Raw genomic sequence first — 115,343 nt, 5'->3', positions numbered from 1 at the left:
GAGAACCAGGCAAACATCTGAGGTGCCGATAAACGTTTCCCCAATAAGGAACGCCTGAGCAAGACCGTCCGGATTTTTCTGGATTTCGTAACCCAGCTGAATACCAAATCGCTTGCCGTCTCCCAGCAATCGCTTGAATGCAGGAGCATCATCGGGCGTCGTAATGACAAGAATGTCTCTGATACCCGCCAACATCAGGACCGAGAGCGGATAGTAGATCATGGGTTTGTCATAAATTGGCAGGAGCTGTTTTGAAACGCCCATCGTGATTGGAAACAGACGGGAACCAGTGCCACCGGCAAGAACAATGCCCTTCATAATCGTCCAACCCTTCAGACTATCTGTTTCCATTTGTCGGATCTGGCAAGAATACGACGACACCAGTCAAGATTATCCAGATACCAGCTCACCGTTTTACGCATACCGGAATCAAAGGTTTCACCAGGCAGCCATCCGAGCTCACGGCTGATTTTAGTGATATCAACCGCATAGCGCCGATCATGGCCCGGCCTATCCGTCACATGAGAAATCAGCTCGCCAAAGGTTGAAAGCCCCGCAGGTTTGTTTTCAACCAGATCATCGAGACATCGGCAGAGGCAATGCACGACTTCAAGATTGGTTTTCTCGCTTTGCCCGCCAATGTTATAGGTTTCACCAGGCTTACCACGACACAAAATCGTGTGAAGCGCACGGGCATGATCCTCCACAAAAAGCCAGTCACGAATCTGGAGACCGTCCCCGTAAACCGGCAGAGGCTTACCCTCCAATGCATTCAGAATCATCAATGGAATCAGCTTTTCCGGGAACTGATAAGGGCCATAGTTGTTTGAGCAATTGCTCACAATCACAGGCAGGCCATAGGTACGATACCAGGCCCGAACCAGATGATCAGAACTCGCTTTGCTGGCTGAATAGGGGGAGCTGGGTGCGTATCGCGTGATCTCACTGAATGGCTCATCAGAGGCGTCGAGGTCACCATACACCTCGTCCGTGCTAACATGCTGAAATATAAATACTTTTTTTAGATTGTCCGGCAGGGCCAGCCAATACTTGCGCACAACCTCCAGCAGTGTATAGGTTCCGATGATATTGGTCCGAATGAAGGCAGCAGGCCCGTCTATGGAACGGTCGACGTGACTCTCAGCGGCCAGATGCATTACGGCATCTGGCTGATGCGCCTCAAAGATGGTCCACAAAGCATTCTGATCACAGATATCCACTTGCTCGAAACGATATCTTTCACTGGCTGCAGACTGGCCCAGTGACTCAAGGCTGCCCGCGTAGGTCAGCAGATCGACGTTTACGACCTCCACACTGGTTTCTGCGAGAAAGTACCGAATCAGCGCTGAGCCAATAAAGCCGGCACCACCAGTCACCAGAACTTTCATGCGACAACAACCAACAGGGAATGTTCGACACTACAGTGCGACACTGCCTCCGCACAGCTCATAGGCTGAAACGGCGTACTGGCAAGAAATGCATCAATACCTGACATGGCTGGTCCGTTTGCGGATGGTTGGCTCTCTGTTCTCAAACTTGAAGAGTCCATGGGCTAAGTGGGCATGTTGGCCAACTCTCGGCGCAGCCGTCGCTTCACCTTCAGCTTTCTGAGGAGGTTCCGTGGCTTGGGCTTCAGGGTGGACTTTGTTTCCGTCAGGAACTGATCGGTCGCTTCCAGAACCCGTGCGCTTGATCGCCCATCGGTGAATTCGTGAAGATCTCGACACAGTTTCTTTTGCGCGTCCAGTAGTTCAGCGGGGCGCTGCAACGCCCGCATCAGCCCGGCCTCCAGCTGATCAACAGCCTGAACGTCGATGAGATAGGGGCCGGGCATTTTTGTACAAAAGGTAACCACAGGTCTGTGAAGGAACATGAACTCAAACATGATCGATGACGTGTCACACAACATCAGGTCCGCTTCAGGTAACAACGGGACCAGGTCCTCATCGCTTTCAATGAACCGCAGGTTGGTGCCCTTCATGGACCGATAACGTGCAACTGTAGCTGGATCCATTTTGGGGTGAAGCGTCACAATAAAACGCCATTTTCCGCTATTCGAAAGCTCTTCTATTTTATCCGCAAGCTGAGGCGCGCAAGTTACTGAGCGACTGAATGTTGAGGCAAAAAAGACCGTGGGTGGCTCCCCCTCGTCACGGCCCCGCTCACCGGGACTCGCGTCCCTGAGCAAGGGATCAATCTTGGGCCAGCCGGTCTTGGCCACCGCAAAATGGCCCAACTCCCGAGCCAAAGCCTGGAACTTCTCAGTATCTTTTTCCGCATGAGTGCAGTAAAGATCGAACCAGCCCCGAACCCGATAATGGTCGCTCTCATCCTCACTTTTGTGACCACGTTTATTTCGAGCTAAACCGTGAAACACCTCAACCTTTATACCGGGAAAAAAATAGGGCACCCAATCGCCGGGTACAAACGTCGCCTCGGCACCGAAAGCCTCGACTTCTTTGACCGTCTTCAGCCTTTTTTCATCAGGCTTCAGGGGAGCCGCCGTGCACCCTGCAACGAACCAGGCAACCTCGTCACCCCGACGCCGTATTTCAGCCTGCAGAGGGCGCAGAATTGAATAGGAATAGGGTTGATTAACAAAAAAAAGGTAACGGCGCATTCAGTTCTGACCCATTAGCTTGCAGTAAATCATGCCCATTTGCTCCACCGTTTGGGAGGTATGGAAATTCGTTTCTATCCGGCGACGTGCATTCTGCCCCATCTGCTTCAGGCGCCCCCGATCGTGGTAAAGCTCGAGAAGCGCGGCACTGAGCGCCTGCGAATCTGCGGGCGGCACAACGAGTCCACTGACCCCGCTTTCAACAAGCTCCGGCATGCCACCCACATCCGTAACAATGGGCGCAACGCCGTACGACATGGCCTCTATAACGGCCCGGGGCAAGCCTTCACGTTCTTTGGATGGCAAGACGAAAACATCACTTGCGGCAGCCAGCGCAGGCGCATCTCGCCGGAACCCGGTGAAGTGCACACGTTCAGGATGGGATAGCGTCTGGACCTGTTGCCTAACCGCCTCATTGCGATCGAGATCCCCAACCAACAACAAGTGAATGACAACGTCCGGTGGAAGTCTTGCCAGCGCGTCAATCAGTACGTCAAACCCCTTCCTCGGCACATCCCGGCCGGTGCAGCAAACGGTGAAGGCGTCCGCCGGAATATCGAATTCCCGAAGATCCGCTGGCGTATCACGATACCAACTCAGGTCATGGCCTTTGTAGACGGTGACCAGCTTGGAAGGCCGCAGGCGCATCCAGAGGAAACGCAGAGAGGCAAGATAGTCACGAATCGCGTCCGCCACGGAAACGATCAGATCCACTCTGGGATGAAGAAAGGTAATCCAGGATTCCGGGTTGAGGTAGCTGATATTGCCAATCACCCCCCTGTAAGCAACGATCTTGACCGAAACTCCCCGGCTCGCCCGCAATGCACACGCCAGTGCACGGGGATTGAACGCATGCACAACATCATACCGGCCGGTTTCCAGCTCCTTGCGAATAGCCGCGGTTCCCTCTTTATCAAACCGATTCCGCAACGCCATGGGACCCGCAATCAGGCCGGCGCGATGCAATCTCTCATAGTTGGCCCCATCCGGATTTGCCAGAACAGCTAGGGGAAACCCCTTCTTCTTAAGGCCGATAAACAGCTCGCTTTCGGGCCGATCACATTTGTCCGTCAAGCAGAGTATGCCAGGGAGTTTTGGTGTGGATTGCGCTTCACTCAAACCCGATTCCTTCTACGCGATTCATGATGTCACATTGCACTGGCGGCACGGCATAGCACCCTTCAGGTCACAGTCTACTGTTTGGCAAAGAGAAAGTCGCGGCAGTAACAGCACAACGCATTCCTGCCAGCCCATTAACTTCTGCGCGGAAATCGTCTCGACTGCACTCTCAGAAATGGCGGTCAGGATGTTGTGTTTAATCAATGGACCGAGTTTGGGCAGTGGCCGGATTACTGCCGCCGACATGGCATCACTATCCGTCATGCCCTACCCTGGTAGCCGAGCTCAAGCTCCGCCCAGCGGCTCGCCAGATCGCCGGCTCCGCGAGGCCAGTTCAGACGCTGAAGGGAACGATGAAGCCTGGATAAGTTTGCAGATTTCCAGCGCGCGTCGGGGCGCGCGTCCTGCCGGATCACGCCTTTGTCGAAATCAATCAGGTAGAAGTCGTCTTCCGACACGAGGATATTGAAGCAGTTCAGATCAGCATGGAATACACCGGCATCGTGAAACTGCCTTAGCGTTTTCCCGAGGACACTCCACTGACCAGATGAGAGATGACCGATGCAACCTGCCAGTGGCACAGTCCCGTTCAGTCGTTCAACGAGGATAGCGCCGTGATACCATGCAAAGGCTGCCCGTTGATAACCGGCAGCTATTGGCTTGGGCACCGGAAATCCTCTGGCATGAAGCGACGACAACAACCGGAATTCCGAAAATGGACGTACCCGGTTTTCGCCCAGATAAAGATAGGCTGACATGCATACACGCGCAACAAGGCCGCCCCTGAGATATTTTCTCAACACGGCTGAAAGGGAGCCAGACTCAACAAACCAGGCACCGCCACGCCCCCCACTGGAAACAGGCTCTGCAGCGGGGCCCCAGGCACCCGGATCAAAGCAGCGGGGAGTCACCAAGCCTTCATAGTCTTTATGAGTCATGTAGACAAAGTCACCCTCTCGCGAAATAGAATCTGCGTCGACCATCCTGAATCCCGTGGCAAATATAATGGGCTCCAACCGTCCCCAAGGACCTGAGACGATTGACGCTGAGTAAGATAAACTACGCCCAAGTTTATCAATGATTGCCAGCAAAGCTCTATGGAAGGTCGGCGCGACTTTATGAAACCTTGCAGGATTTTGGTTATTAGATGAGATCAGTCTGTATTCTCCGCCTGTCCGCCATTGGCGATGTCACGCACGTCGTGCCGGTTGTCCTCAGCCTTCAGGAGCAATGTCCAGGCGTTCATATCACCTGGATTATTGGAAAGATGGAAGCGCAACTGGTTGGCGATCTTCCCGGCGTCGAATTTATTGTGTTTGACAAAAAGAGCGGATGGCGCGGTTACCGGGACCTCTGGGAAGCTCTCAGGAGTCGCAGATTTGACGCACTGCTGCACATGCAGGTTGCCTTCAGGGCAAACCTTGCCGCTGCCTGCGTCCGCGCCAGCACCCGCATCGGATACGACAAAGCGCGAAGCAAAGATCTACACGGACTGTTTATCAATCGTCGGATTCCTCAAGCCGATCGACAACACGTCCGGGATTGCCTCGCCAGCTTTCTGATACCTCTGGGTCTCAAGCCTGCACCGGCCAAGTGGATCATTCCGGTTGCAGACGCCGATCGGAAGTTCTCATCCAGTTACCTGGCAAGTGGTCAACAAAATCTGATTATCAGCCCTTGTGCAAGCCATACGTTGCGCAACTGGTCAGCCGACCGCTACGCCAGACTGGCGGATTATGCCATCAGCGAATATGGAATGAATGTCATTCTGGTGGGAAGCCCCGCTCCTTTCGAAACAGACTTCTGCCAATCCATCGCCAGCCAGATGCACCAGCCGGTTACCAATATCTGCGGTAAGGACACCCTCAAACAACTGGCTGCAATGATGGCTGCAGCAGACCTCGTGGTCGCACCTGACACCGGGCCCACCCACATTGCCAGCGCCATGGGCACCGATGTGATCGGCCTTTATGCCGCCAGCAATCCGAACCGCTCAGGCCCCTACAATTCGCTGACATGGTGTGTCGATCGTTACAGTGAAGCACTCTCAAAATATACCGGCAAGAGCGTGGAATCAGCACGCTGGGGAGCGAAAGCGGAATTCGAGGGTGCTATGGACTTGATCACGGTGAAGGACGTCTGTGCGAAACTCGACGAGTGGGTTGCAATCCGGAACGGACAACCCTCAGATGAGTAGCAAAGCCTCCATGCCACAGATCAGAACATGGTTGTCTGAAAAGAGCCACGCTGAAAAGCTGTTTGTTGCCGCTCTGGCCGCCTATATTTTTTTCTACCTCCCATCCCTTGCCGCCTACCGAGGCGCAGAGAGCCTCATGCTTCTGGCATTTTTCTGGCTGGTCTTTGTTTCCGGGAGAAAAAACGGCATACGGTATCTTGTCCTTCGCGACCCGTTTCTGCTGACGTGCGTTGCCATGCTGGGATTCCTGCTTCTCGCAAGACTGTGGTACGCCTATAGCCTACCTCCGGGCATTGATCCGGAAACTCGCGAAACGCGCTATGTGCTCAAGCCATTTATCGTATTTATCATCGCTTTCGGCATGGGGATAGTTGCCCGTCCCTATCGCTGGGCTCTTCTTTTGCTGGGTGCACTCGGACTGCTGATCTATCTGCTGACAACCATCGGAGATGGCTATTGGACAATGGCTCTGAATGGTAGACGGGAGGATTTCGGCATCCACAATGCCCAGCACACTGCCATGTTCACCGGAACAGCTCTGATTGCTTCGGTCTGCTTCATGGCCCGTGCTGTCAGAATCAGCACACCATTCCTGCGTCGGGCCGTCATGACCTTTGTCGCCATTACGTTCACCACCTCAGCTTGTGTGTTCATCGCTGCTCAAACCCGTGCCGCCTGGCTTGGTATCTTCATGGCCAGCACTATTGGACTGGTAACCATCGCCTGCCTGGCACGGACGAAGAGGGGCAAACCGCAACGCAGAACTATGCTCGTGCCGGCGATACTTATTCTGTCAGGCATTATGATTGCCGGAATCAATGCACCTGAGCGGGTTATAGCCTCCTTCAGCGATCAGGAGATTTCTCTTGAACAATACGCCAGCCTGCCGGAATACAACGCCAACCCTCGAAGCAGCCATGGCGTTCGGCTTCTCTCCTGGCGGATGGCTCTCGAATGGCTAAAAGAGCGTCCTTTGCTGGGCTGGGGACCGGGCAGCGCCGAAGACCTTATCGATCAGTCCGAGTATTTCTCTGATCAATTCAAGAAAACCTTTGGCCACCTGCACAGTTCGTTGGTGGAGTCCCTCGTGGCCAATGGTCTGATTGGAACGGCCATTCTGTTGGTCATGGTCATTTGGGTGGGAAGTGCGACCTTTATTGCCCATCGAAACAGAGAAATGCCCGACGATGTGTTCGTGTTCGCACTCAGCTTTTTCGGATTCTGGGTTGCCATCAATTTCTTCGAGTCATACACACTTTACACAACCGGGCACTATATTAATGCTGTTGTCGCAGGGTTTATCTACTCGTTCTATCTACAATCGCACCGCGAGGATGTAAGTTCATGACCCACCGAATTCACGTCGCCGCCTGTTGTGATGAGAATTATATCCCGTATGTTTCCGTGATGATGTTATCTGCGATGAAAGCGACACCGGACACCCCGATGACGTTTCATCTGATCAATTGCAGCATTTCTCCTGAAAGCATTCGCAAGCTTCAGGATCTGATTGACCGGGCCGGCGGCCAACTTGCGGTTTATCAACCCGATGACGAACTGTACCGGGGATTGCCAACGTTGCGGTATGGAGAGGCCGTCTACCAGCGCATCAATCTTCCGGAGTACATTCCCTCCGACATAGGAAGGGTTCTGTATATAGACGCCGACACACTCGTTCTTGGGAACCTGAACAAATTGTGGGAAGTCGACCTGAACGCCAACCTCGTTGCAGCGGTTGAAAACCTTTCACCAAGAGCCTGCCAGGACATTGGTTTTCCACGCAGGGAATACTTCAACTCCGGTGTCTTGCTGATAGATCTCAATGGCTGGAGGAAGGAAGGTATCCACCAACAGGTAACGGATTATGCCCGGGAGCACGCTCATCGCCTGCAGTACGTTGACCAATGCAGCCTGAATGCCGTGCTAAAAGGACGTTGGTTGCGGTTGCCGCCCGGATGGAATCAGCAATCCGACATCTATAAAGTGGTCGAAAAATACCACGAGGGCAGCTCCTATACCCGGCAAAGCATGCAAGAGGCGATTCTCGATCCCCAGATCGTCCACTTCACGGGTAAAAAGAAACCCTGGAAGGTCTACTGTTTTCATCCTTTCAAACCACAATATCGGGCGGTTCTGGCGACAACTCCCTGGGCGGATCTCCCCCCACCGGATGCTGCACTCAACGTCTATCTCAAGTATTTTTTCGCACTGAGGCAACGCTGGAAGTCCTACAAACGGCAATCAGCTCTCAGAGAATTTCAACGGAGCCAAATTACCCATGAGTCATAATCAACTTCGAAGTCTGCCCGCTGACGCTGTCGGTGTTGTTGCCAGCTCAGACGATAATTACGCACCTCACCTTACCGTTCTGTTTTACTCGCTGCTTGCAAATTGCTCAGCACCCGAGCGTCTGTCCCTGTTTTGCCTGGATGGCGGTATATCCAGCGAGAACAAGTCGAGGATGAACCGGGAAGTGAAAAAACTGGGAGCTTCCGGTGTCGACTTTGTCTCTTTCGACCGACAACGTTTCGACGACTTGCCTACCATCAAACACATAACTTCGTCGGCCTATTATCGTATTTCCATCCCCGAACTCTTTGATAACTCTGTTCACAAGGTGATCTACCTTGACTGCGACATGATAGTCAAAGGTGACATCATTGAACTCTGGGAGACGGATATTACTGAGTTCCATGTTGGCGCCGTTGAAAACCTGTCAGGTCACACCTACAAGAAACTGGGAATACCACAGAACCAGTACTTTAATTCCGGCATGCTGCTTATCAATCTGGATTTATGGCGACGTGACCAGATTCCCGAGAAGGTATTCAGATTCAAAAAAGAAAATCCCGACCGAATAAGTACAAACGATCAATGTGCGCTAAATGGGGTTCTGCACGAGAAATGGAAACACCTGCACCTCAAGTGGAATCATCAAACGGGGCTCTATCGGCCCAGTGAGCAAACAGAAGCTTTTCCGAAAGACGAAATTGAAGATGCCATCCTGTCACCCGGAATCATTCATTACATTGGCTGGGATAAGCCGTGGCGCAAAGTGAGATTCCACCCTCTGGCAGGTGAGTATGATCGCTATGCCGACAGACTCGATCAATCACCGAGATCGAAGCCAGGTTTTATTGATTACCTGCTGGCATACGCGTCCGTCTCCCGCCTGAAGAAGCTGAGACGGCAGTTGAAGTGGCAGGCCTGGTACCAAAAAAACGGTTATAACCTTTACCAATGCCATAACCGGACCCAATGAGCCTGTATAAGGCTGATTTAGTGGCCCTTTTATACCAACCATCCAAAAAAATAACCGCGAAACCAGTCGCGGTTATTTTTGGAGCCTATAAGGCTGTTTTCGCGCAGCCTGAGGGTCGCTTACTGCCTCCGTCTATTTAGTTTTCGTTGTGTAGTCCTGGTAGGACTTTTCTTCCACGAAACGAGACCCCAGGGCGAGGTTGACGTCTTTCTTGATAGCCGCGCGCTTATCATTGGTGACGTACACCGCACGCGCCAGCTCAATGAATCTCGGCCCGAAATCCCGGGCGGCTTCCTGGTCTCGGATGTCGTCTTCGATCACCCAAAGTTCTTCGTTAACAGCCTTCAGCTGCTTGCGCAGGCCGGCGATTTCGGACGCCTTGTCCTTTACCGCGTCATCCCAGGTGGCATTCAGTTCGCCCAGTTCAAGCCGAACATTCCTGAGCTTCGCCTCATCCTTGATGCGCTCGGACTTGATTTCGAGAATGGTGATCTTGTCCAGCACTTCGCCAAACGATACCGGCACCTTGATTACATCTGCCATTTGCTCGTCCCGCCAATGAATAGGGTTTACAAAAAAACAAAACCGCCGGGCTGAAACAGTCAGCGGCGGCTTGCGAACCTTCTGAAATCAGCCTTTAACGTGAGTCAGCCAGCGGCTGTGCTCGGCCAGCTTGCCCTTCACCGCATCAAAGTACATCGACTGGAGCTTCTCGGTTACCGGACCACGCTTGCCGGCGCCAATGATCCGGCCGTCCAGCTCACGGATCGGAAGCACTTCAGCAGCGGTGCCGGTAAAGAAAGCCTCGTCGGCGATGTAAACCTCATCACGGGTAATCCGGCGCTCTTTAACCGGAATATTCAGGTCCCGGGCAAAATCGAGGATCGTCGCACGGGTGATACCCTCAAGGCAGGAGGTCAGTTCCGGTGTATGCAGCACGCCGTCGCGCAGGATGAAGATATTCTCACCGGAGCCTTCGGCAACATAACCTTCGTTGTCCAGCAGCAGGGCTTCCTCGGCACCACCGGAGATGGCTTCGTTCAGAGCCAGCATCGAGTTGATGTAGTTGCCGTTGGCTTTGGCCTTGCACATGGTAATGTTGACATGGTGGCGGGTGTAGGAAGAGGTGCGCACCTTGATCCCCATTTCTCTCGCCTCCGGAGACATGTAGGAGGGCCAGCTCCAGGCCGCAACCATCACGTGCACCTTCAGGTTATCGGCGCGCAGCCCCATACCTTCGGAACCGAGAAACGCCATCGGGCGCATATAGGCTTCATCCAGATTGTTTTCACGTACTGCCGCGCACTGGGCTGCGTTCAACTCATCTTTGCTGAACGGCATCTTCATGTTCAGGATGTGAGCGGAGCGGAACAGGCGGTCGGTATGTTCTTTCAGGCGGAAAATAGCCGGACCGTTCGCGGTGTTGTAGGCCCGCACACCTTCAAAACAGCCCAGGCCGTAATGCAGGGTGTGAGTCAGGACGTGGGTTTTGGCTTCGCGCCAGGGAACCATTTCACCATCCAGCCAGATAACGCCATCGCGATCAGCCATCGACATGCTTCGTTGCTCCTAAAAAAGCAGTTTTCGGGGAACCGGCATTCTAGCAGGAAATTCTGCCGGAATTGAATTTGCCTCAAGCATCAATCATCACTTTTTTCCACATCGCACGGATGTACTCACGCTCCTCCAGAAAGGCGTCACCTTCTATCTGGCTGTTGAGGTTCTGGAGCGCCCGACGGTGAATAGTGGAACGCAAGGCTATGAAGGTTTTCCGTAATTTTTCAGCGTCTTCAACGGTCATCACGCCGGCTCTGCCCAACTCTTCCATCTGACGGATGTTATCGGACCACTGGGTCAGCTCGGGATGCTCGGCACACCAGGCCAGCATCAGGTACTGGACCATGAACTCGATATCAATGATGCCGCCGGCATCATGCTTGATATGGAATACCTCGGCCTGCCGGCTCTCCGGTGTGCCCAGGCTGGCCCGCATTTTCTCTCGCATCTCGACCACATCCGCGCGAAGCTTGTCGCGATCCCTTTGCTGGCAGAGGATGTCGTGCCGGATAGATTCAAACGCTTCCAGGGTTTCCGTGCAGCCGGCGACGCCCCGGGCGCGGGCCAGGGCCTGGTGTTCCCAGGTCCAGGCATCTTCGCGCTGATATTTTTCGAAGGCTTGCAGTGTACTGACCAGCAGGCCGGAATTGCCGGAGGGCCGCAGGCGCATATCCACTTCGTAGAGTTGGCCGGACGGCGTCTGGGTATTGAGGATATGAACAATCCGCTGCCCCAGTCGGGTATAGAAAACCGCATTGTCTATCGGCTTCTCACCGTCGGTGGCCAGCTCTGGATCGGCGTTGTGCACGAAGACCAGGTCAAGATCGGAGGTATAACCCAGCTCGATCCCGCCGAGCTTGCCGTAACCGATGATCGCGAAATCCGTCTCGCAGGCCGAGCCATCGGCTTTTCCCGGGTAGCCGTGGCGGCTGACCAGATTGGCGAAGGCCACATCCACCACATGGTCCAGGACCACCTCGGCGATCCAGGTCAGATAATCGCTGACTTTCATCAGCGGCAGTGTACCTTTCAGCTCGGAAGCTGCGACCCGCAGAATATGGGCCTTTTTGAAGTGGCGCAGGGATTCCATCTGCTCTTCAAGATCCTCAAAGGGAATCCGCAACATCTGCTGTCGAAGGTCGTCCTGCAGCTCTGCTTTTGCCGGAGGGTTGTAAAGGCTCTCGGCGTTAAGCAACTCATCCAGCAGCAATGGCGTTTCCGCCAGCTGGCGGGCGATCCAGGGGCTTTCACTGCACAGGCCGACCAACTGCGTGCGTGCGCCCGGGTTTTCGAGCAACAACACCATATAAGCAGTACGCCGCAAAATCGCCTCTACCAGCTGCAAGACCCGGGACAGGGTCTCCGAGGGGTTATCAACCCGGGTGAGCGCTTCCAGAAGAACGGGCATGAACTGATTAAGCCGTTTCCGGCCCTGGGTCTGCAGTGTCTGAACCGTGCGGTTTTCGCGTAGCTCGGCAAGCTCGGCAGAACTTGCCTCCGGATTCTCATAGCCCCGCGACTTCAGCCACTCGATGGCGGTGTTTCCATCCATTTCCGCCAGCCAGAGCTCGAACCAGCCTTCATCCAGAGATGCCGGGCCTTCCTCTTCGTTCTCTTCAGTGGCAATGATATTTGAGAAGTGGGTGGCAACGCGCTCCCGATGCTCCCTGAGCGCTTCCTCACAGGCTTGCCAGCGTTCAAACCCCATGATCATGGCAACACGGGCCCGGGACAAATCGTCCTCCGGCAAAAGCTGGGTCTGCTTGTCCTCCACGCCCTGAAGGGCATGCTCAAGGTTACGCAGGAACACGTAGGCGTCACGGAGCTCCCGGACCACCGGCGACGGCAATAACTCCAGGGCTTCGAGCTCCTGCAGAATCACCAGCAACTCCCGCTGCTGGAGCTCCCGGTCACGGCCGCCACGAATCAACTGAAACGCCTGGACCACAAACTCGATCTCACGGATACCGCCGCTGCCCAGCTTGATGTTATTTTCCAGCCCTTTGCGCCGCACTTCCCGGCTGATCATGGCCTTCATACTGCGCAGGGACTCAAAGGCACTGAAATCGATGTATTTGCGGTACACGAACGGCCGCAGGCTTTCCATCAGCACCTGCCCCGCCCGCTGATCCCCGGCCACCACCCGGGCCTTGACCATGGCGTAACGCTCCCAGTCGCGCCCCTGGTCCTGATAGTAGGTTTCCAGGGCAGCAAAACTCAGAGCCAGGGCGCCGCTCTGGCCATAGGGCCGCAGGCGCATATCCACGCGGAACACGAACCCGTCTGCCGTGATCTGGTCCAGGGCCTGTATCAGCCGCTGGCCCAGGCGGACGAAAAACTGCTGATTGTCGAGGGAGCGCGGCCCTCCCTGGGTCTCGCCCTTGCCCGGAAAGGCAAAGATCAGGTCAATATCCGACGACACGTTCAGCTCACGACCGCCCAGCTTCCCCATCCCGAGAACAACCATTTTCTGGTCTGCCTCTTCGCCCGTCACCGGGTCCGCTCCCCTGGGCGTGCCATACTGTTCACAGGAATCCCGGTAGAGCCAGTCCAGTGCGCCATCAATGCAGATCTCGGCGAAGGCGCTGGTGGCTGCCATGGTCTCGGCCAGATCAGCCCAGCGCATCAGGTCCCGCCAGATCATCCGGAACTGGGATTCCCGGCGGAACCGGCGCAAGGCGGAATGCAGCGCCGGCTCACCGTCCACTTCGTTCAGATACTCCTGCCATCGCCGGTCCAGATACTCAGGGGTTGTCGGCTCCGTCAGCAGCCTCGACTCGAGCAGGGTCTGCACCTGCTCAGGGTGCCGTTCAAGGGCCTGGCGCAGGAACAGACTCCGGGACAGCGCATCGGCCACCGCAGCCTCGCTGATTTCGTCATCCGAAATCAGCCATCCCGGAACTCCGCCCGGAAACACCGAATGCCAGCACGCGGCGACATCGTCGGCCAGCGGTTCCGGAAGGCTGTGCCATGGCTCGGACATAATGCAAACCCCTGCCTCTCTGTTATATTTCGAGTACTGTATAACGAACCCGTCCGCAACTGAACAGGCCGCCGACACGGATGCTACGAAACCGCCGCCCGCTAAACCCCGAGCATCAAGCAACACACCTCCCTATGGGGGGCTTGATCCGCCATCGGATGAAGCGCCTGTTCCTGATACTCGCCGGCCTGCTGGTGCTGCAGATCCTGGTTATCTGGACTGTCGAGGACCTGACCCTGTTTGAATCGGTCTGGATCACCATGACAACGATATCCACGGTGGGCTATGGCGATTTCGCACCGAAAACCTACGCAGGCCGCATCAGCACCATACTGATCATGTTTGTTGGCGCAATCACCATGCTGACGCTAATCATAAGTGATTACATCGAGTACCGGTTCTATCGCCGGGAACGCATTCTGATGGGAAAATGGATCTACAAAATGAACGACCATATCGTGATCATTAACACCCCCAAGCACGGCGGCGAACAGTACTTCATACGGTTTGCCTCCCAGATTCGCGGGATACCAGACTATGAAACCATTCCAATCATGATCCTGACGCGGCAGTTTCCCACGGGCCTGCCAACCGAATTATCCGACATCGGGGTAGTGCACTATCACGGTGCCGGTTTTGAAGCGGAGTCTCTGAAAGCGGTTCACGCAGGCAGCGCGAGACACATTATCGTGCTGGCCGCCGATGAAGCCGATCCCTATTCGGACAGCCTGACGTTCGACATCGCCCATCGATTGGCAGAGCTGAATCTCGGAAATCACACCATCGTTGAATGTGTAAACGACGACAACCGGGCGCGCTTCAAGGCACTGGGAATACGAACAACCATCCGCCCGGTGCGGACCTACCCTGAGATCATGGTGCGTTCAGTGGTAGCGCCGGGTTCGGAAAAGGTTCTGGAAGACCTGTTCAACTACGAACACGACCACCCCCACCGATACGACCTGAAACTGGACGACCTGAACTGGGCCGATATCGTCAGTGCCCTGGTACGCCATGGCATCGGCACCGCCCTGGCCTTTATTGATGCGGACAACGAAGTGGTCTGCCACCCGTCAACCGACCAGGTGGTTGAGGGTAAGGGGTTGATCGTACTGGTCAACTCCAGTGAAACGCCCGATGTGCAGCTGGTGGAGGAGGCCCTTGCGCGCTACCGCGAATTCATTAATAAGTGGCACGATCTGCAGGAACAGGCTGCGAAGGAAGAAAATTCAGCAACCCAGTGTCCTTGACAAATATTTGACGGATTTTTGTCAAGGATACTAGCCTGCGGCAATCGCCAACTGAAGCTGCCCCAGCTCCTTGCCTGAAACCAGATCACTGACCGCCGGGCCGTCGGCCAGGGCAGTCACCACCTTTTCGTACAGTTCCCCGACGCCGCGCTCACCGGCCAGCCGGCCAATCGCATCCAGACGTTCCCTGCCAAAGCAAAGGGGCTGACCGGTCAGCCATGAACCACTCAGAAGGAACAGAAAATCATTCACTGCCAGATCAGATTTCCCCCCCGGCTCCGGAGCCGGATGATAAAGCCCCGCAAGATGGTACCCCTGCTCTGCCTTGCTGACCAGGTTCAGGAACACCGGCACTTCGTCCGCCAGCCTACGCGCCCATGGGAGCAGTGCCGACGAATCCCCCGACTTGAGCTCAAATTCAATCTCATTAAGCGGAAGCGACTGGCCTCCGGCCACAATCGCACCGGAATCGATGGCCACCTCGATCACACTGTCCTCTTGGTCAATCACAAGCACGCGACGCTCAAAGTTGGTCTCGAACACCGGCTGCAGTTCGGCAAGATTCACGCCCTGGCCCACCGGCGTATCCGCAATCAGGCCCAGTTTGAGTTCTGGGCCAACGAGCGGCCACTCCCATTCCTGGCGCCGGTGGGCACCATCCACGAACTCGCCCCGGGCTTTCAGGGTCTGGATGAACTGGTCACCGGCCTGACGAATCCGCAGGGCCACCTTCCGGCGATTGAGGTCTCCGGCAGGCGTGTCGAAGTAACGGTTGACCAGCGTCTTCCCGGTGCCCGCCCTGACGCCTTTCTGGGCCGAGAGCCATTCTCCGGCCTGGTTCAGGGCGTCCGGGGTGAGAGTTAACTTGATTTCCAGTTCTTCCGCCATGGATTTTCCACCGGTATTGAGGGGGGGGGGGGAGTATTGCCCGGCCCTTAAAAGTGATTTTTTGTTCAAGCTTGATTAAAGAAGCTGACCTACCATAGGGCACTGCTGACCAAACCAATCCACTGATCGGATAAGAAGACATGGTATACGTCCCCACCTGCCCTCACCAGCGACAAAACCCATTACCAGGGAGGCCCTGATCCCATGAGTCACGAACATGTTCATCTGGAACCCGAATCCAAGGACAAGCGAGTTGCTATCGCAATCTGGGCAAACGGCATCCTGACTCTGGCACAGATCGGGGGCGGTATCTTTGCCGGCAGCCTGGCGCTGATCGCCGACGCTTTGCACAACTTTTCGGATATGGCATCGCTTGTCATCGCCTTTGCAGCCCGGAAAATTGCCCGCCGTCCGGCCGACTCACAAATGACCTTTGGCTACGGACGGGTTGAGATTGTCGCAGCCCTCATCAACTACACCTCACTGATCATTATCGGGCTCTATCTGGTTTACGAGGGCGGCATGAGGATCATCGATCCTCCGGAAATCAAGGGGTGGTGGGTTGTCTGGCTTGGCGGTATCGCCCTGGTGGTCGATACCTTGACGGCATTGCTGACCTACTCGATGCAGAAAGACAGCGTCAACATCCGCGCCCTCTTTCTTCACAACCTTTCCGATGCACTGGCGTCGGTCGCCGTAGTCGTTGGCGGGGCCCTCATTCTGCTTTACGACATGCGGTGGGTGGATCCTGCCATCACCATTGGTATTGCCGGATACATTCTCTACCTTGGCCTGACGGAAATCGGCGGGACCATCAAAACGCTCATGCTGGCCAGCCCGGCGGATATCGACACGGACGCAGTCATTCAGGCCCTGTCGGACATTGACGGCGTTATCGGTCTGCATCATGTGCATTTCTGGCAGATGGGAGAGCACGAGGCGTCGCTGGATGCTCACGTGGTTATTGAGGAAAACGCGTGGGGTCAGCTTGAGAACACCAAGTACAGGATAAAACAGGCGCTGGAGCAGGATTTCAACATACATCATTCGACGTTGGAGTTCGAACATCCCGATCACCTTCACAAGAATGCCCGGACCTATGGCCATGGATGAGTAAAAAGGTTCCGGGCGACCCGGACAAGCCCCCGTTTGCGGACTCAGGGGCTTGTCCGCGGCAATCAAACCACGGATTCAGGTAACAGCTAAAACCGGCTTCCTGTTCAAGCTCGTTTAAGAAGGGGGAGCTACCCTAGCTTGCCGCTAACCGAACCAATCCACGAACGGGATAAGCAGATATGGGAAATATACCGAGACGGCTTTGTCGATTACTGGTCGTGTCTGTTGTGGGCGCCGCTCCGGCCTGGACCCTCGCAGGCGCAAGCGTATCTCTGAGCGATTACCAGGAGATGAGGGCGGAGCAGGCCCTTTCGTTGGACGAAGCGCTGACCACGGCCTTTGACAACAACCCGGCTTTAGCACTGCAAAAATCGCGGGTTGCCGGGCAGCGTGGGCAGGTTGTGCACTCCGGCCGGCTGACACCAAGCAATCCGGTGATTGAGGTCCAGGGAGAAAAATACCCCTCGCGAATTCCGGATAATGTCAACTACCAAATCCGGCTTAGCCAGGAAATCTGGATGGGTAACAGGAGGGACCTGGGAAGAGATCGGGCGACAAGCGAGCTGACTGCCACCGAGCAGGATCTTGAGTTTTTACGAATCGCGACGGCGGCCCGCGTACGCTCCGCATTTTTCAACGTGGTTTTGGCCAGGGAAGAGCTGGCGACCGCAAAACGGGCGGTCGACCTCATGGAGCAGACCAGTGAATTGATTGAGGCTTCGTACCGCCGGGGCAAAATGACAAAAATGGACGTCAATACCGCTGTGATCGGACTGGCAAGGGCAAAAAGTCAGAAAGCAGCCGCGGGCCGGATGCTTGAGGACCGGCGACTGGAACTGGCGGAAGTGCTTGGGGTGGATCCCCGGCTCCCACTTGATGTCAGGGGCGACTTCAGTCCGACATTGACCGATCTCCCGGAGGAGGATCGGTTGATAGAGGTGGCCCTGCAACAGCGAGCGGACCTTCAGGCAGCCGCGAAACGAATTGCCGCCAACGAGTCAGCACTGGACATCGCCGAAAGCCTGACAATACCCAACCTGGAGGTGTTTGGCTTTTATCAGCGCGATCTGGGAGACAACGTGGTGGGTGGCGGAGTATCGATTCCGCTGGCCATCACGCACCGTTACAGGGGGGAGCGCATGGATGCCGCCGCCGGACTGCAAACCGCCGAGATTGAAGCGGAAAGCCTGAAGTTATCGATAAAGCGCAGCGTGTTGTCGGCAATCGCTCAGTACAAGGCGGCAAGAACTCAGCTTGAGCAGATGAGCGAATCGATCCTGAGGCGCTCCGAAGAGACCTTGCAACTGATGCAGCAAGCGCTTGCCGCCGGCAAGGTCGGCGCGGCAAGCCTGTTGTCTGCCCAGGATAACCTCCTCGCGGTACGCAACGAATACATCCAGGTTCAAAAAGATTACATCCGGGCAACGCAAGCTCTGGAGATCGGCACTGGCGGGGCGGTTTCCATGGGCGTATCACCTTAGCGGGCCCTTGTCGTTTACCCATCTCAAGTTCCAACTTTTCCCAAGGGATAATCTTATGCTGCAGAAAAAAATCGTTACCTGTCTGACGGCCGTCCTGCTGGCTCTGGGTTTGCCGGCGACAGGATATGCACAAGAAAGCAATCATCAGGATGCAAAAAGCGAGCAACACGAGCCCGCTGGCGCAGACGAACATGCGGGTGAGGAAGCCCAGGACAAAAGGCGCGTCCACCTGACCTCTGAACAGGCTGCGCTGCTTGATATTGAAACCATGCCGGCGCCCTCCGGCCGCGCCGAGTCTCTGGTTTCAGCTCCGGTTGAAGTTCAGTTTGTTCCCAGCCAGGTCGCAACCGTTGGTCCGCTACTGGAGTCCAAAGTGGCCGAAATCAAAGTCGATCTCGGCGATAAGGTCCGTAGCGGGGATGTGCTGGCGATCCTATCAAGTGTCGAACTCGCGGATATTCGTTCCAGGCTCAAGTCGCTGGAAGCCCGCAAAGTGACAGCCGAAGCCGAATTCAAACGGGAAAAAGAACTTGAGGAACGGGGAATCTCCAGTGAAGAGGACTACCTCTCGGCAAGAGCGTCGTACCTGACTACCGTTGCGGAACTTGAAGCAACCCGGGAAAAGCTGAAGATCTTCGGAGACAGTGCCGCGGGCAATGGCGGGCTTGCCGGCTACGCTCTCAGGTCTCCGATATCCGGCGTCGTTGAAAAGCTGGATGTCAGTATCGGCCAGACACTGACACCAACCGATACACCCTTCATGGTAGTGAATACCTCCTCTGTCTGGGCGATGATCAAAGTCAGCGAGACCGACATTGGCCAGGTGAGCCCCGGAGACGAAGTACGGGTTACGATCAGTGGCAGGTCGGAATCCCATCACCCCGGAAAGGTGACGTGGATTTCAAGCGTTCTGGATCGCGAGTCTCGCACCATAGCTGTCCGCGCCGAAATCAAAACCCCGGACTCCAGGCTACGGCCCTACAGCTTTGCAACGGCCGAAATCATGACACAGCCGGAAAGCACGGTCCCGCTGGTTCCCCGGGATGCCGTGCAGACCATTGATCAGCAGGACGTTGTTTTTGTGCCGGGAAAAGAGCGGGGAGAGTATGAAGCCGTCCCGGTCACGCTTGGCGATGAAGCCAATGGCTGGATAGAAATCCGCTCGGGAATTGAACCGGAAACACCGGTTGTATCCTCGGGTGCTTTCGATCTTATGTCCGCCATAACGTCCAGCGGTCGCAGCGCAAGCCATGGCCACTAAGCCGGAGAACCTATGATCAACGCTATTGTAAACTACGCACTGAACAACCGGCTGATGACAATCGTGGCTGCTTTGGCAGTTATCGTGGCCGGCTATTTTTCATTCAATAAATTACCGGTGGATGCGTTTCCAGATGCCACGCCAACCATGGTGCAAGTCTTCACAACCAGCCCGGGGCTGTCTCCGGTTGATGTCGAAACACTGATTTCCTACCCGATTGAAATCAGCATGTATGGCATTCCCAAACTGGAAAAGGTGCAGAGTACCTCTATCTTCGGCCTGTCCCGGGTGACCATCTATTTTGAGGATGGTACTGACATCTATTTTGCCCGCCGGCTCGTTATGGAACGCCTGGCGGAAGCAAAAAGACAGATACCCGAAGGGATGGGTGAGCCTGAGTTAGGGCCTATCACCACCGGGCTTGGCCGGATTCTGATGTATTCGCTTGTTGAAGAAGAAGGGAAAAACTTCAGCCTGCAGGAGATGCGCACGATTCAGGACTGGATTATCAAGCCCCAGTTACGGACGGTGCCGGGTGTGACTGGCGTACTGTCGATTGGCGGTGACGTCAAGCAGTATCAGGTCAATATCGATGCCAGGGCCCTGCAGGCACGAGACCTGACAGTCGCGGATGTGCGCCAGGCGCTGGCGGGCAACAACCGGAACGTCGGCGCCTCATTCATAACCCGGGGTGGCGAAGAATATATCGTTCGTGGCTACGGGTGGATCAGTCCCGGAAAGGAAAACCTCGACGACATCCGGAATATTATCGTATCGAGGCCTGATGACACGCCCATCTATATAAAGGATGTTGCCTCAGTCGCCCTGGGGCCGGCCATCCGCCGGGGCGCTCAGGTTTCCGGCGGAAAGGAGTCGGTTGGCGGCTATGTCATGAAGCTGATTGGAACCAACACGAGCAAGGTGCTGGAAGACGTCGACAAGAAGATTGCCGAACTGAACGAGTCGTTGCCCGAGGGCCTGTCCATAAAGCCTTACTACTCGCAGGCAACGCTGGTCGAAAAAGCTATTGGTACCGTCGAAAAGGCACTGCTCGAAGGCGCTATTTTTGTTCTGGCATTTCTCTATCTTTTCCTTGGCAACATCCGCTCCACGCTGATTGTTGTGCTGACACTTCCGCTCTCGGTACTGATCGCATTCATAGCAATGAGTTTTACCGGCTTGTCCGCAAACCTGATGAGCCTGGGTGGGCTCGCCATCGGTATCGGCATGATGGTCGATGGCGCCGTGGTAATGATCGAGAATATATTCCGGCACCTTGAGGAGCGATCAACCGAGCAGATCAGCATCGCACGCCTTGTGGGTGAAGCTGCACGGGAGGTAGCGCGGCCTATCGTTTTTGCCATTGGCATCATCATCATTGTCTTCCTGCCTCTGTTTACCCTGCAGGGTGTGGAAGGGAAGCTGTTTTCCCCGATGGCCTATACCATCAGTTTTGCCCTGATCGGCGCCCTGATCCTGGCGCTTACACTGGTGCCCGCGCTGGCGTCGCTTGCGTTCAAAATGGGTGTCGTACACAAGGAGCCACGTTTGGTGCAGGCCCTGGGCCGGCTCTATGAACCGGTGGTCAACACCGTGGTAAAGGCCCCCAAGCTGGTGATGGGCATTGCTGTTCTTGCTTTCGCCGGGAGCCTGTTTCTCTTTCCGTTCCTGGGCAGCGAGTTTGTACCAACCCTTCGCGAGGGCACGTTTCAGTTGCGCTCCACCCTGCCGCCAGGTGCCAGCCTGGACTCAGCCATCAGTTATGGGAAACGCATTCAGGAAGTTCTCGAGGATTTCCCCGAGGTAACGGAGAGCTACGCACGCGTGGGTCGGGCAGAAGTTGGTGGTGACCCGGAGCCGGTAAATGTTGTGGCAACCCTCATAACCCTTAAGCCCCTGGATCAATGGCCGGACGGTTTGAGCTATGAGGAGTTACAAGGCCGAATAGCGGAAGCGTTAAATGAGAAAATACCTGGCCTCGCGAATAACATGTCGCAGCCCATTCAGCTCAGGACAGACGAACTTTTGTCCGGTGTGCAGGCGCAATTGGTCGCGAGTATTTTTGGCGACGATCTCAATGAACTGTCCCGAATCGGCAAAGAAGTCGAGGCCCTGGCCAAGGAAGTACCTGGCGCAACCGATGTTCGATCTCAGCAGATGGCGGGGAAAAAGCAGATTGTAATCCGTCCGGATCGTAATGCCCTGGCGCAATACGGCATCAGCGTTGATCATGTGATGGAAACCGTCGAACTGGGTATCGGTGGCGGAACCTCCGGGCTGGTGTTTGACGGGGTTCGCCGGTTCGAGATCTATGCGCGCCTGCAGGAACAGTTCCGGGGTTCACTTGATGAGATTCGCGAGCTGCCTCTGCGGGGCGCCAGCGGCGAAATGATTCCGCTGAAACGTGTTGCAGACGTGACCACCTACGCGGGGCCGAAGAAAATCTCGCGCTCAAACGCCAGCCGCCGGCTTTATGTTCAGATGAATGTGCGCGGCCGTGATATGGGCGGGGTTGTTGAAGAATTGCGTGCCCGGATCAAACAGCAGGTTGAAATGCCCCCGGGCTATTTCGTGGAGTTCGGTGGCCAGTTCGAAAATCAGCAGCGGGCGATGGCGCGCCTCCAGGTTGTGGTGCCAATTACCCTGGCGCTGATATTCCTGCTGTTATACTCGGCCTTCGGCAGCCTGCGCTATGCCACGCTTATTTTTCTCAACGTACCATTCGCCGTCACTGGCGGAATCGTTGCCCTGTTTGTGACCGGACTGTACTTGTCGGTGCCGGCGGCGGTCGGCTTCATCGCCGTATTCGGTGTCGCCGTACTGAATGGCGTGGTGATGGTGAGTTACATCAACCAGTTGAGAGACCAGGGCTACGAAGTGATGGAAGCCGTGAAGCTGGGAGCCAAGCGCCGCCTGCGCCCCGTTCTGATGACGGCATCCGTCGCGATTCTCGGCCTGGTGCCGCTTCTGCTGGCGGACGGAATAGGCTCAAACGTCCAGCGCCCTCTTGCGACAGTCGTGGTCGGAGGGTTGATTACGTCGACCTTGCTGACGCTTGTCGTGTTGCCAAGTATCTACCAGTGGTTTGCAATGAAGCGTGAGGAAGTCGACCTTTAACGGCAAGGAGTGATTCAGATGTACGAAATAAAAGCTTATGTTCGTAAAGCCATGAGCGAACTTGTCATAGATGAAGTGGCTAAACTGGCCGGGGTTGCCAGTATAGCCGTTGTGTCACTGAGCGAGTTTGGCCACACTGTCAATGACGGCAGCGAAATGGCGAAAGTCGAGATGGTCAAGCTGGAAGTGGATGTTGATAGCGAGTCAGCCGCCGATACGGTGGCTGATACCATTGTTCGGGCTGGCCGCACTCAGGAAGGCCACCCCGGAGATGGCAAGGTCCTGATTTCCAGGCTGGCAAAAGCAATACGCATCGATGACGGTGTATCAGGGCCGGAAGCTCTCCGGGCCCGGTCAGTGTAGAAGCAGGACAGGGACTGAAGGCTGAAAACCTTCAGTCCCTGTATTTTAGATAGTTTCCGGTATTAATCCGCTTCCCTCCGTATTCATATGCAACACTCCTGAAACCCCATGCGGTGCTCTCCAATGAAACCCCCGAAAACTTATAAGCGCCTACAAGATAACATAAGCACTTTTCGTAACTGGTGGGGGCGCCGCTCAATCAGAAAAACGCTTTTTTCCTACCTTTTTCCAATGGGCCTTGCATTTATGCTTGTGGTATGGATCTCCCATCAGCTTCTCATTGGTTATTTACATGAAGAATTGCATCGAAGCAGGCTGGAAGCTCAACTCTCTCAGTTCACAGAGCTACTGGCTGGCTCGGGCCAGCTGACTGACAATAAAATAAAGCAGATCGTCAATTCGGGAGACCAGGGGAGTTATATTTTTTCAGTAAACTCCGGAGAGAGTATTGTTGTCTCTGAGAAGACATTCCTGGATGTTGTAAAAAACATCCTGTCAGGTGATGAGCGTGGAATAATACATTATAACGATAAAGACCATACATTGCTGGGGATCGCATCGGAAATCGACATAGGCGGCAAAAAAATACAAATTTTGGTTCTGGAAAAAGAAAATTATAAGCCAGCTATTTCGGATGATGTGCATTTAGTCATTGGGGTTGTCGCACTCGCATTGTTTTTTTCCATTATTTTTTTCATATATCTGAGCGTAAATACCGCCCTGAAACCACTGGGGGATTTGAGTGTTCAGTTGTCTGAGTTAAAGAATGGTCGCCGGACACGCCTGGCGGAGGATTCACCCGTGGAGTTCAGAGAGGTTGTAGTTGATTTCAATCATCTTCTTGAGGTTCTGGACAGGCGTCTGAAGCGCTCCAGAAGATCAATGTCCGATCTCTCGCACAGTATCAAGACGCCTTTAACCGTTGCTATCGCGATCACAGGCGATCAGGAAACCCCCATCGAACACGATGACCGGGAATTTCTTCATGCCAAATTATCCGAACTTCGGAAAATCATTGACGCCCAGATGAGAAGAGCCGAGATGTCGGGGCAATATTCAGGAAAGCCCATAAAGGTTGTGGAAAAGGTTGAGGCAATCATTGATGTTGTGCGGAGAATCTACCCACGGAAAAGCTATTTATTGAAAAAAGACTTGCCTGATGATTTTTTCTGGCCAATCGATGAGCATGACTTTAATGAAGTAGTTGGCAATATTCTTGATAATGCAGCAAAGTGGAGCGATGGCAGGATCGATATAACATTGGCCCAGGAAAAAAATATGTTTAAAATAATGATAGAAGACGACGGGCCGGGCGTTGCGCAGGATAATCTGGACCAGTTAACAAAGAGAAAACGGCGGCTTGATGAGCAAACACCTGGCTATGGCCTTGGGTTGTCCATCGTAGATGAAATCGTGGACAATTACTCCGGTAAACTGATTTTTTCAAAGTCGAAAATGGCAGGGCTTAGAGTGGAGGTAATATTTTCCGCCAGCAAGCTCAATCCGGCTTTCTCATAAGGGGGTAGAAATAACGCCCATGTTCTGGCGTATTACCATGAGGCATTGGCACCCCTCAACGGATGAACATTTAAGGAGCTTCTGGTTAAGGCTCATCCGGATCGAAATAATAGCCTTGTCCGCGAAGGGTTTTTATTTTCGATTTCCCAAGCAGTCTTCTAAGCCGCGTTATGTAGACCTGAATCACATTATTCCCCGGGGACCTGTCGATATTGTATAAAAGATCCACAAGGTCATCCTGGGAGAACACTCTTCCGGGCGAACGCAAAAAACACTGAAGCAGGCGGAACTCAGTGGCCGTCAACCGATGGTCCTCACCTGTTGGGGTCGATAATGTCCTGCAGTCGTTATTCAACTGGTATCCACCAACCCCAATCTCGTTTGTAGAGCGCCCTTCTTTTCTTCGGATGATGGCGTTCAGTCTGGCCTGCAACTCTTCGAACTCAAAGGGCTTTGGCAGATAATCGTCAGCACCGGCATTTAAACCCTGAACTCTTTCCGACCAGTTTGACCTGGCCGTCAGGATAAGTATCGCATCATCTCGTCCGGTTTTGCGCCACTCCCGCATAAGCGACAGGCCATCTTTATCGGGCAATCCGATGTCGAGGACTATTCCCTCATACAAACTTGTACCGACAAAAAAGTCGGCTTCTTCGGCGTTCCTCGCAATATCAACAGCATAATCAGATCTTTCAAGCCAGTTTGAGATTCTTTCTGCCAAAAAGGCATTATCTTCGACAATCAGAATTTTCATCTCGATCTCTCAAAGCCGGTATTTGGCCACGGCGGTTACTTTATATGCACCCAGGATAATTCATCAGGCTCCATTGTCCGATTTTACCAGTCACGGCCCATACTTATCAGTCGACAAGCGAAATTGATACAAATTATTTGCCAGGAAACCTCCGGGGAACCACTGATCACCACTCAGCCGTCCGGACTATGTCGGCGTTGAGGCATTGCTCAGCGACACGGAGGCGGGCCGACAGGCTTTCGGATTTAACGGTTACAGGCAGGAATCAGTGTGGGAGACCCGGAATCAAGGGACAGGTGCGGATCTGTGGGCGCTTACCCTGAATGATTTGGGGGGCCTTCGCAGGATTGGAAAACAAAATCCGGAGCCATCGGCTTTTCTGGCGTCAGGCTCCAGTGTGCAGGCTACTCACTCCCGGGGCACGGAAAAACGGCCCTAAAAATCAGAAGAGGTACGCGCCGCCTATATTGAGCTCATTATAGTCGGAATCGTAAGTGTTCCCCTCTTTGTCGTTACGACGGAGGGCTTCGACATACACATAAAGGTTGTCAGAAACGCTATGCAATGCCTGGGCAGTGATGTTGGTGGATTCCCGCTTGCCATCACCGGCTCCGTCCACATCGTCTTTTTCCATCTCGTAAGACAGGGTGAAGCGCGATGCACCAATAGCGTAGATACCCTGGACACCAAACAGGTTCTCACCCAGGCCGGTACTGCCTGCCACTGTCCCATACGACTCGAAAGACGTAACAGGGTTGTCCCTGACCCCTTCTCCGACAGCTGCCACGGCCTCGTCGCCTTTCTGGGTTGAATAGAAGGCGTTCAGCGACAATGCGCTGTTGACAGTGTAATCCACCCGGGCGCCATAGGTGTTCTCGTTGTTCGCGGCACCGTCATTGGAGTCCATGGCAAGCACGAGGGCAAAGCGGTCGCGCTGATATTTTACCCCAAGCTGATACGGATACCTGTTCTGGCCATCACCGCGCTCGGTGCTCCCGTCAATCTGTACAACACCATGAAGGGTAAGCCCCCCGAAGCTCGGTGACACGTACTGAATCAGATCATCTTCACCGGTCGTCCAGTTGGCATAAAAATTGGACTGAGCCACTTCGTAATACCAGTTGCCGTAATCTCCAATTAACACCTCGTACTGAGAGTCATCCGAGCCGACCCATACCTCGCCGAAATCTCCCCGGATGCCGAAATACGCCTCATCGACTTGAATGGACGTATTCGAAGACTTTTCCGTCCCTTCCGTCGGCGAAAAACGTTGCAGCTCCAGCTTCCCAAAAGCCTCAACACCAGGCAGAATTTCGTGGCTGTGCCGGACCCCGAGCGTCGAGTATCCGTAGTCCGTCAACTGGCTTCTGCCACCCCCGAACCCTTCTTGATCGGCATTGGTATACATCATCTGGACATTGCCATAGATTTCCGGCAGCGCATCCATGCGGGCAGTCAGCCTGGAAACTTCCGATCCGGTCTCCGGCACGACGTTGGCAGCCGATGCCAATGCCGGAGCAACCGCCATTGATGCGGCAATGGCCGATGCAAGAGCTGTTTTTTTCATGTTGCGTCTTCCTTTTTTTGAGTTAACTCAGGTTTTAGCGACGGGTTCTTATCCCGATTTTATAAGGCCTCATCCCGCCAGGCGGGTCAATGCCATCAACTTAAGACATTTCACTAAAAATATCATATAATTAGGGTCCACAAACCAACTCAGGAGTCACTGAATTGAGCCATAAATCCAATCCAACGGTTGACCCCACCAGCGAGATCCTGCTTAAAAATTGTACATAAATTAACCAGTTTGCTGGATAGCCCGGAATTCATTGCTACTCATCGCCAAAATGCGTGCGATTTCACCCGAAAACGCTATCTCACCTTCCGTAATCTGATCCTTTTTCTGCTTAACCAGCCTGGCAGTGCGCTTCAGACCGAGCTGGATCAATTTTTCCGTGTGCTCAACAACACGCCTTTCGAAAAACAGGTCGTCACCGCGCAGGCTTTCAGCAAAGCCCGCCGCAAGCTCAAGCCCTCCGCTCTGGTGGCGCTGAACGATGTGCTTCAAAACCAGCTGGATGAACTGGGCCTGCGCAGCACATGGTGCGGGCTGCGGCTGCTGGGCGTGGACGGCTCCGGTGTACACCTGCCGCTGGAGCAGCCCCTGGAAAACTTCTTCGGCAGTCACAGTGAGCTGCCCGTGGCGCGGCTGTCCATGCTCTATGATCTGTGCGACCAACAGACCCTGCATGGTCTGCTGATTACTCCGGATGTGGATGAGCGGGGCTGTGCCGCCATGCACCTGGAGTATGCGCCGGACAACAGCCTCCTGGTGTTTGACCGGGGCTACCCTGCTCATTGGCTCTTTGCCGCCCTGTTGCAGCGGAACCAGCATTTCCTCATGCGCCTGACTCTCAAGCACAACCCGGCCGTGAGGGACTTCGTGGCTTCCGGCAACAGCGAACAGACCCTCTGTTTCGCCTGCAAGGGCTGGCTGTCCCGAAAAGTCTGCGAGCAGGCCGGCGTCGATCCGGATACCGAGGTCACCCTGCGCCTGATCCGGGTGCTCCTGCCAGGCGGTGAGGTGGAAGTGCTGGCCACGTCACTGCTGGATACCCAGGCCTTCCCGGCCACCGAATTTGCGGGGCTCTACCACCGCCGTTGGGGGATCGAAACCGATTACCGGCGGCTCAAGCAGACCCTGACCCTGGACAACTTCAGCGGTCGCACCGCGACCGCGGCGCTTCAGGACTTCCACGCCAAGCTGCTGTTGAAAAACCTGGCCATGCTGATGCAGGTACTGCAGCAGCCCCGGATTGAGCAACAAACCCGACACCGCAAAAGGGGTTGGAAGGCGAACTTCACTCAGGGCGTGTCGCGCCTGAAAAACACCCTGGTGACGCTCCTGGTCGAGCCATGCGCCCACGCCATGGAGTGCCTGTTGACCCTGATCCGTAACAGCCTGACCGCCATCCGGCCCGGGCGAAGTTTTCCGCGCCAGCGCCGACGAAAAGCAACCCGCGGGTGCGAAGGCTACAAGCGCACTCGCTGAACCCGAAGGCTCCGGTCACGAGCGTATTGAATCCGACTCAAAGACTGCGTTTGGCGCTGGTCGGCTTTCGCTCGCCTCAAAGGTCGCCTTGACCTGCAATTCTTCTCCAATCCGCACCTCCGTGTCCCCTCAACACGGCAATAAAGGGGTGTTTCTGTCAGTTGGCCAACTTCATGCTGGCTCGATGTGGCAGGAACCTGGCTTGCCGGCGCTGTGGTTTTTCCTTAAGTTGATACCATTGCCAGGCGGGTGAGGCCGGTTCTGCATTACCCCTATGTCATTTTTTTTGACACAGAGACAACTTTTCTTCTTTTTTTGAGAAAAACCATTCGCAATCGGATCTTTGCGGTTCAATCAGTTACAGAGCATTCTTAAAGCCCTGAATGATGAAGCAGTTTTAATACAACGATTCTCACTTTGTAAATTATTGGAGGTGTATTTTTAGTGCTTATGGCCCCAGAAACGCAGGTGTTTACGCTTTAAGGCGCTCACGGGCTCCGTGGCAGTTGCACATCAATTCCAAGGCCAGATTTACATTAACTCTTTATTATCAGATTGTTAAAGCCTCGGGGAAACAGACTCCTGTTTACACCCGCCGGTATTCGCCGGCATCTTTGCACCAGCAGGAATCGGGCGCGGAGCAGACGCCCAATACCAGTGCAAGCACTTATTCTGTTCCCTGCCCGCTCTCGAGCAGGAACGTCACCGGGCCGTCATTCACCAGACCGACTTTCATATCGGCACCGAATTTTCCCTCACCCACGTTTTCCGGCCCCAGCGCGGAAACAGCCTCTGCCACAAAGAGCCGGTATAGGGCGTTCGCCTCTTCAGGCCCGGCGGCAAGCGAAAACCCCGGTCGCGTACCGGATGAGGTATCGGCAGCCAGCGTAAACTGTGGAACAACAAGGAGGGAGCCCCCGACATCGAACAGACTTCGGTTCATCCGGCCGGCGGCATCGGGAAAAACACGATACGTGAGAATTTTTCGGCACAGCTTCCGTGCTTCTCGCTCGCCATCGCCCTTCACAACACCCAGCAACAGCAGCAGGCCGGTTTCTATCGAGGCTATCTGCTCACCATCCACCGCAACACTGGCTTTCGAAACTCGCTGGATCAGTCCTTTCATTCAATTCTCTGAGGACGCATAAACAGGAGGAAATTAAATCCGGGCGAGAGTTTATCCACGGTAATGGCACGCCGCAACCCTCAAAAAGGATTCAGCCAGCACTTTTCTCAGTTTTCGCGATCACGGATTCAACGCCACGAATCAGCGCATCGACAATCGCCGGTTCAGAGGCGGAATGGCCAGCATCCCGAATGATCTGCAGCTCCGCCTCCGGCCAGGCCCTGCTGAGTGCGAGCGCATTTTCCAGCGGGCAGACCATATCGTAGCGACCATGGACAATAATGCCCGGAATCTCCGACAGTCTGCCCGCATCCCGCAGGATCTGATCAGGCTCCAGGAACGAGGAATTCATGAAATAGTGGCATTCGATACGGGCCAGGGCGATGGCAACATGGGGATGACCAAAATGCTCAACCACCCTCGGATTCGGATGCAGGGTTGCGCACCTCCCCTCCCACACAGACCAGGCCTTGGCGGCCTGAATCTGCTCCAGCTCGTTGCTGCTGGTGAGCCGCTGATAATAAGCGGCGACCAAGTCGCCACGCTCCGCCCCGGGAATCTGTGCCTCAAAGTCTGCCCAGTAGTCCGGGAACACCCGGCTTGCGCCATCCTGGTAAAACCAATGAATATCCCGGGGGCGACAGAGAAAGATGCCTCGCAAAACCAGCCCCAACACCCGCTCAGGGTGGGCCTGGGCATAGACCAGGCTCAGGGTCGAGCCCCAACTGCCACCGAACAGAAGCCATTTGTCGACACCAAGGAAGGAGCGCACAGCCTCCATATCTTCAACCAGCTTTCCCGTGCTGTTGCCTTCAAGTTCCGCCAGGGGCGTCGACCGGCCGGCACCACGCTGGTCCATCAGAATGATCCGGAAACGCTCGGCATCGAAGAAGCGCCGGTGGTAATCCTCACAGCCTCCGCCAGGCCCGCCGTGGACCACAAGAACCGGGATGCCATCCGGGTTGCCGCTTTCTTCAACATAGAGCTCGTGCGGCGCATCAACCGCAATACGGTGCTGGGCGTTGGGTTTGATTTCAGGGTAAAGGGTAAGCATGGGGCGCTCCGGAACAGGGTTATCCCGGAATTCTGGATGAAGATGGGGTCAGATGAAAGCTTTCATCTGACCCCACGGGAGGCTTCGAGCCGAGAGGTAAAATCGGGGGTCAGATGAACTTTTAGGCCCCGGGGTCAGAAGAAAGCTTTCTTCTGACCCCTTTTTCACTTTTCCAAGCGCCGGCTTACTTCTTATTCGCACGCTTGCGATCATTTTCGGTCAGAAATTTCTTCCGCAGGCGAATCGATTTCGGGGTCACTTCAACCAGTTCGTCGTCATCGATGAACTCCAGCGCCTGCTCAAGGGTGAACTTGATGGGCGGCACCAGCCCGATGACTTCATCCTTGCCGGAAGCTCGCATGTTGTCGAGCTTCTTGCCCTTGGTGGGGTTAACCACCAGATCATTGTCACGGCTGTGAATACCGCAAAGCTGGCCTTCGTAGATTTCCTGGCCCGGGTCCAGGAACAGCTTGCCACGGCTCTGCAGGGTTTCCAGAGAATAGGTCAGCGCTGTTCCGGTTGCCATGGAAACGAGGACACCATTCTGGCGACTGGTGACATCGCCAACCTTGATGGGGCCGTAATGACTGAAGGTCGAGGTCAGAATACCGGTACCCGAGGTCATGGTCAGGAAGGTATTGCGGAAACCGATCAGGCCCCGTGCCGGAATGGTGTACTCAAGACGCATCCGCCCCTTGCCATCCGGCACCATGTTGGTCAGGTCGCCTTTACGCAGCCCCATCTGCTCCATGATCGGGCCCTGGTGCTGCTCTTCAATGTCGACGATGACATTTTCATAGGGCTCCTGCTTGACGCCATCCACTTCACGAATGACAACTTCAGGCCGCCCGACCGCCAGCTCGAAGTTCTCGCGGCGCATATTCTCAATCAGCACTGACAGATGCAGTTCACCACGGCCGGATACCTTGAACTTGTCCGCCGAATCGCCTTCTTCAACGCGCAGCGCCACGTTGTGCAGCAACTCCTTTTCCAGACGCTCCTTGATGTTCCGGCTGGTAACGTACTTGCCTTCCCGGCCGGCGAAAGGCGAATCGTTTACCTGGAAGGTCATCGACACGGTCGGCTCATCCACCGTCAGTGCCGGCAGGGCCTCAACGTTGGCCTGGTCACACAGGGTATCGGAGATAAACAGCTCATCCATACCGCTCACGCAGACGATATCGCCAGCCTGTGCCTCATCCACTTCAACGCGCTGCAGGCCTGAGTGCCCCATGATCTTGAGGATTCGACCATTGCGCTTCTTGCCACTGGCACCAATCGCGGTCACCGGCGAATTGGTTTTGATCTTGCCGCGTGCGATGCGGCCAATACCGATCACGCCCAGGAAGCTGTTGTAGTCCAACTGGGAGATCTGCATCTGGAACGGACCGTCCATATCGACGTTTGGTGCCGGCACATGATCAACGATCGCCTGGAACACGGCATCCATGTTGTCGTCCAGGTTTTCATGGTCCATGCCGGCAATGCCGTTGAGGGCACTGGCAAAAACAATGGGGAAGTCCAGTTGCTCGTCGGTCGCACCCAGGTTGTCGAACAGATCAAACACCTGGTCTACAACCCAGTCGGGCCGTGCACCGGGACGGTCAATCTTGTTGACCACGACAATCGGGCGCAGGCCGGCGGCAAACGCCTTCTGGGTCACAAAACGTGTTTGCGGCATCGGGCCATCAATGGAATCAACCACCAGCAACACACAATCAACCATGCTCATCACTCGCTCAACTTCGCCACCGAAGTCAGCGTGGCCCGGAGTATCAACGATGTTGATGTCGTAACCGTTCCATTTCAGGGCCGTGTTCTTGGCCAGAATGGTAATGCCACGCTCTTTTTCCTGGTCATTGGAATCCATGACCCGCTCGTTCTCCAGCTCTTTACGATCCAGCGTGCCGGACTGACGCAGCAGCTTGTCTACGAGCGTGGTTTTACCATGGTCAACGTGGGCGATAATGGCGATATTACGAAGTTTTTCAATCACAAAAATAATCCTGCGGCATGCACTCAATGACCTGAGAGGGTCGTTCGCAGGGAAATCCCCACACATGCCGTCTCAAATCCGTAAAATGAACTCATTTACCGGAACTGGCTGCCCGGCACCCTGCATGGAGCTTTTCGATCCGGGATCTGAAAATGGCAGGGTGAAAATGAAGCGGCGCGTAGTATAGCGAAAAGTCTGTGTCGTTAATATGAAGAAAAACGCCTACCCTATTTAGTTTCCGTCCATAAACGGCTTGTTTTCAGGGCTAATCGCCCAGCCGGTTGGGTCAAATTGTTTCTCTTGGCCAACCTTATCCCGGCCACATCGCAGCCTGTGGTCTTCCGTCGCCATTTTGACCGCGAATCGGCATTTTTCAGGCACAGGCCAGCCCCGGCCAGAGTGCCGATAAGGCTTTTTGTTGATACTCTTGGGTGACTCGGGTTAAGGCGTTATCTGGCGAGCAGCAGTCGCGAGAACACAGCCAGGTTGTGTGCTACCACAGCCGACCACACATACGATTTAAAGTGCTCCAGTCCCTTCCAGGTGCAACGCGACAAACCGTAGGACCGCTTCAGGCAGGAGATGCCCGCTTCGATCCCCGCCCGGAAGTTGCGCAGCTTGCGATAAACCCAGTCACTCTTCACCATCTGATCGACCTTCAGGCCCTTCTTTTTGTGGAAGGCCACATCCTTCACGCCTTTGTCTTTGGCTTGCTGCACGTTGTCTTTGCTGGCGTAACCCCCGTCCGCTGCTATTTGCCGAGGCGCACGGCCATAGATCTCGATCTGCCGTTCCAACAGCGGCATAAAACGTTCGCTATCGGCCGGATTACCCTCCTCGATGACGGCGTCAAGAATCAGCCCGCTACGACCACTCGTCAGGTTCAGCTTGTGCCCGTACTGAATGTCACGGCTGCCCTTGATAATGATGTCGGTATGCTCCTCGAACAGGCTGAAGACCTTCTCGGCGGCAGGAACCTGTTCGCCGTTGATTACCCGTCGTTGCGACTGATCGATCACTCCCTCGATCAGTCCCCGGTAGTGCTTTACCTGCGCTTCCCAGGCGGCGAACGCGGCCTCATCGATGGTCAGTTGGGTTAACGTACACCAGGCCTTATCCAGGTAATTGAGGCCCTTGCGAGTGACCTTGATCAGATCCCGATACCAGTTGGCCTTCTTTTCCTTCCCCCGGGAATACTGGATCTGATAGGCACGCTTCTTGGCCACGCGCCGGTGGTTGCACCACTTCAGTCGCACCGGCCCAGCCAGCTCTTGTGCTTGCTCCATCAGCCGCACCTGGGTGCGGACCGCATCCCAAAGCAACGTGCTGTCTGTTGGTTCGTGAACCGGTGTCTCCGTGACCGTGCTATCGACCCGGACCATGCGCCCGCGCTCTATTTTTTGGACACTGGCGTCCCGGATCATCAAGCGGTGGATCCGCTCCCAGCTGGCATCGCTAATGGCGCTGACCCCTTTCTGTAAAACCGACTTCTTCGGCCTTAACCCGAGAGGCAGCCGTGCAAAGGCTTGAAAGGAATGGGAGTCCTCCAGATAAAAGGCCAGTGCCTCGTAGCTGAGCTGACGGTGCTGTTTAAGGATGGCGCAGCGCAGGATCGACTCGACTGACAACCCTTCACGCCCGGTCTCTTTGATTTCGGCCCGGCACAGTTCTGGGGCCATCCAATCCAGAATCTCGGGATGCCCGTCCAGCCAATCGGACATCGCCTTGAGTTCACGTCCGATCTCGTGCTCTGCGTAAAGATCAAATATACTGCCTTGGACGGTGCGTTTTTGACGCATTGTTACCTCCGCGGATTTTTGGTTTTTCTTTTGTTTCAATGGCTTGCGACAAAGAATACCATTTTCCGCTGGAGGTTTCTCTCTTTGTTTCCTGATTTTCCTGTTTAATATCAGTCCTTTATGTTTATGGATAGAAACTATTTAGGTTTAGGCGATGCTTTGCACTTATTTAGCGCACCCAGTCAATTAACGCACCAATTGTGTGCGCCAACAAAGCGCAAGAACCAGCCTGGTAAAAATGCCTTTGCCCTGAACATGCCCCAAACCCTGGCAGTTGCGCCGTTCTGGAGCATGCCCTGAAAATTGGCAAGCGCCTTGCTTTATCGAAAGCAGCCGAAATTTGCAGGTAAGACGCACTGGCATTTGCTAAGCTGCGCAGACCTGAGAAACAGATCGGAACTCAGTACTCTGAGCGATCCGGCACCACGAACATGAATACAGCCGCCTGTGCGGTATAACTTACGGAGCATGCACAATGTCCAAGACAGTTGATTTGATCAAAGAACACGAAGTCAAATGGGTTGACCTGCGCTTTACTGACAGCCGCGGTAAAGAGCAGCACGTGACGCTGCCCGCCACCGAAGTAGATGAAGACTTTTTCGCAGACGGCAAAATGTTTGACGGCTCCTCCATTGCCGGCTGGAAAGGCATCAACGAATCCGACATGATCCTGATGCCGGACGACGCGACCTCTGTACTCGATCCGTTCACTGAAGAAACCACCGTTAACATCACCTGCAACATCGTAGAGCCTTCTACCATGCAGGGTTATGAGCGCGATCCGCGCTCCGTTGCCCGTCGTGCCGAGGAATACCTGAAGTCCACCGGCATCGCCGATGGCGCCCTGTTCGGCCCGGAGCCGGAGTTCTTTGTCTTTGATTCCGTTAAATGGAGCGTCGACATGCAAGGCTCTTCATACCACATTCATTCTGAAGAGGCCGCCTGGGTATCCGGCGAAGACTTCGACCGCAACAACATCGGCCACCGCCCGGGGGTCAAAGGCGGCTATTTCCCGGTTCCGCCGGTTGACAGCCTGCATGATCTGCGTGGCGCCATGTGTGCGGCCATGGAATCCATGGGTCTGGAAATTGAAGTTCACCACCACGAAGTGGGCACTGCTGGCCAGTGTGAAATCGGCGTTGGCGCCAACACCCTGACCCGCAAGGCTGACGAAGTTCAAATCCTCAAGTACTGCGTACACAATGTGGCGCACGCTTATGGCAAAACAGCCACCTTCATGCCCAAGCCGGTAGTTGGTGATAACGGTTCCGGCATGCACGTACACATGTCACTGAGCAAAGACGGCAAAAACCTGTTCGCAGGCGACAGCTATGCCGGCCTGAGCGAAGCCGCCCTGTACTACGTTGGTGGTGTTATCAAGCACGCCAAGGCCATCAACGCCTTCACCAACCCGGCAACCAACAGCTACAAGCGCCTGGTTCCGGGCTACGAAGCACCGGTCATGCTGGCATACTCCGCCCGTAACCGTTCGGCCTCCATCCGAATCCCTTACGTGAACAGCCCGAAAGCGCGTCGTATTGAAGTTCGCTTCCCTGATCCGGCTGCCAACCCGTACCTGGCTTTCGCTGCCCTGATGATGGCCGGCCTGGACGGCATCCAGAACAAGATCCACCCTGGCGATGCCATGGACAAGGATCTGTACGATCTGCCCAAAGAAGAGGCCCTGAGCATTCCGAAGGTTGCCGAAACCCTGTCTGAAGCTCTGGATTGCCTGGAAGCGGACCACGAGTTCCTGACCCGCGGAGGCGTGTTCACTGAAGACATGATTGCCGGCTATATTGATCTGAAGCGCGGTGAAGTTGAGAAGCTGAACATGACCACTCATCCGGTTGAGTTCGAGCTGTACTACTCCTGCTAAAACCTCTCTCCAGAGAGTTAAAGAGCAGCAAAGCCCCGCCCCGTGCGGGGCTTTTTTTTGTGCGCAAAAGCACATTGCCTGCAGCCCTTAACGATATGTAACCAACATCCCGCCCCACAGGCGTTGAAATGCCCCCGGGCGCCGCCGATAATCGGGAAAACCCAATGACAGGTGAGCTTATGAATCCGAAGTCTGGATTGGTTGCCGGCCTACTGTTTGCTCTGGCGGTCCCGACCGCCGCCGAGGTCTACCGCAACGTCGATGCCTACGGCAACGTTACGTTCTCCGATGAGCCGAGCGAAGGCGCTGAAGCCGTAGAGGTCAAACCGGTTACTACGATCACTCTGCCGAAGCCCGAGGTGGTTCAGGAAACCAAGAAGCTTCGTGAAGAGGTTCAGAGGGAGGGTGCAGCGTACGAGAGCGTCTCCTTTGTGTATCCGGATAACGACCAGGCCTTCTACAGTGGTAGCGGTGATATCCAGTTCGAGGTTCGCAGCACGCCGGGCCTGCGGCCTGGTCACAAGTATGAAGTAACCCTTGATGGCCAGCCGGTTGGCCAGAGCACTTCCGGTTCGGTTACCGTCAGCAACGTCTATCGTGGCACCCACCAGGCCCGAGTGCACATCGTGGATGAAAACGGCGTACAGGTAAAAACCGGTACGTCCATTTCCTTCACCGTTCACCGCCCCTCCGTGGCAAACTAGCCAAACCACCCAACTATCCAGCTGCCCAAACTGCCCGCACCAGTTTGGTGCGGGCGCACCAGAAAAAAGCCATACTCTGACCAGCAACGGGGCGAATTTTCCGGGCTGGTCAAGGGCTTGTCCCCGTTTGCACCAGCTTACGGCACATTTCAACGCCGATACGGCCCTATGCCCGTACTTTGCCCACTCATTTCTGAACCTGGCGCAAAGTGGTTCGCTTTTTGCAAAACTCCAGAGGTCAAACTATGTCGAACCAACGGAAATCACGCATGGCACTGCCTTTGGCCCACGCAATCGGATACAGAAGCATTCTCGACAGCCTCACCACGGCTGTCCTGGTGCTGGAAGATAACCTGAACATACGATATCTCAATCCGTCCGCCGAAAGCCTGTTCGAAACCAGCATGACACGCAGCCACGGTCAGCCTTTCCGCGACATCCTTGTCGATTCCGAAGATGCCCTGAAAACATTGTTTGCCGCCGTGGACAACGGCCAGTCCTACACCCGCCGTGAGGCCGAATTCCTGTTAACCAGCGGCTTACGCCTCACCGTGGATTACTCAGTCACCCCAATCAGTCTGGATCCGACCGAATTACTGATCGAAATCCAGCCAAGGGACCGGCTACTGAGGATCAGCCGTGAAGAGGACATCATCTCCCAGCAGGAAACCACCCGCATTCTGGTCCGGGGTATGGCCCACGAGATCAAGAATCCGCTTGGGGGAATCCGTGGCGCCGCCCAGCTTCTGGACCGTGAGCTCAACAGCGAGGATCAGCGCGAGTACACCCGGGTAATCATTGATGAGGCTGACCGCCTGAGAAGCCTCGTAGACCGGATGCTAGGCCCGAACAAGGCACTCAAACTGGCACCGACGAACATCCATGAGGTGCTGGAACGGGTAGGCACCCTCCTGGAAGCCGAGAGCAAAGGCCGCCTCCATTTCAGCCGGGACTACGACCCCAGCATTCCCGAGTTCCGGGGCGACAAGGAGCAGCTGATTCAGGCGTTCCTGAACATTGCCCGCAATGCCATGGAGGCCGCCTTTGAAAACCAGGGCGGCCAAAGCCGCGAAGAGCCGCCAACCATTACCTTCCGGACCCGCACTCTGCGGCAGTTTACGATTGGCCATCGGCGCCATCGCCTGGTGTGCCGGATAGACGTTATAGATAACGGCCCGGGCATTCCGCCGGAGCTGCTGCAGAACATTTTCTATCCGATGATCAGCGGTCGTGCCAGCGGCACAGGCCTGGGCCTTTCCATTACCCAGAGCATCATCGGGCAACACCATGGACTGGTTGAATGCGAGAGCGAACCAGGACGAACCGACTTCATCATCTTCCTGCCCCTGGAGGACACCCCATGAGCCAACCGGCAAACGTCTGGATCATCGACGACGACCGCAGTATTCGCTGGGTGCTGGAGCGCGCCCTTAACCAGGCCGGTATGCAGCCCCGCGTTTTCGACAGTGGCGAAAGCATCATGATGCGGCTGGAACACGAGCAGCCGGATGCCATCGTCAGCGATATCCGGATGCCCGGCGTTGACGGCATCACCCTGCTTTCCCAGATCGTGGATGTCCATCCGGACGTGCCCGTGATCATCATGACCGCCCACTCTGACCTGGAAAGCGCCGTCACCAGTTACCAGACCGGGGCCTTTGAATATCTTCCCAAGCCGTTCGATGTGGACGATGCCGTGGCACTGGTCAAACGTGCTGTTGCCCACAGCCACGAAAAACGTGCCAGCGCCGAACCGCCGGCGGAAAGCGCCCAGCGCGCCGCCGAAATCATCGGTGAAGCGCCAGCGATGCAGGAAGTTTTCCGGGCCGTTGGCCGGCTGTCCCATTCCAACATCACCGTACTGATCAATGGCGAAAGCGGCACCGGCAAGGAACTGGTGGCCCAGGCGCTGCACAACCACAGCCCCCGAGCCAAACACCCGTTCATTGCCCTGAACATGGCCGCCATCCCGAAGGACCTGATTGAATCCGAACTGTTCGGCCACGAGAAAGGTGCTTTTACCGGCGCCGGTGCCGCCCGCCAGGGCCGCTTTGAACAAGCCAATGGCGGCACCCTGTTCCTGGATGAAATCGGGGACATGCCCGCCGATACCCAGACCCGCCTGCTGCGGGTACTGGCCGATGGCGAGTTCTATCGGGTTGGCGGCACCACCCCGATCAAGGTGGATGTCCGGATCATCGCCGCCACGCATCAGGACCTGGAAAAGCTGGTTCAGGCCGGCAGCTTCCGGGAAGACCTTTTCCACCGCCTCAACGTTATCCGCGTGCATCTGCCAAAACTCGCGGAACGGCGGGAAGACATCCCCCGGTTGATGCAGCACTTCCTGAAAAGGGCCGCCAAGGAACTGGCCGTGGAGCCGAAAATCCTGCGCCCCGAAGCGGAGGAATACCTCACCACCCTGCCCTGGCCCGGTAACGTCCGCCAGTTGGAGAACACCTGTCGGTGGCTGACTGTCATGGCCAGCGGCCGGGAAATCCACATTGATGACCTGCCCCCGGAACTGCTGCACCAGGCAGAGGCACCCGCCACCGGGGCTACCTGGCAGGAGGGCCTGAAAAACTGGGCGGAACAGGAGCTTAAACGGGGCAAGAAAGGCATTCTCGACAGCGCTGTTCCGGAGTTCGAGAGAATCATGATCGAAACCGCGCTGAAGCACACCGGCGGCCGGCGCCGGGATGCGTCAATCCTGCTGGGTTGGGGCCGGAATACGCTGACCCGGAAGATCAATGAACTGGGGATGGATCACCCGGAGCATGAGGACGATTGACGATTGGGGTCCTGAAAATGGGGTCAGATGAACTTTCATCTGACCCCATTTTTACCTTTTGATTCAGCGAACCTCCCGCCAATAGATGACCCGGTCGTGGCCCCGGTAGACGCCGAAGGTGGCGAGAGCGGATGGCGCTTCCAGTGTGCCGTCACCGTCGAAATCGCCGGTCAGCCAGAGCGGCACCGAGAATGTGACCGGGACGTTGCCTCTGTTTCCCTCGCCCGGTGCCGACAGCACCAGCCCACTTCCCGCCGGGGGCGCCCCTGCCGTCAACGAATCCGACACGCCCACTACGGAGGTGCTGCCTCCGGTTAGCGCCGTCTGGTCCAGCGCAACGTCTGTCCCGGTGGCATAGGTCCAGCAGCTGTCCGCGATGTTCGGAATGAAGCCGGCCACCGTGAAGTAGTAGGCCCCGAAGGGTATTTCCAGACCCGATGTCTCCGGCCCGTAGGCATTCTCCAGCTGCAACCGGCCATATCGCATTTCGAGTGGGAAAACCGGATCAATGGCAACCGGCAGCTGTGGCGAGCTGACGCCATCGGCATCAACCAGTTGCGACAATTCGATTCGGTAGTCCGGCGAAAACGGCGGTATCCGGCTTTGGACGTTTTTTTCATACACCAACTGATCGGACGAGGAAAACAGGTACTGCAACTGCCCCGGGGCGACAATCGTCAACGCAGGAGGCGTGCTCAGACTGGCGGAAACAGACAACGGGTTGCCATCGGTATCCAGTGCGGAACGATCAGAACTACCCGGTAGACGGGACAGGCCACCGACTGACAGACGCTGGAAATCACCCAGGGTGTAATTCTGTGTTACCTCACCGTTGGAGTTTAACGGCTCTAGCGTAAGCAGCGGTTCCAGGCCAGACCGCCAGCTCAGGCTCTGGCCGGTGTAGGCAAAGGCCGTGGAGGACTCACAGAAAGGCTTCACTTCCCCCCGCTCTGATACGGTCACCCTGAAGCGGTCCGGAATAAAGCGACCAACGTAGCTGAGAGGATCGCCGACGACATCGGCCGTGCCAAGGTAATTGCCGCTGGTAAGGGACGGCGTGATGCGGATGATGCCGACTTCGGGCCACTGGAACCGGCCGCAGGCGGTTCCACCGGGAGCAGAGGCGCCAGAGCAATCCTCGCCGAACGAACCCAGGGCCCCGGATAGTGCCGGAGAATCCCCTCCCGCCGGCGCGACCAGCGAGGCATCGAGCTCAACCGCCTCCGCCGGTGTTTCTCTGCCAAAATTCGGCGTGACATTGCCACTGGCATTGACTGACGATACCCAGATCTCAAAATCGGTACCGGCGGCAACAAAGGTATTGCCATCCTGAACCGAGGTCGCCGCCGGGTTGCCCGGTACGTGCAACTCGAAGTGGTCCGGCCGTACAACGAATGTTCCATCTCCGGACATGACCAGACCGGCATCGTCGCCGGAGCCCTGGTAACGGGCATTCAGACGCAGGCGCCCCACGTCGGGGTAACGGATGTCCGCTGTCGCCACGCCATTTGCATCAAACCCCAGAGAGGAGGTCGCGCCCGGTGACCCCGGGACCGGATTTCCTTCGACAAACAGATCCAGGGTACCCGAGGCCGGATTGACGTAACTGGACCAGAGGGCAACCGCTTTGGTTTCGTTCGAAAAGGCGGGCACGCACTGCTCGGAAACATTATCTTTGCGAACCGCTGCAATACTGGCGGAAACCACGGTGTCGGAAACATGGTCGGGTACCGAAATATCGAAGCCCGTGTCGAAGAACGTCAGGTCACATTTGTCCGGTGCCAGACCGCCGGTTCCGTTGTCACACAATGTCTGGGAGAAGGCGATGGTGCCTGGATCGGAGCCGGGCACCCCAAGCGTCACGGTTGCCGGGCTGGTAACCCGCAGGGCGCGGGTGGCTGCACCATTGAGGGTAAAGGTATCGCCGCCGACCCAAGCTGACGGGGCCATGGTCACCTCAACGGGATCGGGAAACAGTTGGCTGCAATCGGCATTGCCGCAGGCGCGGATGGTAACCTCCGCGGGTTGACAGGTCAGTCCGCTGCCGCTGTGCTCCAGTTCGAAATGATCGACAAGCGCCTGCACCGCTCCGATTTTATCGGCACAGACCTGCAGGTTATCGAGTTCGTGAATATTGGTGGAACCGCCGGTGGACCCGGTCAGCGAGAGAAACAGGTTTTCCGGAATCTCCGGCTGACCACTCAGGGTTTCCTGAATCAGGGTCTGGAAGGTGTTTCCGGTACCTCGCCCGTTTCTCTCAACGGTAAGTTCAGGGGTCTTTCCGCCCCTCGAGTCAATCGTTATTCTGTATCGGTAGGGGTTATTATCATTGTTCGAATCGATCCCGGGAGACAACCCGCCCGAATCCGCGATGTAGGCATAGTCCGGTGCCGAACCACGCACAGCGACAGAATCGAGGGTGCGGCCAGTGTTGCCCCCTACCCGGCCTTCATTATTGTTGGAGAAGTTTCCGTACTCATCCAGACCAATTCCCAGCCAGCCGCCAGAGAACCCTCCACTGCCATCGGGCTCCTGGGCGTAGCCGAGTGATCCGCCGTAACCCCCGGCCTGGGGAGTGACCGAGGCATCGGAAAAAACCACGGCAAGGCCATCAGCGCCCGTTCCTCCGTACGCATAATAGTCGAACTCGATCTGAATCAGGTTGTCCGCTCCGGGAAACAGTCTCTGGTAGGTTGCGGCAGTCGCCTGATTGCCCACGGCCTCGGTCAGACGCAAGCGGCCACTGACAATTTGAGGTGTGAAGTTGCCGCTTGATCGGGTAGTCACCCAGTCGGGACCAAGACCTGAGCGGTTGAACTGGTCAGGCTCACAGGTAAAAGAGAGCGCTCTCAACACCACGTCGTCAATATGCCAGAAATCGTAGCCGTCTCCGCTTCCCCGCTGCTGCTGAAACCGAAACTGGAAAGCCGAATGGAAGGCACCGGAAGGTAACTCAAACTGCGTTGCCCCGCTTTGTCCTGGCGTCCCATCGCCCGCCAGGGACTCAATTTCGATCCACCGATTCCGATCATCCAGAAATTCAACAACCAGGTCTTCGTTTCTGTCCGGGTTTTCACTGAAGGCGTCATCACCACGCCGCCACCAATACTCAAGACTGCCCGAGGTTGAGCCGGAGAGATCAAAACTGGGTGAGGTCACCGAGACACCGCCACTACTGGTGAACAACGACAGGTTTCCACTGTTACTGGTTTGCCCGCCAATCCCCGCTTGGCCACCTCTGAACGGATCAACATCCCAGCCATCGCCGGCAAGCGTTCCGGAATCGAAGTCATCGCAGAACAACGCCGTGACGCCGCTGCAAAATGTCGTTGGCCGGATCAGGCGGCCGCTGCTATTCGCCTCAAAGGCGAACCAGCTCACAGCTTCCTCCAGACCGGTTCGCTCCGAATCGTTGACCTGATCCTCGTCGATGTGAACGGAAAAACCGGAAGGTGATAACTCACCACCACAAAAGCGAACCCAGCCACCATTGCGCCCCGCCATGGTATTGTGACTGACCACCACATCAGGGCCCGCAGCAAAGCCGCTCAGAGGATAGCCCTGACACTCATCCTCATGGCGGTCAACGTCCCGCCCGGCTGACTGTCCGGCGACATAAGGACGCCCGTTATTGACACCAACCGCAGGCTCAACGGCAACCCAGCCAATCACCTCTGCGCCATGGCCGGATGCAACCTCTGCTCCTTCAAGCGCCAGACTCATTGCCGATGCCCCCGGTCTCAAGCGAGTATCGTTCCCACTTCCCCAGGAGGACGATGTAATCCAGCCGGAGTCATTGAAGGTGTTGACAGCGTGAAGCACAACGGGTGACGAAGAAAAAGCCTGCTGGAAGGTTACCGTGTCAACCGCTCCCGAGTACCCTGCCGCCGACCGGACGGTTGAGGTGGACAGCCGGCCGGCTTCCAGAAGCGTACCATCGGGAAACTCCCAGACGCCCTCTTCCACCACCCAATACCGGATGGCCTCGGCCTGCCAGCCCCCAGGCGGCGGGCATTGGGCTCCTCCGGGCGCACTCGCACCAGCGCTCTCACAGGGACTCTGAACGCCGACCTGGAATCCCGCAGGGGACACATTCCGGACCCTGGCACTCAGGGAAAGGTCATTGTCATGGGATACCGGACCAACGATCACGACCGGGTTGGAATAGGTTTCCCGGAGCGTAACAGTCTCCCAGTTGCCCGCATCAATCGAACCGGAAACGATAACGGAACCTGTTTCGAAATAAGCGTCCTCACCCAGAGCTGCCGGCGCGAAAACCAGCGCCGTCATTGCAACGATGAGTCTGCAAACACTGTTCAAGGTTGTTGAGCTGCCCCTCTGCCTGCTACCCACGCGTCACCTCGGATTTGAGCTCGGCGTTTATCGACGATCCGGTCAGTCTCATCGCACACGTACCTCTACCGAGCGATTGGCCAGATCACTTCCGGAGCCACATTGCCCGTCGCTGCGCACCGTAAACACCGTCTCCTCAGCGGGCCCGCCATCAATGTCGGCAGACACCGAATTACAGAACATAGCGGACTCGCAGCCGCTCAGCCCGTTCGCCGAAAAGGTCACAGACCCCGTGACAGCACTGCAATCGCCCGCGGCGAGCACCTCGGCGACGGCGACCTGCGCGCCACTTTCCGCTGCGAAAAACGCCCGTTGGGACTGGATCTGGAGGCTTACGGATTCACTGCCTGCCTGCTGCAACTGCGCCATGCCAGCCACCAGCAGGGTCAGAACGGTAATGATGAAGAGCGCGATCGGCAGTCCCGCGCCTTGCTGCAACCTTGCCATGGAAGTTTCATGGAACATTTCGGACCTGCACCTCCTGGCTGATGGATGTTGTTTCACCCGAATCCGGGCTCTCGAGATCGAAACGGAATGAAACGACCGCACCCCGTTGAAGGCTCGGCGGGGTAACCCGGAACACCAGAGAATTACTGACCAGCTGTGCAGCCATCACCTCGCGCCCCGGAAAACCACCAGGCAAACCGGACGCGGGCGAACTATTGATACCATAGTTCCGGTAACGGTAGAGAAAGCGCCCTTGCTGACACACTGATACCGGGTCTCCGACAATGTAGAACCGGCGCGCAGGGGATTTCGCCGCAAAGCGGTGAGTCGCCCCGCCGTTGAATGTTACCGTAACCGGCGGAGCTCCGGCAGGCATGCTCGCGGGCGGGGAGAGTGGCCCCGGGCTTCCCGGGCTATAGACATCGGATCCGTAGCCGTAAACCACAACCCTTCCCGTTGCCGAAGCTCCGCCAGGCAGTGGCACCGCTTCAAATGAGCCGGGCGATGGCCCCTGGGGAAGGCTCAGATAATTCGATGCCGCCTCAATCGGCATCCACTCCAGGCAGGTTCCTGAAGCATTGGTCCGAATGGACGTTGGCAGTGCCTCCCGGAGTTCCCGACTGATCTGTTCACTGATAACGACGCCGGCCAGGGATCGCTGCTGGCGGGCACCGACATCCAATGCTCCCCGCGTGGACAAACCAACAAACCGGACCGAGATCGTGGCCACGATGGCCAGCAGCACAATCACTATCAACAGTTCAACGAGGGTGAATCCACCGGCCCTGCGCATCAGAAATTCGCCCTGTAGGCCGCGAATGAAAACGACTGGTTTCCGGGCGCGGTGATGTCAAGATCAATCCGTTTGGCTTCGGCCGCAGGCAAGCCCACCTCGGTGCCCGCACAGGAAACGGTGATCGAAACCGAGAACCCGGAATAGCCACTGAGCGCGGCGCCGGTGGCGGTTGAGGGCGCACCACTCAGACCGTCATAATCATCGACATCGTCAAACGCAGTCCGCCCCTCCCCCTCCGCACCAATGGAGCAGGGACCAGAGTACTTGGGAAATCCGCCCTGGGGGGTCAGTTCATCGTACTTCCGGGTCAGGATTTCATCCATATAGAGCTGTGCGAGCTTGACAGCGCGGGTCTGATTGAGCGGATCGGCACTTCGCCCCGCAATCAGTGAAAATGCGCCAACAACCCCTGCAATGGCAACACTGATGATCACAATCGTGATCACCAGTTCCACCAGGGTTGCACCGGATTGATTGACTCTCACGACTGGCAACTCCCGGCGTATACCGCGCCCAGGGAACTGAGGCAGGTTCGAAACGTGCTGTCACCGGAAAAGGTGAATTGCAGGCTGGCGCCGGTTGCGGGTGCGCCTTTTGCGTCAAATGTCAGGGTAAGGGGAAGACCGCCGGCAACCGAGAGACTGGCGCCTTCGCGCGATATTTCAAACGTGCGTGGAGTGCCACTGCCGCCACCCACGATGAACCGGAACCGGTCGGCATTCTGCTCAATGGTAAGTGTGTTGGCCGGATTCCCCGCCAGCGCTGCCTGCTGGGCAAGCAGCGTGGCGGAGGCGAGTTGCTGGGTGGCCAGCAGGGGGGAGAAGGCCGAGCGGCTGGCGAACAGGCCAACACCCACCGCGGAGAGCACTCCGATCAGGATGATAACCATGACCAGTTCCACGAGAGTGAACCCCGATGACCCCGGAGTGGCTATCACTTTCATATCCCCTCCCGACAGCCAGAAAAAGCAGGCCGGCTTGGCAAAGCCTCACCCGACGCACGCCCAGTACTCGTACCTTTGTCGGATGATGCTTCGCTAGCCCAATCTACAACTCTTTTACAAATCCGACCTTGAACACCAGAGCTTCTTAATCAGCATCCAGAATCGTCAAGGGCAATGTCAGGAGCATCGGTAGCGCCAGTCGCTTCTACAAACGTTACTTCACAAGTACCAGGCGCATTGTTTGCTGCAATAGTTCCGGCAGTAGTTGTATCGAAATCGTTCGCATCAATCTGCGCAGCGGTCAGAATACTGGCCTGTGTTGGATAGCCATAGGCCAGGGCAACAGCTTGTCCTTCCAGTGTCACGGATTCGCCGGTACTTGCTGTCTGGTCACAGCCCGAGTCCGCAAGGCAGGCGGAACGGACTATGGCATTGGCTGAACGCACAGCTCCATAAACGCCCTGAATGCTTGCGGCACGAGCATCTCCACCCAAATCCGCAAACCGCGGCAAAGCAAACGCCGCCAGAATGCCCAGAATGACAATCACCATAACCAGTTCGATCAGGGTGAAACCTTGCTCTTTTCTTGTTGCAATCGCTGTCATCGCTTTCATGGTAGTACTCCGTTCTTGGTTGCCGGTTGGCTTTTGGGTTTATCAGTTAATGACTGTGGTTATTTCGCCGGTATCAGCATCGTAGGCGATGGTGCTGCCCTGGTCGTCCGGTTGATAGGTGAACAGGCAATCGCCGCTGATGATTGAAGTGGTGTACTCTGTCTGCGCGGATGTACTCACCGTCGGCGCGTTTGACTGCAGGACGCCGTACCAGACTTCCTCGCATTTGGTTGCGTTCATGGCCGTGCCTGTGTCGTTTGAGAGAACCGAGGTCGGCCAGCCGTCGGCGCTGACATCCACGTCGTCGTTGCCAAAGCCGACCACATTTGTCTGCGCCGTGGTGAATCCGTTGGAAACCCACTGGGTTTTGGCAAGGGCGACGCCCGCCGCCAGGGCACCGGCCGTGGCGCGGATACTGGACTGATGCGCCTGCTCGGAAAGCTGGGCAAATCGCGGCAGTGCAAAGGCAGCCAGAATCGCCAGGATGGCAATAACGACCACCAGCTCTATCAGGGTGAACCCCTGCTGTTTATTGGTACTGTTGTTCCCCGTCATAGGTCAGCCTCGCTACGGTTTCTTTCTTCCGTCTGATCAGCGTTGCGCATCCTGCGTTTGCGCTGCTTCTTCTGTCAACGACACCGGGGACAATCGGAGCCCCGTCAGTCGCTCTTCCTGCTCCCGCATGCCATTCCCGTTGCGGTCCGCAAATTCCGTTGTCACTTCCCAGGCCAGAGGCTGCGCCTCATAAGCTTGCCGGCGGTCTACAGTTATCGGCTGCCTTGGGTTATAAATTAACCAACCTTTGGGCCCGTTTACTGTTTCTTTTTGTTGTTCGCTTTGTTGTTCAATAGCCTGGAAGCACCAGCCCCCCGGCTCCGGCCGAGAATTCTCACAGCGGCCCTGGTAGTTCCCCCACTGATGCTCAATCAGCTCAAAGGGGTTGATACCACGGTGCTCAGCCAGGCTGCCATAACGGCTCAGCATCACCTCGGCCCCCTTGATCACCAAAGCCGACCTGAGCTGACCGATCACCATATTGGCGGCCCGCTCCTCGGCATTTCGCGTCTCCCGCTCCAGCACTCCGAGCAGGAACCACCAGAGCACTCCCAGCACAACCAGCACCACGGCCAGCCGAAACTTCCGGGTCTGGCCCAGCCCGTTGGCATCCGTCGGCCATGCCGGTGGCACTCAGCCCCGCCCCATGGCGGCGGCCCCCAGATCCCAGATCGGCAGGAACACGCCCAGCGCCAGGATCAGAACCAGGATGCCCATGGCCACAATGAGTATCGGCTCGATGGATTCTGCCAGTCGCTTGAGCCCGTAATCCACGTCCTCATCGTAAAAATCCGCCACGTTGTTGAGCATGTCATCCACGGAACCGGTTTCCTCGCCAACCGCAATCATCTGCAGAATCAGCGGCGTGAACATCTCACTGTGCCGGGCGGTTCTGAGCAGGCTCTCGCCGCGCTCAATGCCAGTGCGCATGTCCTTGATATGGATCGCTATCCAGGCGTTGTCGGTGGCATCCGCCACCACCGTCAGGGCCTGGGTCACGGGCATGCCCGCGGCCAGCATGGTAGCAAAGTTTCTCGCAAACCGACTGAGCGTGATCAATTCCAACAGCGGCCCGATAACCGGCATCCGGAGCTTGTAGCGGTCCCAGGTCAGCCGGCCCTGTTCCGTCTGCTTCCACTGCCGAAGCAGCAGCCCGCCGGCTGCCGCCGCAAACAGCATCACGTACCAGTAGCCCAGAAGGAAGTTTGAGGTACCCACCAGAACCTGGGTCAGCAACGGCAGATCCGCACCCAGCTTGTTGAACACCGCGGCAAACTTCGGGATTACCAGGAAGTTCACCACCATCAATGCCGCCAGCAACGCAATCATCACGAACATCGGATAACGCATGGCCTGCTTGAGCCGCCGCTTGGTATCCCGCTCCAACTCCAGAATTTCCGACAGCCGCTTGAACGCATCGTCCAGCATCCCGGTGTTCTCACCCACGTGGATCATGGCAATGAACAGTTCCGAGAAGACCTTCGGATGCGCCTGCATGGCCGTGGCCATGGTGGTGCCGCCCTCAAGCCGCGTGGTCACATCCTCGAGCACTTCCGCGAGCACCGGCGATCGCGAGGTTTCCGCCAGCCCTCGCATGGTCCGGATCAACGGAATCCCGGCCTTGGTCAGTGCGTGCATCTGGCGGCAGAATACAATGAGTTCATCCAGTGTCACTTTTTTCCGGAATATCGGGAGCCGGTTAAGCCGGTCAATCACCGGGTCGGTCTGCTCCTTCTCGCGGATCATCAGAGGCGTAATGCCCCGGCGCATCAGTTCCGCGGCGGCCGCATCCACATTCGGGGCGCCAAGTGAGCCCTGCTGCACACTGCCGCGATTGTCCTTGCCCCGGTAACTGAACTGCATCAGGCGCCTCCCCCAACCGGCTCATCCGGGACAGGGATTTCATCGTCGGGGGAGAGATCACCCTCGGATGTCGCCGCCACCCGGGCCACTTCTTCCAGCGCTGTCACACCCTGAAGTGCGTAATCCATTGCGCACTGCCCGAGCGGCCGGTAAAACTCGCTTTTGCGGGCTGCCCGGGTAAAGCCGGAGACATCCTGCCGGCGCAATGCATCCAGCATCGCCTCGTTCATTTCAAGCATTTCGTAGACGCCGACCCGCCCCTTGTAGCCGGTATTGCTGCATTGGTAACAACCGCGGCCGTGAACAAATCCGGCTTCGATATCGAGTGGATCAAGATCAAAGGTGGCCAGCCACACCCGCTCCTGATCCGTTGGCTGATAGGGTTCCGAGCAGTTGTCGCAAACCCGGCGCACCAGGCGCTGGGCGACCACGCCCAGCAGCGAGCTGGCCACCAGAAACGGCTCCGCGCCCATATCAATCAGGCGCATGGCGCTGCTGATGGAATCGTTGGTGTGCAGGGTGGAAAGCACCAGGTGGCCGGTCATCGCCGCCCGAAGGCCGATTTCAACAGTCTCACGATCCCGCATCTCACCGACCAGGATCACATCGGGATCCTGGCGGAGGGCCGCCCTCAGCACATTGGCGAACTCCAGCCCTATTTTAGGGTTCACCTGTACCTGGGTAATCCGGGGCAGGCGGTATTCCACAGGGTCCTCGGCGGTGATAATTTTCACCTCCGGGCGGTTCAGTTCCGACAGCGCTCCATACAGCGTTGTGGTTTTACCGCTACCGGTAGGGCCGGTCACAAGGATCATCCCGTGAGGTTTTTTGATCATCCGCCGGAACTGCTCGAGCAGTTGTGCGGGCATGCCGGTAACATCCAGGTTCAGCATGCCCTGGCTCTGATCCAACAGCCGCATGACCACCGATTCGCCATACTGAACCGGCATGGTCGATACCCGGACATCGATGCTTCGGCCCTTGACCCGGATGTTAAAACGCCCGTCCTGGGGCATCCGCTTCTCGGAAATATTAAGGCCGGCCATCAGTTTCAGGCGAAGAACCAGTGCGGCATTCACCCGCTTCTCTTTCATCACCTGTTCCTGAAGCACGCCATCCACCCGTTGCCGGATACGAACGACCGTCTCGTCCGGCTCGATGTGAATGTCCGAACTGCGGGCCTGCATGGCGTCTTCAAACAGGGTCTGAAGCAGTTTGACAACCGGCGCCTCGGCGCTCTCGGATTCCGCAGAAAGGTCGGCCAGATCAAAGGCATCGTCACCCAGTTCGTCTTCCAGCTCTTCCGCCAGGGAGGCAATTTCATCGGTGCGCCGGTACACCAGGTCCAGCGTGCTCAGCAGCTCGCTTTCCCGAACGACCGCTTGCCTGATGGGCTGCCGGAGGATGCGCACCAATTCGTCGTAGGCAAAGATATCGAGCGGATCGGCCATGCCCACCAGCAGTTCACCACTCTTCTCGGCCAGAACAATACTGCGGAACCGTCGTGCCATCGCCTCGGGCAGCTTTTTTACCAGCTCGTTATTGAACTGATAATGACGCAACTGCACAAAGGGCACATCCAGCTGCCGGGACAGGATATTGAGCAGGCTGTCCTCGTCGACATAGCCAAGATCGGTCAGGGTCTTACCCAGTTTCCGCCCGGTGCTTTTCTGTTCACGCAGGGCCGTCATCAGCTGCTGTTCAGTAATGACATCATTCTGAACCAGCAGGTCACCTAACCGGACTTTCTTTTTCGGCTCTGTCGTCATCATCCTGCCTGCAGCGTTTTCAGTCGTTCTCGAACATAGTCCGCCAGGGACGGCGAAAGGCCGGGCAACCGGGCGGCCTGACCATAGGCTCGAACTGCGCCCTTAACCTCACCACCGGTTTCCAGGGCAATGGCCAGCCCCACCCACCATGTGGCACGGCTGTCGTCCCGGGCAATGAGGACCGACCAGTGCCGTGCGGCTTCGGTGCTGCGGCCGGCCTGCTGCAGCAAGGTGGCCAGCGTCACCCGGTATTCTGTGTGCTGCCCATCGGTGGGCACTTGCCGCTCAAGCGTGGCAACGGCTCCGGACAGATCACCCCTGGCATGAAGGGCTCTTGCCCGGAGTAGACGCAACCCGGCATGGGCGTCAGCGACTGGTTCCGGCAACCATGCCAGGGCCCGGTCCGGCATGCCCTGAACCAGCATCCGACGGGCGAACACTTCCCGGCTGGCCATTGCGGGCTGAGACGCTGCCAATTCCCGCAACCTCTGTTCGGCTTCGCGGGTTTTACCAGACCGGAGCAGTGACGTTAATTCCCGGCTGACCCTGAGATCAATGGCTTCCGGCGTCTCACGAACCTGCTTCACCTTTGCTGCCGGCTTTGCTGCCGGCGTACCGCTCGACAGGATCGCGGCAGTTTCCGCAGTACGTTCTCCAACCCCGGCCCCGGCCTCTGGCTGCCCGATGCCTGCCACCGGCTGCCCGGGGGGCGCTTGTTTTGCCGGCGTTGGCGTTGATGGCTCAGACGCTTCGGCAATGTCTGCCCCTGGCTCAGGTTCGGGCTCAGGCTCAGGCTCAGGTTCGGGTTCGGGTTCGGGTTCGGATTGAGCTTCAGGTTCAACAGGTGGCACTGGTTCTCTGGGCAGCCCGCTCTCACCTTTCGCAAGAGCGGGCTCTGCGGTAACGTCCGGGGCCTCCGGCGCCGGCTCGACGACTGGAGCGGCGCTGACCACGGCGGGTGCTGCCTCGCCCCTGCCCTGAGCCTGAAACCAATAACCGAAACCGGCGACCACACCGCCCACCAACAAGAGCACAACGGCCCACAGCCAGAAGTTTACCCGCCCTCCGGCCGGAACCTGCCCGGTGTAGGCACCCGCCACGCCTGGCCGGTTCTGCCGTTGCTCGGCGGCACGCAAGGCATCATTGAGCAAGCTCATAGCCACCTCGCAATCAGGCCGGGAGAGCGGACGCTTTCGGTATCACGTACCGCCTGCAGGGCATGGCCACGCTGAACCAGACGATCACCCTTGCCCCAGGCCGCCAGCATGGACTTGTGGGCAAGAATATTGACCAGCCGGGGAATGCCACCGGAAGCCCGGGTAATCAGGCGTAAGGCACCGGGAGCGAACAGATCCGCTCCGTTGTAACCGGCCTGCGCCAGTCGATGACGCAGGTACTGCGCAACCGAGTTTTTGTCCAGGGGTGTCAGGCGATAATGGAAAGTGATGCGCTGGTTCAACTGCCGGAGGCTCTGTTTCTGCAACAGCACATCCAGCTCCGGCTGGCCGAACAACACCACCTGCAACAACCGGACACTTTCCGTTTCCAGATTTGTAAGCAGCCGCAATGCCTCAATGGTTTCCTCGGGCATGGCCTGGGCCTCGTCGATCACCAGAACCACCGGCGTCTGCGCCGTGGCGTGGGCAATAAGCCGCTCGTTGATGGCTTTCAGAACCTGGTGAGGATTGGCACAACCGGACACATCGACACCCAACTCCTCGGCCACCGCCTGGTAGAGCGTATCAGGTGTCAGACGGGGGTTGGGTAAATACGCGGTGCACGCCCGCGGCTCCAGTTCGTTGAGCAGCAACCGGCACAGCAGGGTCTTGCCGGTGCCCACTTCACCGGAGATCTTGATGAAACCCTCACGCTCCTTCAGGGCCACCAGCAGCAATTCCAGCGCATCGCCATGGCTGGGTGCCCGCAGGAAGTAACGGGTATTTGGCGTCAATGCGAACGGTGCTTCCTGCAGTCCGAAATGGGATTCGTACATGCTAGCGAACGGCTTTCTCCGGCTCAGGGGTAACGGATTCGGACGACTCCAGCAGCTCCCGGAGTACACTTATGCGCTCGCGGCTGGCCGCGACATCGGCATCCATCTGGGTCGACCCCGCCATCACCGGGCGCAACAGGATCACCAGTTCGCTCTTGCGGGACTGGAATTTTCGCTGCTTGAACAACTCCCCGACCAGAGGAATGTCGCTGAAGAAGGGAACGGCCGAGTTGTTGTCCTCACTGCTGTTCTGAATAAGACCACCGATCACGACAATCTGCCCGCTCTCGGCGCGAATCACGCTGTCGGTCTCACGCACGGTGCTGCTGGCCAGGGGCAGGGTTACATCCTGCTCACCAATGGTAACGACCTTTTCCTGATCGGTCACCTCACTCACCGACGGATGAACGTGTAAGGTGATAACGCCACTCTCGGAAATCTGCGGGGTTACATCCAGGGAAATGCCTGAGAAAAACGGCGTAAGCTCAACGGATGTCGAATTCGTGTCCGTTACCGTCAGGGCGGAGTTGTTGTTATAAAAATCGATATCCGTCACAAAGAACTCATCGGTACCGACCTTGATGACCGCCTTCTGATTATTCACCGTGGAGATGCGCGGGCTTGAGAGAATCTGCACATTGCCCTGCCCTCCAAGCAACTCGATCAGGGCGGTAAAACTGCCTTCCCTGATAGTGGCCGAAAACAGTCCACCAATATCGGAGGTCTGGATAGCCTGACCTGCCAGGGCCTGCGCGGTAAACTCCGCTGGCAAGCCATCACTGGCCACCACCGATGACGCACTATGGATATCTGACCAGTTAATGCCCTGCTGATAGCTTTCGTTCAGGGCAATTTCCAGAATCTTGGCTTCCAGGATCACCTGACGCTGCATGATCAGCTCGGTACGGCGCAGGTACTCTTCCACCAGTTCCAGGTCTCTTGCGCCGGCGCGCACCATGACCAGCCCGGCACCGGGGTTAACGATCACCTGCTCACCATCACCGTCAACAATCATGCTCAGCGCGTTTTGAATGTCCTGCCAGAAATCGGAAGCCGTTTCCGTGGAAATGGTTGTTCCCACCAGACTGCGGGTCTCCCTGGAACTGTTATTGCTGCTGTCGCCGGCACGGTCGTAGTTTCCGCTACGGGTACCGGTTGAGCGACCGGAGTTGTCGCGGGAACTGGTGACCTGACCGGAGCTGACCCGGGTCTCGGAGCCGCCCCGGCGCTTGAAGTGCAGATAATCAATGGGGAACAGGCGGGTCTGAATCTGGTCAGCCTGTACCCGGAACAAGCGGCCGGTGCGCCGGATATCCAGCCCGTAAAGGTCTCCGGCGATGTCCATGACCTCTGGCACGGTGACATCGTCCAAGCGCAGATCAATACTCGCATTCACCCCGGGATGAACCACAACGTTGTAGCGGGTGCCCGCTACGAGCGCTTCAAAAAAGCTGCCTGCGGGAATGCCACGGGCATTGACATCAAAACGCTCATCAAGATCCGCGGGCCCGGACAGAGGAGGCAGCAACGCCGCACTGACATCCGCGGGCAGAGGGGCGGCTTCCTTCTGCGCCCCGGGTTCCGCCGGAGAGTTTTGCCGGGCGTCTTCCAGCGCCTGATCAATAGCGTCCGCCGCATCAGTCGAGGTCGCCGTCGCAGAGCGCATCAGCGGGTTGTTGCTACACGCCGCCAGCACAAGGCTCAGGGCCAGCAAGCCCGTTATCCTGATTTTTGTCATGAGTATCCGGTTATCTGTCATTGAGTTCCCCGGACCTGCGGGAGCCTCTCCAGGTATAACACCCGTTCGCGGCCGCTATCCGTTACCAGAACACGATTGTCGTAAATCCGGATAACCCGCAGGCTGTCAACAGCCTGGCCTTCCCTGAGGGCCTCGCCATCAATAATGGCGACACGTCGGTCCTTGCTGTAAAGAATTGAGTCCAGCAACAAGTCTCTCTCCGGCACTGGTGTCACAACCGCCACTTCAAAGCCCGGTGGCCGGGTCGGATCCTGCAACGCAGAGACCGCCCCTGGAAACAAAGTCAGCGCGCCCGCGGCCAGGCAGGTCCATGGACAGAACAATATACGCAAGCGTTTACTCATGTCATACTCCTAGCCAGGCCTGATCCACACTCAGTGTTCGCACCCGAATGACGGCTTCACCGGAAGGCCAGTCACCGGCGCTGTACTCCAGCATGATCCATCCCAGACGTTCGTCCATTGCCTCAAGTCGCTCTAGGTAGTTCAACACGTCGAGGTAACTGCCCTCAATGTGCAACTCAGCATCATGGGCATAAAGCAGGGGCTCTTCCGCCGCCTTCGGCTCTTCCGGAGGTTGTGAGCCTGGCTTTGGCGCAAAGACCGGCGTTGGCGTTTTCAGCTCCATGCCCTGCAGCACCAGCGAATCCTGGGCGGCCAGTATATCCCGCAACAGCGTCACCATCGCCCTGGGTGCAATCAGTTGCCCGGTGGTATCCGCAATCTGCCGGTTCAGCCTGTCCAGCCTCTGTTGCCGGGCGCTCAATTGGTTTTGCAATACCCGGGACGGGTCGGTGGCCAGTTGCTCATCAAGCAACTGCTGCTGCGCCAGCAGGTCGTCCCGACTGGCGGACAATGCCTGAATCCGGCTCGCCAGTCTCTGCTGCTCCTGTTGCAGCGGAGAAACTGCAAGCTCCCAACCGACAAAGATCACAAGCACCAGAGCCGTGAACAGAATCAGTGTCCGCTCGCGGATCGGACGCTGGTTGTACCAGTTCGCGGCCCGGGCAAACGAGTTTTCCGGGGAGCCCGCCATCAGCTGTCCTCCCCTGTCCGCCGGGTCGACACCCGGAAATCAATCCAGTGGCCTTGTTCTGGCCGCGACAACCGGAACGCTCCAAAGGTTCTTCCGGTAAACGCCGCTTCCTCACCAAGGTTCTCAAGGTACAGGGGCACCAACGCACCCGAACGACTGCGCCCTTCGATGGTTACCTGGCTGGGCTCTGATTGCAGGGTAACCCCCGTCAACCAGACATTTTCGGGAATCTGCCTGGCCAGCGCAGCCATCTGGGGCGAGAAACGGCCACCCTCGGAAACCACAAGGCTCTCCACTTTATCCAGCAAACGCCGACGCCGGGAAAGGGCCTCGGTGACCCGGGCCAACGCTGCCTCTACCTCTGCATCTGGTTGTCTGGACCGAACGGCCTCCGAAAGCTCAGCCACCACCTGCTCCAGACGCGTATTCTGTTGCTCCAGAGTTGCGGCCTGCTTTGCCATCCCGGCATTCTGGTAGCCAACGACGCCAGCCAACAGCGCCACCAGAACCACGCCGAGGGCCAGGACTGCGAGCGCACCCCCCGCCTGAAGCCGCTCCTGGCTCGGCCGCAATTCCAGGGTGTAAAGGTTGACCTGCTGGATCATGTGTGACCATCCTCCGGCAAGGGCAGGCCAGCACTCCAGGCCGGCAGGCAGCGACTGTCCAGATCCGCTTCGAGGCCGACCGAGCCCCAGCCCAGGGTTTCAATGCCTGCGGAAACATAGGAAGACAGCATTGAGGCCAGAGGCAGGACACTGTCCCGGGCAACCAGACGAATCATTGCAGGCGGCACCTGGCCCAGTTGGCTCTCGTAATAATCCAGTGAGCGCTGCATTTCCAGAGCCAGGGACTGAACCGCCGATTCCTGCCGGGCCGCGTCACGCAGGTCTTCAGACGTCACCTCAAGGCGACGGGACAGGTATAGCATGTTGTCTTTGCAGATGACCATCTGGCCGTAGCTCTCTTTCAGGTGAACCAGAGCGGCACCGCGCCTGTTGTCGTCCAGCCGGCATACCAGATTGCGCAGGGCCAGTTCGGCGATATCGATACGATCCAGCTCCAGGCCGGATTCCTGAACCAGCGTCACAAGCTCGGAAACCAGTGATTTCCTGGCGGCGACGACGTTCACCAGTTCTCCGCGGCCACGGGAAGCATCCTCTGGAAACGGGAAAACATCGGAAACGGCCTCTGAAGGGCTGAAACCAAGAAAATCCTTGAGCTTCCATTTTAGTGCATCGCCCAGCTCCGATTCCTCGATGCCCTCCGGGCGATCCATCTGGAAAACCTGGTACTGGTCCAGGGGCAAAACCAGCGTTGTTGCGGCGCCCGCCCAGCCATGCTCGTCAACCAGTTCCTGGAGAACTGACTGGCGCTTTGCCGGCAGGCATTCAGCGAACCCGAAGCCATCCGCACCGGGGGTTCCCCCGACGGCCCAGGCAACGCCATCAGGGCGCACCTCCAGACAGACGCGCGAACGCGCTCCGGAGCGCCTGAACATCCCGGTCAGCTTATTCAGTAAGGAAATCTTAGTCATCGGGCCCGTTAATTAAACTGGAATCGGAGGCACTCGCAGGCCTCAGGTTTTTGTTATGCTGCCTGAAATCACAGACTCTTTTGACAATCGCCAACATGATAGATGAGAAAGTGAACGTAACTCCACGCTTTTTTCGCTGATTTTACATCGTTTTTTCAAGTCCGTAACAAAAGCCCCCGCAAAGCGGGGACTTTCTCACATCGGATATCCGTTACCCCCCGAAAAACGGCGTACCTAGAACGGAATGTCATCATCGAAATCGTCCACCGGCTCCGGCATACTACCCTGAGACGGCTGGCTGCCATAGCCGCCCGACTGCTGCTTCGGTGGCGGATTGTTCTGCTGCCCGCCCTGGGCGTTATAGTCAGACTGCTGCGGCCGCCCCGCGGGGGCGCCCTGGTTCGCGCCACCTTCGGCACCACGGCTGTCGAGCATCTGCATCTGGCCATTGATATCCACCACCACCTCGGTGGTGTAAACGTCCTGGCCTTCCTTGTTCTGCCATTTACGCGTCTGCAGCTTGCCCTCAATGTAGACCTTTGAGCCCTTACGCAGGTACTGGCCGGCAACTTCGGCAACCTTGCCGAACATCACGATCCGGTGCCACTCGGTTTTCGGCACCAGCTGGCCGGTTTGACGATCCTTGTAGCTCTCGTCTGTCGCAAGATTCAGATTCACCACGGCATTGCCGTTGGGGGTGTAGCGGGTATCCGGGTCCTGCCCCAGATTGCCGATAAGAATTACCTTGTTTACGCCTCGTGCCATGTTCTGCTCCTGACTCTGTTTTCAGGGACAACCCGCACTCCCTGCGGGCTTCCGGATTTCAACAATTGCTAGCCTGCCGGACAAAGGAAAAGTCCGCAAGTAACGCTTCATCAAATTGCTGACGATCCACCTTAAGATAGGCGGTAGCAGCGTCTTCAACAATGACCACATCCTGCACACCCGGCAGGCGACGGAGGTGGCCATCAATATCGTCGTACTGGTTACCCATAACCTTGTGCAACTGTACCACGAAACTGGTGGTATAGCCGGGCGAAGGCATGGTCAGGGCAACCAGCAACCAAAGACCAAGCACGACAACCATAAACCAGAGGACACCCTCAGTACCGGACTGTTCTAACAGGAAGCCGCCCAGCGAACCGCCAAGAAACGCGCCCATGAACTGGGACGTGGAATAGACACCCATCGCCGTCCCCTTGCTGGCCGCTGGCGCCTCCTTGCTGATCAGCGAGGGCAGGCTGGCTTCCAGCAGGTTGAACGCCATGAAAAAGAAAAACAGCCCAACCCACGCAGCCACCAGGCTGGCGGACACCCCTGTCAACCCGGCGGTGGCCAGGGTCAGCAGGGTGATGGCCCCACACAGAACCGGTTTCATCTTGCGTTTTTTCTCGCCGATAATGATGAACGGCACCATGGCAAAAAAAGACGTTACCATCACGCTCAGGTAAAACCACCAGTGCGAACTGCTGGCAAGCCCCAGGGTATCCCGCAACATCGAAGGAAATACCAGAAACAAAGCAGTCAGCACCAGGTGCAGGGCAAAGATCCCGAAGTCCAGCCTGAGCAGGCGGCCATCGGAAACCACACGGCCCAGCATATCCCTGGCCGGATGAGTATCGGCACTGGTTTTGTGCTGATGGGGGGTAGGTACCAGACGATTTACAATCACCAGCGCCACAACGGCCAACGCCGCGGTGACATAGAAAATACCGGACAACCCCCACCAGGCACCAAGAAGGGGCCCCAGAACCAGAGAAACCGAGAACGACAAACCAATGGTGATCCCCACCGTGGCCATGGCCTTGGTTCGCTCCTCTTCCCGGGTCAGGTCACTGAGCAAGGCCATCAGCACACTGGCAATCGCCCCCGCCCCCTGAAGAATCCGCCCGGCAATCACAACGTATATGGAATCCGTGGCGCCAGCCAGAAGGCTACCCGCAGCAAACAGCACGAGACCGATATAGATCATGCGCTTTCGCCCGACCCGGTCAGAGAGCATGCCAAAAGGAATCTGTAACAAGGCTTGGCTGAGGCCATAGGCGCCCATGGCAAAACCGAGCAAGGCGGGCGTGGCGCCTTCAAGCTCGCTACCGAGCAGCATGAACACCGGCATCACCATGAACAGTCCGAGCATGCGCATGGCGTAGACTGACGCCAGGGCCGATACGGAGCGTTTTTCCAGCGTGTTCATGGCAGTTATGTACCTCAGCCGGGGGTTGAAAGCAGTCAGATTGAGGGCACATATCCCTCGCAGGCGGCGCATTGTAACAGAAGGCGCCGCAACGGGGGACCGGTCACTGCGCCTTGCCCCCTACACCCTTTTCGCCGTGGGGGACCCAACGCGGTATAATTTTCGTTTTTATCCGAGCGAGGTGTTATGGACCATATCCAGATCAAAGGGGCACGAACCCACAACCTGAAGAACATCGACCTGGATATGCCTAGGGACAAGCTGATTGTGATAACCGGCCTTTCCGGTTCGGGCAAGTCATCCCTGGCGTTTGACACGCTCTATGCCGAAGGCCAGCGACGTTACGTGGAATCCCTGTCCACCTATGCCCGCCAGTTCCTGTCCATGATGGAAAAACCGGATGTGGACCACATCGAGGGCCTGTCACCGGCGATTTCCATCGAACAGAAATCCACCTCCCACAACCCTCGCTCCACCGTGGGCACCATCACCGAGATTTACGATTACCTCCGGCTGCTCTTCGCCCGGGCCGGAGAGCCCCGCTGTCCGGACCACGGCCAGCCCCTGGAGGCGCAGACCATCAGTCAGATGGTCGACCAGGTACTGGCGATGCCGGAGGACAGCAAACTGATAATCCTGGCACCGGTCATTCGTGACCGGAAAGGCGAGCACCTCCAGGTGGTCGAAACCATGCGCAGCCAGGGGTTTATTCGCCTTCGGATCGATGGCACGGTTTACGACATCGACGACGCCCCCGCCCTGGACAAGAAACGCAAACACCAGATTGATGTAGTGGTCGACCGCTTCAAGGTCAAGCCGGGTCTGGAGCAGCGCCTTGCCGAGAGCTTTGAAACCGCTCTGGAGCTGTCGGATGGCATTGCCCTGGTTGCTCCGATGAGCGGTGAAGGTGAAGAACATACCTTCTCCGCCCGCTACGCATGCACCCAGTGTGGCTATGCCCTCAGTGAACTGGAACCCCGTCTGTTCTCGTTCAATAACCCGGCCGGCGCCTGCCCGACCTGCGACGGTCTGGGTGTAAAACAGTTCTTCGATCCGGAAAAGATTGTCCAGCACCCGGAAGCAACGCTGGCCGCCGGTGCCATCAAGGGCTGGGACCGGAGAGCTGTCTACTACTTCCAGATGCTCGGCAGCGTAGCAGAGCATTATGGTATCGATCTGGAAACGCCCTGGGCGGAGCTGTCTGAGGAATTTCGCAACGTGTTGCTGTTCGGCTCCGGCAACGAAGACATTCCGTTTCGTTATGTGAATTCCCGGGGCCATATCATGGAAAAGGCTCATCCGTTCGAGGGCATTCTGCCAAACCTGGAGCGCCGCTACCGGGAGACCGACTCCCAGAGTATGCGGGAGGAACTTGCCCGCAACCTGAGCACCCAGCCGTGCAAGGATTGCCACGGCTCACGTCTGCGCCGCAGTGCCCGCCATGTATTTATCGAAGATCACAACATTTCAGACGTAACCCGGCTGCCCGTGGGCGACGCGCACAACTATTTCGAGACCCTGGCCCTGCCCGGGCAAAAAGGGGAAATCGCTGAGAAAATCCTGAAGGAGGTGCGGCAACGCCTGCAGTTTCTGGTGAATGTCGGCCTGGAATACCTGACTCTTGAGCGTAGTGCGGACACCCTGTCCGGCGGGGAAGCCCAGCGGATCCGTTTGGCCAGCCAGATTGGCGCGGGGCTGGTGGGCGTCATGTACATCCTGGACGAGCCCTCCATCGGCCTGCACCAGCGGGATAACGACAGGCTGCTGGCCACCCTCACCCACCTCAGGGATCTGGGCAACACCGTTATTGTGGTTGAACACGACGAGGACGCCATCCGTGCCGCCGATCACGTGATCGACATCGGCCCGGGTGCCGGCATCCACGGGGGGAAAGTCATCGGACAGGGCACTCCTCAGCAGATCATCGACAATCCTGACTCGCTCACTGGCCAGTACCTTAATGGCACCCGGGAAATTGCGATTCCCAAAGAACGACACAAGGGCAACGGTCAAACACTGACCCTGTCCGGTGCAACAGGAAATAATCTCAGGGATGTCACCCTTACCCTGCCCCTCGGGCTGATGACCTGCATCACCGGTGTATCAGGTTCGGGCAAGTCAACCCTGATCAACAGCACCCTGTATCCGGTGGCTGCCACCAAGCTGAACAAGGCCTCAAGCCTGAACCATTCGCCCTATCAGTCCCTGAAGGGCCTGGACCAGCTAGACAAGGTCATCGATATTGACCAGAGCCCCATCGGCCGAACTCCACGCTCCAACCCCGCCACCTATACCGGCCTGTTTACTCCTATTCGGGAACTCTTCGCCGGCACCCAGGAGTCTCGCTCCCGGGGGTACAAACCCGGGCGCTTCTCTTTCAACGTCAAAGGCGGCCGCTGCGAGGCCTGCCAGGGTGATGGCGTAATAAAGGTAGAGATGCACTTCCTGCCAGATGTGTATGTTCCCTGCGACGTCTGCAAGGGCAAACGCTACAACCGTGAAACCCTGGAAGTCCGCTACAAGGGCAAGAACATCAACGAAGTCCTGCAAATGACCGTTGAGGAGGGCCGGGAATTCTTCGATGCCGTGCCGTTCCTCGCCCGCAAACTCCAGACCCTGATGGACGTGGGCCTGTCCTACATTCGCCTGGGCCAAAGCGCCGTCACCCTCTCCGGCGGCGAAGCCCAGCGGGTAAAACTTGCCAAGGAACTGTCCAAGCGGGATACCGGCAAAACCCTGTACATCCTGGACGAACCGACCACCGGCCTGCACTTCTATGACATCCAGCAGCTGCTCAATGTACTGGAACGCCTGCGGGATCACGGCAACACCATTGTCGTGATCGAACACAATCTGGACGTGATCAAGACCGCCGACTGGATCATCGACCTGGGCCCGGAAGGCGGTTCCGGTGGCGGACAGATTATCGCAGAGGGTACACCCGAAGAAGTTGCAGATAGCCCGGCTTCCCACACGGGTCGTTACCTGAAACCGATGCTGGGGAGATGAACATGGGGTCAGATGAAAGCTTTCATCTGACCCCGCTGTCACGGGCAAACACGGGGTCAGATGAAAGCTTTCATCTGACCCCTTTTTCATTCCAGGCACAAAAAAACCGGAAGACTTGACCCTTCCGGTTTTTTCGAACCAAGCCGAGGCGATTAATCCTCGTCTTCGTCCACTTCTTCCGCCTCAATATCCAGTGGGCGACCAACCAGCTCAACAAATGCCATGGGGGCATTGTCGCCGGCACGGAAACCGCACTTCAGGATACGAAGGTATCCACCCGGACGCTCGCTGTAACGGGGACCAAGCTCACCAAACAGCTTGGCAACCGCTGCATCGTCGCGCAGGCGTGAGAACGCCAGACGACGATTCGCGACCGAATCATTCTTGGAAAGCGTGATCAAAGGCTCAGCTACCCGGCGAAGCTCTTTGGCTTTCGGCAGCGTTGTTTTGATCAGCTCGTGTTCAACCAGTGACGCAGTCATGTTACGGAACATGGCCTTGCGATGCGCACTGGTCCTGCTGAACTTACGACCACTCTTACGATGACGCATTGCTCTGATTCCTTACCTTAAACCAATCGGCGATTAACCGCCCAGAACCCGGTCGTCGCCACGAAGGCTAGCCGGTGGCCAGTTATCAAGACGCATACCCAATGACAGACCACGGGACGCCAGAACGTCCTTGATCTCGGTCAGCGACTTTTTACCAAGGTTAGGCGTCTTCAACAGCTCAACTTCTGTGCGCTGGATAAGATCGCCGATGTAGTAAATGTTCTCAGCCTTCAAGCAGTTAGCTGAACGCACTGTCAACTCCAGATCATCAACCGGGCGCAGCAGAATCGGATCGATTTCTTCCTCTTCTTCAACGCGCTCGGGTTCTTTCTCATGATCGAAATCGACGAACACCGCCAGTTGCTGCTGGAGAATGGTAGCCGCCCGGCGAATTGCTTCTTCCGGGTCGATGGTGCCATTGGTCTCCAGGTCAATAACCAGCTTGTCCAGATCGGTCCGCTGCTCTACCCGTGCACTTTCCACGGCATAAGCCACACGACGAACCGGGCTGAACGTTGCATCCAGCTGCAGGCGTCCGATGGCACGAGTTTCGTCCTCGTCAAGACCACGCTGGTCTGCCGGCTCATAGCCGCGACCACGGGCAACGCGGAGCCGCATGTTCACTTCACCTTTCTCGCTAAGGTGACAGATCACGTGCTCCGGGTTAGCAATCTCGACATCATGATCCAGCTTGATATCACCGGCTGTCACAACGCCCGGGCCTTTCTTGCTGAGCGTAAGCTCGGCATCGTCCCGACCGTGCATTTTTACGGCGACGCCCTTGAGATTCAGAAGAATCTCAATCACGTCTTCCTGGACACCCTCAATGGCACTGTACTCGTGCAGGACACCGCCGATCTGCGCTTCAGTCACGGCGCAGCCCGGCATCGAAGACAAGAGAATCCGGCGCAGTGCACTACCCAGGGTATGACCAAAGCCCCTTTCCAGAGGCTCAAGCGTAACCTTGGCACGTGTGGCGCTTGATTCCTTCACGTCAATGGTACGAGGTGTCAATAACTCATGTACTGAACGCTGCATAGACGCCCCTATCTGCTATCGTTGCTACTTACGTTGCAAATCAGGCTTTACTTGGAGTAAAGCTCGACGATGAGGTTCTCGTTGATGTCGGCCGGCAATTCAGTACGCTCGGGTACTGACCTGTAAACGCCGGACATCTTGTTGGCGTCGACCTCTACCCAGCTCACCGGTGCACGACTTGCAGACAGATCCAGTGCGCCTTTGACACGCAGCTGGTTTCTGGCCTTCTCACGCACACTCACAACATCACCCGGCTTGACCTGATAGGAAGCGATATTCACTACCTTGTCGTTTACCAGGATGGCTTTGTGAGAAACGAGCTGACGGGACTCTGCACGGGTAGAACCAAAGCCCATGCGGTATACAACGTTATCCAGGCGGCCTTCCAGAAGCTGCAGCAGGTTTTCACCGGTTGCACCTTTGATTCGGGCTGCCTCTTTATAGTAGTTGCGGAACTGCTTCTCCAGTACGCCGTAGATACGACGAACTTTCTGCTTTTCACGAAGCTGTACGCCGTACTCGGACAGACGACCGCGACGCGCGCCGTGCATACCCGGCGGAGTCTCGATGTTACACTTTGAATCGAGCGCGCGAACACCGCTCTTCAGAAAAAGATCTGTCCCTTCACGACGAGACAGCTTGCACTTCGGGCCTATATAACGAGCCATAATTCACTGTCTCCTGTGTTAGACGCGGCGCTTTTTGGGCGGACGACAGCCGTTATGGGGAATCGGCGTCACATCTGTGATGTTGGTGATCTTGTAGCCACACGCGTTCAGCGCGCGAACTGCAGATTCACGTCCGGGCCCAGGACCCTTAACCTCTACGTCCAGGTTTTTAAGGCCGTATTCAGCAGCCGCATTACCGGCTCTTTCAGCTGCTACCTGCGCAGCAAAAGGTGTACTCTTGCGTGACCCACGGAAACCGGAACCACCGGAGGTGGCCCAGGACAGGACGTTGCCCTGACGGTCAGAAATGGTCACGATAGTGTTGTTGAAGGACGCGTGAATGTGCGCGACGCCATCAACAACCGTCTTTTTCACCTTTTTACGGGTACGTGTACCTGGCTTTGCCATGATTGCCTACCTGTTACTTACGAATAGGTTTGCGAGGACCTTTACGGGTGCGTGCGTTGGTCTTGGTGCGCTGGCCACGGACCGGAAGGCCATGACGATGACGCAGACCACGGTGACATCCGAGATCCTTCAAACGCTTAATGTTCATCTGTACTTCACGACGCAGATCGCCTTCGACAGACACCTTGCCCACTTCAGTACGAAGTGCTTCAAGCTGCTCGTCGCTCAGGTCCTTGACCTTGACGTCCGGCTTGACACCGGTTGCGTCGCAAAGCTTCTGGGCTGTTGTCTTGCCAACACCAAAGATGTAGGTCAGCGAGATAACAGCATGTTTGTGATCGGGTATATTGACACCGGCTATACGTGCCATCCAAATTACTCCGCGTTCAAAGCTTTGCTGTGTGAATTTTCCGCCACTATAAAAGGGCGCGAAATAATAGCGCCTGACCCCGGCTGGGGTCAAGCGCTATTATTCGTACCCTCTACAATGTCAGTTCCGGATCCGATGCGGATCAGCCCTGGCGTTGCTTGTGACGAGGCTCCGAGCAAATGACCCGTACCGAGCCATTGCGACGAATTACTTTGCAGTTACGGCAAATTTTCTTTACCGAAGCGCGTACTTTCATTGTCGACTCCAGTTTTCAAGGGGAACGGGATTAACCGTTCCGACCATAGCCCTTGAGATTGGATTTCTTCATCAGCGATTCATACTGATGGGACATCAGGTGCGACTGAACCTGCGCCATGAAATCCATCACCACGACTACAACAATCAGCAGTGAGGTACCACCCAGATAGAACGGTACATTCCCGGCCACCATCAGGAACTGAGGAAACAGGGACACTGCTGCAATGTACATTGCACCGAACAACGTCAGGCGGGTCAGCACACCATCAATATACTTGGCGGTCTGATCACCAGGACGGATGCCCGGAATAAATGCGCCAGAGCGCTTGAGGTTATCCGCAACTTCTTTCGGGTTATACATCAGGGCTGTGTAGAAGAAGCAGAAAAAGACCACTGCTGCTGCAAACAGAATAATGTACAACGGCTGGCTGGGAGCAAGCGCCTGCGACACATCGCTGAGCCATTCCATGCCCTCGCCCTGACCAAACCACTGGCCGATCGACGCCGGGAACAGCAGGATGGAAGACGCAAAGATGGGCGGAATAACACCGGCCATGTTCACCTTGAGCGGCAAGTGACTGGATTGCTGGGCGAACACCCGACGACCCTGTTGCCGCTTGGCATAGTTAATGGTCAGCCGACGCTGCCCACGCTCCATAAAGACCACAAAGCCAATCACAGCAATCGCCAGAACGCCAATACCAAGAACCACCAGCAGGCTCATCTCACCGTTCCGCGCCTGTTCCAACGTCTGACCGATTGCTCCGGGCAGGCCGGCCACGATTCCTGCGAAAATCAACAGTGAAATGCCGTTGCCTACGCCGCGCTCGGTGATCTGCTCACCCAGCCACATCATGAACACCGCGCCACTGACAAAGGACACAACTGCCACAAAGTGGAAGCTGAAGCTATCATTGAAAGTGACACCCTGCGATGCCAGACCGACAGAGATACCAGCGCCCTGAACCAGGGCGAGGATAACCGTACCATACCGCGTGTACTGGCTGATCTTGCGCCGACCAGCTTCGCCCTCTTTCTTCAGCTGCTCAAGCTGCGGACTGACCGCAGTCATGAGCTGCATGATAATCGAGGCCGAGATATACGGCATGATACCGAGAGCGAAGATACTCATGCGCTCAAGCGCACCACCGGAAAACATGTTGAACATACTCAGGATTGTGCCCTGATTCTGCTCAAACAATGCCGCCAGACGGTCCGGGTTGATACCCGGCACCGGAATGTGGGCACCGATCCGGTACACCAGCAATGCCAGGAAGACAAACCAGAGCCGCGATCGCAGCTCTGCCAGTCCTTTACCCGCGCCCGCAGGCAATGATGCGTTCTTGGCCATTTAGTCCTCGACTCGCCTTAGTCTTCGACTTTACCACCCGCGGCAGAAATTGCCTCGCGCGCGCCTTTGGTTACCCGAAGTCCCTTGACGGTTACCGCACGGCTCAGTTCACCGGACAGGATAACCTTGGCTTCGCGAATTTCTTCACGAATGATATCTGCCTTCTTCAGGGCTTCGAGATCAACCACATCGCCTTCGACCTTCGCCAGTTCGTTCAGGCGAATTTCGGCAACATAACGCTGCTGGCGAGACGTGAAGCCGAACTTCGGCAGACGACGGGCCAACGGCTGCTGACCGCCCTCAAAACCAGGTGCTACGCTGCCGCCGGACCGGGCCTTCAGACCCTTGTGACCGCGACCACCGGTTTTACCGAGACCACTACCGATACCACGACCAACGCGCCTGGCGGCCGGACGTGAACCGGGTTCTGGACTAAGTTCGTTCAGACGCATCTTAGTTCTCCTCAACCCGAACCAGGTAATCAACCCGGTTGATCATGCCGCGGATGGAAGGTGTATCTTCCACTTCCACGGTGTGACCGATTTTACGAAGACCCAGGCCCTTCACACACAGTTTGTGCTTGGGCTGGCAGCCGATGGGGCTGCGGGTCAGAGTTACTTTGATCGTTTTTGCGTTCGCCATGACTTCAACCCAGAATCTCTTCCACGGTCTTACCGCGCTTGGCTGCAATATCTTCAGGCGCCTGTGTCGCCTGGAGACCCTTGATGGTGGAACGTACAACGTTCACCGGGTTGGTAGACCCGTAACACTTGGACAGTACGTTCTGAACACCCGCAACTTCCAGTACCGCACGCATCGCACCGCCGGCGATGATACCAGTACCTTCGGACGCCGGCTGCATGTAGACCTTGGAGCCGCCATGCTGAGCCTTGACCGGGTATTGCAGAGTGGTGCCGTCCAGCGGAACCTCTACCATGTTTTTGCGTGCAGCTTCCATGGCCTTCTGGATAGCAACCGGCACTTCACGCGCCTTGCCACGACCGAAACCAACGCGACCTTTACCATCACCCACTACAGTCAGTGCGGTGAAGGCGAAAATACGGCCGCCTTTAACCACCTTGGCGACGCGATTGACCTGAACCAGCTTCTCCTGGAGCTCAGGCGCCTTCTGTTCGTTAACGCTCATCTTCTCCACCTCTTAGAATTGCAAGCCAGCTTCACGGGCTGCGTCGGCCAACGCCTGGACACGGCCGTGATAACGGTAACCGGAGCGGTCAAAAGCAACCTGCTCAACACCTGCCGCCTTGGCACGCTCAGCAATCAACTGACCGACCTTCTTGGCAGCGTCCACGTTACCGGTTGCACCCTGGCGCAGTTCCTTATCCAACGTGGAGGCAGTGGCAATAACCTTGCTGCCATCTGCAGTCGTGACCTGGGCGTACATGTGACGCGGTGTGCGATGCACGCACAGGCGATTGGTACCCAGCTCACGGATCTTCATGCGCACTTTGCGTGCGCGACGCAATCTTTCGTTATTCGCGCTCATAGTCCCGCCTTATTTCTTCTTGGCTTCTTTGCGTCTGACCTGCTCATCCGCATAACGAACACCCTTGCCCTTATAAGGCTCGGGCGGACGGAACGCGCGGACTTCCGCAGCGACCTGGCCAACCTGTTGCTTGTCGATACCGCGAATCACAACTTCCGTATTGGACGGAGTTTCTGCGGTAATCCCCTCGGGCAGCTCATACTCGACCGGGTGCGAAAAACCCAGTGTCAGGTTGAGCTTCTTACCTTGCGCCTGGGCACGGTAACCTACGCCCGTCAGCTGAAGTTTACGTTCCCAGCCTGTGGAGACACCGGTCACCATGTTGTTGACCAGTGCACGAGTAGTACCAGCAAGAGCGCGGGACTGTTTAGCACCATCGCGAGCCGCAAAGCGCAGAACATTTTCTTCCTGCTTTACTTCAACCGCCTGGTGAATGGTGATTTGAAGCGCTCCCTTGGAGCCCTTCACATTGATTTCCTGTCCGTTCAGCTTAACCTCAACACCGGAAGGCAGCACGACAGGATTATTGGCAACCCTGGACATGTGGTTCTCCTAGAATACGGTGCAGATGACTTCGCCACCCACGCCAGCAGCACGTGCGGCGCGGTCTGTCATAACGCCCTTGGACGTTGAGACAATCGCGACTCCCAGACCACCGGATACTTTCGGCAGTTCCCCAGCGCCTTTGTACTGGCGCAGACTCGGACGGCTGACCCGCTTGATCTCTTCAATAACCGGCTTGCCACCGAAGTACTTCAGAGTGATCGTCAGCTCGGGCTTCGCGTCGGCTGAAACGGAAAAATCGTCAACGTAACCTTCATCCTTAAGGACCTGGGCTACGGAGATCTTCATCTTTGAAGACGGCATCGCAACGTCTGCTTTTGATGCCATCTGTGCATTACGGATACGAGTGAACATATCCGCAAGCGTGTCTTGCATACTCATTGGTATGAGGCTCCTGATCTTTTTAGTTGTGCAGCGGCGTGCCGCACCGCTTACCAACAGGCACCTGACCGGAGTCAGGGTACCTATCTTACCAGCTTGCCTTGGTCAGGCCCGGAACGTCACCACGCATGCCGTATTCACGGAGTTTGATCCGTGAAAGCTCGAACTTGCGCAGAACGCCGTGCGGCCGACCAGTCACCTGGCAACGATTACGAAGACGCGAAGGGGACGCATCGCGAGGAAGCTGCTGAAGCTTCATCTGTGCATTCCAACGGTCATCATCGCTGGTATTCGGGTTCTTGATAATCGCCTTGAGTTCAGCACGCTTTGCTGCAAATTTCGCAACAGTCTGCTCGCGCTTGAGCTCACGGTTCTTCATGGAAACCTTAGCCATTACACTCGTTCCTTATTTCTTGAACGGAAAGCCAAAGGCTTTCAACAGTTCGCGACCTTCATCGTCGGTACCGGCAGTGGTGGTAATGGTGATGTCCAGACCACGGATCTTGTCGACTCTGTCGTACTCGATCTCGGGGAAAATGATCTGCTCACGCACACCCATGCTGTAGTTACCACGACCGTCGAACGACTTGGGATTCAGACCCCGGAAGTCACGAATGCGGGGAACCGCAATGTGAACCAGGCGATCAAAGAAATCCCACATACGTTCGCCACGCAGGGTAACTTTACAACCGATAGGCCAACCTTCGCGGATCTTGAAACCCGCAACGGATTTACGTGCCTTGGTAACAACCACTTTCTGACCTGCCAGGCGCTCAAGATCCGCCACGGCATTTTCAATCAGTTTTTTGTCACCAACCGCTTCGCCGACACCCATGTTAAGGGTGATCTTTTCGATACGCGGCACCTGCATCACGTTCTTGTAGCCGAACTCTTTCTGCAGGGCGGGTACCACTTCCTTACTGTACTGCTCTTTACTGTTAAGCATCGTAACCACCACCGCTTACTGGTTATCGACAGCTTCGTTCGTGGACTTAAAGATCCGCACTTTCGCGCCGTCTTCCCTGGTCTGGAAGCCTACACGATCGGCTTTGCCGGTCTGCGGATTAAAAATAGCCACGTTGGAAGCCTGGATAGGTGCTTCTTTTTCGACGATGCCACCTGGGGAGCCCAGCATCGGGTTTGGCTTGGTGTGCTTCTTCATCATATTGATGCCAGAAACAACCATACGGCCATCATCCTGAACCTTCAGGACTTTACCACGTTTGCCTTTATCTTTCCCCGTAGTGACGATTACTTCGTCATCTCGTTTGATCTTTTTCATAACCGGCCTCTGGTCCTTTAAAGTACTTCGGGTGCCAGTGAGATAATTTTCATGAACTTCTCATTACGCAGTTCACGGGTAACCGGTCCGAAGATACGGGTACCAATAGGAGCGTCCTGATTGTTCAGAAGTACTGCCGCGTTTCCGTCGAAACGGATCAGCGAACCGTCGGGACGGCGAACACCCTTGCGGGTGCGCACCACGACAGCTTTCAGGACCTGGCCTTTCTTCACTTTACCGCGGGGGATGGCTTCCTTGACGGTCACCTTGATGATATCCCCTACGCTGGCATAACGCCGGTGTGAACCGCCCAGGACCTTGATGCACATCACCTGACGCGCACCGCTGTTATCCGCGACTTCAAGCATTGTTTGAGTCTGAATCATGGTTGTTCTCCGGGCGAATTACACCTTGGATGCACGTTCGGTGACTTCCACCAGGGCCCAGCTCTTGGTCTTGGAGACCGGACGGGTTTCCTGAATGGTCACAGTGTCGCCGATGTTGCACTGATTGCTCTCATCATGAGCATGGATCTTGGTTGAACGCTTCATGTACTTACCGTACAGCGGGTGTTTCACCTGACGTTCGACCAGCACCACAATGGATTTCTCCATCTTGTTGCTCACGACCTTGCCGCTCAGAGTTCTGGCAGTTTGGGTAGCTTCAGTCATGTCACTGTCCTGCCTTGTCATTCAATACTGTTTTCACGCGAGCGATGTCGCGCTTCACCTTAGCGAGAAGATGAGACTGATTCAGCTGACCTGTCGCCTTACGCATGCGCAGGTTGAACTGCTCCTTCAGGAGGTCGATCAACTCTTTGTTCAGCTCCTCGACGGATTTTTCACGCAGCTCTGTTGCTTTCATCACATCACCGTCCTCGTTACAAAGGTGGTCTGTACCGGCAATTTGGCCGCAGCGAGCGTGAAAGCTTCGCGTGCCACGTCTTCGGCGACACCTTCCATCTCGTAGAGCATGCGGCCTGGCTGGATTTCAGCCACCCAATACTCGACAGAACCCTTACCTTTACCCATTCGAACTTCAAGCGGCTTTCCGGTGATCGGCTTGTCCGGGAAGACCCGGATCCAGATCTTACCGCCCCGCTTGATGCGACGAGTCATGGTACGACGCGCTGCCTCAATCTGGCGCGCAGTTATACGCCCACGGCTGGTCGCCTTCAATCCGTATTCACCGAAGCTCACCTTGTTGGCGCGGTGAGCAAGACCGGTATTACGGCCTTTCATTACCTTGCGAAATTTGGTGCGTTTTGGTTGCAGCATAAGAGTGCCCCTTTACTTAGAACCTTTCTTCCCAGAGGCTTTCTTGTCAGCACGGACCTGCTCCATACCACCAAGAATCTCACCTTTGAAGATCCATACCTTGACGCCGATTACGCCGTAAGTGGTATGCGCTTCGTAGGTTGCGTAATCAATATCTGCACGCAGAGTGTGCAGAGGTACACGACCTTCGCGATACCACTCGGAACGCGCGATTTCAGCACCCCCGAGACGACCGCCTACCTGGATCTTGATACCCTTGGCTCCCTGGCGCATGGCGTTCTGTACCGCACGCTTCATAGCGCGACGGAACATCACACGACGCTCCAGCTGGCCGGCAACGTTTTGCGCTACCAGGCGGGCATCCAGGTCCGGCTTGCGGACTTCTTCGATGTTGATATGCACAGGCACACCCATCATGTCGCTTACTTCGCGACGCAGACGATCAACATCTTCACCCTTCTTACCGATAACAATACCGGGACGGGCAGTATGGATCGTGATACGGGCGTTCTGAGCAGGGCGCTCGATCACAATCTTGCTGACAGACGCCTTCACCAGGCGCTTGTCGAGGAATTCGCGAACCTGAATATCATTCAACAGGTTTTTCGCGTATTCCTTTTTGTCGGCATACCAGACTGAGTTGTGCTCTTTGATCACACCCAGGCGCATACCGGTTGGATTTACTTTATGACCCATCTGAGCATCTCCTACTTGTCGGCGACCTTGACGGTGATATGGCAGGTGCGCTTGAAAATCCGGTCAGCGCGCCCCTTGGCTCGAGCTTTGATTCGCTTGAGCGTCGGACCCTCATCCACCATCACGGTGGAAACCCGCAGTTCGTCAACGTCCAGACCTTCGTTGTGCTCAGCGTTGGCGATGGCAGACTCAAGAGCTTTCTTGATGACTGTTGCCGCCTTTTTCGGGCTGAAAGTCAGAATGTTCAGGGCGTCCTCAACAGCCTTGCCGCGTACTTGGTCAGCGACAAGACGTGCTTTCTGAGCTGAGAGGCGAGCGCCCTTGTACTTGGCTGCTACTTCCATTTCTATTACCTCACAATCAGCGTTTAGCTTTCTTGTCGGCCGCATGACCACGATAAGTACGCGTTGCCGCGAACTCACCCAGTTTATGCCCAACCATATCTTCGGTGACATAAACCGGCACGTGCTGCTTGCCGTTGTGGACTGCAATGGTCAGGCCTACCATCTCCGGAAAAACTGTTGACCGACGCGACCAGGTTTTGATCGGCCGCTTGTCATTAGCTTCCAGAGCTGCCTCGACCTTCTTCAACAGATGCAGGTCTATAAAAGGACCTTTCTTCAAAGAACGTGGCACAGCAATTACCTCTATGTAGTCGTTTACTTGGCCGAACGACGACGTACTATCATCTTGTCAGTACGCTTGTTCTTACGAGTCTTATGCCCTTTGGTCGGAACACCCCACGGAGTAACCGGGTGACGCCCGCCAGAGGTACGCCCTTCACCACCACCATGTGGGTGGTCAACTGGGTTCATAGCAACACCACGTACGGTTGGCCGTTTGCCGCGCCAGCGTGATGCACCCGCTTTACCAAGCTGCTTGAGGCTGTGCTCGCTGTTGGATACTTCACCCAGCGTGGCACGGCAATCTACAAGCACCTTTCGCATTTCACCTGAGCGCAGGCGGATGGTGGCATAAGCACCTTCCCGGGCAACCAGCTGTACGGATGCGCCCGCGGAACGGGCCAGCTGTGCACCTTTGCCAGGTTTGAGTTCGACGCAGTGGACCACGGAACCGACCGGAATATTCCGGAGCGGCAGCGTGCTGCCCACTTTAATCGGCGCGTCGATACCGGAGCGCACAGGATCACCGATCTGCATACCCTTGGGAGCGACAATGTAACGACGCTCGCCATCGGCGTACTTCAGCAGTGCAATGTGCGCAGAGCGGTTAGGATCGTATTCCAGGCGCTCAATGACCGCCGGGACACCATCTTTGGTCCGCTTGAAATCGATAACACGGTAGTGCTTCTTGTGACCACCACCCATGTGACGGGTTGTAATGCGGCCTACATTGTTACGACCACCCGTCTTGTTCTTTCTTTCTACCAACGGCTCGTAAGGGCGCCCAGTGTACAGATCCGGGTTGTAAAGCTTTACAACGTGACGGCGTCCGGCAGATGTTGGTTTGGTTTTGACGATCGGCATATTACGACCCCTTTACCTTATTCCACATCCAGAAAATCGATGTCCTGACCTTCAGCCAGCTTTACGTAAGCCTTACGAATGTCATTACGCTTGCCGAACCCGCGGGTGGTGCGCTTGAGCTTACCCTTTCGGTTCAGAACCTGAACACCTTCTACGGTGACGTTGAACAGCTGCTCAACGGCCTTCTTGATCTCGGGCTTGGTGGCATCCGGGGCAACCCGGAAAACAACCTGGCCGTGCTCGGCCACCAGAGAAGCTTTTTCCGATACGTGCGGCCCAAGCAGGACCTGATAAATGCGTTCCTGATTCATCCCAGCATCTCCTCGATCTTCTTCAGAGCGGGAACAGTCACAACGACTTTCTCGAAGGAAACCAGGCTAACCGGATCCAGGCCAGCAATGTCGCGCACGTCAATGTGCGGGATGTTGCGTGCTGCCAGGTGCAGATTCTGCTCGACATTGTCGGACAGAATCAGTGCGTTGGTCACACCGATATCCTTCAGCTTGGCGTTGAATGCCTTGGTCTTGGGGCTGTCAACGTTCATGTCGTCAACAACAACCAGACGCTCCTGGCGAACCAGCTCGGAAAAAATGGAGCGCATCGCTGCGCGGTACATCTTGCGGTTAACCTTCTGCTCAAAACTACGGGGCTTTGCTGCGAAGGTAACGCCACCGGAGCGCCAGATCGGGCTACGGATAGTACCGGCACGGGCACGACCGGTGCCCTTCTGACGCCATGGCTTTTTACCGCCACCGCTGACTTCGGAACGCGTCTTCTGAGCCTTGGTACCCTGGCGGCCAGCTGCCATGTAAGCAGTAACAACCTGGTGAACCAGCGACTCGTTAAAATCTTTGGCGAATGCGGCCTCGGAAACAGAGATTCCCTTGCCGCTACCCGTAATAGTCAATTCCATCGCACCGCTCCTCAGGCTTTAACTGCAGGCTTGATGACAACATCGCCGCCAGTTGCGCCGGGTACGGCACCACTTACCAGCAGCAGGTTGCGCTCGGCGTCGACACGGACAATTTTCAGGTTCTGCACGGTAACCTGTGCGTTACCCATCTGGCCCGCCATCTTTTTGCCCTTGAATACCTTACCCGGAGTCTGGTTCTGACCAATGGAGCCCGGAGCACGGTGAGAGAGGGAGTTACCGTGGGTAGCGTCCTGCATGGAGAAGTTCCAGCGCTTAACGCCGCCCTGAAAACCCTTACCTTTGGACTGTCCGATGGCATCAACCACCTGACCGTCTTCAAAGACGGAGGCCGTAATCTCGCCGCCGGCAGCCAGGTCTTCACCTTCGCCATCAGCCAGGCGGAATTCCCACATACCACGACCGGCTTCAACGCCCGCCTTGGCAAAGTGACCAGCCTCACTCTTGGTTACACGGGAGGAACGACGGGTACCCACAGTAACCTGAACGGCACGGTAGCCATCGCTTTCAAGAGTCTTAAGTTGGGTAATCCGGTTGGGCTCAACCTCGATTACCGTTACGGGCAGCGCCTGCCCGTCTTCCGTAAAAATACGGGTCATACCGGCCTTACGACCGACAACACCAATTGCCATGTTTCACCTCTTAAGTGTACGGGGCTCTCACCCTCTATGGCCTTATGACAGTTACACAGACTGATACCGGGCAGGTATTAGCCGAGGCTGATCTGAACGTCTACACCTGCTGCCAGGTCCAGCTTCATCAAAGCATCTACTGTCTTCTCCGTCGGCTCGACGATGTCGAGCAGACGCTTGTGAGTACGAATTTCATATTGATCGCGCGCGTCCTTATTGACGTGCGGAGAGACCAATATTGTGTACTTTTCCTTCCGCGTCGGCAGAGGAATAGGCCCACGCACCTGAGCGCCGGTCCGCTTGGCGGTATCGACAATCTCCTGCGTGGACTGGTCGATAAGGCGATAATCAAACGCCTTCAACCGGATTCGAATTTTTTGGCTTTGCATGATGCACCAAACTCCACTCGTAGCAGCTACTAGTTAGCCGACCTTCAAAAAAAGGAGCCGCATTGTATGCATAATACCCAACCGTGTCAACTGCCATGCAGATTGACACGGTTGGGTAACATATGCGGCTTTAACAGAAAAAGGGGCTGATACTTCAGCCCCTTTTTCCCGGACCAAACGAGCGAATTACTCGATGATCTTGGAGACCACGCCGGCACCAACGGTACGGCCGCCTTCGCGAATCGCGAAGCGCAGACCATCTTCCATGGCGATCGGAGCAATCAGGGTAACACTCATCTTCACGTTGTCACCCGGCATAACCATTTCCACGCCTTCCGGCAGTTCACAGGAACCCGTTACGTCGGTAGTACGGAAGTAGAACTGCGGACGGTAGCCCTTGAAGAACGGCGTATGACGACCACCCTCTTCCTTGGACAGCACGTACACTTCGCACTCGAACTTGGTGTGCGGCTTGATGGAGCCCGGCACACACAGAACCTGACCACGCTCAACGTCGTCACGCTTGGTTCCACGCAGCAGAACACCCACGTTCTCACCAGCACGGCCTTCGTCCAGCAGCTTGCGGAACATTTCAACGCCGGTACACGTGGTCTTCACGGTATCCTTGATACCCACGATTTCCACTTCGTCACCAACCTTGATGATGCCACGCTCAACACGACCGGTTACCACCGTACCACGACCGGAGATGGAGAATACGTCCTCAATCGGCATCAGGAACGGCTGATCAATCGCACGCTCCGGCTCAGGGATGTAGTCGTCCAGGGCCTCTACCAGCTTCTTGACCGCCGAAGTACCCATCTCGTTGTCATCTTTGCCTTCCAGCGCCATCAGCGCAGAACCGGTAATGATCGGCGTGTCGTCACCCGGGAAGTCGTACTGGCTCAGCAGGTCACGAACTTCCATCTCTACCAGCTCAAGCAACTCTTCATCGTCTACCATGTCCGCCTTGTTCAGGAACACAACGATGTAAGGTACGCCCACCTGACGGGACAGCAGGATGTGCTCACGAGTCTGCGGCATGGGGCCGTCCGCTGCGGAGCAAACCAGAATAGCGCCGTCCATCTGGGCCGCACCCGTGATCATGTTCTTCACATAATCCGCGTGGCCCGGGCAGTCTACGTGAGCGTAGTGACGGGTCGGGGAATCGTACTCAACGTGAGAGGTCGCAATGGTAATACCACGCGCACGCTCTTCCGGGGCGTTATCAATCTGGTCAAACGCACGGCTCTCACCCGTACCCCAGACTTCGTGACACACGCGAGTCAGGGCTGCTGTCAAAGTGGTCTTGCCATGGTCAACGTGACCAATGGTGCCCACGTTCAAGTGCGGCTTATTACGCTCAAATTTAGATTTAGACACGGTTACACCTCTTCCTGTTTCTTAAGTCCTGGGGATCAACCCTTTTTAATGATCGCTTCGGCAATGTTCGAAGGAGCTTCCATATAGCGAGAGAACTCCATCGCATAAGACGCCCGACCCTGAGTCGCTGAACGCAGGTCAGTGGCGTAACCGAACATCTCCGACAACGGAACTTCTGCGCGGATGACTTTACCCGAGGGGCCTTCATCCATACCCTGAATCAGGCCGCGACGACGGTTCAAATCACCGACGACGTCACCCATATATTCCTCAGGGCTGACAACCTCAACTCTCATGATAGGCTCGAGAAGCGCAGGATTGGCTTCCAGAGCACCTTTCTTCATCGCCATGGAGCCGGCGACTTTGAAAGCCATCTCGTTGGAGTCAACATCGTGATAGGAGCCGTCATACAGGGTCGCCTTGATGCGCAGCAGCGGATAGCCGGCCAGACAGCCGTTCTGCATCTGCTCGGAAATACCCTGCTGGACTGCCGGGATGTATTCCTTCGGAACCACACCACCAACAATCTCATTCACGAAGATAAAGTTTTCGCCATCTTCATCATCCAGTGGCAGCGGCTCAAGCTTGATCTTGACGTGACCGTACTGACCGCGACCACCGGACTGACGAACAAACTTGCCTTCGACGTCTACCGGCTTGCGGATGCACTCACGATAAGCCACCTGCGGCTTGCCAATGTTGGCTTCAACCTTGAACTCGCGACGCATACGGTCAACGATGATATCCAGATGAAGCTCACCCATACCGGAGATAATGGTCTGCCCGGATTCCTCGTCGGTACGCACCCGGAATGACGGATCTTCCTGGGCCAGCTTGCCCAAAGCAACACCCATCTTCTCCTGGTCCGCCTTGGACTTCGGCTCAACCGCTACGGAAATTACCGGCTCCGGGAATTCCATACGCTCAAGGATGATCTTGTGGTTTTCGTCGCACAGGGTGTCACCAGTGGTCACACTCTTCAGGCCGATGGCCGCAGCGATATCACCCGCCAGAACCTCTTTGATCTCCTGGCGATCTTTGGAGTGCATCTGAACCATACGGCCGACACGCTCCTTCTTGCCCTTCACGGAGTTGTAGACGGCATTGCCGGATTCCAGCTTGCCAGAGTACACCCGGAAAAAGGTCAGGGTACCAACGAACGGATCAGTCGCGATCTTGAAGGCAAGCGCTGAAAATGGTGCGTCATCATCGGCCTGACGGGTCTCTTCGGTACCGTCTTCGTCCACCTCACCACGGATGGCCTTAACTTCATCCGGAGCCGGCAGGAATTCGATGACGGAGTCCAGCACCGCCTGAACACCCTTGTTCTTGAACGCGGAGCCGCAAGTAGCAACAACGATTTCGTTGGCCAGGGTGCGCAGGCGCAGCCCTTTCTTGATGTCGTCAATGTTGAGCTCGCCCTCTTCGAGGTAACGCTCCATCAACTCTTCGTTCGCTTCCGCCGCGGCTTCCATCATCTGCTCGCGATACATGGCGACTTCTTCGACCATATCCTCAGGAACGTCTCTCTGATCGTAAGTAGCGCCGGAATCGTCTTCATTCCAGTAGATCGCCTTGTTACGGATCAGGTCGACGATGCCGGCGAACTTGTCTTCGGAACCGATCGGCAACTGAATGGGAACCGCGTTTGCGCCCAGACGGTTCTTGATCTGGTCAACAACCCGCAGGAAGTTGGCACCGGCACGGTCCATCTTGTTGACGAACACCATGCGGGGAACTTCGTACTTGTTGGCCTGACGCCACACAGTCTCGGACTGGGGCTCAACACCGGAGGAGCCGCAGAACACAACAACAGCACCGTCGAGTACGCGCAATGAACGCTCTACCTCGATGGTAAAGTCAACGTGCCCCGGGGTGTCGATGATATTGATCCGGTGCTCCGGATACTGCTTGTCCATGCCCTGCCAGAAACAGGTCGTCGCAGCTGAGGTAATGGTAATACCACGCTCCTGCTCCTGCTCCATCCAGTCCATGGTAGCCGCACCATCATGAACCTCACCGATTTTGTGGGAAATACCTGTATAGAACAGGACCCGCTCGGTGGTTGTGGTTTTGCCCGCATCAACGTGCGCACAAATACCAATGTTTCTGTAACGCTTGATAGGAGTCTTGCGTGCCACTGTATAAACCTCGGCTGATTAGAAACGGAAGTGAGAGAACGCCTTGTTGGCTTCTGCCATGCGGTGAACATCTTCACGCTTCTTAACAGCGGAGCCTTTGCTGTCAGCGGCGTCCAGGATTTCACCAGCCAGACGCTGTGCCATGGATTTCTCACCGCGCTTCCGTGAAAATTCTACGAGCCAGCGCATCGCCAGCGCGTTCTGACGGGAAGGCCGTACTTCTACGGGCACCTGGTAGGTAGCACCACCCACACGACGGGACTTGACCTCAACCATCGGCTGGATGTTTTCCAGGGCCTTCTCGAACATGTCGATCGGCTCTTCTTTTGATTTCTCGGCAACAATGTCCAGCGCGCCGTAAACAATGCGCTCTGCAACGGACTTCTTGCCACTTTCCATCACGTGGTTGATGAACTTGGCAAGACGTGCACTGCCGAATTTGGGATCCGGGATAATTTCCCGTTTTGCTGCAACTCTTCTTCTAGGCATCGATAAGCCCTTATATATCCAAAAGGTCTTCAGGAACCCCTGAGATAGCAAATGCTACTCAGCCTTACTCTTACCGTTCTGACAAGCAACGATAAAAGGCACCCGTCCGGGAGATCAGGACTTGGGTCGTTTTGCACCGTACTTGGAGCGGCCCTGCTTACGGTTCTGCACACCCTGGGTGTCCAGTGTTCCGCGAACAGTGTGATAGCGCACACCCGGAAGGTCTTTTACTCGACCGCCACGGATCAGCACAACACTGTGCTCCTGAAGGTTGTGACCTTCACCACCAATGTAAGAGGAAACCTCGTAGCCGTTGGTCAGGCGAACACGGCACACTTTACGCAGTGCTGAGTTCGGCTTCTTCGGCGTTGTGGTGTACACACGAGTGCACACACCACGGCGCTGAGGGCAGGCCTGGAGAGCAGGAACATCGCTCTTGGCTACCTTGCGCTTACGAGGCTTACGCACCAACTGATTAATCGTTGCCATGTAAGCAAACTCCAAAAAACCATATCAATGAAACTTACCCCCTGTGCAGGGGGTAAAATTTAAGGGACGCAAGTGTAAGCCTGCGCCCCCGGACAGTCAAGACGACTGGTCTCTTTTTGACCACCTCGCGGGTAGGTAACTACCCGGAGGCGGCGCACCGGCCCAACTCAGCTTTCGCGATTGAGCTCGGCGCTCAGAGCTTCTTCCACGTCTGCCGCAGTAACGCCCTGTTCTTCCAGTTCGCGCTTGCGACGACGCTCGGCGTGGTAAGCCAGACCGGTACCTGCCGGAATCAGCCGGCCAACCACAACGTTTTCTTTCAGGCCGCGGAGGTAATCCCGTTTACCGGTAACCGCACCTTCGGTGAGTACCCGGGTGGTTTCCTGGAACGAAGCCGCGGAAATGAACGACTCCGTGGCCAGGGACGCCTTGGTGATACCCAGCAGCAGACGCTCGAACCGCGCCGGCTCCTTGTCTGCCACATCGGCCTTTTCGTTTTCTTCCAGCACCTGGGTGATTTCCACCTGATCACCGGACAGCAGGGTCGTATCACCCGGATCGGTAATTTCGACCTTGCGCAGCATCTGCCGAACGATAACCTCAATGTGTTTATCGTTGATGACAACGCCCTGCAGACGGTACACGTCCTGGATCTCGTTGGTGATGTACTTGGCAAGCGCGACAACACCCAGCAGGCGCAGGATGTCATGCGGGTTGGACGGGCCATCGGAAATCACTTCACCCTTTTCAACCGTCTCGCCTTCGAACACGTTCATCTGACGATGCTTCGGAATAAGTACTTCGTAGGCATCGCCATCCTTCGGCGTGATCACCAGACGCTTCTTACCCTTGGTTTCCTTACCGAAGGACACCATGCCGCTAATCTCGGCAAGGATAGAAGACTCTTTCGGGCGACGGGCCTCGAACAGATCGGCAACCCTTGGCAGACCACCGGTGATATCCCGTGTCTTGGAGCTTTCCTGCGGAATCCGGGCAACCACGTCGCCGAGCTCGATCTTGGCGCCGTTCGCCATGGTAACCAGGGCGTTCGCGGGCAGGAAGAAGATTGCAGTGCCGCCACCTGGCAGCTCCACCTCTTCTCCTGTCGCATCGATCAGCTGGATGGCCGGACGGATATCCTTACCCGCCGCAGGACGCTCTTTCGGATCGATGACCTCCATGGTGGACAGGCCGGTCAGTTCGTCGGTCTGGGTGCGGACGGTAATGCCCTGATCCATGTTGACGAACTTGGCGGTGCCTTCCGCTTCGGCGATGATCGGGTGAGTGTGTGGATCCCACTTGGCCACCGCAACACCAGCTTCAACCGTATCACCGTGCTTCACGGACAGCACGGCACCGTAGGGCAGCTTGTACCACTCACGTTCACGCCCCTGATCATCCGCGATGGCCAGGGCAGAGGAACGGGATACTACAACAAGAGAACCGTCGCTCTTTTCAATCGATTTCAGGTTGTGCAGGCGTACTTTACCGCCATGCTTGACCTGGATGTTGTCAACGGCCGATGCCCGGCTCGCAGCACCACCAATGTGGAAAGTCCGCATGGTCAGCTGGGTACCCGGTTCACCGATGGACTGGGCAGCAATAACACCCACGGCCTCGCCAACGTTCACCCGGTGACCACGGGCCAGATCGCGGCCATAGCACTTCGAGCAGATGCCGTGACGGGTCTCACAGGTAATTGCGGAACGAACCCAGACTTCGTCGACACCGGCTTGCTCAAGGGCTTCAACCGCTTTCTCGTCCAGCAGGGTGCCCGCCGAAACAACGGCGTTGTCCTTGTCTGTCGGAGTAAACGCATCACGGGCTGTAACACGCCCCAGCACGCGGTCACCCAGAGGCACAACAACGTCGCCGCCTTCGATATGCGGCGTCATCAGCAGGCCTTCGTCAGTACCGCAATCGTCCTCGGTAACAACCAGATCCTGGGAAACGTCAACCAGACGACGGGTCAGGTAACCAGAGTTCGCCGTCTTCAGTGCGGTATCCGCCAGACCTTTCCGGGCGCCGTGAGTTGAGATGAAGTACTGGAGTACGTTCAGACCCTCACGGAAGTTCGCGGTGATCGGTGTTTCGATGATGGAGCCGTCGGGCTTGGCCATCAGGCCACGCATACCGGCCAACTGACGAATCTGGGCGGCTGAACCCCGGGCGCCGGAATCGGCCATCATGTACACGGAGTTGAAAGACTCCTGCATCTCGAACTCGCCATCTTCACCCTTGACAGGCTGCCCGTCAGGACCGATCACCTGCTCCTTGGAAAGACGCTCCATCATGGCCTTGGACACTTTGTCGTTGGCACGGGACCAGATATCGATAACCTTGTTGTACTTCTCGCCCTGGGTCAGCAGACCGGACGCGTACTGGGTTTCGATATCCTTCACCTCGGCGGATGCCGCATCAACCAGCTCGTACTTCTCCGGGGGAATCTCGAAATCGTTGAAACCGATTGAGATACCGGACACGGTGGCGTAGTGATAGCCCATGTACATCAGCTGGTCCGCGAAGATAACCGTGTCTTTCAGACCGGCATCACGGTAGCAGGTGTTGATCAGGTTGGAGATAGCCTTCTTGACCATGGGCTTGTTCACCAGGTCGTAAGACAGGCCGTCCGGCACGATATCAAACAGCAGGGCGCGACCGACCGTGGTATCAACGATCTTGTACTCTTCGGTGCGCGAACCGTCCTCGGCAATCGCAACTTCTTTCACCCGAACCTTCACAATAGCCTGAAGATCGACCTTGCCGGCACCGTAGGCCCGGTGCGCCTCTTTGACGTCGGCGAACACCATACCTTCACCGAGGGCGCTCTTGCGCTCACGGGTCATGTAGTACAGACCAAGTACCACGTCCTGGGACGGTACAATGATCGGCTCGCCGTTGGCCGGCGACAGTACGTTGTTGGTGGACATCATCAACGCACGGGCTTCGAGCTGGGCTTCCAGGGTCAGCGGTACGTGCACCGCCATCTGGTCACCGTCAAAGTCGGCGTTGTAAGCCGCACATACCAGCGGGTGCAGCTGGATCGCCTTGCCTTCGATCAGCACCGGCTCGAACGCCTGGATACCCAGACGGTGCAGGGTCGGGGCGCGGTTCAGCATGATCGGATGCTCGCGGATGACTTCGTCCAGGATATCCCAGACCACGCCTTCCTCACGCTCAACCATCTTCTTGGCGGCCTTGATGGTGGTCGCCAGGCCGCGGTGCTCCAGCTTGGAGAAAATAAACGGCTTGAACAGCTCCAGGGCCATCTTCTTCGGAAGACCACACTGGTGCAGACGCAGGTAGGGGCCGACCACGATCACCGAACGACCGGAGTAGTCCACCCGCTTACCCAGCAGGTTCTGACGGAAACGACCCTGCTTACCCTTAATCATGTCAGCCAGGGACTTCAGCGGGCGCTTGTTGGTGCCGGTGATGGCACGGCCACGACGGCCGTTGTCCAGCAGCGCGTCCACGGCTTCCTGCAGCATCCGTTTCTCGTTGCGCACGATAATGTCCGGAGCATTCAGCTCCAGCAGGCGCTTGAGCCGGTTGTTCCGGTTAATTACCCGGCGGTACAGGTCGTTCAGGTCTGACGTCGCAAACCGACCGCCGTCCAGCGGCACCAGCGGACGCAGATCCGGCGGAAGAACCGGCAGCACGGTCATGACCATGTCGCCCGGCTTGTTGCCGGAGTACAGGAACGCCTCGAGAATCTTCAGGCGCTTGCTGAATTTCTTGATCTTGGTTTCAGAGTTGGTCTGCGGGATCTCTTCACGCAGCGCATCAACCTCTTCCTGCAGGTCGATACCTTCCAGCAGCTCCTTGACCGCTTCGGCACCCATACGGGCGTCGAACTCGTCACCGAATTCTTCCAGGGCTTCGTAGTACTGCTCGTCATTCAGCAGTTGCCCTTTCTCCAGGGTGGTCATCCCCGGATCGATCACAATAAAGGATTCGAAGTACAGGACCCGCTCGATGTCGCGCAGGGTCATGTCCAGCATCAGGCCAATGCGGGACGGCAGTGACTTCAGGAACCAGATGTGTGCCACCGGGCTTGCCAGCTCGATGTGGCCCATGCGCTCACGACGCACACTGGCCAGCGCAACCTCAACGCCACACTTCTCGCAGATGACACCGCGGTGCTTCAGACGCTTGTACTTGCCACACAGGCACTCATAGTCCTTGATCGGGCCGAAGATCTTGGCACAGAAAAGACCGTCGCGCTCCGGCTTGAAGGTACGGTAGTTAATGGTCTCAGGCTTCTTCACTTCGCCAAAGGACCAGGAACGGATCATATCAGGCGACGCCAGGCCAATTCGGATGGCGTCAAATTCCTTGCTTTGGTTCTGGCTCTTGAGAAGATTCAGCAAATCTTTCATCAGTAAAAGCTCCGGATGGCGTTAATCTCGGGCGGGCACAGGTCGTGCCCGCTCACGCTGCCAAAAACAATTCGGCTCACTCGGATTCCAGCTCGATGTCGATACCCAGCGAGCGGATTTCCTTGACAAGAACGTTGAAGGATTCGGGCATGCCCGGCTCCATCCGATGATCGCCATCGACAATGTTCTTGTACATCTTGGTCCGACCGTTCACGTCATCAGACTTGACGGTGAGCATCTCCTGCAGCGTATAGGCTGCACCGTAGGCCTCAAGGGCCCACACTTCCATCTCACCGAAGCGCTGGCCACCGAACTGGGCCTTACCACCCAGCGGCTGCTGGGTAACCAGGCTGTAAGAGCCGGTGGAACGAGCGTGCATCTTGTCATCGATCAGGTGGTTCAGCTTCAGGATGTACATGTAACCAACCGTCACCGGGCGATCGAAGGCATCACCGGTGCGACCATCGTACAGCCTGGTCTGGCCGGTAGTGCTCATCCCCGCCAGCTCAAGCATACGCTTGACCTCGGCCTCCTTGGCACCGTCGAACACCGGCGTTGCCATGGGAACACCGCCACGGAGGTTATGGCACATCTCCAGGGTTTCCTTGTCAGACAGGGAATCCAGATCCACCTTGAACACTTCGTCCGAATGATTGTAGATCTCATCCAGCAGCTTGCGTAATTCCGCGACCTTGCGCTGCTCGTCCAGCATCTGGCTGATTCGCTCACCCAGACCTTTGGCCGCCGCGCCCAGATGGGTCTCAAGCACCTGACCTACGTTCATCCGCGAGGGCACACCCAGCGGGTTCAGAACCACGTCAACCGTATTGCCGTGTTCGTCGTAAGGCATGTCTTCGATCGGCATAACCGAGGAAATAACACCCTTGTTACCGTGACGACCGGCCATCTTGTCACCCGGCTGGATGCGACGCTTGATCGCCAGGTATACCTTGACGATTTTCAGTACGCCCGGGGCAAGGTCATCACCCTGCTGAAGCTTGCCTTTCTTATCATCAAAGCGCGCTTCGTGCTCCTTCTTGCGATCCTCCAGACCCTGCTCGGATTTCTCCAGCAGCTCGTTCAGGCTCTCGTCTTTCATCCGGAGCTTGAACCAGTCGGAACGCGGCAGGTCGGCCAGGTAGCCTTCCTCAAGAGTTGCGCCTTTTTTCAGGCCCGGACCACTGATCACTACCTGGCCTTTGAGGGCGCTCATGAGACGCTCAAAAGTAGCCCCTTCAACAATGCGGTATTCGTCCTTCAGATCCTTGCGGTACTGATCCAACTGCTCTTTCTCGATGGACTGGGCACGCTGGTCCTTCTCGATACCGTCGCGGGTAAATACCTGAACATCAATGACCGTACCGCGGGTACCGGTCGGCACCCGTGAGGAGGTGTCCTTAACATCGGACGCCTTCTCACCGAAGATGGCACGCAGCAACTTCTCCTCTGGTGTCAGCTGGGTTTCACCCTTCGGGGTCACCTTGCCAACCAGGATATCGCCCGGCCCCACTTCCGCACCGATGTACACAATGCCGGACTCATCCAGCTTGGACAGCGCACTTTCACCAACGTTCGGAATATCCGCGGTGATTTCTTCGCTGCCCAGCTTGGTGTCCCGGGCCACACAGGTCAGTTCCTGAATGTGAATGGTAGTCAGACGGTCTTCCTGAACCACTTTCTCGGAGATGAGGATGGAGTCCTCGAAGTTGTAACCGTTCCAGGGCATGAACGCGATGCGCATGTTCTGCCCCAGCGCCAGTTCACCCAGGTCCACGGACGGGCCATCAGCCAACACGTCACCGCGGGCGATGACATCACCCTGACGCACGATGGAGCGCTGGTTAATGCAGGTGTTCTGGTTCGAACGGGTGTACTTGGTGAGGTTGTAGATATCCACACCGGCATCACCCGCTTCGGTTTCCTCGTTGTTAACACGGACCACGATACGGGCCGCATCAACACTCTCGATGACGCCACCGCGACGGGCCGTTACACAAACACCGGAGTCCTGGGCCACCGTGCGCTCAACACCAGTACCGACCAGCGGCACCTGTGAACGAAGCGTCGGAACCGCCTGACGCTGCATGTTTGCACCCATCAGTGCGCGGTTGGCGTCGTCGTGTTCCAGGAACGGAATCAGTGACGCAGCCACCGACACCACCTGGCGCGGAGACACGTCCATGAAGTTGACGCTTTCCGGCGGGGTGACGGTGAACTCGTTCTGGTGACGCACGGTAACCAGCTCATCGGTCAGGCGCTTGGACTTTTCGTCCATCGCGGCACTGGCCTGGGCGATCACATAATTGCTTTCTTCAATGGCAGACAGGTACACCACTTCGTCGGTGACCACACCTTCAACCACTTTCCGGTACGGACTTTCAAGGAAGCCGTAGGAATTGGAGCGGGCATAGGTCGCCAACGAGTTGATCAGACCGATGTTCGGGCCTTCCGGTGTCTCGATCGGGCACACACGTCCGTAATGGGTCGGGTGTACGTCGCGAACCTCAAAGCCGGCACGCTCACGGGTCAGACCACCGGGACCAAGAGCCGAGATACGACGCTTGTGAGTCACTTCGGACAGTGGGTTGTTCTGATCCATGAACTGGGACAACTGGCTGGAACCAAAAAACTCTTTAACCGCTGCGGCTACGGGCTTGGCGTTGATCAGGTCCTGAGGCATCAGGCCTTCACTTTCCGCCAGGCTCAGACGCTCACGAACCGCGCGCTCAACCCGCACGAGACCCACACGGAACTGGTTCTCGGCCATTTCACCAACGCAGCGAACACGACGGTTACCCAGGTTATCGATGTCATCCACATTGCCCTGGCCGTTACGGATATCGATCAGGGTCTTGAGAACATCGATGATGTCTTCGTGGGTCAGCGTGCCTTCACCGGTGCTTTCCTCACGGCGAAGACGACGGTTGAGCTTCATCCGGCCAACCGCTGACAGGTCATAGCGCTCTTCGGAGAAGAACAGGTTATTGAACAGGTTCTCAGCCGACTCTTTGGTGGGCGGCTCGCCCGGGCGCATCATCCGGTAAATCTCAACCAGCGCTTCCAGCGGGGTGCGGGTCGGATCGATGCGCAGGGTATCGGACATGAACGGACCGCAGTCCAGATCGTTGGTGTAAAGGGTTTCGATCTCCTTTACGCCCGCATCCAGAATCTTGGTGACCAGCTCTTCGGTGAGCTCGGAGTTACACTCAACCAGAACTTCACCGCTGGCCTGATCGATCATGTCCTTGGCCAGGACGCGGCCGTACAGGTACTCGGTCGGTACCTCAAGCTCATTGATGCCGGCTTTTTCCAGCTGCTTGATGTGACGGGCGGTAATCCGGCGACCTTCCTCGACAATCACATTGCCGTCATTGTCCTTGATATCGAAGGTGGCGATGTCACCCCGCAGACGGCTCGGCACCAGCTCCAGCTTGCACACTTCCGCGCCCAGGCTGAATTTACTGGTTTCAAAGAACATCTCAAGCATCTGCTCGGAGGTGTAGCCAAGTGACCGCAGCAGAATAGACGCCGGCAGCTTGCGGCGACGGTCGATCCGAACGAACACGGAGTCCTTCGGATCAAACTCGAAGTCCAGCCAGGAACCACGATAAGGAATCACCCGGGCCGAATACAGCAGCTTGCCGGAGGAATGGGTCTTACCCTTGTCGTGGTCGAAGAACACACCCGGCGACCGGTGGAGCTGGGAAACAATAACGCGCTCGGTACCGTTGATAACGAAGGTACCGTTCTCGGTCATCAGGGGCATTTCGCCCATGTACACTTCCTGCTCTTTAATGTCCTTGATCGCCTTGTTGGACGATTCCTTATCGTAAATGATAAGGCGGACTTTCACCCGCAGCGGTGCTGCGTAGGTTACGCCCCTCAGCTGGCATTCCTTGACATCAAAAACCGGCTCGCCAATACGGTAACTCACGTATTCGAGTGCGGCATTGCCAGAGTAACTGACAATCGGGAATACGGATTTGAATGCTGCGTGAAGACCGGTTTCCCGGCGGTCTTCAGGAGCGGCTTCCATTTGGAGGAAGTCCCTGAACGAATCCAGCTGAATAGACAGCAAATAGGGGACGTCCATCACGGAAGGCAATTTACTAAAATCTTTGCGAATCCGCTTTTTCTCAGTGTAGGAGTAAGTCATCTGCATTCCCCAGCTTTAGACCTGATACCTGGTATCAAGAAGCAACCATTGTTCTGCTTCGGGGCCGAATTGCTCGGCTTATCGCGCCGTCTTGAACAAGACTCTGGCTGTAGGTTTTGAATCGAACATCAACCTGCAATTGCTCGCCAGACTCTATAGCATATACAACAGAAAAAGGCCGGTGGCCCAAAGCCACCAGCCTGTCCATGCTTATCGCACGGTTTCGATCAACAGCCGACTCTTACTTAAGCTCAACGGAAGCGCCTGCTTCCTCAAGCTTCTTCTTGGCTGCCTCAGCGTCGTCTTTGCTGGCAGCTTCCTTGATTGCGGAAGGTGCGCTGTCGACCATTTCCTTAGCTTCTTTCAGACCCAGGCCGGTCAGTTCACGAACGGCCTTGATTACGTTGACCTTCTTCTCACCGGGACCGGTAAGAATTACGTCAAATTCGGTCTGCTCTTCAGCAGCGGCGGCTTCGCCACCAGCGGCGGCAGGCGCAGCAGCAACAGCTGCAGCGGCAGACACACCGAACTTCTCTTCCATTGCTTCAACAAGCGAAACTACGTCCATTACGCTCATTTCTGCGATTGCATTCAAAATGTCTTCGTTAGACAGAGCCATGACTTTCTCCCAAAAATATAAAAAATGGTGTTCAACAGAATCAAGCAGCTTCTTGCTTCTGGTCGCGAACTGCCGCTACAGCACGAGTCACTTTCGAAGGAACTTCGTTCAGTGTCCGTGCCAGCTTGGTGATCGGTGCCTGTGTAACTGCGGCCAGCATTGTCAACGCTTCGTGACGTGTTGGCAGCTTGGCAAGACGGTCGATCTGGTTTGCACCCATCAGCTCTCCGCCGACGGCCAATCCCTTGATCTCGAACGCCTCTTTCTCTTTGGCGAAATCCTTCAGCAGACGCGCTGCCGCGCCCGGATCTTCCATAGAGAATGCCAGAATGGTCGGACCAACCAGCGCTTCATCAATGCACTCGAACTCGGTACCGCGAATCGCGATCTTTGCCAGGTTGTTACGAACAACCTTCAGACGCACGTTTTCGGCACGAGCCTTGGCGCGAAGCGCCGTCATGTCACCAGAGGTCACACCACGGTAGTCAGCCAGAACCACAGACAGAGCACCACCGGCAGTCTCGTTGACTTCAGCGACGATCGCTTTCTTGTCTTCGAGTCTAATTGCCACTGGATTTCTCCTCGATTTCGCCGGGGATATCCCGGCAAACCCACATATACCCCTCACGGGGCTCCCAACGGTGTTTGGGTTCAGAGAGAACGTCTTCACACCGTCTGCGCAGGCGTTGCTTTAACCCTTGTGGCGCTTCCGGTAAACCCGAAGCGCTTCGGGGGCCTGCGGTCTTTGACAGCCTTGGCTTCCGCCCAGACTACAAAGTAACTACCGCTCAGAGAATCAGATGTTCAGACCGCTCTGATCGATAGTCAGGCCAGGACCCATAGTCGAGGAAACGGTGATCTTCTTGAGATACACGCCTTTCGCCGACGAGGGTTTGGCCTTTTTCAGATCTGCCACCAGAGCCTCAAGGTTCTCCTTGATGTTCTCGGCAGAAAACTCAACGTTACCCAGCGGGGCATGGATAATGCCGTTCTTGTCGGTGCGGTAACGAACCTGCCCTGCCTTGGCGTTTTTGACCGCAGTCTCAACGTCAGGAGTCACAGTACCCACCTTCGGGTTCGGCATCAGGCCACGGGGACCCAGAATCTGGCCCAGCTGACCAACAACACGCATGGCATCGGGAGTGGCGATAACCACGTCGAAATCCATGTTGCCTTTTTTAACTTCGTCTGCCAGATCGTCCATACCGACGATATCTGCACCGGCCGCTGTCGCTTTCTCGGCATTGGCGCCCTGGGTAAAGACGGCCACCCGGACAGTCTTACCGGTGCCATGTGGCAGAACAGTACTGCTACGAACCACCTGATCGGATTTACGTGCATCAACGCCCAGGTTTACAGCCACGTCTACTGACTCTTTAAACTTCACGCTCTGACCCAGCTCGACCAGCAGCGAAACTGCCTCGTCAACAGAGTAGGAACGGGTAGAGTCTACCTTTTCACGAATAAGCTTCTGACGCTTGCTCAGCTTTGCCATGTTACAGGCCCTCCACGTTCAGACCCATACTGCGGGCTGTTCCTGCAATGGTACGTACCGCTGCGTCCATATCGGCAGCGGTCAGATCCGGCTCTTTGGTCTTGGCAATTTCTTCAAGTTGCTCACGGGTCACGGTACCAACCTTGTCGGTATTCGGACGACCGGAGCCACTCTTGATGCCGGCGGCCTTCTTGAGAAGAACCGGTGCAGGCGGAGTCTTGGTGATAAAGGTAAAGCTGCGATCACTGTAAACCGTGATAACAGTAGGAATCGGCAGGCCTGGCTCCATATCCTGGGTCTGTGCGTTAAACGCCTTACAGAACTCCATAATGTTTACGCCGCGCTGACCCAGTGCAGGACCAACGGGGGGACTTGGATTGGCCTTACCGGCAGCAACCTGAAGCTTGATATAGGCTTCGATCTTCTTAGCCATGATACATCTCCTGTGGGTTCAGACGCCTTTCGGCTCCCCTTTAGTTACAGCTGCAAAAAGCAGACACAAAAAGCCCGCGTCGCCATAGCGCGCGAGCTTCCAGCTTTCGTATTGCCGGTCAGTCTTTCTCGACCTGCCCAAACTCCAGCTCTACCGGAGTTGAACGGCCGAAGATCAAAACGGCAACCTTGACACGACTCTTGTCGTAGTCAACTTCTTCTACAACGCCGTTGAAGTCAGCGAAAGGCCCTTCAACAACACGAACAACTTCACCTGGCTCAAACAGGGTCTTGGGCTTGGGCTTGTCCGCACCACTCTCGACACGACGCAGAATTGCTTCTGCCTCTTTCTCGGTGATGGGTGCCGGCTTATCCTTGGTGCCACCGATAAAACCCAGAACCCGTGGCGTGTTCTTTACAAGGTGCCACGTTGCGTCATCCATTTCCATCTGGACCAGTACGTACCCTGGATAGAATTTGCGCTCACTCTTGCGCTTCTTCCCTTCACGCATCTCGACGACTTCCTCGGTCGGAACCAGGATTTCGCCGAACCTGTCTTCCATGCCATCAAGAGCAACACGCTCTTTCAGAGTGCGCATTACCTGCTTTTCGAAGCCAGAATACGCATGAACGACGTACCAGCGCTTAGCCATTGCCCACTCCTGTTAACCGATAAACCCGGCGACCAGCAAGCTGATCAGCGAATCCATACCCCACAACAACAGCGCAACGACCAGCACAAACACCACAACAATCGCAGTTGTCTGCACCAATTCGGGCCTGGTGGGCCATACCACTTTCCGGATCTCCACCCTCGCTTCCTTCAGCAGCGTCGCAAAACGACGACCACGATCGGTTTGAAGGGCGACAAGCGCCGCAACAATCGCGAGACCTACAAGAGCCAGAACCCGATACAGCAGAGACTCGGCACTATAATACTGATTCCCCACCACACCGATGGCGATCAGAACGAAAACAACCAGCCACTTCACGAAATCGAAACGGCTGGTCGACTGAACGGCTTTTGACTCCATAGGAATCAACTTATGTATCCGGATGTTAAAAAATGGCAGGCCAGGAGGGAATCGAACCCCCAACCTGCGGTTTTGGAGACCGCTGCTCTGCCAATTGAGCTACTGGCCTGCACCGAAACAACTCAGCGCACTTACTCTCGAGTAACCTACTCGATGATCTTGGAGACCACGCCGGCACCAACGGTACGGCCGCCTTCGCGAATCGCGAAGCGCAGACCATCTTCCATGGCGATCGGAGCAATCAGGGTAACACTCATCTTCACGTTGTCACCCGGCATAACCATTTCCACGCCTTCCGGCAGTTCACAGGAACCCGTTACGTCGGTAGTACGGAAGTAGAACTGCGGACGGTAGCCCTTGAAGAACGGCGTATGACGACCACCCTCTTCCTTGGACAGCACGTACACTTCGCACTCGAACTTGGTGTGCGGCTTGATGGAGCCCGGCACACACAGAACCTGACCACGCTCAACGTCGTCACGCTTGGTTCCACGCAGCAGAACACCCACGTTCTCACCAGCACGGCCTTCGTCCAGCAGCTTGCGGAACATTTCAACGCCGGTACACGTGGTCTTCACGGTATCCTTGATACCCACGATTTCCACTTCGTCACCAACCTTGATGATGCCACGCTCAACACGACCGGTTACCACCGTACCACGACCGGAGATGGAGAATACGTCCTCAATCGGCATCAGGAACGGCTGATCAATCGCACGCTCCGGCTCAGGGATGTAGTCGTCCAGGGCCTCTACCAGCTTCTTGACCGCGGAAGTACCCATCTCGTTGTCATCTTTGCCTTCCAGCGCCATCAACGCAGAACCGGTAATGATCGGCGTGTCGTCACCCGGGAAGTCGTACTGGCTCAGCAGGTCACGAACTTCCATCTCTACCAGCTCAAGCAACTCTTCATCGTCTACCATGTCCGCCTTGTTCAGGAACACAACGATGTAAGGTACGCCCACCTGACGGGACAGCAGGATGTGCTCACGAGTCTGCGGCATGGGGCCGTCCGCTGCGGAGCAAACCAGAATAGCGCCGTCCATCTGGGCCGCACCCGTGATCATGTTCTTCACATAATCCGCGTGGCCCGGGCAGTCTACGTGAGCGTAGTGACGGGTCGGGGAATCGTACTCAACGTGAGAGGTCGCAATGGTAATACCACGCGCACGCTCTTCCGGGGCGTTATCAATCTGGTCAAACGCACGGCTCTCACCCGTACCCCAGACTTCGTGACACACGCGAGTCAGGGCTGCTGTCAAAGTGGTCTTGCCATGGTCAACGTGACCAATGGTGCCCACGTTCAAGTGCGGCTTATTACGTTCAAACTTAGACTTAGACATTCGACCAATCTCCCTAATCAACCAGGATCGTAACGTTGACCGGATAAATAATGGAGCTCATGACCGGAATTGAACCGGTGACCTCATCCTTACCAAGGATGTGCTCTACCGACTGAGCTACATGAGCACTGCAAGCAAATTGGAGCGGGCAGCGGGAATCGAACCCGCGTCATCAGCTTGGAAGGCTGAGGTAATAGCCACTATACGATGCCCGCGAGCAATTAGTGGTGGAGGGGGCAGGATTCGAACCTGCGAAGGCGATGCCGTCAGATTTACAGTCTGATCCCTTTGGCCACTCGGGAACCCCTCCGAGTCGGATTCACTTATGCAAATCCGTCAAAACTTAAAAATGGAGCTGGCGGACGGAATCGAACCCCCGACCTGCTGATTACAAGTCAGCTGCTCTACCAACTGAGCTACGCCAGCCCACAATCGCCTCTTCAGCGAGGGCGGTATACTACGGATTTTTTTCTGGCGTTGCAACACCTTCACAAGGCCTGAACTCGACGAAATCAAAATCGTTGCCGTAATCCGCTTTCACCGCCTGAACCAGTTCCTCCGCGAGGTCCGGCTCAGCCTCAAAAGTGAGGGCGTAGCTTATCTGATTTCGGGGGAAGTTGACCAGTACCGCATTAAGATTCTGATGTTTTTTTTCTTCCAGCATGGATATTGCAGATTTCCGATGCTCGAACAGGCCGAGGGAAATGGCGTTGCGGTTCTCCCCCCCGGTTACCAGGTAGGAATCGATACCCTGTCGCTGAATATCCCGAAACTGGCGCAAAGCCACCTCCCGGGGCTGAGGCGGGATGAGCACCCAGTATAAGGGAGGGAGCGCCCGGCCTTCCTCTTCAACGGCAAAACCCGCCTCGCTGACAAGAGGCTGGCTATTGATCAGTTCCCGGGCACGCTCAGCGGTGTCTATCCAGCCAAGGCGTACGCAGGACAACACAGGCGCTTCTTGAGACGGAACCACTTTGACCGGCCCCCCCTCCGGATCCGGTGACTTCAGACTGACTACCCTCGGGAGACTTCCACTGGCGACTTTGGCCATGCCACCGGAGGGCCCAAGATAATCAGGAAGATAATAAAGCCCCAGACTCAAAAGCAGCAGGAGTAGCGCCATCCATCGCATCAGGACGCTTCCTCATCAGCAATGGCACGGAGGCCCGCCAAGACCAGATCAGGACGATGGATTCCGGACAGGCCAAGCCCGATGAGTCGATCCGCATCGCCACCGGTAACCAGAACATCCGCAAGACCAAACGCCTGCGCATCCCAAAGGATACGGACAATCATGGCGTCCGACAGCCACGCAACCCCATGGTTAACGCATTCGCCGGTGCTTTTGCCAGGACCGGTTTCCAAAACCTGCCCAGGATCGAATCCGATACGCGCCGCATCGGTTTTGAGGCTCCGGAACATCATCTGCAGGCCCGGGAGAATATACCCCCCGAGGTGCCGGCCGTACTGATCCACAAAATCCACGGTGACCGCACTACCCGCGTCCACAACAACAAAGCCCTGCTTGTGGCCAATCCACGCACCATACATCGCATGCCAGCGATCAGCGCCCATCCTGTCGTAGTCGGAATAGGCATTTTGAAGCCCACCCCGCTCCGGTTCCGACCAATAACAACGGGCAGGCACGTTGCTCAGCCCCGCCAGATAACCGAGCAGTCGCTCGCGCTTCTCCTCTGAGGCAACCGTTGAAACCGCAATCCGGCTAATGCGGGATGCAAAGCCTGCAATGCCCGGTAACGGATTTTCCTCATCCAGCACGCCGGCACCGCTGGCTACTGTCTCGCCGGCTTCCTCGAGACACCATTTGAGCCGGGTATTACCGGCGTCAACGTAGAGCTTCATTGCATTACCCGCAAGCTGATCTCTCCGGCTCGTACCGGAACGATTCCGTCAGCGGTCCGTATCTGGTAATTACCATTGTCATCAATACCGCAACCAACGCCTTCAACATCGCCACCTCGCGCCTGAAGCGGCTTCCCCATAAAAATATCGCGCCGCTGCCAGGGCTCACGAAAGTCCCCGAAACCCAGGTCCGAAAAAATCGGAACCGCATCCAGTACTGCTTCAATAATGGCGCCAGCGATCTGATTCCGTGACCACACAATCTCCGGACACGTCCTGGCGAGGCTGCTCCACGGCTGATCAACACCTTCTGCCCGGGACATGTGAACATTGAGCCCGATACCAGCGATCACCTGAACAACCCCTTCCTCAAGCTCGCCCTGCAACTCTACAAGAATACCGCCCAGCTTGCCGTCTGGAAGAAAGATGTCATTGGGCCATTTGAGCCCAACCTCTGGCACGCCAAGCTGCTCAAGCGCGTTGGCGACGGCAACACCCAACACCAGGCTCAAACCATCAAGAACGCCAAACCCACCATGGAAAGTTAGCCCCATGCTCAAGTAGAGATTTTCTCCCCGTGGGCTCTGCCAGACGCGACCTCTACGTCCGCGTCCCGCAGTCTGACAATCAGCGATGGCTACCGGCATTTTCCCGGCCCCTGCCGCGACCTGCCTGATCACTTCGGCATTGGTTGAATCCACTTCATCGAGCACATTCAAAGATAGCGCTTCCCTGCGCCACGGATCGAGACACTGGAGCACTGAATCCCGGTCAAGAAGGTCAACCCGGGAAACCAGCTGATACCCGCGCCCGCGAATTGTGGCAATCTCAATGCCCTCGTCCATGGCGCGACGAATCTGTTTCCAGATCGCGGTGCGACTAACGCCAAGGCGAGCGGCCAGGAACTCGCCCGAGTGAACCTGGCCGTCACTGAGAAGCTCTAAAAGTGCCTTGGATTTCATAAGACGTATCCAGCCATAAAATTGGGTAAGGCCGGATTAAACACCAGGGAGGCGAAAAAAACAAAGTCGGCGGTCAGGCTTTGCGAATTCGCCGCCGACAGATCAGGGAATGGGCGTTGCAGTCAGGTTTACATTGATATCGAGCACGCCTTGTCACATGGGGGCCGTTGTAGTGCACAGCAGGGCCTCGATCCAAAACAAAAAAGCCCCGGCAGCATACGCTGTCGGGGCTGTTTTATTTAGGAGCCTGACGATGACCTACTCTCACATGGGCAACGCCACACTACCATCGGCGCTGGTCTGTTTCACTTCTGAGTTCGGGATGGGATCAGGTGGTTCCAGACCGCTATGGTCGTCAGGCAAAACGGTTGATCACTGGGGGACGAGATGGAACGTTCAGGGTGTTTTCTGAGTGATAATCGATTTCGGTTTGCGTTACCCGCAATTGTCTTGGGTGTTATATAGTCAAGCCGCACGAGCAATTAGTATCGGTTAGCTCAACGCCTCGCAGCGCTTACACACCCGACCTATCAACGTCCTGGTCTTGAACGGCTCTTCAGGGCCCTCGAGGGGCCAGGGAGATCTCATCTTGGAAGGGGCTTCCCGCTTAGATGCTTTCAGCGGTTATCCTGTCCGAACATAGCTACCGGGCAATGCCACTGGCGTGACAACCCGAACACCAGAGGTTCGTCCACTCCGGTCCTCTCGTACTAGGAGCAGCTTTCCTCAAATCTCCAACGTCCACGGCAGATAGGGACCGAACTGTCTCACGACGTTCTAAACCCAGCTCGCGTACCACTTTAAATGGCGAACAGCCATACCCTTGGGACCGGCTTCAGCCCCAGGATGTGATGAGCCGACATCGAGGTGCCAAACACCGCCGTCGATGTGAACTCTTGGGCGGTATCAGCCTGTTATCCCCGGAGTACCTTTTATCCGTTGAGCGATGGCCCTTCCATACAGAACCACCGGATCACTATGACCTACTTTCGTACCTGCTCGACGTGTCTGTCTCGCAGTTAAGCGGGCTTGTGCCATTACACTAACCGCATGATGTCCGACCATGCTTAGCCCACCTTTGTGCTCCTCCGTTACGCTTTGGGAGGAGACCGCCCCAGTCAAACTACCCACCACACAGTGTCCTCATCCCCGATCAGGGGACCAAGTTAGAACCTCAAACAGGTCAGGCTGGTATTTCAAGGTTGGCTCCATGAGAACTGGCGTTCCCACTTCAAAGCCTCCCAGCTATCCTACACAAACATGCTCAAAGTTCACTGTGAAGCTATAGTAAAGGTTCACGGGGTCTTTCCGTCTAGCCGCGGATACACCGCATCTTCACGGCGATTTCAATTTCACTGAGTCTCGGGTAGAGACAGCGCCCCCATCGTTACGCCATTCGTGCAGGTCGGAACTTACCCGACAAGGAATTTCGCTACCTTAGGACCGTTATAGTTACGGCCGCCGTTTACCGGGGCTTCGATCAAGAGCTTCGCGCAAGCGCTAACCCCATCAATTAACCTTCCGGCACCGGGCAGGCGTCACACCGTATACGTCCACTTTCGTGTTTGCACAGTGCTGTGTTTTTAATAAACAGTCGCAGGGGCCTGGTATCTTCGACCGGCGTCCGCTCCACCCGCAGGGGCTTCACGTAATACCGGCGTGCCTTCTCCCGAAGTTACGGCACCATTTTGCCTAGTTCCTTTACCCGAGTTCTCTCAAGCGCCTTGGTATTCTCTACCTGACCACCTGTGTCGGTTTGGGGTACGGTCCCGAATAGCCTGAAGCTTAGAAGATTTTCCTGGAAGCAGGGCATCAATGACTTCCCGCTCTATGAGCAGTCGTCGTCGCGTCTCGAGATTGTGGACCCGGATTTGCCTAAGTCCACTCCCTACTCGCTTAAACCGGGACAACCGTCGCCCGGCTCACCTAGCCTTCTCCGTCTCTCCATCGCAGCTATCCAAGGTACGGGAATATTAACCCGTTTCCCATCGACTACACCTTTCGGTCTCGCCTTAGGGGCCGACTCACCCTGCGCCGATTAGCGTTGCGCAGGAACCCTTGGTCTTCCGGCGTGGGGGTTTTTCACCCCCATTGTCGTTACTCATGTCAGCATTCGCACTTCTGATACCTCCAGCATGCTTCTCAACACACCTTCGCAGGCTTACAGAACGCTCCCCTACCCCGTGCACTTGCGTGCACAGCCGCAGCTTCGGTGACCAGTTTGAGCCCCGTTACATCTTCCGCGCAGGCCGACTCGACTAGTGAGCTATTACGCTTTCTTTAAAGGATGGCTGCTTCTAAGCCAACCTCCTAGCTGTCTGAGCCTTCCCACATCGTTTCCCACTTAACTGGTACTTGGGGACCTTAGCTGGCGGTCTGGGTTGTTTCCCTCTTCACGATGGACGTTAGCACCCACCGTGTGTCTCCCGGATAGTACTCACAGGTATTCGGAGTTTGCATCGGGTTGGTAAGTCGGGATGACCCCCTAGCCGAAACAGTGCTCTACCCCCTGTGGTATTCGTCCGAGGCGCTACCTAAATAGCTTTCGGGGAGAACCAGCTATCTCCGGGCTTGATTAGCCTTTCACTCCGATCCACAAGTCATCCCCTGGCTTTTCAACGACAGTGGGTTCGGTCCTCCAGTTGATGTTACTCAACCTTCAACCTGCTCATGGATAGATCGCCCGGTTTCGGGTCTATGCCCAGCGACTAAATCGCCCTATTCAGACTCGGTTTCCCTACGGCTCCCCTAAACGGTTAACCTCGCCACTGAACATAAGTCGCTGACCCATTATACAAAAGGTACGCCGTCACGGAACACGTCCGCTCCGACTGCTTGTACGCATACGGTTTCAGGATCTATTTCACTCCCCTCACAGGGGTTCTTTTCGCCTTTCCCTCACGGTACTGGTTCACTATCGGTCAGTCAGGAGTATTTAGCCTTGGAGGATGGTCCCCCCATGTTCAGACAGGATATCACGTGTCCCGTCCTACTCGATTTCACTGAACTTGGGTTTCGGATACGGGGCTATCACCCACTATGGCGGCCCTTTCCAGAGCCTTCTCCTACCCGTCGTCCAGCTTAAGGGCTGGTCCCCGTTCGCTCGCCGCTACTGAGGGAATCTCGGTTGATTTCTTTTCCTCGGGGTACTTAGATGTTTCAGTTCCCCCGGTTCGCCCCGCACAGCTATGTATTCACTGTACGGTACCGACCCGAAAGTCGGTGGGTTTCCCCATTCAGAGATGCCCGGATCACAGCTTGTTTGCCAGCTCCCCGAGCCTTATCGCAGGCTTCCACGTCTTTCATCGCCTCTGACTGCCAAGGCATCCACCGTATGCGCTTAGTTGCTTGACTATATAACCCCAAGACAACTGTTCACGAATCAACATCCCTTACCAGGCAAGCCTGACAAAGAACCCTGTTTCGAGACAGTCACTTGAAGCAATATAACAACCACTTCAACGACAACACCGGATAACGCTTGAAATCGCTATCACATTGAACACGTTTTCTCGGAGATAATGAGAAAACGTCTTCGTGTTCTATCTCGTCCAATTTGTTAAAGAGCAAATCTGACCCAGTGATCAGAAAGAAGGTCTTCAGCCATAACCCTTAACTCGGTCATCAAACTGAAAAACTTGTTTCTGTACACTGCCAACTCGCGTTGGTCAGTAAACTTGGTGGAGCTAGGCAGGATCGAACTGCCGACCTCCTGCGTGCAAGGCAGGCGCTCTCCCAGCTGAGCTATAGCCCCGTCTACTTGTCCAGCTTCTGTCACTCGTCGTTGCAGCCTTCGTTCGCATCCGTCATGACCCATCGAGGGTCACTCCTTCACTCACTCACGCTGCGCCTGGATTGACAAAACCTGTCCGGCGCATCCGCGTTCGTCACTCACTTCGGGTTACCCAACCGGCGTGCCCCGCAACTCCAAGGCATGCTCCGAAAATTGGGTTAGCCTAGGCATCGGCGGGTGTAGCGTGCGAGTAGCACGTGAGCCCGGCGATAACGACGGATAACGCAATTTTGGTGGGTCTGGGTGGATTTGAACCACCGACCTCACCCTTATCAGGGGTGCGCTCTAACCAACTGAGCTACAGACCCAAAGGTACGGGCCTGTAAGACCCTTTGCTCTCTTTATTAGCCAACCAAGTAATTCGTGTGGACTCTGACCGAAGCCTTCGGCTTCGTTTAAGGAGGTGATCCAGCCGCAGGTTCCCCTACGGCTACCTTGTTACGACTTCACCCCAGTCATGAACCACACCGTGGTGATCGTCCTCCCGAAGGTTAGACTAACCACTTCTGGTGCAATCCACTCCCATGGTGTGACGGGCGGTGTGTACAAGGCCCGGGAACGTATTCACCGTGACATTCTGATTCACGATTACTAGCGATTCCGACTTCACGCAGTCGAGTTGCAGACTGCGATCCGGACTACGACGCGTTTTGTGAGATTGGCTCCCCTCGCGGGTTTGCAGCCCTCTGTGCGCGCCATTGTAGCACGTGTGTAGCCCTGGCCGTAAGGGCCATGATGACCTGACGTCATCCCCACCTTCCTCCGGTTTGTCACCGGCAGTCTCCCTAGAGTTCTCAGCCAAACTGCTAGCAACTAGGGATAGGGGTTGCGCTCGTTACGGGACTTAACCCAACATCTCACGACACGAGCTGACGACGGCCATGCAGCACCTGTGTCTGAGCTCCCGAAGGCACCAATCCATCTCTGGAAAGTTCTCAGCATGTCAAGGCCAGGTAAGGTTCTTCGCGTTGCGTCGAATTAAACCACATGCTCCACCGCTTGTGCGGGCCCCCGTCAATTCATTTGAGTTTTAACCTTGCGGCCGTACTCCCCAGGCGGTCAACTTAGTGCGTTAGCTGCGCCACTAAGACTTCAAGAGTCCCAACGGCTAGTTGACATCGTTTACGGCGTGGACTACCAGGGTATCTAATCCTGTTTGCTCCCCACGCTTTCGCACCTCAGTGTCAGTGTTGGTCCAGGGTGCCGCCTTCGCCACTGGTGTTCCTTCCTATATCTACGCATTTCACCGCTACACAGGAAATTCCACACCCCTCTACCACACTCTAGCCTGACAGTTCGAAATGCCGTTCCCAGGTTAAGCCCGGGGCTTTCACATCTCGCTTATCAAACCACCTACGCGCGCTTTACGCCCAGTAATTCCGATTAACGCTTGCACCCTCCGTATTACCGCGGCTGCTGGCACGGAGTTAGCCGGTGCTTCTTCTGTGAGTAACGTCAATCCTCAAGGGTATTAACCTTAAGGCCTTCCTCCTCACTGAAAGTGCTTTACAACCCGAAAGCCTTCTTCACACACGCGGCATGGCTGGATCAGGGTTGCCCCCATTGTCCAATATTCCCCACTGCTGCCTCCCGTAGGAGTTCGGGCCGTGTCTCAGTCCCGATGTGGCTGATCATCCTCTCAGACCAGCTACGGATCGTCGCCTTGGTGGGCCTTTACCCCACCAACTAGCTAATCCGGCTTAGGCTCATCTGATAGCGCAAGGTCCACTCTCCGAAAAGAACAGATCCCCTGCTTTCCCCCGAAGGGCGTACGCGGTATTAATCCGGGTTTCCCCGGGCTATCCCCCACTACCAGGCAGATTCCTAAGCATTACTCACCCGTCCGCCGCTCGTCAGCATCCCGAAGGACCTGTTACCGCTCGACTTGCATGTGTTAAGCCTGCCGCCAGCGTTCAATCTGAGCCATGATCAAACTCTTCAGTTTAAATCATACAAGAATCCGAAGATCCTCTATTCTTGCTCAAGACAAAACTCAATTTCGACGAGTCACTGTCCTGATATTTCATCTCCGAAATACCTCGGCCAGCGCCCACACGAATTACTTGGTTAACTTTTTAAAGAGCGGTTGAGCCGTGGCTCAATCAAGGAGGCGTATTCTACATCGTTCCGCCACCCTGTCAACCGTTTATTTCGAACAATTTAAATATCAAATTTTCGAATACTTTCAAACAGTTGTCTTTCGAATCCAGAGCCTCCCAACTGGCCTGCCCCTCGAAAGAGATGCGCATTCTACAGACCTGCGCCAAGGTGTCAACGGCGATCCTGAAAAAAATTTCAAAATCGCCGAAACCCGGTTACGCAGTGACCAAAACCCGGGCTATCTTCTTCTTTCCCGCCTGTATGACGCAGTCGTCACCTTTCACGAACACCCGGTCGCCCTCGAATTTCCGGCCATCGACGAAAACCGCCCCACGCCCCAGCACATCGCGGGCGGCAGCACCGTTCTTTACCAGGCCTGCCAAACGCAATACCGAAGCCATTGGCATCCCGGACTGACCTTCAAGTGAAACCTCAATGGTCGGCAGGTTCTCGGGAATCTCCCCAAGAGAAACACGGTTCCCAGCTGACTTGTGCGCCGTCTTTGCAGCCTCTTCACCATGGAAGCGGGTAATAATCTCTTCCGCCAGCAACTTTTTATAATCCTGGGGATTGCCCCCCACCGACACTTCCTTCCGGAACGTCTCCACCTCTGCAAGCGGACGGAAGCTCAGCAGCTCAAAGTAACGCCAGAGAAGATCATCCGGCATCGACAACAGCTTGGTGTACATCTCACCCGGAGAATCATTAACGCCCACATAGTTCCCAAGGGACTTGGACATCTTCTGAACGCCATCAAGCCCCTCCAGAATAGGCATGGTGAGAATCGCCTGGGGAGACTGACCATAATGCTTCTGAAGAATCCGTCCCATCAGCAAGTTGAACTTCTGATCGGTCCCACCCAATTCAACGTCTGCCTCAAGGGCGACCGAATCGTACCCCTGCACCAGGGGATAGAGAAACTCATGGATCGCAATGGCCTGCTCCGCCCGGTAGCGCTTGGTAAAATCATCGCGCTCAAGCATACGGGCAACGGTATACTGTCCCGCCAGCTTGACCATATCGGCCGCGGTCATTTTGCCCATCCATTCGGAGTTGAAAACCACACGGGTTTTCGATGGATCGAGAATCTTGAACACCTGCTCTTTATAGCTGACCGCGTTATCGGCTACCTGTTGCTCTGTCAGAGGGGGCCGGGTGGCACTCTTTCCGGTCGGATCACCAATCATCCCAGTAAAGTCACCGATCAGGAAGATGACCTCGTGACCCAGATCCTGAAACTGACGAAGCTTGTTAATAAGGACGGTGTGTCCAAGGTGAAGATCGGGCGCAGTGGGATCGAAGCCGGCCTTAATCCTGAGAGGACGGCCCTTCCTTAGTTTTTCTACCAACTCACCTTCCGGAATGAGTTCGTCTACTCCGCGCTTGATAATCGCCAACGCTTCATCAGTGCATGCCATGACCAACACGTCCCCAATCTTGATCTTGAAAGATTTCATCGGTTACAGACTTCAACAAAAGAAATCTGTGAGTTACCCGCTCTCCTGCTAGAGTGGTTTGACCAGATTTTGACCAACACCGAAACAAAAGGGCGGCGCATTATAACAACGCTGCCAAAAGAAATCCGGAGGATGGGGCAGTAACCGTAATATTTCACGCTGTCCCGCATGCATTTTATACGGTAATCTGTTGGACTATACTTGAACAGCAGCTTTAATTAGATAGTACAAGCTGCCGGAATACCGATTAAAACGGGTGTGACACGTGCTGAAAATGTTTCCAAAAACACACATTACCATTGCTGCAGCGGCGACTGTGATTGTTACCGCCACTGTTCTGATGAGCCCCAGCAGCAATGTCGAAGCCAAGCGGATGTCCTATTCACTGGATCTGGAGCAGGGAACCGTCGCAAAGACGAACGCTGAACCGGAGCCGTCAGCGCAACCGGGTTCGCTCTCAGTGGACGAACAGCCTGCATCGCCTACGGCAGATTCCACAGAGCAGTCTTCCCAGCAAGTCAGCGTTACCGAGCCTGCAGCCCCGGCCGCGCCGGAACAACCGGAACTGGAGTGGCAAACCTTCGCCATCAAGTCGGGCGACACCCTGTCCTCACTATTCAAGAAAGCTGGATTCAATGACGGCATCATGCTCTCGGTGATCCACGGCGACGGAGAAGCCGAAAAGTTGCAGCGCCTCTACGCCGGTGAAACGATCCGTTTCGCCACAGCTGGTGACGGCGCTCTGGCTTTCGTTGAGCTGCAGCGCAACCTCCTGGAAACCCTGAAAATCAGCAGGGAAGGCGAAAGCTTCACCGGCGAGACGGAAGTTCGCAAACCTGAAGCACGGCCGGCGTTCGCTTCCGGAACAATCGACGGCTCACTTTATCTTGCCGCTCGCGAAGCTGGACTTAATGACCAACTCACTATGGAGTTGGCCGGTATCTTCGGCTGGGAAATCGACTTTGTGTACGACGTCCGCAAGGGCGACCAGTTTGAAGTGGTCTATGAAGAACTTTACCTTGATGGCGAGAAGTTCGATACCGGTCGCATCCTATCTGCCCGATTTGTGAACCGTGGCGAGGAGAACACTGCCCTACTCTACACCGACAGCAATGGCGACAGCGATTATTACAACCCCAACGGCAAAAGCATGCGCAAGGCATTCCTGCGCACGCCGATTAATGCGCGGGTATCCTCGCCGTTCAATCTTCAAAGGCGCCACCCTGTTCTGGATGTGGTTCGTCCTCACGAGGGCACCGACTATGGCGCCCCCCCAGGAACCCCCATCAAGGCAGCCGGCGCAGGTCGTGTGAAGTTTGCAGGATGGAAAGGCGGTTACGGCCGCACGGTTATCCTGAAGCATGGCGACAACATCACCACGCTTTACGCCCATATGAGTCGCCTTGGAAAGGGCATTAAGAATGGCACCCGGGTAAAGCAGGGCGAAACCATCGGCTATGTCGGTTCCTCCGGCATGGTAACCGGGCCACATCTACACTATGAGTTCCGGCTGAACGGCGCTCCGCGCAACTCACGCACTGTGAAATTGCCGGACGCAAAACCTGTACCGTCTTCCGAGATGGCCCGCTTCAAGCAGGTCACCGAACAACGAATCGCACAATTTGATGTTTTCCGCGAGAGCTACCGGCAACTCGCACTGGCTTCAGACGACTGAGCGCTATGGACACCTGGATCGGTTTGATGTCCGGCACCAGCATGGATGGCATTGATGCCGTGCTGGTGTCGTTCCAGGGACAGTCCGCACGAATCCACGCATCTCACACCGCACCCTACCCCGATCAGATCCGGCACAGACTCCTGGCCGCCAGCCAGAATCAGGCAACCCCGGATGAAATCGGCGAACTGGACACTCTCACCGGCACGCTGTTTGCGCAGGCCGCGACAGAGGTGATACGGCACTCCGGCCTCTGTGCATCAGCTATTCGCGCCATTGGCAGTCACGGTCAGACGCTTCGCCATCAACCTTTAGGTGCGGCGCCCTTTACCATCCAGATTGGCAATCCGTCTGTTATTTCTGAAGCCACCGGCATTACCACCGTCGCCGACTTCCGCAGAAGGGACATGGCTGCCGGAGGCCAGGGAGCACCTTTGGTCCCTGCGTTTCACAAGGCCTTTTTCAGTTCAGACACAGAGGATCGCTGCATCCTTAATCTGGGGGGCATTGCGAACATAACCTGGATCCCGGCCGACAGAGGCAGCCCGGTAACCGGTTTCGACACCGGTCCAGCCAACGCGCTGATGGATGCCTGGTGCCTGGCTCAGACCGGGCTTCCTTTTGACAGCGATGGCCACTGGGCCAGGGAAGGCAAAGTGAATCAGGAACTGCTCAGCGATATGCTCTCGGATGCCTATTTTTCGCGGACACCCCCGAAAAGCACCGGCAAGGAGAGGTTCAATCTGGACTGGGTAAAAACGCAGGTAAGTCGCCATCCGGACATCCCGGCCGAGGATATTCAGCGAACCCTGCTGCAACTGACAGTGGAAAGCGTGGCGAATCAATTACCCGAAGCCCGCGATCTCCGGATTTATGTCTGCGGCGGCGGTGCGCGGAATTCGCTACTGATGGCGGAGCTTGAGAAAGCTTTGCCTGAAAGCCGGCTCACGCTGACATCAGACCTGGGGCTGGACCCGCAAATGGTGGAACCGGTGGCATTTGCCTGGCTGGCAAAACAGGCCCTGGAGGGATTACCAGGTAACCTACCTGAGGTGACCGGAGCGTCAGGCCCGCGAATCCTGGGGGCCATCTACCCGGCCTGAGGCCTTCCTGAGTTCAGATGGAGAAGGAACTGCCACACCCGCAGGTTGAGCTGGCATTCGGATTCTGGACGACAAACTGGGAACCCTGAAGACCTTCCTGATAATCGATGGTGGCTCCGACAAGATACTGATAGCTCATCGGATCAACCAACAGATAAACGCCGTCACGCTCGATAACGGTATCTTCTTCATCCTGGCTTTCATCGAACGAGAAACCATACTGAAACCCGGAACAGCCGCCCCCGGTCACGAAGACGCGGAGTTTGAGTTCGGCGTTACCCTCTTCCTCGATTAACTCACGCACCTTGGCAACGGCGCTGTCACTGAAGAACAGCGGTGTGGCCATTTGTTGCTGGACTGCACTCAAGTTCGCCTCCGGATTATTGCTAACAACTCAGGCGATTATGGTATTCCTGACTAAAACAATCAACTATTCGGACTTTCCACCATCGACCGATGCTTCATCAGCCTCGTCCGGCTGGTCAGCACCGTGGGCCTGTTCCTGCTTCTGCCGGGTGGCGGAACCATCCTGTGCAAGCAACCCGACCGGTTCCCGCTGATGGACCAGATTACCGTTAACCGAAGCTCCCATCGCCATTTCGATAAGGTTGTAAAAAACACTCCCATTGATGGACGCTTTTTCCGCCAGTTCAAGATGGGCCGAGGCGTAGACATCACCATTCACCGTACCATTGATGATCACGTGAGGGGCGTTGATATCGCCGGTGACCTCTCCGACCTCCGAGACCCTGAGCACGGCATCGGTCCCTTCATCAGCAACCACCTTGCCGCGAATACGCCCGTCCACATGCAGGCCACCGGAGAAGTGAACATCCCCCTCGATGGTTGTACGGGAGGAAACCAGGGTATCAAAATGGCCGGTAGGCCGGCGTGGCTTCTGCTTTTTCTTGCCAAGCATGTCAGTTCTCCGTTAAATCATCCCAGTTAAAGGTACGCTCGGCCTGCGAGGACTTCCGTCCCTCCGCCTGGGCTACCACCTGAATCTCGATTGGCTCAAATTCTTCCGGCAACGCCAGGGTACCTTCAACATCCTGGAAATACCGGAAACGGAACTTCACCCCGAGATCCTCGATATCCTCAGAAAGATCACGCAGGGCAATCACCTCTTTTTCCTGGTCACGCAGCCCGATGACGTTCACCGCCACCACGCCGGAGATGTAACTTTTGTTATTACCGACCTGGGTCAGTACCAACTTGAAATCGTAGGCACCCTGACTGCGGCTGGGTGTCAGCGTGACGCTGTCGACCTGTAACCCTTTGCTAGTTTCCGAGGGTGCCATGATGTTTTTATAGAAAGTCAGGTCCGATTGCAGTGACGCAATCCGGGTTTCAAGATCAACTATGGTTTTCCGGGCCCGGTTCAGGGCCTGCTCATCAATGGCTCGCCCGCGCTCCAGATTGATCAACTGCTGCCGGGCCTCCCGGTAATCCTTCCGAAGCTTTTCGACTTCGCTCTCCAGCACCTGGTTCGATTCTTCCGCACTGGAGAACCGGAACCCGCCCTGCGCCAGGCCAGTTGCATACCCGGCGATCGCAGCGACTAGGGTGAACACCAGCAGGATTGCTGTTCTGCGCAGGCGGTAACCCGGGCGATGCCGGATTACAACATACTCTTCGGCCGGCTTTCTCTGCTCGCTCACGGTTTGTCCTTCGGCATTACGGCAGAAGCGCCGGAGCCTCAAGCCCCATGGTTTCTTTCAGCCCGAACATGATGTTCATGTTCTGAACCGCCTGCCCGGCGGCGCCTTTCACCAGGTTATCGATGACCGAAGACACAATAACAATGTTGCTTTGCTCCTGCCGATGCAGCGCCATACGGCACTGGTTTGCGCCCCTCACACTCCGGGTTTCCGGATGACTGCCAAAGGGCATGACATCGACAAACGGTTCCGCCTTGTACCGCTCTTCAAACAACGCCTGAAGCCGGTCGAAGTCTGCTGGATCTTTCAGCTCAGCATAGAGAGTTGCTTCGATACCGCGAATCATCGGAATCAGGTGCGGAACAAACGTCACCCCCACGTCACCACCAGCCGCGCCAGACAGCCCCTGACGAATTTCGGGCAGATGGCGATGACCGGAAGCGCCATAGGCCTTGAAGCTCTCGCCAACCTCCCCGTGCAACATGCCGATCTTGCCCTGCCGGCCAGCCCCGCTGGCTCCCGATTTCGCATCTGCGATCAGGCGGGCGGGATCGACCAGGCCCTGCTCAAGCAGTGGCAGAAAGCCCAGCTGAACGGCAGTCGGGTAACAGCCCGGGTTCGCCACCAGTTGCGCTTCGCGGATTTCCTCACGGACCACTTCCGGCAGCCCGTAGACTGCCTTCTCAGCCCATTCCGGGCTTTCGTGGCGCATGCCGTACCAGCTTGCCCAGACATCCAGATCTTTCAGGCGGAAGTCCGCAGAGAGATCAACCACACGCACACCGGCCGCCATCAGTTCCGGCACCATCCTCATGGCGACACCGTGGGGCGTGGCAAAGAACACCAGATCGCATGCTGCCAGTATGCCTGCATCCGGCTCAGAGAACGCGAGGTCATAGTGCCCGCGCAAGTTCGGATACATATCCGCCACAGGCAGGCCGGCTTCCGAGCGGGATGTAATGCAACTGACCGAAACTTCAGGGTGAACCGCGAGGATTCTCAGCAGCTCCACACCGGTATACCCGGTGCCACCAACGATGCCTACTTTAATCACCTTTCTCTCCAGCGACGTCGTATCAGGATTTTGAGGTTTGACGGCGTAGTCTACCATGATAAACCAATGACTTATTGCAGCCCTCAGGGCGACCGTTACAATGTTGTCAGAAACGTTGCCAGAAACCTTCTGGCGGTCCGCCTAAATTCACCGGAACTCCGGCCTCATGCAGAAAATCTGGTACCAGATTACCGAGCACCTGATCCCTGTTTTCCGGCGCAGGCTTTCCGGTGTCGACGCGCTGCCGCAACTGGCCGTTCTTGGCCTGTTATCGGGGCTTATCACTGGCGGTGTCATCCTGGTTTTCCGCCTGGCCATCGAATGGCCCCTGGAGCGCTTTCTTCCGGGAGAGGGCTCTGAGTCGTTTGAGAACCTCGATCTGCTGACCCGCGGCCTGCTTCCTCTTGCAGGGGCTCTCAGCCTCGGTTTGCTGCTCCACCGGCTGTCCACCCATGACCGCAAGGTGGGGGTTGTCCATGTCATGGAGCGCCTGAACTACCACCAGGGCTACATATCCATCCGCAGCGCCATCGTGCAATTCATCTCGGGCGTCGCCACGGTTGTCAGTGGCCAGTCCGCAGGCCGGGAGGGACCGGCGGTGCATCTGGGGGCCGCGTTCTCCAGCCTGATGGGGCAGTGGATGCGGTTGCCGAACAACAGCATCCGGACCCTGGTTGCCTGCGGCTGCGCAGCGGCGATTTCAGCCTCGTTCAATACGCCGATATCCGGTGTCATTTTCGCCATGGAAGTCGTGATGATGGAATACACCATTGCCGGCTTCACTCCTATCATCCTGGCAGCGGTCAGTGCCGCCGTTGTCACCCAGGCGGTGTATGGCTCAGAGCCAGCCTTCAACGTGCCTGCTCTGACGATGAATTCCCTGCTTGAGATTCCCTGGATTCTCGCTATTGCCGTCATTATCGGCATTGCCGCTGCGTTGTTTATTCAGTTAGTGGACACCATGGGCAAACATCACCACCGGCCAGTCCTGTTGCGGATTGTCACCGCAGGTTTGCTGATGGTGCCTTTCGCCATTCTGGTTCCGGAAACCATGGGTATCGGGTACGACACTGTTAACGAAACCATTAATGGTCAGCTGGGATTCTGGCTGCTATTGGGCGCAGGTGTTGCCAAACTGATCATTACATCGTTGTCCATCGGGCTGGGCATGCCAAGTGGCGTCATCGGCCCGACTCTGTTTATGGGTGCAACACTGGGGGGAGCAATGGGGCTGATCGGGGCCCAGATCATGCCGGAGCACGCTTCCTCCGTAGGGGTCTACGCCATACTGGGCATGGGAGCCATGATGGGGGCAGTGCTTCAGGCGCCGCTGGCCGCCCTGATGGCCCTGATGGAACTGACCCATAACGCCAACATCATCCTTCCGGGCATGCTCATCATTACCACCTCAAGCCTGGTGACCAGTGAAGCGTTCGGCAAGAAATCACTGTTCCTTACCATCCTCAAGAATCAGGGCCTGAGCTACCAGAATTCTCCGGTTATCCAGGCCCTGCGCCGGGTATCGGTAGGAGCCATCATGGACCGCAGCATTCTGCGCACAGGGCGACACCTTACTGTCGGGGACGCCCGGAAGGTCCTGAAATCCGAACCCAAGTGGCTGGTTGTTGAGGGCAGTAACGGGCCGACCGCCCTGCTGCCAGCGGTCGACCTCGCCCGCTATCTCGAAGACACCGAAAAGCTGGTTTCCGAAGAAGAAATCGAGCCCCCGGAGTCCATCGATCTGATGGATATTCCCGCCAATCGTCGTGATGTCGCTCCGGTACAATACCAGGCCACCCTTGAGGAGGCCCTGGACGAATTCGAGTCAACCAACGCCGAGGCCCTGTACGTACAACGTCACGTAGCGCCCATGATCCAGCGGGTTTACGGTGTGGTGCTCAAATCCGATATCGAAAGTTATTACCAATACCGACGGAGCTGACGAATGCTGTGGGTCAAAGCCTTCCATATTATTTCACTGGTGTGCTGGTTTGCCGGCATCTTCTATCTGCCCAGGCTGTTCGTCTACCACGCCGCCTGCGAGGATGAACCGGGGCGCGAACGATTCAAGATCATGGAGCGCAAGCTCTATCGGGGCATCACCACGCCCTCAATGATTGCCACGATTGTCTTCGGTGTGTGGCTGATCAGTTACAATGTTTCTGGCTACTTCAGTCAGGGCTGGCTGCATGTGAAGCTGCTTCTGGTCGCTGTGCTGATCGTTTACCATTTCTACTGCGGACATCTTGTCAAAGTCTTCCGGGACGACCGGAACACCCGCAGCCACGTATTCTATCGCTGGTTCAATGAACTGCCGGTCTTTATCCTTCTGGCCGTTGTTATCCTGGCTGTCGTCAAACCCTTCTAAGGAGGTGGGTCATCAAACGCTATAATCGTCCCCAGGTATTGATACTCTCCGGTCTGGACCCCTCTGGCGGCGCCGGTATTCAGGCTGACATCCAGGCGATTACATCACTGGGTTGCCACCCTCTGCCCGTACTAACCTGCCTCACCGTTCAGGACACCCGGAACGTGTACGGCGCTGAAGCCGTCTCTGCTGAGCTGATTCGCAAGCAGCTTCAGTGCATTGCAGACGATGCTCCGATTCATGCGGTGAAAACCGGGGCACTGGGTAACGCTGCGGTGGTGGACGTACTGGTGGAGTTTATGGCCGAACGCCCGGGCCTGCCGCTCATCACCGACCCGGTGATCAAGGCCGCGGGTGGCGGCGATCTGGCCGACGACGAACTGATTGCCGCCATGAAGGAGCGGTTGTTTCCGCTGGCCGAGATGATTACCCCGAACGGGGTCGAACTGGCGTTGCTGGGAGGCAGCGATAATCCCGGCGAGGCAGCCGAACACCTGCTGCAAGGCGGGTGTGAATCGGTTCTTGCAACCGGGGGCCATGGCACCGGCATCCACATCACCAACACGCTTTACAACCATGGCCCGGAGCCCATGCGCTGGGAGATTGAGCGTATTGGCGGAGAGTACCACGGTACCGGCTGCACGCTGGCGGCAGCTATTGCAGCAGGCCGGGCGTCGGGCCTGTCGCCCCGCGCCGCCATCTCCCAGGCCCAGAACTACGTAAACCACGCCATACTGCATGCGCTTGAGGTTGGCAAAGGCCAGCCAGTACCGGACCGGGGCATTCTGTGGGAACGATGAGCAAGGGGCTTCGCCCGGGGCTCTATGCCATTACCGACAGCCAGCTCACCCCGCGTGCCATTCTCATTGAATCCGTTGAAGCGGCACTGCGGGGTGGCGCGGTAATGGTACAATACCGGGAAAAATCCGCGCCCCTGGCCGAGAGAGTCGCTCAGGCCAGAAACCTTCAGGCTGTTTGCCGCAACGCCGGTGTGCCGCTGCTGATCAATGACGATCCGGAACTGGCAAAACGGGTCGGAGCTGCCGGCGTTCACCTGGGACAGACCGACGGCTCACTGGCCGCTGCCCGCCGGTTACTCGGGGAGCAGGCCATCATTGGAGTAACCTGCCATGCCGACCTTGCACTGGCACAGGCCGGGCTGGAGGAAGGTGCCGACTATCTTGCATTCGGGCGCTTTTTCACATCCTCGACCAAACCGGGGGCACCGGCGGCATCGCCGGAGGTGCTCACCGAGGCGAAACGTTTCCGTCGCCCCCTGGCTGCCATTGGCGGAGTAACCACAGAAAACGGCGAATCTCTGATTCGTGCCGGTGCTGACATGCTTGCCGTGGTTGGCGGCCTGTTCGGGGGCAGCCCTGATGACATTGAGCAACGGGCAAAAGCCTTTGAACGACTGTTCGCAAACCATCATCCACTTTTTCACTTCCATGATAACAGGAGCCAAGACACATGACGCACTCCGAAACCCTTTTCGAGCAGGCTCAGAAATACATTCCCGGTGGCGTAAATTCCCCGGTCCGGGCCTTTCGCGGTGTCGGGGGAACACCCATCTTCTTCAACCATGCCCAGGGCGCCTACCTGTATGACGAGGACGGCCAACGCTATATCGACTACATCGGCTCCTGGGGGCCGATGATTCTTGGCCACTCGGACAAGCGCATCAAGGATGCCCTCCATGCCCAGGTTGATCTCGGCATCGGCTATGGCGCGCCAACGGCGCTTGAGACGGAGATGGCCAGGAAGGTCTGCGAACTGGTGCCCTCAATCGATCTGGTCCGCATGGTGAACTCCGGCACCGAGGCAACCATGAGCGCAATCCGACTGGCCCGGGGTTACACCGGCCGGGACAAGATTGTGAAGTTTGAAGGCTGCTACCACGGACACGTGGATTCCCTTCTGGTAAAGGCGGGCTCCGGCGCACTGACCCTCGGCGTGCCGAATTCACCGGGCATCCCGGCCAGCCTGGCCGAACTCACCCTGACGCTGACCTACAACGACATCGATAGTGTCAGAGAGACCTTCAGCAAGATGGGCGACCAGATCGCGGCAATCATCGTGGAGCCGGTTGCCGGCAACATGAATTGCATCCCGCCGGTGCCCGGATTCCTCGAAGGGCTGCGTGAGGTATGCGACGAGCATGGCACGGTGCTGATTTTTGACGAGGTAATGACCGGCTTCCGCGTGTCCCTCGGCGGTGCCCAGGGGCTATATGGCGTGACGCCTGATCTCACGGCCCTGGGCAAGGTGATTGGCGGTGGGCTTCCGGTTGGCGCCTTTGGCGGCAAACGTGAAATCATGGAGCATATCTCACCGCTGGGCCCGGTCTACCAGGCCGGTACCCTGAGCGGAAACCCGCTCGCCATGTGTGCAGGCCTGGCGACTCTGAACGCGATTTCCGAGCCCGGTTTTCACGACCGCCTGACCGAGAAAACCAACGCCGTTTGCCGAGGCCTCAGGGAGGCCGCCGATGCCACCGGCATTCCCCTGACCGTTCAGGGTTCCGGTGCCATGTTTGGTTTCTTCTTCACAGAAGAGCCTTCGGTTACCCGCTTCGACCAGGTGATGGCCTGCGATGTCGAGCGATTCAAGAAGTTCTTCCAAGGCATGCTGAAGGAGGGTGTCTACCTGGCCCCCTCCGCCTTCGAGGCTGGCTTCACCAGCGCTGCGTTGTCAGAACAAGATATTGCCCATACTACCGCGGCGGCCAAGAAGGTCATGGCCACGCTCTGATCCCTGAGACTGCGCTCGCCAGTCAACACACCCCGCAGGTCAGCCCGAGGCTTGT

Annotated in this window: 108 protein-coding genes, 7 tRNA genes and 3 rRNA genes (1 of these 118 running past the window's edge); 24 read left to right on the top strand and 94 right to left on the bottom strand. The window is 56.4% G+C overall.

The window, feature by feature from the left end; genetic code table 11:
• The 6 genes from rfbA to NLK58_RS16655 all read right to left on the bottom strand — a co-directional run.
• On the bottom strand, positions 1–318 hold the beginning of the coding sequence (gene rfbA / locus NLK58_RS16680; RefSeq protein ID WP_341582823.1) for a glucose-1-phosphate thymidylyltransferase RfbA. 594 nt of this gene lie to the left of the window's left edge; only the first 318 of its 912 coding nucleotides appear in the window; its start codon is at positions 316–318; its stop codon lies beyond the left edge, outside the window.
• A gap of 14 nt (positions 319–332) precedes the next feature.
• Entirely contained in the window at positions 333–1,388 is a 1,056-nt protein-coding gene (gene rfbB, locus NLK58_RS16675) for a dTDP-glucose 4,6-dehydratase (RefSeq protein ID WP_341581346.1), read from the bottom strand.
• Positions 1,389–1,552: 164 nt separating this feature from the next.
• Entirely contained in the window at positions 1,553–2,620 is a 1,068-nt protein-coding gene (locus tag NLK58_RS16670; protein WP_341581345.1) for a CDP-glycerol glycerophosphotransferase family protein, read from the bottom strand.
• A complete protein-coding gene (locus NLK58_RS16665) occupies positions 2,621–3,739 on the bottom strand; it encodes a glycosyltransferase family 4 protein (RefSeq protein WP_341581344.1) in 1,119 nt (372 codons plus the stop codon).
• Between the two features lie 21 nt (positions 3,740–3,760).
• A complete protein-coding gene (locus tag NLK58_RS16660; RefSeq protein ID WP_341581343.1) occupies positions 3,761–4,003 on the bottom strand; it encodes a hypothetical protein in 243 nt (80 codons plus the stop codon).
• Entirely contained in the window at positions 4,000–4,677 is a 678-nt protein-coding gene (locus NLK58_RS16655; protein WP_341581342.1) for a 3-deoxy-D-manno-octulosonic acid kinase, read from the bottom strand. The genes NLK58_RS16660 and NLK58_RS16655 overlap by 4 nt, the downstream gene beginning before the upstream one ends.
• Positions 4,678–4,886: 209 nt before the next feature.
• Between NLK58_RS16655 and NLK58_RS16650 the strand changes: the two genes are divergently transcribed.
• Genes NLK58_RS16650 through NLK58_RS16635 form a run of 4 tightly spaced genes read left to right on the top strand, consistent with a single transcriptional unit; the run spans position 4,887 to position 9,198 of the window.
• The gene (locus NLK58_RS16650) at positions 4,887–5,936 is read left to right on the top strand and encodes a glycosyltransferase family 9 protein (protein WP_341581341.1); all 1,050 of its coding nucleotides are present in this window, start codon (positions 4,887–4,889) and stop codon (positions 5,934–5,936) included.
• Complete coding sequence (locus NLK58_RS16645) at positions 5,929–7,284, top strand: O-antigen ligase family protein (protein ID WP_341581340.1); 1,356 nt, start codon at positions 5,929–5,931, stop codon at positions 7,282–7,284. Before NLK58_RS16650 ends, NLK58_RS16645 begins: the two co-directional genes overlap by 8 nt.
• Complete coding sequence (locus NLK58_RS16640) at positions 7,281–8,225, top strand: glycosyltransferase family 8 protein (RefSeq protein ID WP_341581339.1); 945 nt, start codon at positions 7,281–7,283, stop codon at positions 8,223–8,225. The genes NLK58_RS16645 and NLK58_RS16640 overlap by 4 nt, the downstream gene beginning before the upstream one ends.
• Entirely contained in the window at positions 8,215–9,198 is a 984-nt protein-coding gene (locus NLK58_RS16635) for a glycosyltransferase family 8 protein (protein WP_341581338.1), read from the top strand. Before NLK58_RS16640 ends, NLK58_RS16635 begins: the two co-directional genes overlap by 11 nt.
• Before the next feature lie 132 nt (positions 9,199–9,330).
• Here the strand turns inward: NLK58_RS16635 and NLK58_RS16630 are convergent, their stop codons facing one another.
• From NLK58_RS16630 to glnE, 3 genes are all read right to left on the bottom strand, one after another.
• On the bottom strand, positions 9,331–9,741 hold the full coding sequence (locus NLK58_RS16630; RefSeq protein WP_341581337.1) for a DUF6165 family protein: 411 nt from the start codon (positions 9,739–9,741) through the stop codon (positions 9,331–9,333).
• Between the two features lie 87 nt (positions 9,742–9,828).
• A complete protein-coding gene (locus NLK58_RS16625) occupies positions 9,829–10,755 on the bottom strand; it encodes a branched-chain amino acid transaminase (protein ID WP_117619509.1) in 927 nt (308 codons plus the stop codon).
• 76 nt (positions 10,756–10,831) lie between these two features.
• Positions 10,832–13,738, bottom strand: coding sequence for a bifunctional [glutamate--ammonia ligase]-adenylyl-L-tyrosine phosphorylase/[glutamate--ammonia-ligase] adenylyltransferase (gene glnE / locus NLK58_RS16620; RefSeq protein ID WP_341581336.1), 2,907 nt, complete (start codon positions 13,736–13,738; stop codon positions 10,832–10,834).
• An 80-nt stretch (positions 13,739–13,818) separates the two neighbouring features.
• Between glnE and NLK58_RS16615 the strand changes: the two genes are divergently transcribed.
• A complete protein-coding gene (locus NLK58_RS16615) occupies positions 13,819–14,988 on the top strand; it encodes a potassium channel family protein (protein WP_341581335.1) in 1,170 nt (389 codons plus the stop codon).
• A 30-nt stretch (positions 14,989–15,018) separates the two neighbouring features.
• On the opposite strand, the gene NLK58_RS16610 is transcribed toward NLK58_RS16615, so the two are convergent.
• Positions 15,019–15,876 carry a CYTH domain-containing protein gene (locus NLK58_RS16610; RefSeq protein ID WP_341581334.1) on the bottom strand — a complete coding sequence of 286 codons (858 nt, stop codon included), beginning with the start codon at positions 15,874–15,876 and terminating at the stop codon, positions 15,019–15,021.
• 204 nt (positions 15,877–16,080) lie between these two features.
• Here NLK58_RS16610 and NLK58_RS16605 point away from each other — a divergent pair, with 204 nt between their 5' ends.
• From NLK58_RS16605 to NLK58_RS16580, 6 genes are all read left to right on the top strand, one after another.
• Complete coding sequence (locus NLK58_RS16605; protein WP_341581333.1) at positions 16,081–16,989, top strand: cation diffusion facilitator family transporter; 909 nt, start codon at positions 16,081–16,083, stop codon at positions 16,987–16,989.
• A gap of 182 nt (positions 16,990–17,171) precedes the next feature.
• Positions 17,172–18,473, top strand: coding sequence for a TolC family protein (locus tag NLK58_RS16600; RefSeq protein WP_341581332.1), 1,302 nt, complete (start codon positions 17,172–17,174; stop codon positions 18,471–18,473).
• A gap of 55 nt (positions 18,474–18,528) precedes the next feature.
• Entirely contained in the window at positions 18,529–19,734 is a 1,206-nt protein-coding gene (locus tag NLK58_RS16595; RefSeq protein ID WP_341581331.1) for an efflux RND transporter periplasmic adaptor subunit, read from the top strand.
• A gap of 12 nt (positions 19,735–19,746) precedes the next feature.
• Positions 19,747–22,851: a CusA/CzcA family heavy metal efflux RND transporter gene (locus NLK58_RS16590; RefSeq protein WP_341581330.1), complete on the top strand. Its 3,105-nt coding sequence runs from the start codon at positions 19,747–19,749 to the stop codon at positions 22,849–22,851.
• Between the two features lie 18 nt (positions 22,852–22,869).
• Entirely contained in the window at positions 22,870–23,214 is a 345-nt protein-coding gene (locus NLK58_RS16585; protein WP_341581329.1) for a P-II family nitrogen regulator, read from the top strand.
• A gap of 123 nt (positions 23,215–23,337) precedes the next feature.
• On the top strand, positions 23,338–24,732 hold the full coding sequence (locus tag NLK58_RS16580; protein WP_341581328.1) for an ATP-binding protein: 1,395 nt from the start codon (positions 23,338–23,340) through the stop codon (positions 24,730–24,732).
• Between the two features lie 85 nt (positions 24,733–24,817).
• Here the strand turns inward: NLK58_RS16580 and NLK58_RS16575 are convergent, their stop codons facing one another.
• Both NLK58_RS16575 and NLK58_RS16570 read right to left on the bottom strand, forming a co-directional pair.
• Positions 24,818–25,486 carry a response regulator transcription factor gene (locus NLK58_RS16575; protein WP_341581327.1) on the bottom strand — a complete coding sequence of 223 codons (669 nt, stop codon included), beginning with the start codon at positions 25,484–25,486 and terminating at the stop codon, positions 24,818–24,820.
• Positions 25,487–25,928: 442 nt separating this feature from the next.
• Entirely contained in the window at positions 25,929–27,053 is a 1,125-nt protein-coding gene (locus NLK58_RS16570) for a porin (protein ID WP_341581326.1), read from the bottom strand.
• A gap of 189 nt (positions 27,054–27,242) precedes the next feature.
• Here NLK58_RS16570 and NLK58_RS16565 point away from each other — a divergent pair, with 189 nt between their 5' ends.
• The gene (locus tag NLK58_RS16565; RefSeq protein ID WP_341581325.1) at positions 27,243–28,538 is read left to right on the top strand and encodes an IS4 family transposase; all 1,296 of its coding nucleotides are present in this window, start codon (positions 27,243–27,245) and stop codon (positions 28,536–28,538) included.
• Positions 28,539–29,205: 667 nt separating this feature from the next.
• On the opposite strand, the gene dtd is transcribed toward NLK58_RS16565, so the two are convergent.
• The 4 genes from dtd to NLK58_RS16545 all read right to left on the bottom strand — a co-directional run bounded on the left by dtd (position 29,206) and on the right by NLK58_RS16545 (position 34,513).
• Positions 29,206–29,664, bottom strand: a complete 459-nt coding sequence (gene dtd, locus NLK58_RS16560; RefSeq protein ID WP_117619498.1) for a D-aminoacyl-tRNA deacylase — start codon at positions 29,662–29,664, stop codon at positions 29,206–29,208.
• Positions 29,665–29,755: 91 nt separating this feature from the next.
• On the bottom strand, positions 29,756–30,718 hold the full coding sequence (gene pip, locus NLK58_RS16555) for a prolyl aminopeptidase (protein WP_117619497.1): 963 nt from the start codon (positions 30,716–30,718) through the stop codon (positions 29,756–29,758).
• A 184-nt stretch (positions 30,719–30,902) separates the two neighbouring features.
• Positions 30,903–32,714 (bottom strand): translational GTPase TypA, encoded by a 1,812-nt coding sequence (gene typA, locus NLK58_RS16550; RefSeq protein WP_117619496.1) that lies wholly within the window; start codon positions 32,712–32,714, stop codon positions 30,903–30,905.
• Between the two features lie 449 nt (positions 32,715–33,163).
• Positions 33,164–34,513: an ISNCY family transposase gene (locus NLK58_RS16545; protein ID WP_341581239.1), complete on the bottom strand. Its 1,350-nt coding sequence runs from the start codon at positions 34,511–34,513 to the stop codon at positions 33,164–33,166.
• Positions 34,514–34,988: 475 nt separating this feature from the next.
• Between NLK58_RS16545 and glnA the strand changes: the two genes are divergently transcribed.
• The 4 genes from glnA to ntrC all read left to right on the top strand — a co-directional run bounded on the left by glnA (position 34,989) and on the right by ntrC (position 39,884).
• Positions 34,989–36,392, top strand: a complete 1,404-nt coding sequence (gene glnA, locus NLK58_RS16540) for a glutamate--ammonia ligase (protein WP_117619495.1) — start codon at positions 34,989–34,991, stop codon at positions 36,390–36,392.
• 179 nt (positions 36,393–36,571) lie between these two features.
• Entirely contained in the window at positions 36,572–37,096 is a 525-nt protein-coding gene (locus NLK58_RS16535) for a DUF4124 domain-containing protein (RefSeq protein WP_341581324.1), read from the top strand.
• Positions 37,097–37,365: 269 nt separating this feature from the next.
• Positions 37,366–38,460 (top strand): nitrogen regulation protein NR(II), encoded by a 1,095-nt coding sequence (gene glnL / locus NLK58_RS16530; RefSeq protein ID WP_117619494.1) that lies wholly within the window; start codon positions 37,366–37,368, stop codon positions 38,458–38,460.
• Positions 38,457–39,884 (top strand): nitrogen regulation protein NR(I), encoded by a 1,428-nt coding sequence (ntrC, locus tag NLK58_RS16525; protein WP_117619493.1) that lies wholly within the window; start codon positions 38,457–38,459, stop codon positions 39,882–39,884. The genes glnL and ntrC overlap by 4 nt, the downstream gene beginning before the upstream one ends.
• Positions 39,885–39,947: 63 nt before the next feature.
• Here ntrC and NLK58_RS16520 read toward each other — a convergent pair whose 3' ends face one another.
• The 19 genes from NLK58_RS16520 to NLK58_RS16430 all read right to left on the bottom strand — a co-directional run bounded on the left by NLK58_RS16520 (position 39,948) and on the right by NLK58_RS16430 (position 59,739).
• Positions 39,948–44,174 carry a DUF6701 domain-containing protein gene (locus NLK58_RS16520; RefSeq protein WP_341581323.1) on the bottom strand — a complete coding sequence of 1,409 codons (4,227 nt, stop codon included), beginning with the start codon at positions 44,172–44,174 and terminating at the stop codon, positions 39,948–39,950.
• A 111-nt stretch (positions 44,175–44,285) separates the two neighbouring features.
• Complete coding sequence (locus tag NLK58_RS16515) at positions 44,286–44,702, bottom strand: hypothetical protein (RefSeq protein ID WP_341581322.1); 417 nt, start codon at positions 44,700–44,702, stop codon at positions 44,286–44,288.
• The gene (locus NLK58_RS16510) at positions 44,692–45,477 is read right to left on the bottom strand and encodes a type II secretion system protein (RefSeq protein WP_341581321.1); all 786 of its coding nucleotides are present in this window, start codon (positions 45,475–45,477) and stop codon (positions 44,692–44,694) included. The genes NLK58_RS16515 and NLK58_RS16510 overlap by 11 nt, the downstream gene beginning before the upstream one ends.
• Positions 45,477–45,965: a type II secretion system protein gene (locus NLK58_RS16505; RefSeq protein ID WP_341581320.1), complete on the bottom strand. Its 489-nt coding sequence runs from the start codon at positions 45,963–45,965 to the stop codon at positions 45,477–45,479. Before NLK58_RS16505 ends, NLK58_RS16510 begins: the two co-directional genes overlap by 1 nt.
• Positions 45,962–46,423, bottom strand: coding sequence for a type II secretion system protein (locus NLK58_RS16500; RefSeq protein WP_341581319.1), 462 nt, complete (start codon positions 46,421–46,423; stop codon positions 45,962–45,964). Before NLK58_RS16500 ends, NLK58_RS16505 begins: the two co-directional genes overlap by 4 nt.
• Positions 46,424–46,572: 149 nt before the next feature.
• The gene (locus tag NLK58_RS16495; protein ID WP_341581318.1) at positions 46,573–47,037 is read right to left on the bottom strand and encodes a type II secretion system protein; all 465 of its coding nucleotides are present in this window, start codon (positions 47,035–47,037) and stop codon (positions 46,573–46,575) included.
• Positions 47,038–47,079: 42 nt separating this feature from the next.
• Positions 47,080–47,592 (bottom strand): prepilin-type N-terminal cleavage/methylation domain-containing protein, encoded by a 513-nt coding sequence (locus NLK58_RS16490; protein WP_341581317.1) that lies wholly within the window; start codon positions 47,590–47,592, stop codon positions 47,080–47,082.
• Between the two features lie 36 nt (positions 47,593–47,628).
• The gene (locus NLK58_RS16485; RefSeq protein WP_341581316.1) at positions 47,629–48,225 is read right to left on the bottom strand and encodes a hypothetical protein; all 597 of its coding nucleotides are present in this window, start codon (positions 48,223–48,225) and stop codon (positions 47,629–47,631) included.
• Positions 48,226–49,455, bottom strand: coding sequence for a type II secretion system F family protein (locus NLK58_RS16480; protein ID WP_341581315.1), 1,230 nt, complete (start codon positions 49,453–49,455; stop codon positions 48,226–48,228).
• The gene (locus NLK58_RS16475; protein WP_341582822.1) at positions 49,455–51,224 is read right to left on the bottom strand and encodes a GspE/PulE family protein; all 1,770 of its coding nucleotides are present in this window, start codon (positions 51,222–51,224) and stop codon (positions 49,455–49,457) included. Before NLK58_RS16475 ends, NLK58_RS16480 begins: the two co-directional genes overlap by 1 nt.
• The gene (locus tag NLK58_RS16470; RefSeq protein WP_341581314.1) at positions 51,224–52,381 is read right to left on the bottom strand and encodes a tetratricopeptide repeat protein; all 1,158 of its coding nucleotides are present in this window, start codon (positions 52,379–52,381) and stop codon (positions 51,224–51,226) included. Before NLK58_RS16470 ends, NLK58_RS16475 begins: the two co-directional genes overlap by 1 nt.
• The gene (locus tag NLK58_RS16465; RefSeq protein WP_341581313.1) at positions 52,378–53,217 is read right to left on the bottom strand and encodes an AAA family ATPase; all 840 of its coding nucleotides are present in this window, start codon (positions 53,215–53,217) and stop codon (positions 52,378–52,380) included. Before NLK58_RS16465 ends, NLK58_RS16470 begins: the two co-directional genes overlap by 4 nt.
• Position 53,218: 1 nt before the next feature.
• The gene (mshL, locus tag NLK58_RS16460; protein WP_341581312.1) at positions 53,219–54,955 is read right to left on the bottom strand and encodes a pilus (MSHA type) biogenesis protein MshL; all 1,737 of its coding nucleotides are present in this window, start codon (positions 54,953–54,955) and stop codon (positions 53,219–53,221) included.
• Between the two features lie 17 nt (positions 54,956–54,972).
• On the bottom strand, positions 54,973–55,320 hold the full coding sequence (locus NLK58_RS16455) for a hypothetical protein (RefSeq protein WP_341581311.1): 348 nt from the start codon (positions 55,318–55,320) through the stop codon (positions 54,973–54,975).
• 1 nt (position 55,321) lies between these two features.
• Complete coding sequence (locus NLK58_RS16450) at positions 55,322–56,011, bottom strand: type II secretion system protein GspM (RefSeq protein ID WP_341581310.1); 690 nt, start codon at positions 56,009–56,011, stop codon at positions 55,322–55,324.
• Positions 56,011–56,616 carry a PilN domain-containing protein gene (locus NLK58_RS16445; RefSeq protein ID WP_341581309.1) on the bottom strand — a complete coding sequence of 202 codons (606 nt, stop codon included), beginning with the start codon at positions 56,614–56,616 and terminating at the stop codon, positions 56,011–56,013. The genes NLK58_RS16450 and NLK58_RS16445 overlap by 1 nt, the downstream gene beginning before the upstream one ends.
• A complete protein-coding gene (locus NLK58_RS16440; RefSeq protein WP_341581308.1) occupies positions 56,613–57,545 on the bottom strand; it encodes a biogenesis protein MshI in 933 nt (310 codons plus the stop codon). The genes NLK58_RS16445 and NLK58_RS16440 overlap by 4 nt, the downstream gene beginning before the upstream one ends.
• A gap of 234 nt (positions 57,546–57,779) precedes the next feature.
• Positions 57,780–58,310 (bottom strand): single-stranded DNA-binding protein, encoded by a 531-nt coding sequence (ssb, locus tag NLK58_RS16435; RefSeq protein ID WP_341581307.1) that lies wholly within the window; start codon positions 58,308–58,310, stop codon positions 57,780–57,782.
• Positions 58,311–58,368: 58 nt separating this feature from the next.
• On the bottom strand, positions 58,369–59,739 hold the full coding sequence (locus NLK58_RS16430) for an MFS transporter (protein ID WP_117619481.1): 1,371 nt from the start codon (positions 59,737–59,739) through the stop codon (positions 58,369–58,371).
• 186 nt (positions 59,740–59,925) lie between these two features.
• Between NLK58_RS16430 and uvrA the strand changes: the two genes are divergently transcribed.
• On the top strand, positions 59,926–62,748 hold the full coding sequence (uvrA, locus tag NLK58_RS16425) for an excinuclease ABC subunit UvrA (RefSeq protein WP_341581306.1): 2,823 nt from the start codon (positions 59,926–59,928) through the stop codon (positions 62,746–62,748).
• Between the two features lie 152 nt (positions 62,749–62,900).
• On the opposite strand, the gene rplQ is transcribed toward uvrA, so the two are convergent.
• The 55 genes from rplQ to tyrS form a co-directional block, all read right to left on the bottom strand.
• Positions 62,901–63,299, bottom strand: coding sequence for a 50S ribosomal protein L17 (rplQ, locus tag NLK58_RS16420; RefSeq protein WP_117619479.1), 399 nt, complete (start codon positions 63,297–63,299; stop codon positions 62,901–62,903).
• A 33-nt stretch (positions 63,300–63,332) separates the two neighbouring features.
• A complete protein-coding gene (locus NLK58_RS16415) occupies positions 63,333–64,337 on the bottom strand; it encodes a DNA-directed RNA polymerase subunit alpha (protein WP_117619478.1) in 1,005 nt (334 codons plus the stop codon).
• A 47-nt stretch (positions 64,338–64,384) separates the two neighbouring features.
• Positions 64,385–65,005 (bottom strand): 30S ribosomal protein S4, encoded by a 621-nt coding sequence (gene rpsD, locus NLK58_RS16410; RefSeq protein WP_099619753.1) that lies wholly within the window; start codon positions 65,003–65,005, stop codon positions 64,385–64,387.
• 18 nt (positions 65,006–65,023) lie between these two features.
• Positions 65,024–65,413 (bottom strand): 30S ribosomal protein S11, encoded by a 390-nt coding sequence (gene rpsK, locus NLK58_RS16405; protein ID WP_007153992.1) that lies wholly within the window; start codon positions 65,411–65,413, stop codon positions 65,024–65,026.
• Positions 65,414–65,426: 13 nt separating this feature from the next.
• Positions 65,427–65,783, bottom strand: coding sequence for a 30S ribosomal protein S13 (gene rpsM / locus NLK58_RS16400; protein WP_048497755.1), 357 nt, complete (start codon positions 65,781–65,783; stop codon positions 65,427–65,429).
• 142 nt (positions 65,784–65,925) lie between these two features.
• The gene (rpmJ, locus tag NLK58_RS16395; RefSeq protein WP_008174902.1) at positions 65,926–66,039 is read right to left on the bottom strand and encodes a 50S ribosomal protein L36; all 114 of its coding nucleotides are present in this window, start codon (positions 66,037–66,039) and stop codon (positions 65,926–65,928) included.
• Positions 66,040–66,069: 30 nt separating this feature from the next.
• Positions 66,070–67,392: a preprotein translocase subunit SecY gene (gene secY, locus NLK58_RS16390; RefSeq protein WP_117619476.1), complete on the bottom strand. Its 1,323-nt coding sequence runs from the start codon at positions 67,390–67,392 to the stop codon at positions 66,070–66,072.
• A 17-nt stretch (positions 67,393–67,409) separates the two neighbouring features.
• Positions 67,410–67,844, bottom strand: a complete 435-nt coding sequence (rplO, locus tag NLK58_RS16385) for a 50S ribosomal protein L15 (protein WP_099619750.1) — start codon at positions 67,842–67,844, stop codon at positions 67,410–67,412.
• A gap of 1 nt (position 67,845) precedes the next feature.
• Positions 67,846–68,034: a 50S ribosomal protein L30 gene (gene rpmD, locus NLK58_RS16380; protein WP_012139786.1), complete on the bottom strand. Its 189-nt coding sequence runs from the start codon at positions 68,032–68,034 to the stop codon at positions 67,846–67,848.
• Between the two features lie 4 nt (positions 68,035–68,038).
• Positions 68,039–68,539 carry a 30S ribosomal protein S5 gene (gene rpsE, locus NLK58_RS16375; protein WP_008174892.1) on the bottom strand — a complete coding sequence of 167 codons (501 nt, stop codon included), beginning with the start codon at positions 68,537–68,539 and terminating at the stop codon, positions 68,039–68,041.
• A gap of 12 nt (positions 68,540–68,551) precedes the next feature.
• Positions 68,552–68,899: a 50S ribosomal protein L18 gene (gene rplR, locus NLK58_RS16370; RefSeq protein WP_048497751.1), complete on the bottom strand. Its 348-nt coding sequence runs from the start codon at positions 68,897–68,899 to the stop codon at positions 68,552–68,554.
• A 9-nt stretch (positions 68,900–68,908) separates the two neighbouring features.
• Positions 68,909–69,442 carry a 50S ribosomal protein L6 gene (rplF, locus tag NLK58_RS16365; protein WP_117619475.1) on the bottom strand — a complete coding sequence of 178 codons (534 nt, stop codon included), beginning with the start codon at positions 69,440–69,442 and terminating at the stop codon, positions 68,909–68,911.
• 9 nt (positions 69,443–69,451) lie between these two features.
• Positions 69,452–69,844, bottom strand: coding sequence for a 30S ribosomal protein S8 (gene rpsH, locus NLK58_RS16360; RefSeq protein WP_117619474.1), 393 nt, complete (start codon positions 69,842–69,844; stop codon positions 69,452–69,454).
• A gap of 88 nt (positions 69,845–69,932) precedes the next feature.
• The gene (rpsN, locus tag NLK58_RS16355) at positions 69,933–70,238 is read right to left on the bottom strand and encodes a 30S ribosomal protein S14 (RefSeq protein WP_048497748.1); all 306 of its coding nucleotides are present in this window, start codon (positions 70,236–70,238) and stop codon (positions 69,933–69,935) included.
• A 12-nt stretch (positions 70,239–70,250) separates the two neighbouring features.
• On the bottom strand, positions 70,251–70,790 hold the full coding sequence (rplE, locus tag NLK58_RS16350; protein WP_117619473.1) for a 50S ribosomal protein L5: 540 nt from the start codon (positions 70,788–70,790) through the stop codon (positions 70,251–70,253).
• Positions 70,791–70,805: 15 nt separating this feature from the next.
• On the bottom strand, positions 70,806–71,126 hold the full coding sequence (gene rplX, locus NLK58_RS16345; RefSeq protein WP_117619472.1) for a 50S ribosomal protein L24: 321 nt from the start codon (positions 71,124–71,126) through the stop codon (positions 70,806–70,808).
• A gap of 17 nt (positions 71,127–71,143) precedes the next feature.
• A complete protein-coding gene (gene rplN, locus NLK58_RS16340) occupies positions 71,144–71,512 on the bottom strand; it encodes a 50S ribosomal protein L14 (RefSeq protein ID WP_007154005.1) in 369 nt (122 codons plus the stop codon).
• Between the two features lie 18 nt (positions 71,513–71,530).
• The gene (rpsQ, locus tag NLK58_RS16335) at positions 71,531–71,797 is read right to left on the bottom strand and encodes a 30S ribosomal protein S17 (protein ID WP_008174879.1); all 267 of its coding nucleotides are present in this window, start codon (positions 71,795–71,797) and stop codon (positions 71,531–71,533) included.
• Position 71,798: 1 nt separating this feature from the next.
• Positions 71,799–71,990, bottom strand: coding sequence for a 50S ribosomal protein L29 (gene rpmC / locus NLK58_RS16330; protein ID WP_048497745.1), 192 nt, complete (start codon positions 71,988–71,990; stop codon positions 71,799–71,801).
• Positions 71,990–72,403 (bottom strand): 50S ribosomal protein L16, encoded by a 414-nt coding sequence (rplP, locus tag NLK58_RS16325; RefSeq protein WP_048497744.1) that lies wholly within the window; start codon positions 72,401–72,403, stop codon positions 71,990–71,992. Before rplP ends, rpmC begins: the two co-directional genes overlap by 1 nt.
• A gap of 12 nt (positions 72,404–72,415) precedes the next feature.
• Entirely contained in the window at positions 72,416–73,099 is a 684-nt protein-coding gene (rpsC, locus tag NLK58_RS16320) for a 30S ribosomal protein S3 (protein WP_048497743.1), read from the bottom strand.
• An 11-nt stretch (positions 73,100–73,110) separates the two neighbouring features.
• Complete coding sequence (gene rplV, locus NLK58_RS16315) at positions 73,111–73,443, bottom strand: 50S ribosomal protein L22 (RefSeq protein ID WP_048497742.1); 333 nt, start codon at positions 73,441–73,443, stop codon at positions 73,111–73,113.
• Positions 73,444–73,459: 16 nt separating this feature from the next.
• Positions 73,460–73,735: a 30S ribosomal protein S19 gene (gene rpsS / locus NLK58_RS16310; RefSeq protein ID WP_007154011.1), complete on the bottom strand. Its 276-nt coding sequence runs from the start codon at positions 73,733–73,735 to the stop codon at positions 73,460–73,462.
• 23 nt (positions 73,736–73,758) lie between these two features.
• Positions 73,759–74,586: a 50S ribosomal protein L2 gene (rplB, locus tag NLK58_RS16305; RefSeq protein ID WP_117619471.1), complete on the bottom strand. Its 828-nt coding sequence runs from the start codon at positions 74,584–74,586 to the stop codon at positions 73,759–73,761.
• Positions 74,587–74,603: 17 nt separating this feature from the next.
• Positions 74,604–74,897 carry a 50S ribosomal protein L23 gene (gene rplW / locus NLK58_RS16300; RefSeq protein ID WP_117619470.1) on the bottom strand — a complete coding sequence of 98 codons (294 nt, stop codon included), beginning with the start codon at positions 74,895–74,897 and terminating at the stop codon, positions 74,604–74,606.
• Positions 74,894–75,499 (bottom strand): 50S ribosomal protein L4, encoded by a 606-nt coding sequence (gene rplD, locus NLK58_RS16295; RefSeq protein ID WP_117619469.1) that lies wholly within the window; start codon positions 75,497–75,499, stop codon positions 74,894–74,896. The genes rplW and rplD overlap by 4 nt, the downstream gene beginning before the upstream one ends.
• Before the next feature lie 11 nt (positions 75,500–75,510).
• Entirely contained in the window at positions 75,511–76,149 is a 639-nt protein-coding gene (gene rplC, locus NLK58_RS16290; RefSeq protein ID WP_008174858.1) for a 50S ribosomal protein L3, read from the bottom strand.
• A gap of 77 nt (positions 76,150–76,226) precedes the next feature.
• Positions 76,227–76,538 carry a 30S ribosomal protein S10 gene (gene rpsJ, locus NLK58_RS16285; RefSeq protein WP_041341420.1) on the bottom strand — a complete coding sequence of 104 codons (312 nt, stop codon included), beginning with the start codon at positions 76,536–76,538 and terminating at the stop codon, positions 76,227–76,229.
• A 186-nt stretch (positions 76,539–76,724) separates the two neighbouring features.
• A complete protein-coding gene (gene tuf, locus NLK58_RS16280) occupies positions 76,725–77,921 on the bottom strand; it encodes an elongation factor Tu (RefSeq protein ID WP_117619468.1) in 1,197 nt (398 codons plus the stop codon).
• 35 nt (positions 77,922–77,956) lie between these two features.
• Entirely contained in the window at positions 77,957–80,062 is a 2,106-nt protein-coding gene (fusA, locus tag NLK58_RS16275) for an elongation factor G (RefSeq protein ID WP_117619467.1), read from the bottom strand.
• An 18-nt stretch (positions 80,063–80,080) separates the two neighbouring features.
• On the bottom strand, positions 80,081–80,551 hold the full coding sequence (gene rpsG / locus NLK58_RS16270) for a 30S ribosomal protein S7 (protein ID WP_099619739.1): 471 nt from the start codon (positions 80,549–80,551) through the stop codon (positions 80,081–80,083).
• Positions 80,552–80,665: 114 nt separating this feature from the next.
• The gene (gene rpsL / locus NLK58_RS16265; protein ID WP_008174844.1) at positions 80,666–81,040 is read right to left on the bottom strand and encodes a 30S ribosomal protein S12; all 375 of its coding nucleotides are present in this window, start codon (positions 81,038–81,040) and stop codon (positions 80,666–80,668) included.
• A 167-nt stretch (positions 81,041–81,207) separates the two neighbouring features.
• The gene (gene rpoC, locus NLK58_RS16260) at positions 81,208–85,422 is read right to left on the bottom strand and encodes a DNA-directed RNA polymerase subunit beta' (RefSeq protein WP_341581305.1); all 4,215 of its coding nucleotides are present in this window, start codon (positions 85,420–85,422) and stop codon (positions 81,208–81,210) included.
• Positions 85,423–85,498: 76 nt separating this feature from the next.
• The gene (gene rpoB / locus NLK58_RS16255; protein WP_341581304.1) at positions 85,499–89,578 is read right to left on the bottom strand and encodes a DNA-directed RNA polymerase subunit beta; all 4,080 of its coding nucleotides are present in this window, start codon (positions 89,576–89,578) and stop codon (positions 85,499–85,501) included.
• Positions 89,579–89,819: 241 nt separating this feature from the next.
• Entirely contained in the window at positions 89,820–90,197 is a 378-nt protein-coding gene (gene rplL / locus NLK58_RS16250; protein ID WP_117619465.1) for a 50S ribosomal protein L7/L12, read from the bottom strand.
• 40 nt (positions 90,198–90,237) lie between these two features.
• The gene (gene rplJ / locus NLK58_RS16245) at positions 90,238–90,768 is read right to left on the bottom strand and encodes a 50S ribosomal protein L10 (RefSeq protein WP_117619464.1); all 531 of its coding nucleotides are present in this window, start codon (positions 90,766–90,768) and stop codon (positions 90,238–90,240) included.
• Between the two features lie 225 nt (positions 90,769–90,993).
• Complete coding sequence (rplA, locus tag NLK58_RS16240) at positions 90,994–91,692, bottom strand: 50S ribosomal protein L1 (protein ID WP_117619463.1); 699 nt, start codon at positions 91,690–91,692, stop codon at positions 90,994–90,996.
• Position 91,693: 1 nt separating this feature from the next.
• Entirely contained in the window at positions 91,694–92,125 is a 432-nt protein-coding gene (gene rplK, locus NLK58_RS16235) for a 50S ribosomal protein L11 (RefSeq protein WP_012139849.1), read from the bottom strand.
• Between the two features lie 118 nt (positions 92,126–92,243).
• The gene (gene nusG / locus NLK58_RS16230; RefSeq protein ID WP_117619462.1) at positions 92,244–92,777 is read right to left on the bottom strand and encodes a transcription termination/antitermination protein NusG; all 534 of its coding nucleotides are present in this window, start codon (positions 92,775–92,777) and stop codon (positions 92,244–92,246) included.
• 12 nt (positions 92,778–92,789) lie between these two features.
• The gene (gene secE / locus NLK58_RS16225) at positions 92,790–93,158 is read right to left on the bottom strand and encodes a preprotein translocase subunit SecE (RefSeq protein ID WP_099619732.1); all 369 of its coding nucleotides are present in this window, start codon (positions 93,156–93,158) and stop codon (positions 92,790–92,792) included.
• 33 nt (positions 93,159–93,191) lie between these two features.
• A tRNA-Trp gene (locus NLK58_RS16220) sits at positions 93,192–93,267 on the bottom strand.
• Between the two features lie 37 nt (positions 93,268–93,304).
• Positions 93,305–94,501, bottom strand: a complete 1,197-nt coding sequence (tuf, locus tag NLK58_RS16215) for an elongation factor Tu (RefSeq protein WP_117619468.1) — start codon at positions 94,499–94,501, stop codon at positions 93,305–93,307.
• Positions 94,502–94,552: 51 nt separating this feature from the next.
• Positions 94,553–94,628: transfer RNA gene (locus NLK58_RS16210), tRNA-Thr, on the bottom strand.
• A 13-nt stretch (positions 94,629–94,641) separates the two neighbouring features.
• Positions 94,642–94,716: transfer RNA gene (locus NLK58_RS16205), tRNA-Gly, on the bottom strand.
• Positions 94,717–94,726: 10 nt separating this feature from the next.
• A tRNA-Tyr gene (locus NLK58_RS16200) sits at positions 94,727–94,811 on the bottom strand.
• 40 nt (positions 94,812–94,851) lie between these two features.
• Positions 94,852–94,927 (bottom strand) — tRNA-Thr (locus NLK58_RS16195).
• A gap of 31 nt (positions 94,928–94,958) precedes the next feature.
• The gene (locus NLK58_RS16190) at positions 94,959–95,633 is read right to left on the bottom strand and encodes a hypothetical protein (RefSeq protein ID WP_341581303.1); all 675 of its coding nucleotides are present in this window, start codon (positions 95,631–95,633) and stop codon (positions 94,959–94,961) included.
• On the bottom strand, positions 95,633–96,364 hold the full coding sequence (locus tag NLK58_RS16185; RefSeq protein WP_341581302.1) for a type III pantothenate kinase: 732 nt from the start codon (positions 96,362–96,364) through the stop codon (positions 95,633–95,635). Before NLK58_RS16185 ends, NLK58_RS16190 begins: the two co-directional genes overlap by 1 nt.
• Positions 96,361–97,326 carry a biotin--[acetyl-CoA-carboxylase] ligase gene (locus NLK58_RS16180; RefSeq protein ID WP_341581301.1) on the bottom strand — a complete coding sequence of 322 codons (966 nt, stop codon included), beginning with the start codon at positions 97,324–97,326 and terminating at the stop codon, positions 96,361–96,363. Before NLK58_RS16180 ends, NLK58_RS16185 begins: the two co-directional genes overlap by 4 nt.
• A 245-nt stretch (positions 97,327–97,571) precedes the next feature.
• Positions 97,572–97,686, bottom strand: a 5S ribosomal RNA gene (rrf, locus tag NLK58_RS16175).
• Positions 97,687–97,787: 101 nt separating this feature from the next.
• Positions 97,788–100,680: ribosomal RNA gene (locus NLK58_RS16170) — 23S ribosomal RNA — on the bottom strand.
• A gap of 324 nt (positions 100,681–101,004) precedes the next feature.
• A tRNA-Ala gene (locus NLK58_RS16165) sits at positions 101,005–101,080 on the bottom strand.
• Between the two features lie 270 nt (positions 101,081–101,350).
• Positions 101,351–101,427: transfer RNA gene (locus NLK58_RS16160), tRNA-Ile, on the bottom strand.
• Between the two features lie 88 nt (positions 101,428–101,515).
• Positions 101,516–103,064 (bottom strand): 16S ribosomal RNA (locus NLK58_RS16155).
• Together the 16S, 23S and 5S rRNA genes with 2 tRNA genes alongside form the textbook arrangement of a ribosomal RNA operon.
• Before the next feature lie 370 nt (positions 103,065–103,434).
• Positions 103,435–104,637, bottom strand: coding sequence for a tyrosine--tRNA ligase (gene tyrS, locus NLK58_RS16150; protein WP_341581300.1), 1,203 nt, complete (start codon positions 104,635–104,637; stop codon positions 103,435–103,437).
• 304 nt (positions 104,638–104,941) lie between these two features.
• Here tyrS and NLK58_RS16145 point away from each other — a divergent pair, with 304 nt between their 5' ends.
• Positions 104,942–106,351: a peptidoglycan DD-metalloendopeptidase family protein gene (locus tag NLK58_RS16145; protein WP_341581299.1), complete on the top strand. Its 1,410-nt coding sequence runs from the start codon at positions 104,942–104,944 to the stop codon at positions 106,349–106,351.
• Positions 106,352–106,356: 5 nt separating this feature from the next.
• The gene (locus NLK58_RS16140; RefSeq protein WP_341581298.1) at positions 106,357–107,454 is read left to right on the top strand and encodes an anhydro-N-acetylmuramic acid kinase; all 1,098 of its coding nucleotides are present in this window, start codon (positions 106,357–106,359) and stop codon (positions 107,452–107,454) included.
• 13 nt (positions 107,455–107,467) lie between these two features.
• On the opposite strand, the gene erpA is transcribed toward NLK58_RS16140, so the two are convergent.
• The 4 genes from erpA to argC form a co-directional block, all read right to left on the bottom strand.
• Entirely contained in the window at positions 107,468–107,800 is a 333-nt protein-coding gene (erpA, locus tag NLK58_RS16135) for an iron-sulfur cluster insertion protein ErpA (protein ID WP_205422348.1), read from the bottom strand.
• An 84-nt stretch (positions 107,801–107,884) separates the two neighbouring features.
• Entirely contained in the window at positions 107,885–108,373 is a 489-nt protein-coding gene (locus tag NLK58_RS16130) for a polymer-forming cytoskeletal protein (RefSeq protein ID WP_117619454.1), read from the bottom strand.
• A gap of 1 nt (position 108,374) precedes the next feature.
• Positions 108,375–109,115 (bottom strand): DUF6776 family protein, encoded by a 741-nt coding sequence (locus NLK58_RS16125; protein ID WP_117619453.1) that lies wholly within the window; start codon positions 109,113–109,115, stop codon positions 108,375–108,377.
• A gap of 16 nt (positions 109,116–109,131) precedes the next feature.
• The gene (argC, locus tag NLK58_RS16120) at positions 109,132–110,169 is read right to left on the bottom strand and encodes an N-acetyl-gamma-glutamyl-phosphate reductase (RefSeq protein ID WP_117619452.1); all 1,038 of its coding nucleotides are present in this window, start codon (positions 110,167–110,169) and stop codon (positions 109,132–109,134) included.
• 166 nt (positions 110,170–110,335) lie between these two features.
• Between argC and NLK58_RS16115 the strand changes: the two genes are divergently transcribed.
• Genes NLK58_RS16115 through hemL form a run of 5 tightly spaced genes read left to right on the top strand, consistent with a single transcriptional unit; the run spans position 110,336 to position 115,288 of the window.
• Entirely contained in the window at positions 110,336–112,111 is a 1,776-nt protein-coding gene (locus NLK58_RS16115; RefSeq protein WP_341581297.1) for a chloride channel protein, read from the top strand.
• Between the two features lie 3 nt (positions 112,112–112,114).
• Positions 112,115–112,537, top strand: a complete 423-nt coding sequence (gene hemJ, locus NLK58_RS16110) for a protoporphyrinogen oxidase HemJ (protein WP_117619450.1) — start codon at positions 112,115–112,117, stop codon at positions 112,535–112,537.
• A 41-nt stretch (positions 112,538–112,578) separates the two neighbouring features.
• Positions 112,579–113,337, top strand: coding sequence for a hydroxymethylpyrimidine/phosphomethylpyrimidine kinase (locus NLK58_RS16105; RefSeq protein ID WP_341582821.1), 759 nt, complete (start codon positions 112,579–112,581; stop codon positions 113,335–113,337).
• On the top strand, positions 113,334–114,011 hold the full coding sequence (thiE, locus tag NLK58_RS16100; protein WP_376788095.1) for a thiamine phosphate synthase: 678 nt from the start codon (positions 113,334–113,336) through the stop codon (positions 114,009–114,011). Before NLK58_RS16105 ends, thiE begins: the two co-directional genes overlap by 4 nt.
• Complete coding sequence (gene hemL / locus NLK58_RS16095) at positions 114,008–115,288, top strand: glutamate-1-semialdehyde 2,1-aminomutase (protein ID WP_341581295.1); 1,281 nt, start codon at positions 114,008–114,010, stop codon at positions 115,286–115,288. The genes thiE and hemL overlap by 4 nt, the downstream gene beginning before the upstream one ends.
• Positions 115,289–115,343: the final 55 nt, after the last annotated feature.

The sequence above is a fragment of the Marinobacter metalliresistant genome (assembly GCF_038098645.1).
Classification (GTDB): Bacteria; Pseudomonadota; Gammaproteobacteria; order Pseudomonadales; family Oleiphilaceae; genus Marinobacter; species Marinobacter metalliresistant.
Note: the sequence above shows the minus strand (reverse complement) of the source record. Positions and strands in the feature narration are given on the sequence as shown.

Excerpts from the sequence above, each read along its gene's own strand:
- rfbB (WP_341581346.1), bottom strand. The coding sequence starts at position 1,388 with ATGAAAGTTCTGGTGACTGGTGGTGCCGGCTTTATTGGCTCAGCGCTG.
- NLK58_RS16670 (WP_341581345.1), bottom strand. The coding sequence starts at position 2,620 with ATGCGCCGTTACCTTTTTTTTGTTAATCAACCCTATTCCTATTCAATT.
- NLK58_RS16660 (WP_341581343.1), bottom strand. The coding sequence starts at position 4,003 with ATGACGGATAGTGATGCCATGTCGGCGGCAGTAATCCGGCCACTGCCC.
- NLK58_RS16655 (WP_341581342.1), bottom strand. The coding sequence starts at position 4,677 with ATGACTCATAAAGACTATGAAGGCTTGGTGACTCCCCGCTGCTTTGAT.
- NLK58_RS16650 (WP_341581341.1), top strand. The coding sequence starts at position 4,887 with ATGAGATCAGTCTGTATTCTCCGCCTGTCCGCCATTGGCGATGTCACG.
- NLK58_RS16645 (WP_341581340.1), top strand. The coding sequence starts at position 5,929 with ATGAGTAGCAAAGCCTCCATGCCACAGATCAGAACATGGTTGTCTGAA.
- NLK58_RS16640 (WP_341581339.1), top strand. The coding sequence starts at position 7,281 with ATGACCCACCGAATTCACGTCGCCGCCTGTTGTGATGAGAATTATATC.
- NLK58_RS16635 (WP_341581338.1), top strand. The coding sequence starts at position 8,215 with ATGAGTCATAATCAACTTCGAAGTCTGCCCGCTGACGCTGTCGGTGTT.
- NLK58_RS16630 (WP_341581337.1), bottom strand. The coding sequence starts at position 9,741 with ATGGCAGATGTAATCAAGGTGCCGGTATCGTTTGGCGAAGTGCTGGAC.
- NLK58_RS16625 (WP_117619509.1), bottom strand. The coding sequence starts at position 10,755 with ATGTCGATGGCTGATCGCGATGGCGTTATCTGGCTGGATGGTGAAATG.
- glnE (WP_341581336.1), bottom strand. The coding sequence starts at position 13,738 with ATGTCCGAGCCATGGCACAGCCTTCCGGAACCGCTGGCCGACGATGTC.
- NLK58_RS16615 (WP_341581335.1), top strand. The coding sequence starts at position 13,819 with ATGCTACGAAACCGCCGCCCGCTAAACCCCGAGCATCAAGCAACACAC.
- NLK58_RS16610 (WP_341581334.1), bottom strand. The coding sequence starts at position 15,876 with ATGGCGGAAGAACTGGAAATCAAGTTAACTCTCACCCCGGACGCCCTG.
- NLK58_RS16605 (WP_341581333.1), top strand. The coding sequence starts at position 16,081 with ATGAGTCACGAACATGTTCATCTGGAACCCGAATCCAAGGACAAGCGA.
- NLK58_RS16600 (WP_341581332.1), top strand. The coding sequence starts at position 17,172 with ATGGGAAATATACCGAGACGGCTTTGTCGATTACTGGTCGTGTCTGTT.
- NLK58_RS16595 (WP_341581331.1), top strand. The coding sequence starts at position 18,529 with ATGCTGCAGAAAAAAATCGTTACCTGTCTGACGGCCGTCCTGCTGGCT.
- NLK58_RS16590 (WP_341581330.1), top strand. The coding sequence starts at position 19,747 with ATGATCAACGCTATTGTAAACTACGCACTGAACAACCGGCTGATGACA.
- NLK58_RS16585 (WP_341581329.1), top strand. The coding sequence starts at position 22,870 with ATGTACGAAATAAAAGCTTATGTTCGTAAAGCCATGAGCGAACTTGTC.
- NLK58_RS16580 (WP_341581328.1), top strand. The coding sequence starts at position 23,338 with ATGAAACCCCCGAAAACTTATAAGCGCCTACAAGATAACATAAGCACT.
- NLK58_RS16575 (WP_341581327.1), bottom strand. The coding sequence starts at position 25,486 with ATGAAAATTCTGATTGTCGAAGATAATGCCTTTTTGGCAGAAAGAATC.
- NLK58_RS16570 (WP_341581326.1), bottom strand. The coding sequence starts at position 27,053 with ATGAAAAAAACAGCTCTTGCATCGGCCATTGCCGCATCAATGGCGGTT.
- dtd (WP_117619498.1), bottom strand. The coding sequence starts at position 29,664 with ATGAAAGGACTGATCCAGCGAGTTTCGAAAGCCAGTGTTGCGGTGGAT.
- pip (WP_117619497.1), bottom strand. The coding sequence starts at position 30,718 with ATGCTTACCCTTTACCCTGAAATCAAACCCAACGCCCAGCACCGTATT.
- NLK58_RS16545 (WP_341581239.1), bottom strand. The coding sequence starts at position 34,513 with ATGCGTCAAAAACGCACCGTCCAAGGCAGTATATTTGATCTTTACGCA.
- glnA (WP_117619495.1), top strand. The coding sequence starts at position 34,989 with ATGTCCAAGACAGTTGATTTGATCAAAGAACACGAAGTCAAATGGGTT.
- NLK58_RS16535 (WP_341581324.1), top strand. The coding sequence starts at position 36,572 with ATGAATCCGAAGTCTGGATTGGTTGCCGGCCTACTGTTTGCTCTGGCG.
- glnL (WP_117619494.1), top strand. The coding sequence starts at position 37,366 with ATGGCACTGCCTTTGGCCCACGCAATCGGATACAGAAGCATTCTCGAC.
- ntrC (WP_117619493.1), top strand. The coding sequence starts at position 38,457 with ATGAGCCAACCGGCAAACGTCTGGATCATCGACGACGACCGCAGTATT.
- NLK58_RS16520 (WP_341581323.1), bottom strand. The coding sequence starts at position 44,174 with ATGACGGCGCTGGTTTTCGCGCCGGCAGCTCTGGGTGAGGACGCTTAT.
- NLK58_RS16515 (WP_341581322.1), bottom strand. The coding sequence starts at position 44,702 with ATGTTCCATGAAACTTCCATGGCAAGGTTGCAGCAAGGCGCGGGACTG.
- NLK58_RS16510 (WP_341581321.1), bottom strand. The coding sequence starts at position 45,477 with ATGCGCAGGGCCGGTGGATTCACCCTCGTTGAACTGTTGATAGTGATT.
- NLK58_RS16500 (WP_341581319.1), bottom strand. The coding sequence starts at position 46,423 with ATGAAAGTGATAGCCACTCCGGGGTCATCGGGGTTCACTCTCGTGGAA.
- NLK58_RS16495 (WP_341581318.1), bottom strand. The coding sequence starts at position 47,037 with ATGAAAGCGATGACAGCGATTGCAACAAGAAAAGAGCAAGGTTTCACC.
- NLK58_RS16490 (WP_341581317.1), bottom strand. The coding sequence starts at position 47,592 with ATGACGGGGAACAACAGTACCAATAAACAGCAGGGGTTCACCCTGATA.
- NLK58_RS16480 (WP_341581315.1), bottom strand. The coding sequence starts at position 49,455 with ATGCAGTTCAGTTACCGGGGCAAGGACAATCGCGGCAGTGTGCAGCAG.
- NLK58_RS16475 (WP_341582822.1), bottom strand. The coding sequence starts at position 51,224 with ATGACGACAGAGCCGAAAAAGAAAGTCCGGTTAGGTGACCTGCTGGTT.
- NLK58_RS16470 (WP_341581314.1), bottom strand. The coding sequence starts at position 52,381 with ATGAGCTTGCTCAATGATGCCTTGCGTGCCGCCGAGCAACGGCAGAAC.
- NLK58_RS16465 (WP_341581313.1), bottom strand. The coding sequence starts at position 53,217 with ATGTACGAATCCCATTTCGGACTGCAGGAAGCACCGTTCGCATTGACG.
- mshL (WP_341581312.1), bottom strand. The coding sequence starts at position 54,955 with ATGACAAAAATCAGGATAACGGGCTTGCTGGCCCTGAGCCTTGTGCTG.
- NLK58_RS16455 (WP_341581311.1), bottom strand. The coding sequence starts at position 55,320 with ATGAGTAAACGCTTGCGTATATTGTTCTGTCCATGGACCTGCCTGGCC.
- NLK58_RS16450 (WP_341581310.1), bottom strand. The coding sequence starts at position 56,011 with ATGGCGGGCTCCCCGGAAAACTCGTTTGCCCGGGCCGCGAACTGGTAC.
- NLK58_RS16445 (WP_341581309.1), bottom strand. The coding sequence starts at position 56,616 with ATGATCCAGCAGGTCAACCTTTACACCCTGGAATTGCGGCCGAGCCAG.
- NLK58_RS16440 (WP_341581308.1), bottom strand. The coding sequence starts at position 57,545 with ATGACTAAGATTTCCTTACTGAATAAGCTGACCGGGATGTTCAGGCGC.
- ssb (WP_341581307.1), bottom strand. The coding sequence starts at position 58,310 with ATGGCACGAGGCGTAAACAAGGTAATTCTTATCGGCAATCTGGGGCAG.
- NLK58_RS16430 (WP_117619481.1), bottom strand. The coding sequence starts at position 59,739 with ATGAACACGCTGGAAAAACGCTCCGTATCGGCCCTGGCGTCAGTCTAC.
- uvrA (WP_341581306.1), top strand. The coding sequence starts at position 59,926 with ATGGACCATATCCAGATCAAAGGGGCACGAACCCACAACCTGAAGAAC.
- rplQ (WP_117619479.1), bottom strand. The coding sequence starts at position 63,299 with ATGCGTCATCGTAAGAGTGGTCGTAAGTTCAGCAGGACCAGTGCGCAT.
- NLK58_RS16415 (WP_117619478.1), bottom strand. The coding sequence starts at position 64,337 with ATGCAGCGTTCAGTACATGAGTTATTGACACCTCGTACCATTGACGTG.
- rpsD (WP_099619753.1), bottom strand. The coding sequence starts at position 65,005 with ATGGCTCGTTATATAGGCCCGAAGTGCAAGCTGTCTCGTCGTGAAGGG.
- rpsK (WP_007153992.1), bottom strand. The coding sequence starts at position 65,413 with ATGGCAAAGCCAGGTACACGTACCCGTAAAAAGGTGAAAAAGACGGTT.
- rpsM (WP_048497755.1), bottom strand. The coding sequence starts at position 65,783 with ATGGCACGTATAGCCGGTGTCAATATACCCGATCACAAACATGCTGTT.
- rpmJ (WP_008174902.1), bottom strand. The coding sequence starts at position 66,039 with ATGAAAGTACGCGCTTCGGTAAAGAAAATTTGCCGTAACTGCAAAGTA.
- secY (WP_117619476.1), bottom strand. The coding sequence starts at position 67,392 with ATGGCCAAGAACGCATCATTGCCTGCGGGCGCGGGTAAAGGACTGGCA.
- rplO (WP_099619750.1), bottom strand. The coding sequence starts at position 67,844 with ATGCGTCTGAACGAACTTAGTCCAGAACCCGGTTCACGTCCGGCCGCC.
- rpmD (WP_012139786.1), bottom strand. The coding sequence starts at position 68,034 with ATGGCGAACGCAAAAACGATCAAAGTAACTCTGACCCGCAGCCCCATC.
- rpsE (WP_008174892.1), bottom strand. The coding sequence starts at position 68,539 with ATGAGCGTTAACGAACAGAAGGCGCCTGAGCTCCAGGAGAAGCTGGTT.
- rplR (WP_048497751.1), bottom strand. The coding sequence starts at position 68,899 with ATGAGCGCGAATAACGAAAGATTGCGTCGCGCACGCAAAGTGCGCATG.
- rplF (WP_117619475.1), bottom strand. The coding sequence starts at position 69,442 with ATGTCCAGGGTTGCCAATAATCCTGTCGTGCTGCCTTCCGGTGTTGAG.
- rpsH (WP_117619474.1), bottom strand. The coding sequence starts at position 69,844 with ATGAGTATGCAAGACACGCTTGCGGATATGTTCACTCGTATCCGTAAT.
- rpsN (WP_048497748.1), bottom strand. The coding sequence starts at position 70,238 with ATGGCTAAGGTTTCCATGAAGAACCGTGAGCTCAAGCGCGAGCAGACT.
- rplE (WP_117619473.1), bottom strand. The coding sequence starts at position 70,790 with ATGCTTAACAGTAAAGAGCAGTACAGTAAGGAAGTGGTACCCGCCCTG.
- rplX (WP_117619472.1), bottom strand. The coding sequence starts at position 71,126 with ATGAAAAAGATCAAACGAGATGACGAAGTAATCGTCACTACGGGGAAA.
- rplN (WP_007154005.1), bottom strand. The coding sequence starts at position 71,512 with ATGATTCAGACTCAAACAATGCTTGAAGTCGCGGATAACAGCGGTGCG.
- rpsQ (WP_008174879.1), bottom strand. The coding sequence starts at position 71,797 with ATGACTGAAGCTACCCAAACTGCCAGAACTCTGAGCGGCAAGGTCGTG.
- rpmC (WP_048497745.1), bottom strand. The coding sequence starts at position 71,990 with ATGAAAGCAACAGAGCTGCGTGAAAAATCCGTCGAGGAGCTGAACAAA.
- rplP (WP_048497744.1), bottom strand. The coding sequence starts at position 72,403 with ATGCTGCAACCAAAACGCACCAAATTTCGCAAGGTAATGAAAGGCCGT.
- rpsC (WP_048497743.1), bottom strand. The coding sequence starts at position 73,099 with ATGGGTCATAAAGTAAATCCAACCGGTATGCGCCTGGGTGTGATCAAA.
- rplV (WP_048497742.1), bottom strand. The coding sequence starts at position 73,443 with ATGGAAGTAGCAGCCAAGTACAAGGGCGCTCGCCTCTCAGCTCAGAAA.
- rplB (WP_117619471.1), bottom strand. The coding sequence starts at position 74,586 with ATGCCGATCGTCAAAACCAAACCAACATCTGCCGGACGCCGTCACGTT.
- rplW (WP_117619470.1), bottom strand. The coding sequence starts at position 74,897 with ATGAATCAGGAACGCATTTATCAGGTCCTGCTTGGGCCGCACGTATCG.
- rplD (WP_117619469.1), bottom strand. The coding sequence starts at position 75,499 with ATGGAATTGACTATTACGGGTAGCGGCAAGGGAATCTCTGTTTCCGAG.
- rplC (WP_008174858.1), bottom strand. The coding sequence starts at position 76,149 with ATGGCAATTGGTGTTGTCGGTCGTAAGGCCGGTATGACCCGTATTTTT.
- rpsJ (WP_041341420.1), bottom strand. The coding sequence starts at position 76,538 with ATGCAAAGCCAAAAAATTCGAATCCGGTTGAAGGCGTTTGATTATCGC.
- rpsG (WP_099619739.1), bottom strand. The coding sequence starts at position 80,551 with ATGCCTAGAAGAAGAGTTGCAGCAAAACGGGAAATTATCCCGGATCCC.
- rpsL (WP_008174844.1), bottom strand. The coding sequence starts at position 81,040 with ATGGCAACGATTAATCAGTTGGTGCGTAAGCCTCGTAAGCGCAAGGTA.
- rpoC (WP_341581305.1), bottom strand. The coding sequence starts at position 85,422 with ATGAAAGATTTGCTGAATCTTCTCAAGAGCCAGAACCAAAGCAAGGAA.
- rpoB (WP_341581304.1), bottom strand. The coding sequence starts at position 89,578 with ATGACTTACTCCTACACTGAGAAAAAGCGGATTCGCAAAGATTTTAGT.
- rplL (WP_117619465.1), bottom strand. The coding sequence starts at position 90,197 with ATGGCTCTGTCTAACGAAGACATTTTGAATGCAATCGCAGAAATGAGC.
- rplA (WP_117619463.1), bottom strand. The coding sequence starts at position 91,692 with ATGGCAAAGCTGAGCAAGCGTCAGAAGCTTATTCGTGAAAAGGTAGAC.
- rplK (WP_012139849.1), bottom strand. The coding sequence starts at position 92,125 with ATGGCTAAGAAGATCGAAGCCTATATCAAGCTTCAGGTTGCTGCCGGT.
- nusG (WP_117619462.1), bottom strand. The coding sequence starts at position 92,777 with ATGGCTAAGCGCTGGTACGTCGTTCATGCGTATTCTGGCTTCGAAAAG.
- secE (WP_099619732.1), bottom strand. The coding sequence starts at position 93,158 with ATGGAGTCAAAAGCCGTTCAGTCGACCAGCCGTTTCGATTTCGTGAAG.
- tuf (WP_117619468.1), bottom strand. The coding sequence starts at position 94,501 with ATGTCTAAGTCTAAGTTTGAACGTAATAAGCCGCACTTGAACGTGGGC.
- NLK58_RS16190 (WP_341581303.1), bottom strand. The coding sequence starts at position 95,633 with ATGCGATGGATGGCGCTACTCCTGCTGCTTTTGAGTCTGGGGCTTTAT.
- NLK58_RS16185 (WP_341581302.1), bottom strand. The coding sequence starts at position 96,364 with ATGAAGCTCTACGTTGACGCCGGTAATACCCGGCTCAAATGGTGTCTC.
- NLK58_RS16180 (WP_341581301.1), bottom strand. The coding sequence starts at position 97,326 with ATGAAATCCAAGGCACTTTTAGAGCTTCTCAGTGACGGCCAGGTTCAC.
- tyrS (WP_341581300.1), bottom strand. The coding sequence starts at position 104,637 with ATGGCATGCACTGATGAAGCGTTGGCGATTATCAAGCGCGGAGTAGAC.
- NLK58_RS16140 (WP_341581298.1), top strand. The coding sequence starts at position 106,357 with ATGGACACCTGGATCGGTTTGATGTCCGGCACCAGCATGGATGGCATT.
- erpA (WP_205422348.1), bottom strand. The coding sequence starts at position 107,800 with ATGGCCACACCGCTGTTCTTCAGTGACAGCGCCGTTGCCAAGGTGCGT.
- NLK58_RS16130 (WP_117619454.1), bottom strand. The coding sequence starts at position 108,373 with ATGCTTGGCAAGAAAAAGCAGAAGCCACGCCGGCCTACCGGCCATTTT.
- NLK58_RS16115 (WP_341581297.1), top strand. The coding sequence starts at position 110,336 with ATGCAGAAAATCTGGTACCAGATTACCGAGCACCTGATCCCTGTTTTC.
- hemJ (WP_117619450.1), top strand. The coding sequence starts at position 112,115 with ATGCTGTGGGTCAAAGCCTTCCATATTATTTCACTGGTGTGCTGGTTT.
- thiE (WP_376788095.1), top strand. The coding sequence starts at position 113,334 with ATGAGCAAGGGGCTTCGCCCGGGGCTCTATGCCATTACCGACAGCCAG.
- hemL (WP_341581295.1), top strand. The coding sequence starts at position 114,008 with ATGACGCACTCCGAAACCCTTTTCGAGCAGGCTCAGAAATACATTCCC.